Source organism: Streptomyces sp. NPDC052023 (genome assembly GCF_044548465.1).
In the GTDB taxonomy this organism is placed as follows: domain Bacteria; phylum Actinomycetota; class Actinomycetes; order Streptomycetales; family Streptomycetaceae; genus Streptomyces.
This window is the reverse complement of record NZ_JBIUBW010000010.1, coordinates 1-115,343: the sequence shown is the minus strand read 5'-3', so window position 1 is coordinate 115,343 and position 115,343 is coordinate 1. Positions and strand designations below refer to the sequence as shown.

The following is a 115,343-nucleotide window of genomic DNA, read 5'->3' as shown; positions in this document are numbered from 1 at the left end:
CACGCCCACCGTGGACCACTCGCCCGAGCCGTCGGAGGTGGCGATCAGGACGCGGGTCGTGGACTGGGTGCCGTGCTTGCCCTCCAGGATGCGGACCTTGTAGTCCACCAGCTCCAGCTTGGCGAGCTGCGGGTAGATCTTCTCCAGCGCGACCCGCAGCGCCCGGTCCAGGGCGTTGACCGGGCCATTGCCCTCGGCGGTCGCGACGATGCGCTCGCTCTTGGCCCACAGCTTCACCGTGGCCTCGTTGGCGTGGCTGCCGTCGGGGCGGTCCTCGACGATCGCCCGCCAGGACTCGACCTCGAAGTACTTCAGCGGTGTGCCCTCGACCTCGCCCCGGAGCAGCAGCTCGAAGCTGGCGTCGGCGGCCTCGTACGTGTAGCCGCCCAGCTCACGCTCCTTGACCCGCTCCACGACGCGGCCGACCAGCTCGCGGTCGCCGCCCAGGTCGATGCCGAGCTCCTTGCCCTTGAGCTCGACGGAGGCGCGGCCGGCCATGTCGGAGACCAGCATCCGCATCGTGTTGCCGACCTGCTCGGGGTCGATGTGCTGGTAGAGGTCGGGGTCGACCTTGATGGCGGAGGCGTGCAGGCCCGCCTTGTGCGCGAAGGCGGAGACGCCGACGTACGGCTGGTGGGTGGAGGGCGTCAGATTGACGACCTCGGCGATCGCGTGCGAGATGCGGGTCATGTCGCGCAGATGGCCGTCGGGGAGGACCTTCTTGCCGTACTTCAGTTCCAGGGCGGCGACCACGGGGAAGAGGTTGGCGTTGCCGACCCGCTCGCCGTAGCCGTTCGCCGTGCACTGGACGTGCGTCGCGCCCGCGTCGACCGCGGCGAGGGTGTTGGCGACCGCGCAGCCGGTGTCGTCCTGGGCGTGGATGCCGAGCCGCGCGCCGGTGTCGGCGAGGACCGTCGAGACGACCGCCTGGATCTGGGCGGGGAGCATGCCGCCGTTGGTGTCGCACAGGACCACGACGTCGGCGCCGGCCTCGGACGCGGCGCGGACGACGGCCTTGGCGTACTCGGGGTTGGCGCGGTAGCCGTCGAAGAAGTGCTCGCAGTCGACGAAGACCCGGCGGCCCTGGTCCTTCAGGTGGGACACCGTGTCGCGGACCATCTCCAGGTTCTCGTCCAGGGTGGTGCGCAGGGCGAGCTCGACGTGCCGGTCGTGCGACTTGGCGACCAGGGTGATCACCGGGGCGCCGGCCGCCAGGAGCGCCTTGACCTGCGGGTCCTCGCTCGCCCTGGCCCCGGGGCGGCGGGTGGCGCCGAAGGCGACCAGGCGGGCGTGGCGGAACTGGATCTCCTGCTGGGCGCGGGCGAAGAACTCCGTGTCCCGTGGGTTGGCGCCCGGCCAGCCGCCCTCGATGAAGCCCACGCCGAAGTCGTCCAGGTGCCGCGCGATGGCCAGCTTGTCCGCGACGGTGAGGTTGATGCCCTCCCGCTGCGCACCGTCGCGCAGGGTGGTGTCGAAGACGTGGAACGAGTCGTCGAGCTCGCTGGTTTCCGTCATGGTCTGAAGGCTCCTGATGTATGGATCTCGGTCTGTACCGGAATGACCGGCTCCACCGTCCCCTATGATCCCTCGCGCCGAGCTCCCGGCTGATGGTGGGCCAGAAAAGCGAAAAACCTCTCGCGGGTGCGAGAGGTCTGCGCGCGGGTCGAGGACGACGGTGGCCGCCCGTACCTGGTCGTACGTGGCGGTCACTGCGGACCGGCGCGCCTGCTGCCAATAATCGTCGTGGCGAACGAGAGCACGGGGGCAGTCTGGCACAAGCCGTCCTCCGACTCACCGCCGTCTCAGGATGCGGGCATGGATCCCACGACCACGATCATGGGCCCACGGGACACCACGTACTGCCTACGCCCCGTCGCCGCCCGGCATCAGGGCGTCGTCCAGGAACTCCCGGACATGGCCGAGGATCTGGGCCCGGCCGGTCCCGCGCAGCCCGATCGCCACATGGATGGAGAAACCGTCGAGCAGCGCGCGCAGCCGGGCCGCGAAGCGGTCCGGGTCGACGGCGCGGAACTCGCCCCGCGACACCCCTTCCGCGATCAGCGCGACCAGGTCGCGGTGCCAGGCGCCCTCGATGGCGGCCTGCCGGGCGCGGGCGTCGTCGTCGGCGTTCTGCGAACGGTTCCAGACCTCCAGCCAGAGCGTCCAGTGCGGGTCGCGGTGCCCGTCGGGCACATACAGGTCGACGTAGGCGTCGAGCCGCTCCCGCGCGCCCCCGGCACGGCTGAGGAGCCGTCCGCGCTCGGCGCCCAGCTGTCCCTCGCTCCACTCCAGGGTCCGCAGCAGCAACTCGTCCTTGCTGCGGAAGTAGTACAGAAGATGGCCGCTGCTCATCCCCACCTCCCGCCCCAGCGCCGCCATGGTGAGCTTCTCCAGACCGCGCTCGGCGATCATCTCCATGGCGGCGACGAGAACGTCCTCGCGGGGCGGTGCGTTCTTCCGCGCGCGAGCCGCACCGGCCATCCCTGACTCCTCTAGATCTTGGGCTGCTGCTGGGTGATGCAGTGGATGCCTCCACCCCCCGCGAAGATCGTACGGGCGTCCACCAGGGTCACCGTCCGCTCCGGGAACAGCCGGCGGAAGATGCCCGCGGCCAGTTCGTCGCGGGGGTCGTCGAAGGCGCACAGGACGACGCCGCCGTTGCAGAGGTAGTGGTTGATGTAGGAGTAGTCGGCCCAGTGACCGTCGGCCTCCAGGACGGTCGGCGCGGGCACCTCGACGACCTCCAGGCTGCGGCCGCGGGCGTCGGTGGCGGACCTCAGGATGCCGAGCACCTCCTTGGTGACCTCGTGGTCGGGGTGCGCGGGGTCGGGCTGGTGGTGGGCGACGACGACGCCGGGGCGGGCGAAGGCGGCGACGATGTCGACGTGGCCGAGGGTGCCGAAGCCGTAGGGCGGGTAGTCGCCGGTGAGGCCGCGGGGCAGCCAGATGGCCTTGCGGGTGCCGAGGTGGGCGTGGATCTCGGCCTCGACCTGCTCGCGCGTCCAGCCCGGGTTCCGCTCGGGGCCGAGCTGGACCGTCTCGGTCAGCAGGACCGTGCCCTCGCCGTCGACGTGGATCGCGCCGCCCTCGTTGACGAGCTTCGAGGCGTACGTCTTCGCGCCCGCGAGGTCCGAGACGTACGCGGCGACCTTCGCGTCATGCTCCCAGCGGGCCCAGTCCTGGGCACCCCAGCCGTTGAACGTCCAGTCCACGGCGGCCAGTTCACCCTTGCCGTCGGTGAGGAAGGTGGGGCCGATGTCCCGCATCCAGGCGTCGTCCAGCTCGCGCTCGACGGTCTCGACGCCCGGCCCGAGGAAGGTCCGCGCCTCCGCCGACCGGCCGGGGCCGCACACGACGGTGACCGGTTCGAACCGCAGGACGGCGCGCGCCACCGACGCCCAGGCCATGCGGGAGAGGAGCAGGTCGTCCGGGTCGTCGAAGGTGGGGTTCGGGCCCGGCCACGCCATCCAGGTGCGCTCGTGCGGGGTCCACTCGGCGGGCATGCGGAAGCCGTCGGCGGCGGGTGTGGTCATCTCGCGGGTCCTTAGAGGAAGTACAGACGGTTGAGGGAGACGGACTCGGCCGGTTCGGAGCGCAGCGGGTCGCCGTCGAGGGTGACCAGTCCGGTGCGCCGGTCGACGTCGACCTGTCCGGTACGGGAGTTCAGGCGCAGGTCGGCCGGGCCGATCCCGCGGGTGCCGCGCACGGCGACCCTGCGGCGCCTGGTCGGCATGGTGTCGTGCCCCTGGTCGAGGGCGGCCTGGGCGACGAACGCGACGGAGATCTCGGCGGGCGTGGCGCCGTGGGCGCCGAACTGCGGGCCCAGTACCAGGGGTTCGCAGGTGTCGGTGGCCGCGTTGGGGTCGCCGACGACGCCGTACGCCGGGAAGCCGGCCTTGAGCACGAGCTGCGGCTTGGCGCCGAAGTACTCCGGCCGCCACAGCACGAGATCCGCGAGCTTGCCAGCCTCGATGGAGCCGACCTCGTGCGAAAGCCCGTGGGCGATGGCCGGGTTGATGGTCAGCTTGGCCAGGTACCGCAGGACGCGCTCGTTGTCGTGCTCGTCCGGCGCGCCGAACTCGGCCTTCATCTTGCCGGCCATGGCGAACGTACGGCGCACCGTCTCGCCCGCCCGCCCCATGCCCTGCGCGTCCGACGAGGTGATGCCGATGGCGCCCAGGTCGTGCAGCACGTCCTCGGCGCCCATGGTCCCGGCGCGGATGCGGTCGCGGGCCATGGCGGCGTCGCCCGGCAGGTCGGTCTTCAGGTCGTGGACGGAGACGATCATGCCGTAGTGCTCGGCGACCGCGTCCCGGCCGAAGGGCAGGGTGGGGTTGGTGGAGGAGCCGATGACGTTGCGGACGCCGGCCATCTTCAGCACGTTCGGGACGTGTCCGCCACCGCAGCCCTCGATGTGGAAGGCGTGGATGGTGCGGCCTTCCAGGACACGGAGGGTGTCCTCCACCGAGAGGCACTCGTTCAGGCCGTCGCTGTGCAGGGCGACCTGGACGTCGTGCTCCTCGGCGACACGCAGCGCGGTGTCGAGGGCGCGGGTGTGGGCGCCCATGTCCTCGTGCACCTTGAAGCCGCTCGCCCCGCCCTCGGCCAGCGCCTCGACCAGCGGGGCGCCGTGGGAGGACGAACCCCGGCCCAGAAAGCCGATGTTGACCGGCCAGGCGTCGAACGCGCCGAACGCGTGCCGGAGCGCCCACGGCGAGTTGACTCCGACGCCCCAGACCGGCCCGAACTCCTGGCCGATGATCGTGGTGACGCCGGACGCCAGCGAGGCCTCCATGACCCGCGGCGACAGCAGGTGGACGTGGGTGTCGACGGCCCCGGCGGTGGCGATCAGGCCCTCTCCGGACACGATCGAGGTGCCGGTGCCGACGACGACGTCGACCCCGTCGAGGGTGTCGGGGTTCCCGGCCCGCCCGATCGAGCAGATCCGGCCCTCGCGAATGCCGATGGACACCTTGCGGATCCCCTGCACCGCGTCGATCACGACGACGTTGCTGATGACGACGTCGCAGGTCTCGCGAACGGCGGCGGCCTTCAGGTGCAGTCCGTCGCGGGCGGTCTTGCCGAATCCGGCCAGGAACTCGTCGCCGTAGCGCTGGGAGTCGGACTCCACGCGGATCGTCAGGCCGGAGTCGCCGAGGCGGATCCGGTCGCCGGCGCGGGGGCCGTGGGTGGCGGCGTAGGCGTGCGGGTCGACGTGGATCGACTCGCTGATCTCGCGCCCCTTCGAGCGGCTCATCGCTCGCCTCCTTCCGGTGTGGTTGCCGTGACGCCCAGATATCCGCAGGCGGCGGCTCGTCGCAGGGCCTCTTCCCGGGCCCCCGGGGCGTCCAGCGGCCCGTCGACCAGCCCGGCGAAGCCGATCGCGATCCGCTCGCCGCCGATCGGCACGAGCCCGACCTCGCGGGTCTCCCCCGGCCCGAAGCGCACGGACGACCCGGCGGGCACGGCGAGCCGCATCCCGTAGGCGCCGGCCCGTGCGAAGTCCAGGCGCGGGTTGGCCTCGAAGAAGTGGAAGTGGGAGGTCACGGAGACCGGGACGGTCGCGGTGTTGGTGACGGTCAGCCGCACCACCGCCTCGGGCTCGGCGTGGTCCGGGCCCGGCAGCAGCGCGCCCGGCGCCCGCTCCCCGAGCCCGCCGCCGAGGGGGTGGGACACGACCGCGAGCCGTGAGCCGTCGTCGAAGACGGCCTCGACGTGCACCTCGGTCACGACGTCCGCCACGCCCGGCAGGACGTCGTCCGGGCCGAGCACCGCACGGGCGCGCTCGACGGCCTCGGCGAGCCGGGCGCCGTCACGGGCCGCCTCGCAGACGGTGTCCGCGATCAGCGCGGTGGCCTCCGGCACGTTCAGCCTCAGGCCACGGGCCCTGCGGGACCGGGCCAGCTCGGCTGCCGAGAAGAGCAACAGCCGGTCACGTTCCGTGGGGGTCAGTCTCATGACGCGGGCACCTCCTTGTCATCCCCGCTTTAGAACATCACTCTAAACATGAGATTCCCAGAACGGAAATGTTGACGGAGGGACTCGGCGGACGCCACATTGAACACCGCTCAAAACAGCCCGGAGATCACTGGCGGCCGTCGAAGGAGACCAGCCATGCCGATGGAACAGCGCGGAGTCGACACCATCCCCGACGAGGAGCGCACCAGCACACCGCGCGACCTCGTATCGATCCTGCTCGGCTCCAACCTCTGCTTCGGAGTGATCGTCTTCGGCTGGCTGCCGCCGTCCTTCGGGCTGGACTGGTGGGGTTCGGTGAGCGCGATCCTGGTCGGCACCGTCGCCGGCACGGCCGTCACGGCCCCGCTCGCCCTGATCTCCCTGCGCACCGCCACCAACCTGTCGACCTCCTCCGGCGCCCAGTTCGGCGTGCGCGGCCGGCTGGTCGGGTCGGTGGTGGGGCTGCTGCTCGCCCTCGGCTACACCGCGCTGACCGTGTGGATCGGCGGCGACGTGACGGTGCGGGTGCTGGAGCGGCTGTTCGGGATGCCGGCGAGCGGTCTGTCCTACGGCCTGGTCTACGCCCTGCTCGCGGCCGCCACCGTCGCCGCCGCGATCCACGGCTACCGCGTGCTGCTCGCCCTGTCCCGCGTCCTCGCGATCGGCATGACCGGCCTGCTCGCGCTCGGGCTCATCGCCTACGCCCCGGCCTTCACCACCGGCGCCCTCCCGGAGGCGGGCGGTCATCTGCTCGGCGGTTTCTGGCCGACCTGGGTGCTGGCCACGGTGGCCGCCGGCCTGTCCGGCCCGATCGCTTTCATCACGCTGCTCGGCGACTACACCCGCTACCTGTCCCCGGCCCGCCACTCCTCCCGCCGGGTGCTGCGCGCGACCTGGCTGGGCCTGCTGCTCGGGCTGCTGGTCCCCCAGCTCTTCGGCACCTTCACCGCGTACGCCGCCCGCGCCGCCCTCGACTACGCCGGGCCGCTGGTCACGGCCGCCCCGGCCTGGTACCTGATCCCGCTGCTGCTGGCCGCCTCCGCCGGTTCGGTCGGCAACGCGGGCCTGATGCTCTACTCGATGGGCCTCGACCTGGACGCCATCCTGCCGCGCGCCTCCCGTGCCCGGGCCACCTGCGCGGTCGCGGTCGTCGCCACCGCGTGTGTCTTCGCCGGCCACTACGCCTGGCAGGCGCAGGCCGCGATGACGTCCTTCGTCCTGCTCCTGACGGCGATCGGCACGCCCTGGGCGGTGATCACCCTGATCGGCTTCGTCCGCTGCGGCGGTGTGTACGACGCGGAGGCGCTCCAGGTCTACAACCGCCGGGCGCGGGGCGGGGTCTACTGGTTCCGGTCCGGCTGGAACGTGCCGGCCACCGTCTCCTGGGCACTGGGCGCGGGCGTGGGCGTGCTCGCGGTGTCACTGCCGTCGTACCAGGGCCCGCTGCTGGCGCTGACCGGCGGGGTGGACTGCAGCTTCCTGCTGTCCGGGGCGGTGGGCGGTCTGGCCTATGTGCTGCTCCCGCAGCGCTCCCGGGCCACCGAGGAGGGCAACTCCACGACGGCCCGGGCGACAGCCGGCCTCTAGTGCCGCAACAGGGCCTCGGGGCTGTGTGCGCTGTGCGGCTCTCGCGCGCGGGCGGACCGGCCGCTCAGGCCAGCTGGTGCATCCAGCCGTGCGTGTCCTCGGCCGTGCCGCGCTGGATGTCGAGGAGGGCCCGGCGCAGGCGCAGCGTGACCTCGCCGGGCTCGCCGCCCGACTGCTGCCACTCGCCGGAGGCACGCTTGACCGTGCCGACCGGCGTGATCACGGCCGCCGTACCGCAGGCGAAGACCTCGGTGAGGCTGCCGTTCTCCGAGTCGCGCTGCCACTCGTCGACGGAGATCCGGCCCTCCTCGGCCTCGTAACCGAGGTCGCGGGCGACGGCGAGGAGGCTGTCGCGGGTGACGCCCTCCAGGATCGAGCCGGTGAGGGTGGGCGTGACGATCTTGTTGCCGTACACGAAGTACAGGTTCATGCCGCCCAGTTCCTCGACCCACTTGTGCTCGACGGCGTCGAGGTAGCAGACCTGGTCGCAGCCCTTGGTCGCGGCCTCGGCCTGGGCCAGCAGGGACGCCGCGTAGTTGCCGCCGGTCTTGGCGTCGCCCATGCCGCCGGGGACGGCGCGCACGCGGTCCTCGGAGACCCAGATGGAGACCGGCCTGACGCCGCCCGGGAAGTAGGCACCGGCCGGGGAGGCGATGACGAGGAAGAGGTACTCGTTGGCGGGCTTCACACCGAGTCCGACCTCGGTGCCGATCATGAAGGGGCGCAGGTAGAGGGACTCCTCGCCGCCGTGCGCCGGGACCCATGCCTTGTCCTGGCGGACCAGCGCGTGACAGGCCTCGATGAACGTCTCGACCGGCAGCTCGGGCATCGCGAGCCGGCGCGCGGAGCGCTGGAAGCGCAGGGCGTTCTGGTCGGGGCGGAAGGTGGCGACCGAGCCGTCGGGGCGGCGGTAGGCCTTCAGGCCTTCGAAGATCTCCTGCGCGTAGTGCAGGACGTTCGTGGCCGGGTCGAGGGAGATCGGCGCGTACGGGACGAGCTGTCCGTCGTGCCAGCCGCGGCCCTCGGTCCACTTGATCGTGACCATGTGGTCGGTGAAGTGGCGGCCGAAGCCGGGGCTGGAGAGGATCGCCTCGCGCTCCGCGTCGGAGAGCGGGTTGGCGGAGGGCTTGAGCTCGATCGTGGGCGTCGTCATCAGTGGTTTGTCCTTCACCGTTGGTAGTGACGGGCCGCGCTCACGCCCGTACAGCCAGTGGCCAGTGCTAGGACGTCCGAGCATTCCCTCATTCCGCGGCTCCGCGTCCGATTATCGCGCGCGGGTTGCCGTGGACGAAACGGCGTGAATGCGGCCCAGGGTTGATGGTCGCACCCGGCGGGGACAGTGAAAAGCCGCCGGGTGCGGATTGCGACCCGGCGGCTTCGAAGTCTGCAGTCGCGCTGCAGCGGTGTTCCGAGTGGCCCGGGGGTCGCCCCCCACGCCCTCAGGGCAGTGGGGAGGGTCAGCCGGCTACTCGTACCGCGAGCGCGTCGCCGATCTCGGCGGTGCTGCGGGACGGCTTGCCGACGCGCTCCGCGAGGTCGGCGGCGACCGCCTCCTCGATCCGGGCCGCCTCGGCCTCCAGGCCCAGGTGACGCAGCAGCAGCGCGACGGAGAGGACCGTGGCGGTGGGGTCGGCCTTGCCCTGGCCGGCGATGTCGGGCGCGGAACCGTGCACGGGCTCGAACATCGACGGGAACTCACCGGACGGGTTGATGTTCCCGCTCGCGGCGACGCCGATGCCGCCGGAGACGGCCGCGGCGAGGTCGGTGATGATGTCGCCGAAGAGGTTGTCGGTGACGATGACGTCGAACCGCTCGGGCTGGGTGACCAGGTAGATGGTCGCCGCGTCGACGTGGATGTACTCGGTGGTGACCTCGGGGTACTCCCCGGCCACCTTGTTGAAGACGTTCGTCCACAGGTGACCCGCGAAGGTCAGCACGTTGTTCTTGTGGACCAGCGTGAGCTTCTTGCGCGGACGGGCCTGGGCGCGGGCGAAGGCGTCCCGGACGACGCGCTCGACACCGTAGGCCGTGTTGACGGACACCTCGGTGGCGACCTCGTGTGCGGTGCCCTTGCGGATGGTGCCGCCGTTGCCGGTGTACGGGCCCTCGGTGCCCTCACGGACGACCACGAAGTCGATCTGCGGCTCACCGGCGAGCGGGGTGGCGACGCCGGGCAGCAGCTTCGAGGGGCGCAGGTTGACGTGGTGGTCGAAGGCGAAACGGAGCTTGAGCAGGAAGCCGCGCTCCAGGACGCCGGACGGGACGCCGGGGTCCCCGATCGCGCCCAGCAGGATGGCGTCGTGCTGCTTCAGGGCGTCGAGGTCGGCGTCGGTGAGGGTCTCACCGGTGGCGTGGTAGCGCCGGGCGCCGAAGTCGTACTCCTTGGTCTCCAGCTTCACATCCTGCGGGAGCGCGGCGGAGAGGACCTTCAGGCCTTCGGCCACGACCTCCTGGCCGATGCCGTCACCGGGGATCACTGCGAGATCGATGCTGCGAGACATGCGGGCACCCTACTCCTCGTCCCATGCAATGACATGGCGTGTCCGCGATACGGACAGGGTGCGGCGCGGGTCGGGGCGCCGGCGGCGGGAGGTCAGCGCGTCGGGCACCTCGAGGTGCGGCGCGGGCGCGGGTGTCCGCGCCACACCTCGTCGGGTGCGGCTCCCGGACGGCCGGGCGGCCGGCCTCAGTGGCCGGTCTCGCCGCCGTTGTCCCGGCGGTCGAGGGCGCGCTGGAGAGCGGCCGCGGCGTTCTTGCGGTCGGAGTCGCTCGTACGGGAGACGTGACGGACTCGGCGGCGGGAGGTCGTCTCGGCCATGGGAAATCGACTCCTTCGAATGCGTGGAGTACGGCAGGGGTTTCGAGACGCCGGGTGGGGCGGGGAGCGGTGCCGCAGGGGTTGCCTGCACGGGGCCCGGCTCACGACCGCCATTCGCTGGATCGAGCGAGACGTTCGGCTCCTACAAAACTAGGCGAGGACGGAGCGCCTGTCTCCACAATTACTTGGGCTTCCTACTATCTGAGACGGCCGATTACGTCACACGACACTGACCTGCGCGTTCCCTAAAGGACATCACCGTCCCGCCAGTCGAGGACGAGGTCGCCCTCGGCCGCGGCGGATGCGGGCCAGACGTACGTGGAGCCCTCCTCCTCGGGCAGCCGGACCACTCCGTCCGGTCCGAGCGCGCAGACCCGCCCGCCCCACGCCTGCCAGCCCCGGGCCTCGTACAGCCGGGCTCCGTCGTCGCTGGCGGAGAGGGCACCCAGCGCGTAGGCGCGGCTGATGATGTCCTCCAGGGCCGCCATCACCCGGCCTCCGAGTCCGGTGCGCCGCACGTCGTGCCGTACGGCCACCGCCTCGACGTATCCGGCCCGCAGCCAGCGCTGCCCGTGGCGTACCCGCCGCATGACGACCGCCCCGTGCGCGGCGAGCCCGCGCCCGTCGTGGACGAGGGCGTGCATGCCGCCCAGCGCGTGATCCCAGTCGGTGCCGTCGAAGTCGCCGTCGAAGGCGTCGCGCAGAAAGTCCCGCAGGGCGCTCAGCTCGGCGGCGGCCAGGCCGGACGTGTGGACGGTACGGGTGGTCATGGGGCCAGTATCGCGGGGGCAGCGCGGCGGCTGCCCCGCAGCCCGGACCCGGTGGAGGAGGGACAGCCGACCCGGCCGACGACTTCACCGGCCCCGGCCTCCCCGGCGACAGCCCCCTACGCGAGCACGTCCTCTACCGCCTGGCGAAAGCCCGCTGGGTCCTCTACCCAGACCTGGTGCCCGGCGCCGGACAGGGACACACGACGGACGCGGGGTAACGCCTGCTCCAGGGAGTCCACGGCCGAACGGGGACGGATGTCCTGGGCTCCGTCGAGGACGAGGACCGGGACGTCGAGGGTTCGGCAGGCCTGATGGATTCCGGGTGCGCGCCGGCTGTCTGCCATCAGGGACCTGTTGCACACGGAGTTGACGCCGAACCACGGGTCCGCCATGCGGCGGGCGTGCTCCATGCCTCGTTCGGGGTCCACGAACTCGGCCGACCACCGGAGCACCGCCTGCTCGCGCTCCTCCTCATGGCTCAGAAGGGCGCCGGACGTCAGCTCGTGCCAGCGGGCCAGATGTTCGGGGATTCTGCCGAGACGGGTGAGGAAGTTCCGCCGGTAGCCGGGTTGCCAGGCTTCGTCCGGCCCTATGCCCGTGCCGGCCACGTAGGCCAGCGCGTTCACGCGGCCGGGGTGGGCAAGGGTGTAGTCGAGCGCCAGCCGTGCGCCCCAGGAGTGGCCCAGCAGGGTCATGTGTGTCAGGCCGAAGTGGCGGCGTACCGCGTCCAGGTCCGCCACGAAGCGCTGCGTCGTCCAGGGCCCCGCGCACCGCTCGGAGCGGCCGCAGCCACGCTGGTCCCAGCGGATCACCGTGGCCCGGTCGGACAGCATCACGGCGACGTCCTCGAACATGTCCCACAGGCCGGGTCCGCCGTGACACAGCACCAGCGGTTCGGCGCCCCGGCCCGACCGGGTGGCCCACAGCCGTGTCCCGTCGTCGGCCGTGACGGTCTCGGACTTGCTCCCGCTCCCACTTCCCGTCCAGGTCACCGTGGCATTCTGCCCACGCCGGACGCACGCGGGCCAGGGGGCCTCCCGGGGGAAAGAGGCGCCCTGGCCTGGTGGTGGGGTGACGAGATGTCAGCCCATGTGGGGATAGGTGTAGTCGGTCGGCGGGACCAGCGTCTCCTTGATGGCGCGGGTCAGGGTCCAGCGCATCAGGTTCTGCGGGGCGCCGGCCTTGTCGTTGGTGCCGGAGGCACGGCCGCCGCCGAAGGGCTGCTGGCCGACGACGGCGCCGGTCGACTTGTCGTTGATGTAGAAGTTGCCGGCCGCGTAGCGCAGCTTGTTCGCGGTGTACGCCGCGGCGGCACGGTCGCCCGCGATCACGGAGCCCGTCAGCGCGTAGTCCGACACCGACTCCATCTGCGTCAGCATCTCGTCGTACTTCTCGGGCGAGCTGTCGTCGTAGACGTGCACGGCGAGGATCGGGCCGAAGTACTCGGTGGTGAAGACCTCGTTCTCCGGGTCGGTGCACTCGATGACCGTCGGGCGGACGAAGTAGCCGACCGAGTCGTCGTACGAGCCGCCCGCGACGACCGTGCAGCTCGGGTCGGCCTTGGCCCGGTCGATCGCGGCCTTGTTCTTGGCGAAGGCGCGCTCGTCGATCACGGCGCCGATGAAGTTCGACAGGTCGGTGACGTCGCCCATGGTGAGGTGGTCGACCTCGGCGGCGAACTCCTCCTTGAAGCCGTCGTTCCAGAGGGACGCCGGGATGTACGCACGGGAGGTGGCGGAGCACTTCTGCCCCTGGTACTCGAAGGCACCGCGGGTCAGAGCCGTCTTGAGGACGGCGCGGTCGGCGCTCGGGTGGGCGACGAGGAAGTCCTTGCCGCCGGTCTCGCCGACCAGGCGCGGGTAGGTGCGGTACTTCTCGATGTTGTTGCCGACCGTCTTCCACAGGTACTGGAAGGTCTTGGTCGAGCCGGTGAAGTGGATGCCGGCGAGGTCGCGGTGCTCCAGGGCGACCTTGGAGACCTCGATGCCGTCACCGGTGACGAGGTTGATGACGCCCTTGGGCAGACCGGCCTCCTCCAGCAGCTGCATCAGCAGCACGGCGGCGTGGGTCTGCGTCGGGCTCGGCTTCCACACGACCACGTTGCCCATGAGGGCGGGCGCGGTGGGCAGGTTGCCCGCGATGGCCGTGAAGTTGAACGGCGTGATCGCGTAGACGAAGCCCTCCAGCGGGCGGTGGTCGAGGCGGTTCCAGACACCCGGGGAGTTGGCCGGGGGCTGCTCGGCCAGCAGCCGGCGGGCGTAGGCGACGTTGAAGCGCCAGAAGTCGACCAGCTCGCAGGGGGTGTCGATCTCCGCCTGCTGGGCGGTCTTGGACTGGCCCAGCATGGTGGAGGCGGCCAGCGTCTCGCGCCACGGGCCGGCCAGCAGCTCGGCGGCGCGCAGGATGATCGCCGCGCGGTCGTCGAAGGACAGCGCGCGCCAGGCCGGCGCGGCGGCGAGGGCGGCGTCGATGGCGTCCTGCGCGTCCTGCTGGGTGGCGTTGCGGTACGTGCCGAGCACTGCCTGGTGGTTGTGCGGCTGCACGACCTGGAACTCCTCACCGCCGCCCATCCGCCGCTCACCGCCGATGGTGCAGGTCAGGTCGATGGGGTTCTCGGCCAGCTCCTTGAGCTTGATCTCGAGGCGGGCGCGCTCGGGCGAGCCGGGGGCGTAGCCGTGCACCGGCTCGTTGACGGGGGTGGGGACCTGGGTCACAGCGTCCATGTGTTCCGTAACTCCTTGAATCGAGCGGGTGTTCGGGTTCAGCCCTTGGTGACCATGGAACGGAGGAAGAACCGCAGGTTGGCGGGCTTCTCCGCGAGCCGTCGCATGAAGTAGCCGTACCAGTCGGTGCCGTACGCGGTGTAGACGCGCATGCGGTGGCCTTCGGCGGCGAGCCGGAGGTGCTCCTCGCTCCGGATGCCGTACAGCATCTGGAACTCGTACTCGTCCATTTTGCGCCCGGCGCGGTGCGCGAGCTCCTGTGCGATGGAGATCAGGCGCGGGTCGTGGGACCCGATCATCGGGTACCCCTCGCCCTCCATCAGTGTGCGCAGGACACGCACGTACGCCTTGTCGATCTCGTGCTTCTGCTGGTACGCGACCTCGGCGGGCTCCTTGTACGCCCCCTTCACCAGCCGCACCCGGCTGCCGTCCGCGGCGAGGCGGCGGGCGTCGGCCTCGGTGCGGAAGAGGTAGGCCTGGATGACGCAGCCGGTCTGCGGGAAGCCCTTCCGCAGCTCCTCGTGGATGGCGAACATCGAGTCGAGGGTGGTGTGGTCCTCCGCGTCCAGCGTCACCGTCGTGCCGATCCCGGCGGCGGCCTCGACGACGGGGCGGACGTTGGCGAGCGCGAGCTCGTGGCCGCCGTCGAGCGCCTGGCCGAACATCGACAGCTTCACGGACATCTCGACCCGCTCGCCGAGCTCCAGCGGCTTGAGGCGGTCGATCAGCTCCAGATAGGCGTCCCGGGCGGCGGCGGCCTGCTCACGGGTGGTGATGTCCTCGCCGACGACGTCCATCGTCAGCTCCAGGCCGCGGCCGGTGAGCCCCTCGATGATCGGGACGATGTCGTCCACGCGCTCACCCGGGATGAAACGGTCGACGACCTGTTTCGTCCCCGGGGCCGCCGTCATCAGGCGTCGCATCCGGTCGCTGCGCGACGCGGCGAGAATCACGGGACCCAGCACGGGGCACCTCCAGAGACACAACCAACACAAGGCCGGCACCCGACGTTCCGGGGACGGCACGGAGAACCACCGTGAAAACTAGGGATCCCTACGATCGTCGGCCATCGACAGCTGTCACGCATCCGTGCCGCGGATCTCAGACAGATGTATGAAGGCCCTCGGGAAATGGGAGAGAATGCCCGGGTGACGGCCGATTACCGGGACGACTACCAGGAGCTGGTCGACGAGATCTCCGAGCTCCTGGGCGCCCCCGCGACGCTGGAGAACCGCGACTTCGAGCTGATCGCCTTCGGCGCGTACGACAGCGAGGGCGACCTCGATCCGTCCGCCCTGGACCCGGTCCGCACCCGCTCGATCCTGACCCGCCGCTCCACGGCAGCCGTCCGCGCCTGGTTCGAGGGCTTCGGCATCACCCGGGCGACCGGCCCGGTACGCATCCCCCGCACCCCCGATGCCGGGGTCCACCGGGGCCGTATCTGTCTCCCGGTACGCCACCGGGGAGTCGTCCTCGGCTACGTCTGGCTGCTCGACGACGAACCCGGCCCCACGGACGCCCAGCTGGCCGCGGCCATGGAGGTGACCGGCCGGATCGGCGCGCTGCTCGCCGACGAGGCGCAGGCCGGCGCCGACCTCACCCGCGAGTTCCGGGCGGTGCTGACCGCCGAGCGCGGCTGGCAGCGCGACATGGCGGTGGCCGCCCTGCGCACCGCCCTCGGCCCGCGCGGCGAGGGCCCGCACGCGGTGGTGTGCGTCGCGCCGTGGCCGTCCGCCGACCCGGAGGACGCCCCGTCGGCCCGGGCGGTGCCGCACACGACGGCCCTGTGCACGATCCCCTGGGGCACGACGGCCCAGAGCCTCGCGGTGCTCATCCGGCTGCGCTCCACGGACGTCCGCACCCCGGCGCTGACGGCAGCGTCCCGGCTGCTGCGGGAGGGCGCCCGGGCCGGCGTGGGCGACCCGCTGACCGGCCTCGCCGACCTGGGCGCGGCCTGGCAGGGGGCGACGGCCGCGGCCCGCGCGGCCCTGGCGGAACCCCGTCTCGGTCCGGTCGCCGAGTGGTCCCGCATCGGCCCGTACCGCCTGCTGACCGCCCTCCCCCCGGAGACGGCCCACGACCCCGTCGTCGCCCCGCTGCTCTCCCCCGCCCACCACGAGCTCGCGCGCACCGCCGAGATCTACCTGGACTGCGCGGGCCAGGCCGCCCGCACCGCCGCCGAACTCGGCATCCACCGGCAGACGCTGTACTACCGGCTGTCCCGCGTGGAACAGCTGACGGGCCTCGACCTGGACGACGGCGAGGACCGGCTCCTGCTGCACATGGTGCTGAAGGGGGCACGGCTGTGAGCGGCGGCGCGGTGACGTGAGTCGGGGCCGCCGGGGCGTGGCCGAGGCCGGCGCCGAGCTGCCGCATCGGGGAGCCCGGCTTCGGCGGGCGTCCCCGCATTCCTCAGCGACGCGACCCGCGACCTGTTCGGCTCCTACGGCGGATCAGCGTCGCCGCGCGGCCTCGGCGACCACCTGCCGCAGGCCTTCGGTGAGCTCCTGGGCGGTGGGCGCGGTCTTGGGATCGAAGGTCCACTGCGCGATGAGGCCGGTCATCAGCGTGACGTAGAACTTGCCGAGGGTGTCCACGGCCTCGTCGGGCACGTCCTCCTCGCCTCCGCCCATGAGCAGCGGGATGAGGCCGCGCCCGGCCTCCCGCTGCGCCCGCGCGAGGTGTTCGCGCACTTCGGGCAACTGGTCGCCCATGACGACGATCTCCATGCTGAGCCGCCACATCGAGCCGGGCTCCCGCATGGTGCCGATGATGTTCGACCACACCTGGCCGAACCGCTCCAGGGAGCCGGGTTCACCGGTGATCCGTCCCTCGCCGCCCTCGAACTCGTCCCCCATGCCCTCCACCAGCGCGATGTACGCCTGGGCGAGCAGGGCGTCCTTGGAGCCGTAGTGGTAGCCGATGGAGGCGAGGTTGGTCCCCGACTCCTTGACGACGTCGCGCGCGGTGGTGCGCACGAAGCCCTTCTCCAGCAGGCAGCGCTTGGCGCCTTCCAGGAGGTCCTCACGGTGTCCCATGGCGCCATCGTAGCGCTGCTCTTATACGGGCGTCCTATACGTTTGTCCTAGACAGACGTATAATACGTCCGTACAGTCACCGCCATGACGACGAACCCGACGAACACGCGCGCCGGACGCCGCGAATGGACCGCGCTCGGCGTGCTGATGCTGCCGCTGCTGCTGGTCTCGATGGACGTCTCGGTGCTGTACTTCGCGATCCCGGCGATCAGCGCGGACCTGGAGCCCACCGGCACCCAGCAGCTGTGGATCTTCGACATCTACGCCTTCGTCCTGGCCGGCCTGCTGATGACGATGGGCTCGGTCGGCGACCGCATCGGCCGCCGCAGGCTGCTGCTGATCGGCGCGGCCGCGTTCGGGGCCGCCTCACTGGTCGCGGCGTACGCCGGCAGCGCCGAGACGCTCATCGCCGCCCGCGCGGCGCTCGGCATCGGCGGTGCGACCCTGATGCCGTCGACGCTGTCGCTGGTCCGGACGATGTTCACCGACCCGGCCCAGCGGGCGAAGGCGATCGCGCTGTGGTCCGGCGTGATGACGGCGGGCATCGCGCTCGGCTCGGTGCTGAGCGGCGTGCTGGTGGAGTTCTTCTGGTGGGGCTCGGTCTTCCTGGTCAACCTGCCCGCGATGGCCCTGCTGCTGCTCCTCGGCCCGGTCCTGCTGCCCGAGTCGAAGGACCCCGGTCCCGGCCGCTTCGACTGGATCAGCGTGCCGCTGTCGATGGCCGCGGTACTGCCCGTCGTCTACGGCCTGAAGGAGATCCCGTCGCACGGCTGGAACGTCCGGTACGTCATCTCCGTCACCGTCGGTCTGCTCTTCGCGGCGCTGTTCGTCCAGCGCCAGCGCACCGCCGCGTCCCCGATGATCTCCCCGGCCCTGTTCCGGGGCCCTGGCTTCAGCCCCGCCGTCGCCCTCAACCTGGTGGCGTCCTTCGGGGTGATGGGCTCGGCGTACTTCACCACGCAGTACTTGCAGTCGGTGCTCGACAAGAGCGCGCTGCAGGCGGCGCTGTGGGCGCTGCTGCCGTCGCTGCCGATCGGCGTCGCGGCACCGATGGCGGCCCACCTCGTGCAGAAGGGGATGCACCGTGCGCACGTCGTCACCGCCGGGTTCCTGATCGCGGCGAGCGGTTACGCGCTGCTGGCCTTCGCCGGCACGGACGCGATGGCCCTGGTGCTGGTCGCCTCTGGAGTGCTCGCCTCCGGGCTGGTGATGGTCATGTCGCAGATCATGGACCTCGCCCTGAGCAGCGCCCCGGTGGAACGGGCAGGCTCTGCTTCGTCCCTCATGGAGACCGGCGGGGAGTTCGGCGGCGCCCTCGGCATGGCGGTGCTCGGCTCGATCGGTGCGGCGATCTACCGCCACGAGATCCCGGCCTCGTCACCGGACGCGGCCCGCGAGACGCTGGGCGGAGCGCTGGCGGTCGCCGACCAGGTCCCGGGACTGGCCGCGGCAGCGCGGGCGGCGTTCACCAGCGGCATGCAGGGGGCGGCGATCGCGGGGGCGATGGTGCTGGCGGGGGCGGCAGTGCTGGCGGGGGTGAGCCTGCGGCGGGTGACGGTGCGCACGAACGAAACGCCGGACGAGCCGAGTCACCTCAGCCCGTCCGGCGTTTGAGGAAGAGGCCCGTTCAGGGCCGAAGCGGGGGCCTGGTGGCGGCAGCCCCCACGGACGGCAACCTCAGACGAGGTTCACCGCACGAGCGGACGTCGCCCCGATCTCCGAGGCGACCTCGGCGAGCACTGCCGTGGGCACCGCGTCATCGACGGTCAGGACAGCCAGCGCCTCCCCGCCCACCGCCGCGCGAGCGACCTGCATCCCGGCGATGTTGATGCCGGCCTCGCCGATGATCCGGCCGACCGTGCCGACGACGCCGGGGCGGTCCTCGTACCGCAGGACGACCATGTGGTCGGCCAGCGCGAGGTCCACGTCGTAGTCGCCGACCGCGACGATCTTCTGGAGGTGCTTGGGGCCGGCGAGCGTGCCGGACACCGACACCTCCTCGCCGTCGCCGAGCGTGCCGCGCACGGTCACGACGTTGCGGTGGTCGGGCGACTCCGAGCTGGTCGTCAGACGCACCTCGACGCCACGCTCCTGGGCGAAGAGCGGGGCGTTGACGTAGGACACCGTCTCGTCGACGACGTCCTCGAAGACACCCTTCAGCGCCGACAGCTCCAGCACCTTCACATCGTGCTGGGTGATCTCGCCGTACACCTCGACGTCGAGGCGGACGGCGACCTCACCGGCGAGCGCGGTGAAGATCCGGCCCAGGCGCTCGGCGAGCGGCAGGCCCGGCTTGACGTCCTCGGCGATCACGCCGCCCTGGACGTTCACCGCGTCCGGCACCAGCTCACCGGCGAGCGCGAGCCGGACGGACCGGGCGACCGCGATACCGGCCTTCTCCTGCGCCTCGTCGGTGGAGGCACCGAGGTGCGGGGTGGAGACGACCTGGTCGAACTCGAACAGCGGCGAGTCGGTGCAGGGCTCCTTGGCGTACACGTCGAGGCCGGCGCCCGCGACACGGCCCTCCTTGAGCGCCGAGTACAGCGCCTCCTCGTCGACGATCCCGCCGCGCGCGGCGTTGACGATCCGCACGCTGGGCTTGACCTTGCGCAGCGCCTCCGCGCCGATCAGGCCGAGCGTCTCGGGAGTCTTGGGCAGATGGACGGTGATGAAGTCGGAGACCTCGAGCAGCTCGTCCAGCGACAGCACCTTGACGCCCATCTGGGCGGCCCGGGCGGGCTGCACGTACGGGTCGTAGGCGACGACCTTCATGCCGAACGCGGACATCCGCTGCGCGACGAGGGCGCCGATCCGGCCGAGGCCCACGACACCGAGGGTCTTCTCGGCCAGCTCGACGCCGGTGTACTTGCTGCGCTTCCATTCGCCGTTCTTCAGCGCGGCGTTGGCCTGCGGGATGTTGCGGGCGGTCGCGAGGATCAGACCGCAGGCCAGCTCGGCGGCGGTCACGATGTTCGACGTGGGGGCGTTGACGACCATCACGCCGGCCTTGGTGGCGGCGGAGACGTCGACGTTGTCCAGGCCGACGCCGGCTCGTGCGACGACCTTGAGCTTGTGCGCCGCCGCCACGGCCTCCGCGTCCACCTTGGTGGCCGAGCGGATCAGGATCGCGTCGACGTCGGCGATGGCGGGGAGCAGTTCGGCTCGGTCCGCTCCGTTGCAGTGCCGGATCTCGAAGTCCGGGCCGAGCGCGTCCACGGTGGCGGGCGACAGCTCTTCAGCGATGAGTACGACAGGTTTCGAGCTCACGTGAGTCCTCACATGTGCGATGCGGACGGCCGTCCCGACGGCCGCAGGCGGAGGAGGGGCTAGCCGCGTGGAAGACGCACGACGCTGTGGGCCTGACGCGTATATGTACGGCAGTCTAGTGGCGCTTCATGGCTCGTCCTGCGCCTCTGCGGAAGGATCACTCGTCCGTGGCTGGACGAGGTGGACAACGGGGCCGGAGTGTCGCTCCGGCCCCGCGGCCGTGAGGCTCAGGCCTCCTCGTCGACCCAGGACATCAGCTTGCGCAGCTCCTTGCCCGTGGTCTCCAGCAGGTGCTCGGAGTCCTGCTGCTTGTACTCGTTGTACTTCTTCAGACCGCCGTGGTACTCGTCCATCCAGGCCTGGGCGAAGGAGCCGTCCTGGATCTCGGCGAGGACCTTCTTCATCTCGGCCTTGGTGGCGTCGGTGATGATCCGCGGGCCGGTGACGTAGTCGCCCCACTCGGCGGTCTCGGAGATCGACCAGCGCATCTTCTCCAGGCCGCCCTCGTACATGAGGTCGACGATCAGCTTCAGCTCGTGCAGGCACTCGAAGTACGCGATCTCCGGCTGGTAGCCGGCCTCGGTCAGCGTCTCGAAACCGGCCTTCACCAGGGCGGCCGTACCACCGCAGAGAACGGCCTGCTCACCGAACAGGTCGGTCTCGGTCTCCTCGGTGAAGGTCGTCTTGATGACGCCGGCGCGAGTGCCACCGATGCCCTTGGCGTACGACAGCGCCAGCGCGAAGCCGTTGCCGGTCGCGTCCTGCTCGACGGCGGCGATGCAGGGAACGCCGCGGCCCTCCTCGTACTGACGGCGCACCAGGTGGCCCGGGCCCTTGGGGGCGACCATGCAGACGTCGACGCCGGCCGGGGGCTTGATGAAGCCGAAGCGGATGTTGAAGCCGTGCCCGAAGAACAGCGCGTCGCCGTCCTTCAGGTGCGGGGCGATCGACTCCTCGTAGACCTGGGCCTGGATGGGGTCCGGGACGAGGATCATGATGACGTCGGCCTCGGTGGCGGCCTCCGCCGGGGTGACCACGCGCAGGCCCTGCTCCTCGGCCTTGACCTTGGACTTGGAGCCCTCGTGCAGACCGACGCGGACGTCGACACCCGAGTCACGCAGCGACAGGGCGTGCGCGTGGCCCTGGCTGCCGTAACCGATGACCGCGACCTTGCGGCCCTGGATGATGGACAGGTCGGCGTCGGCGTCGTAGAACAGCTCGGCCACTTTGGGTCTCTCCTTGGAGTGCAGATGGTGCGTCCCACCGTATGACGGTGGAGGGAAGGGAAGGTTCGGGGTCTCGCCATACGGGCGGCCCGTGTCGGGCGGGCCGCCCGTCTCACATCGTCACGCCGATCGGTCCAGCGCGCGAAGCGAACGGTCGGTGATCGAACGCGCTCCACGGCCGATCGCGATCGTGCCGGACTGGACCAGTTCCTTGATGCCGTACGGCTCCAGCATCTTGAGCATGGCGGACAGCTTGTCGCTGCTGCCGGTGGCCTCGATGGTGACCGCCTCCGGGGAGACGTCGACGGTCTTGGCACGGAACAGCTGGACGATCTCGACGATCTGGGAGCGCGTCTCGTTGTCGGCGCGCACCTTCACCAGGACGAGTTCGCGCTGCACGGCCTGAGCCGGTTCCAGCTCGACGATCTTCAGCACGTTGACCAGCTTGTTGAGCTGCTTGGTCACCTGCTCCAGCGGCAGGTCCTCCACGTTGACCACGATCGTGATGCGGGAGATGTCGGGGTGCTCGGTGACGCCCACCGCGAGCGAGTCGATGTTGAAGCCGCGGCGGGAGAACAGGGCGGCGATCCGGGCCAGGATGCCCGGCGTGTTCTCCACCAGGACCGAGAGCGTGTGCTTGGACATGTTCTGGACTCAGCTCTCTCTTCAGTCGTCTTCGCTGTCGCCGAAGTCGGGGCGGACGTCCCGGGCGGCCATGATCTCGTCGTTGGAGGTGCCGGCGGCGACCATCGGCCACACCATCGCGTCCTCGTGGACGATGAAGTCGACGACGACCGGGCGGTCGTTGATCGAGTTCGCCTCCTCGATGACCTTGTCGAGGTCCGCGGGGTCCTCGCAGCGGATGGCGTAGCAGCCCATCGCCTCCGACAGCTTCACGAAGTCGGGGACGCGGGTGCCCCGCGCCTGCGGGTTGACGTCGTCGGGGCCGGAGTGCAGCACGGTGTTGGAGTACCGCTGGTTGTAGAAGAGGGTCTGCCACTGGCGGACCATCCCGAGGGCGCCGTTGTTGATGACGGCGACCTTGATCGGGATGTTGTTCAGGGCGCAGGTGGTGAGTTCCTGATTGGTCATCTGGAAGCAGCCGTCGCCGTCGATCGCCCAGACGGCCTGGCCGGGGGCGCCGGCCTTGGCACCCATGGCGGCCGGGACGGCGTACCCCATCGTCCCGGCGCCGCCGGAGTTCAGCCAGGTGGCGGGCTTCTCGTACTGGATGAAGTGCGCGGCCCACATCTGGTGCTGGCCGACGCCGGCCGCGAAGATCGTGCCCTCGGGGGCGAGTCGGCCGATCCGCTCGATGACCTGCTGCGGCGAGAGCGAGCCGTCCTCGGGCTGGTCGTAGCCGAGGGGGTAGGTGTCGCGCCAGCGGCTGAGGTCCTTCCACCAGGCCGTGTAATCGCCCCGGTTGCCCTCGCTGTGCTCCTTCTGCACGGCCTGGATCAGGTCGGCGATGACCTCGCGCGCGTCACCGACGATCGGCACGTCGGCTTCCCGGTTCTTGCCGATCTCGGCCGGGTCGATGTCGGCGTGCACGATCTTGGCGAACGGGGCGAAGCTGTCCAGCTTGCCGGTCACCCGGTCGTCGAAGCGGGCACCGAGCGCGACGATCAGGTCGGCCTTCTGCAGGGCGGTGACGGCGGAGACCGCACCGTGCATGCCGGGCATGCCCACGTGCAGCGGGTGGCTGTCGGGGAACGCGCCGAGCGCCATCAGGGTGGTGGTGACGGGCGCGCCGGTGAGCTCGGCGAGGACCTTCAGCTCGGCGGTGGCCTTGGCCTTGATGACACCGCCGCCGACGTACAGCACCGGCCGCTTGGCCGAGGTGATCAGCTTGGCGGCCTCGCGGATCTGCTTGGCGTGCGGCTTGGTCACCGGACGGTAGCCGGGCAGGTCCATGGTGGGCGGCCAGGAGAAGGTGGTCTTCGCCTGAAGGGCGTCCTTGGCGATGTCGACCAGGACCGGACCCGGGCGGCCGGTGGAGGCGATGTGGAACGCCTGCGCGATCACCTGGGGGATGTCCTCGGCCTTGGTGACCAGGAAGTTGTGCTTGGTGATCGGCATGGTGATGCCGACGATGTCCGCCTCCTGGAAGGCGTCCGTGCCGATCGCCTTGGAGGCGACCTGGCCGGTGATCGCGACCAGCGGCACGGAGTCCATGTGGGCGTCGGCGATCGGTGTGACCAGGTTGGTCGCGCCGGGGCCGGAGGTCGCCATGCAGACGCCCACCCGGCCGGTGGCCTGCGCGTAACCGGTGGCCGCGTGACCCGCGCCCTGCTCGTGCCGCACCAGCACGTGCCGGACCTTGCCGGAGTCCATGAGCGGGTCGTACGCCGGAAGGATCGCGCCGCCGGGAATGCCGAATACCGTGTCGGCGCCGACCTCCTCGAGAGAGCGGATGAGGGACTGCGCACCCGTGACGTGCTCGGGGGCGGACTGTCCTCCGGATCGGGGCCGCGGCTGCGGGTGATGGGCCCCGGTGGCCTGCTCGGTCATCGGCATTCTCTTCTCGATGCTGAGGGTTTTTGCGAGGTTTGTACGGTGTACGACTGCGGTTCGGCAGGTGCCTGTGCAACAAAAAACCCCTCGTGCCGTAGGGCAAGCGAGGGGAGCGCGCCGGTGTGGTCGCTGGGTGTTCCGGATCGTCTTCCGGTGGATCCCAGCTCAGCCGACGCGCTGTCCAAGTACGAGAATTCGGGTGCGCATGGCACTGACCCTCCCCCCGGCGCACACCCGGTGTCAAGTGGGTGGGACGGGAGTCTCATCATGTGAGCGCAATGGAGTGGCGAGGGGTGTGCCGACGGGAGTGGTCACGGACGCGCCTCCTCTGAAGACGGTGGTCACACCGCCCGGGTACCCGCCCGTGGCACCGCTCGCGAAGGCGGGTTCGGCCGACCCGTGCGGCACCGGGTAATGGCCGGAAGACAGCGCCCGGCGCAGCCGGTACTCGTCAAGGGCCCCGGAGAAGGCCATGCCCTGCCCGTGCGTGCAGCCCATCGCGCGCAGGGCGACGACCTGCTCCGGCAGATCCACGCCGTCCGCCACGGACTGCAGGCCGAGATCTCCGGCGATCCGCAGCAGCCCGCCAGTGATCTTGTGCAGCCGCGCGGACTCGACCACGCCCTCGACCAGCCCCCGGTCGAGCTTCAGCACGTCCAGCGGCAGCCGCCGCAGCGCCGTGACGGCCGGGCAGCCACTGCCGAAGCCGTCCAGCGCGATGCGGACGCCGAGCCGCCTGAGGGCGCCGAGGCGCCGCTCCAGGTCCTCCAGGCAGACCTTGGCATCGATGTCGGTCAGTTCGACGACCAGAGCCCCGGACGGCAGCCCGTGCCGGGTCAGCAGCGCCTCGACGGAACCGAGGGGCAGCGACCGGTCCAGCAGCTGGCGGGCGGTCATCCGGACGGCCACCGGTACGGCGTGGCCGGTCGTGGCGCGCTCGGCGGCCTGCTCCACGGCCTCGTCCAGCACCCAGCGGCCCAGCTCGGCCGTCCGGTCGCTGCCCTCGGCCACGCGCAGGAACTCGGCGGGCGTGAACAGCACCCCTTGCGACGACCGCCACCGCGGCTGCGCCGTGACCGACGTGATCCGGCCGTCCTCCAGGCGCACCACCGGCTGGTGCAGCAGCCTGAACTCGCCGTCGTGCAACGCGGCCCGCAGCCGGGTGGCCAGCTCGGCCTTGCGTACGACGTCCTGCTGCATCTGCGGCTTGTACAGCTCGACGCGGCCCTTGCCCGCCGACTTCGCGCGGTACATCGCGAGGTCGGCGTTGCGCAGCAGCTCACCCGCGCCGAGGCCCGGTTCGGCGAAGGCGACGCCGATGGACGCGGCGACACGGACATCGTTGCCGTCGATGGCGTAGGGCTGCGACAGCGTCACCCTGAGGCGGTCGGCGAGCTCCAGGATGTGCCGTTCGCGGGCGGACCGGTCCCGGGCACCGTCACCGACGATCAGCGCCGCGAACTCGTCGCCGCCCAGCCGGGACGCGGTGTCGCCCTTGCGGACCGCGTCCTGGAGTCTGCGCGCGGCCTGGACGAGCAGCTCGTCCCCGGCCTGGTGCCCGATGGTGTCGTTGACCGCCTTGAACCCGTCCAGATCGATGAAGAGCACCGCCGTGCCCCGCAGGGCGGCACCGCGGTCGGTGCTGCGGCGGCCGGACAGGGCCTGCTGGACCCGCCTGGTGAACAGCGCGCGGTTGGGCAGGTCCGTGAGCGGGTCGTGCTCGGCGTTGTGCTGCAACTGCGCCTGCAGCCGGACCCTTTCGGTCACGTCACGGCTGTTGAAGATCAGGCCGCCGTGGTGGCGGTTGACCGTCGACTCGACGTTCAGCCAGCCTCCCCCGCTCCCGGCTTCGCCCGGGCGGGAGGCGCCCCCGTCGCCGGAACGGAAACGGCACTCGATGCGTGTAGTGGGTTCCTCCAGGGGGCTGGCGGCGAGGAAGCGGCGCACCTCGTGCACCACGCAGCCCAGGTCCTCCGGGTGGATGAGCTCGGCCAGCTCGGTCCCGACCAGTTCCTCGGCGGGGCGTCCGTAGACCCCGGCGGCGGCCGGGGAGACGTACCGGAGGATGCCGTTGGGTGCGGCGATCATGATGACGTCGCTGGAGCCCTGCACCAGGGAGCGGAAGTGGTTCTCCTTCTGCGCCAGTTCCTGTGTGAGGGTGATGTTGTCGAGCAGCATGATCCCCTGGCGCACCACCAGCGCGAGCACCACCGTGCCGCCGGTGAGCAGCACCACGCGGTCGACACTGCGGCCGTTGAGCACGTTGTAGAGGATCCCCAGCGTGCAGACGGCTGCGGCGAGGTACGGCGTGAGGGCGGCCAGTGAGCCGCTGAGTGGCCGGGTGGCCGCGTACCGGCTGTGCTCGCCCTGCCCGGCGGGTGGGCGCGGGCCGGTGGCGCTCCCACGCTGTCCGGGCACGTGCTCGTGCACCACGCGCGCGTGCGGTTCCTCGCCGGGTTGTCCGGGGCGCGCGGTGGCCCAGGGGGCGTACGCCAGGAGCAGGGATCCGGCGAACCAGCCCGCGTCGAGCAGCTGGCCGGAGCTGTAGCTGTTGTGCAGCAGCGGAGAGGTGAACAGGGCGTCGCACATCACCGTCAGGGCGAGCGCGCCGATCGCGGTGTTCACCGCGGAGCGGTTGGCGCCCGAGCGCCGGAAGTGCAGGGCGAGGACCATGCTGACCAGCGCGATGTCGAGCAGCGGGTACGCCAGCGACAGCGCAGTGTGCGCCACGCCGGGGCCGCCGCCCTTGGCCGCCTGGGCGAGCGCGAGGCTCCACGACAGCGTGACCAGGGAACCCCCGATCAGCCAGGCGTCCAGGGCGAGGCAGACCCAGCCCGCCTTCGTCACCGGCCGCTTGGCGAGGACCAGCAGGCCGACGATCGCCGGCGGCGCGAAGCACAGGAAGAACAGGTCCGCGTAGCTGGGGCTGGGCACGGGCCGGCCCAGGACGACCTCATACCATCCCCACACCCCGTTGCCCAGGGCGGCCATCGCCGAGGAGAGGGCGAACAGCAGCCACGCGGAGCGGAACCGGACGCGCCTGCTGTGCGCGTACACGAAGCACGACACGGCGGCAGCCGCGGCCGCGGCGCTGAGCCCGAAGTCGCCCATGACGAGGGCGAGATGGTCCGAGCCCCAGCCGACCGCGGAGCCGACGGCGTAGCCCGCGCACAGCAGGGCCAGGACGAGTTGCTGGTACATGCCCGACCCGCCGCGGGACGCCGGCGGCCGGGGCAGCAGGGCCCGCGGCACGGACGGCCGCCGCAGCGCGTGGTCGAAGGTGGTCGTGGGCGAGGGCGAGTTCACCGGGACCTCCCGCTCCGTACCACTCCCGGGTCCCGAGAGTCCCGGGGCGCGCATTGCGCCTGCTTCCTGCGGCTGTTGTGCCTGCGGTGGTTGTGGTGGCCGCCGTGACTGGCGTGGAGGCCCCGTCGTCGCGTGGCCGTGCGCCAGGGCCGCCGTCGGCGGCTCCGCCTCGTCGGATCGTTCGTCCATAGGCCGTGCATCGCCCGTCGCCCCCCTCGCGTCTGAAATGTCCATCCCCGGCGCCGAACGGTCGCGGCGCAGCCCCTGTCGGGACGATACACCAGTCTCGTCACTCAGGGACATAGCTTCTCTACGCTCCGTGACCACCAGCGGGAACGCCGAACGGACCGCGTCCGGACGGTTGCGGAGGGTGCCCGAACGAGGTCACACGCTGCCCACGCCGACCGCGCTACGCGCCCTTCGCTCCCGTCGTAAGGATCACGTTGCGCAACGGCTCCCGGTTCACGAAACGGTGCAACTGGTCCACGAGCAACCGCTTGGCGCGCGGCAGGAACGCGGACGTGGGGCCCCCGACATGCGGGCTGATCAGCAGGCCGGGCGCCTGCCACAAGGGATGTCCGGGCGGCAGCGGCTCCGGATCGGTGACATCGAGCGCCGCGGTGATCCGGCCGCTCTCCAGCGCCGTGAGCAGCGCCTTGCTGTCCACGACCGGCCCGCGGGCGACGTTCACCAGCAGCGCGCCGTCCTTCATCCGCTTCAGGAACTCCGCATCCACCAGCCCCCGGGTGGTTTCGGTCAGCGGCGTGGACAGGATCACGACGTCCGCCTCGGGAAGCAGTGCGGGCAATTCGGTGAGCGGTTGCACGGGACCGCGCGCCGTGGTGCGCCCTGAGCGCGCGACGCGCGCCACCCGCGCGAGTTCAAAGGGCGTGAGCCGGTCCTCAATGGCCTCGCCGATCGAGCCGTATCCGACGATCAGCACGTTCTTGTCGGCGAGCGCCGGCCGGAAACCGCTGAGCCACTCGCCCCTGTCCTGCGCCCGCACGAAGTCCGGAATACCGCGCAGCGACGCGAGGATGAGGGTGAGCGTCAGCTCCGCGGTGCTCGCCTCGTGCACCCCGCGCGCGTTGCACAGGCGCACCCCCGGGGGCAGGTCCCCCAGCCCCGGCTCGACATGGTCGATTCCGGCGGAGAGCGTCTGCACGACCTGCACGGAGGTCATCCGGGCCAGCGGGCGCACGCCGACCCCGGAGGGCTTCATGTAGGGGACGACGTAGAAGGAGCAGTCGGCGGGGTCCGCGGGGAACGTTTCTCCACCGTCCCAGAAGCGATACGTCAGCTCGTCCGGAAGTCCCTCGACGTCCTTGGGCGGGATGGGCAGCCACACGTCAGCAGTCATGGTCCCGAGGCTAAGTGAGGTGCGTGGCCGGGCGGAGGTTAGGTTGGGGGCCAGGAGAGGGAGGGTTACGGGCAGGTGGAGCGCAGGACGATCGGCGCGGGGGCGCTCGCGGTGGGGGCCGTCGGACTCGGGTGCATGCCGATGAGCTGGGCGTACAGCACGTCACGGCAGCGGGGCGACGAGTCGCTGAGGACCGTGCACCGGGCACTCGACCTGGGCTCGACGCTGCTGGACACGGCCGACATGTACGGCCCGTTCACCAACGAGCTGCTGGTGGGGCGGGCACTGAAGGAGCGGCGCGCCGATGCCTTCGTGTCGACCAAGGTCGGGCTACTGGTGGGCGAGCAGCACATCGTGGCCAACGGCCGTCCCGGTTATGTGAAGCGTGCCTGCGACGCCTCGCTGCGGCGGCTGCAGACCGACGTGATCGACCTCTACCAGCTTCACCGGGCGGACCCCGAGGTCCCCGTCGAGGAGACGTGGGGGGCGATGGCGGAGCTCGTGCGGGCCGGGAAGGTACGGGCGCTGGGGCTGTGCGCCGTGGGTGCGCGGGGCGGCCGCCGGTCCGGGACGCGGCTGCACGACACGACGCTGCGGCAGTTGCAGCGGGTTCAGCAGGTCTTTCCGGTGAGCGCGGTCGAGGCGGAGCTGTCGGTGTGGTCGCCGGAGGCGCTGGACACGCTGCTGCCGTGGTGCGAGGCGCGCGGTATCGGCTTCCTGGCCGCGATGCCGCTCGGCAACGGCTTCCTGACCGGCACGCTCACGCCGGGCGAGGGCTTCGAGCCGGACGACATGCGCGCCCGGCACCCGCGCTTCACGGCCGAGATGATGGCGTCGAACCAGCCGATCGTGGCAGGCCTGCGCCGCGTCGCCGCCCGCCACGGCGAGCACGTCACCCCGGCCCAGGTTGCCCTGGCCTGGGTACTGGCCCAGGGACGGCACGTGGTGCCGGTGCCGGGCACCAAGCGGGAGCGGTGCGTGACGGAGAACGCCGGGGCGGAACGGGTACGCCTGACGGCGGAGGATCTGGCGGAGGTCTCGGGGCTGCCGGGGGCGCAAGGGTCCTGGGACTGATGGGGGGCTGCGGGGGCGCAAGGGTCCTGGGACTTGACGCGGCTGCCGGGGCGCAAAGGTCCTGGAACTGGACGGGGCTTCCGGGGCGCAGGGGTCTTGGGACTGACGGGGACTGCCCGGGGCGCAAAGGTCCCGGGGCTGACCACGGCTGCCAGGGGCGCAAAGGTCCCGGGACTGACCACGGCTGCCAGGGCGCAAAGGTCCCGGGACTGACCACGGCTGCCCGGGGCGCAAAGGTCCCGGGACTGACCACGGCTGCCAGGGCGCAGGAGTCCTGCGGCTGATCACGGCTCCCGGCAGGACCGGCTGAGCTGCGGCTTCGTGATGCGCCGAGGCCCTCGCCGGTTCGGGATCCGGTGACCGGGAACCTGTGAGGCGCGAGCGGTGTATGACAGGTAGAACTCGCCGCGTCGAAGGGACCATGATCGTGCAACGTCGAGCTGTGACGGCCGTGCTGGCCGCGGCCACCCTCCTGCTCACGGCCGGCTGCTCCTCCGACGACGGGGCGGGTGGCCTCCCGGACGCGAGCGCGGCACCGGGCCGTACGACGGCGCAGTCGTCGCCCTCCGGACAGCCCGGCGAGCAGACGCCGCCCGCGAAGGGCACGGTCAAGGTGGTGCGCACCGTCGCCGAGGGCCTCGCCAGCCCCTGGGGCCTGGCCGCGTTGCCCGACGGCGACCTGCTCGTCTCCTCCCGTGACGAGGGCACCATCACGCGCGTCGACACCGAGACGGGCAAGAAGAGCGAGGTGGGCGAGGTGCCCGGGGTGTCGCCGGAGGGCGAGGGCGGCCTGCTGGGCATCGCCCTCTCCCCGGACTTCGCCTCGGACCACATGATCTACGCGTACTACACCTCGGCTTCGGACAACCGCATCGTCCGCATGCTCCACGACGCGCAGAAGCCCTCCGGGGAGCAGCTGGGCGCCCCCGACACGATATTCCGGGGCATCCCCAAAGGCTTCATCCACAACGGCGGCCGCATCGCCTTCGGCCCGGACAAGATGCTGTACGCGGGCACGGGCGAGAGCGGTGAGGAGGGCCTCTCCCAGGAGAGGAACTCGCTCGGCGGCAAGATCCTGCGCATGACCCCGGAGGGCGAGCCGGCCCCGGGGAACCCGTTCCCCGACTCGACGGTGTACTCGTACGGCCACCGCAATGTGCAGGGCCTCGCCTGGGACGGCGAGCAGCGCCTGTTCGCCGCGGAGTTCGGCCAGGACACCTGGGACGAGCTGAACGCGATCGAGCCCGGCGGCAACTACGGCTGGCCGGAGGTGGAGGGCAGGACCGACGACTCGCGCTACCGCAACCCGATAGCCCAGTGGAGCACCGACGAGGCCTCCCCCAGCGGTATCGCCTACGCCGAAGGCTCCCTCTGGATGGCGGGTCTGGGCGGCAAGCGCCTGTGGCGCATCCCCCTCGACGGCACCAAGGCCTCGGCCGACCCCCAGGCCTTCCTGGAGGGTGAGCACGGCCGCCTGCGTACGGTCCTCGCGGCGGGCGGCGGCAAGCTGTGGCTGACGACGAGCGAGACCGACGGCAGGGGGTCCCCGGAGGCCGGGGACGACCGGATTCTGGAGCTGGAGGTGAGCTAGGGCCAATGCCAGTGACTTTGCGGCCTTCCAGAGGCAGCCAGCGGCGACATCACCGCAGGTCAAAGGATCGCGCGCGTCGTTAAGTAAGTGGTATTGGAGCTAGGGCCCGTCAAGTGGGGCTGGGGGAGCCGGTGCCGTCGTCCGGATCACGGTGCGGGTGCGACGGGCCCTGGGCCGGATCCGCCGGTGCCGGTGGGTCCTCTTCGGCGGGTTCCGGTGCCCGGACGACCACCTTCCCGGACGCGAGGTCTATCGGGCCGCGGCCCGGGTCGCCGTCGCCGGCGTCCTGCCGGGTCAGCTCCAGGCGGTTCCGCTCGTCCCGGGTGTGTTTGCGGCCGGGGGCGAACAGTTCCTCGAAGACATTGAACATGCGACCTCCTCGGCCGGGTGCCGTCCAGCGTAGGCCTCAGCCCGCCGTCCGCGTCGTGAGCTGCCCGGACGGGAACAGGCCCAGCCGGTGCGCCACCGCCGCCGCCTCCCCCCGGCCCGAGACGCCGAGCTTGGCCAGGATGTTGGAGACATGGACGCTGGCGGTCTTCGGGGAGATGAAGAGTTCCTCGGCGATCTGGCGGTTGGTGCGACCGTCGGAGACCAGGCGCAGGACATCGCGTTCGCGGGTGGTGAGGCCCAGCGCCTCGGCGGGGTCGGCGGCCTGCCTCGGCTCGGGGACCGGGGCCAGGCTGAGGCGGGCGCGCTGGGCGAGGAGGGTGACGGCGTCGGCGAGCGGGCGGGCGCCGAGGTGGTCGGCGGCGGCGTGGGCGAGGCGCAGCAGCTCGACGACGCGGTCGCGGTGGTCCGTGGCGTCCGTGGCGAGCAGGGCCTCGGCGAGACGGTGGCGGGCCCACGCGAGGTCGTAGGGGCGCTCCAGCTGCTCGAAGGCGGCGACGACCGGAGCCCAGGTGTCGGCGGTGGCGCTGCCCTCGGCCCGATGGAGTTCGGCGCGGACCCACTGTTCGTGGGCGAGGCAGATGGGTGCCTTGGTGGTGAGGGTCTTCACGGTGGCGAGGATCCGGTCGAGCGCCTCGGCACGGCCCTCCTCGGCGGCGGGCAGGGTGCGGGCGTCGGCCTCTGCGGTGGCGGCGGCCATCAGCAGCCGCCAGCCGTACTGCTGGGTGCCCGGCGGGGTGCCGGCGTCCAGGGCGGCGTGGAGTTCGGCGCGGGCGTCGAGGATGCGGCCTTCCGAGGCGGCGATGCCGACGGCGATGGCGGCCACCGGCAGCCACTGCTGCGGCATGGGGTCGTGCGAGCCGAACGCGGCGCGGGCGGCGTCCAGTTGGCGTTTGGCCTCGGCCACGTCGCCGCGGCCGAGGGCGAGATGGGCCAGGCAGACGCAGCCGGAGCCCTGGGGTTTGGCGCTCCGTCCGCGCCGGAAGACGTTCAGCGCGGCCTGTTCGGCCTCCTGCCAGCGGCCGAGGCTGTACAGGGACTCGGACAGGTTGGACCACACCCAGGCCTCGGTGTCGAGAAGGCCGAACTTCCGGGCGAAGGCCGCACCTTCCTCCAGCAGCGGTGCGGCCTCCCTGGAGCGGCCGATGGCTTCGAGCTGGGCGGGCAGGTTCACGTACGCGCGTCCGGCGACATAGGCGAAGCCCTCGTCGAGGGCGCGATCCTTGACCTCGTACATCTCGGCGAGTCCCGCTTCGGCGTTGCCCGCGTCGACGGTGAGGCTGCCGAGGGTGAGGCGGGCGTTCAGCTCTATCTCACGGGTGCCGACCATGCGCGCGTACTGCACGGCTCGCTCGGCGGCGGCGAGGGCCTCGGGGCCGGGCTGGTGCAGCATCGACCAGTTGGCGACGTTGGTGAGGACCTCGGCGTGCACCTCGGAGGGCGGCAGGCCGCGCAGGAGTTCCTGCGCGGTGGCGAGCTCCTGCCAGCCGTCGCCCCGGGCCAGGGCCTGGACCAGCCGGGAGCGCTGGCTCCAGAACCAGGCGGCGCGCAGGGGGTCGTCCTCGTCCTCCAGGATGCTGAGCGCGCGCCGGATGATCTTCATGGCGCGTTCGCGTTCGCCGCAGAAGCGACCGGCGACGGCGGCCTCGGCCATCAGGTCGAGGAAGCGCAGCGGGGTGGTCGCGGGGTCGCAGCCGCAGGGCGGGTAGGACGCGGTGTAGTCGACGGGGCGCAACGCGGCGCGCACGTCCGCTGGGGCGGCGTCCCAGAGTTCCATCGCACGTTCGAGAAGCCGCAGTTGCTCCGAGTAGGCGTCGCGGCGGCGGGCGGCGACGGAGGCGGCGAGCACGGCGGGCAGGGCCTTGGCGGCGTCGTTCGCGTGGTACCAGTAACTGGCCAGGCGGGCCACACGCTGGTCGGCGGGGACAAGGCCCGGGTCCGCCTCCAGGGCCTCGGCGTAGCGGCGGTTGAGGCGGGAGCGCTCGCCCGGCAGCAGGTCGTCGGCGACGGCCTCGCGGACCAGGGAGTGCCGGAAGCGGTAGCCGTCGCCGGTGGGGGCGGCGAGCAGGATGTTGGCGTTCACGGCGGCGCGCAGCGCCTCGATCAGGTCGTCCTCGCTGAGCCCGGCGACGGCGGCGAGCAGCCGGTACTCGACGGTGGAGCCGCCCTCCGCGACGATCCGGGCGACCCGCTGGGCGCGCTCGGGCAGCGCCTCGGCGCGGACGAGGAGCAGATCGCGCAGGGAGTCCGTGAGGCCCGTGCAGGAACCCTCGCAGGCGGCGGTGAGTTCCTCGACGAAGAAGGCGTTGCCGTCGGAGCGCTGGAAGATCGCGTCGACCTGGGCGGGGTCCGGTTCCGCGGCGTGGATTCCGGCGATCTGGCAGGCCACTTCCTCGCGGTTGAAGCGGGGCAGTTCGATGCGCAGGACCGTGCGCAGCCGGTCGAGTTCGGCGAGCAGGGGGCGCAGCGGGTGGCGGCGGTGGATGTCGTCGGAGCGGTAGGTGGCGAGGACGACGAGGCGGCCGGTGCGCAGGGTGCGGAACAGGTAGGCGAGCAGATGGCGGGTCGAGGCGTCGGCCCAGTGCAGGTCCTCCAGGGCGACGACGACCGTGCGGTCGGCGGCGAGGCACTCCAGGAGGCGGGCGGTGAGCTCGAAGAGGCGGGCCATGCCCTCCTCGTCGTGACGCCCGGCGCCGGCGTCCCCCAACTCGGGCAGCAGCCGGGCCAGTTCCTCCTCCTGACCGGCTGCCGCGGCGGCCAGCTCGGCGGGCAGTTCACGGCGCAGGGCCCGCAGCGCGGTGGAGAACGGGGCGAAGGGCAGCCCGTCGGCGCCGATCTCGACGCAGCCGCCGACGGCGACGACGGCTCCCTTGCGGGCGGCCGCGATGGCGAACTCCTCGACGAGGCGGGTCTTGCCGACACCGGCCTCACCGCCCAGCAGCAGCGCCTGCGGCTCGCCGGCCGCGGCACGGACGAGCGCGTCGTTCAGCGTGCCCAACTCCTCGGCACGGCCGACGAACACCGGACTGACGGACCTGGTCTCCACGCCCCCGAGCATCGCACGAGGATCCGGCGACGCGGCACCGGTTTTCGGCAGGGCGCGCGGCAGTCGGGCGCGCTCCTCGCGGGCGCCGAGCGCCTCACGGGGCGCACATGCCGGACGGCGGAGGCCGGCTGCCCGGTCCCCCGCCGTCCCGTGTGCCGGCGCTCTCCGCTCCCCGGCCGTCAGGCGTGCGGGCACTCCCCCGTCCGCCGCCCTCACCGGGAACCGCCCCACGCTCACGCGACCCGTGGGGACCGGTGCCTGCGGGGGCGGTGGGTATGCGACTCGCTCTCCGCGGTGCGTGCCGCGGCTTCGTCGCGGGCGGCGTGTGCGAGGCGTACCGCCTCGCGGGCCTGGCGTTCCCGCTCGGCCCGGCGGATCAGTTCGGCGGAACGTGCCTGGTGCATCTCGAACTCGAACATCTTCTCTCCCCTGAAGAACCGGTGGTTGCCACCGGAGGATCCGGTGGTTGTCATCGCCTGCCGCGATGCCTCCACTCTCGTCTCCCAGGGGGGTCCGCCACATCGGGAGAGTTCCGCATCTTCCGCGGTGGGCGGGGCCTTAGAAACGCGTGAGGGGCCCCGGGGGGTGCGTAAGTGCCTTACACACGCCCAAGGACCCCTCGGGACCTGGGGGATTCAGCTCGCGGCGGGCAGCCCGAGCAGGACGTCGGTGTACTTGAGTACGGCCAGAAGCAGGCCGATGACGCCGAGCGAGACACCACCCCAGGCGACCGACTTGATCCACGGCTCCTGCGGCCTGCCGGGAGCGCCGAACGCGGGGCGGGCCAGGACGACGACGCCGGCGATCAGCGCGGCCAGCGCGAACACGCCGGCCCACAGGGCGTTGGCGGCCCAGGCGTCGCCGTAGCCCTCCTTGACCATCGTGGCGACGCTGGAGGACTGCGAGGTCTGCATCTGGCCGATCAGCGACTCGCGCGCGGAGGCCACGGTGCCGACCCAGCTGCCGGTGAGCGAGACGACGCCGAGGGCCGCGGAGACGACGGCTGCGGCACCCTGCCCGACGCCGGTGGGGCCGCTCCGGCCGGCCTGCGGCGCTTCGGGCTGCTCGTCACCGTCCTCGGTCGCGGCGGTGCCGCCCTCCGAGGCGGTGGCGTCCGCCGTGTCCACCCGCTCCTCGTCGGTCTTCGCCCCGGTCCCGGCGCCGGTCCCTGCGGGGATCTCGGCGGGGGTCTCGGCGGGGGTCTCGTCCACAGTCTTGGTTCCCATGCCCCGCACCGTACGGACGCTGTCTGAGAGGTTCCTTAATGATCGCTGTGTGCGCCAGACGCGCGCGCCCCGGTCCACTCCGGTGCCAGCACCGCCCAGATCTCGTAGTCCTGCCGGACGCCCCGCCAGGGGTAGCACTCGCGCAGCACGCCCTCCCGGGTCATGCCCAGCCGCCGTGCCACGTCGATGCTGGCCGTGTTGCCGGACGCCGCGTGCCACTCCACCCGGTGCATGCCGCGCTCGGCGAACGCCCAGTCGATCAGGACGCGGGACGCGCGCGTGACCAGGCCCCGTCCGGTGGCCGCCGGCTCCAGCCAGCAGCCGATCTCGCAGACCCCGGTGGCGGTGTCGAAGAGGCGGAAGAGGACACCGCCGACGAGCTTGCCGTCCAGCCACAGGCCGTGCAGGGAGCCGCTGTCGGCGGCGCGCTTGTCGGCGTACGACTGGAGGAGATCCCGCGCGGAGTCCAGGTCGGTGGTCCTGGAGCCGAACGGGATGTGCTGGGTGATGAAGTCCCGCCCGCGGTCGAGGTGGGCGAGGAACTCCTCGGCGTGCCAGGGCTCCAGGGGGCGCAGCAGTGCACCGTCGTCACCCAGGGATATCGCGTACATCCGAACGCCGCTCCTTCTCGAGTACGTCCACGACGCCCGAGAGCTTCTCACGTTCGGCCTCGACGTCCGCGAGGTTTTCCTGTTCGGCCCGGCGCTCGGGCGGCTCGATGCTGATCCGGGGCAGATACCTGTCGAGCCGGCGCGGCAGCCACCAGTTGGCGTCGCCGAGCAGGTGCATGAGGGCGGGCACCAGCAGCGTACGGAGCACGAAGGCGTCCAGGGCGACGGCGGCGGCGAGCGCGATGCCGAACATGGCGATCACGCGGTCGCCGCTGAGGACGAAGGCGAGGAAGACCGAGATCATGATCACCGCGGCCGAGTTGATCACCCGGCCGGTCTCGGCGAGGCCGATCCGGACGGCCCGCCGGTTGTCACCGGTCTCCAGCCACTCCTCGTACATCCGGCTGACCAGGAAGACCTGGTAGTCCATGGAGAGCCCGAACAGCACCGAGACCATGATCACGGGAAGGAAGGGCTCGATCGGGCCCGCGCGGCCCAGGCCGAGCAGTTCGCTGCCCCAGCCCCACTGGAAGATCGCGACGACCACCCCGAACGAGGCGGCGACGGCGGCCACGTTCATCGCGGCGGCCTTCAGCGGGATGACGACGGACCGGAAGGCGAGCAGGAGCAGCACGCAGCCGAGGCCGATGACGACACCGACGAACAGCGGCAGCTTGCCGACGATGACGTCGGCGAAGTCGTCGTAGCCCGCCGTGACGCCGCCGACGTGCACGTCGAGCGAGGTGCCCGCCTCGGCGCGCGGCAGGGCATCGGTGCGCAGCCGGTCGACGAGCTCGCTGGTACTCGCCGACTGCGGGGAGGACTCGGGTACGACGGTGAGGTACGCGATGCGGCCGCCGGAGTCGAACATCACCGGCGTCACGGCCTCGACGCCCTCGATGCCGCGCAGGGCGCCGGCGAGGCTGTCGGCGGCGAGCCGGTCCTCGGCGCCGTGGATCTCGGTGACGAGCGTGAGGGGGCCGTTGACGCCGGGTCCGAAGCCGTCGGAGAGGAGGTCGTAGGCCTGCCGGGTCGTCGTCGACCCTGGGTTGTTGCCTTGGTCGGAGGTGCCCAGGCGGAGCCCGAGGGTGGGGAGTGCCAGCAGGGTGACGACGGCGAGCGCGACGGCACCGAGCTTCTTGGGGTGCCGTTCGACGAAGGCGGACCAGCGGGCGGCGAACCCGGTGGGCAGCTCGGGCTCGGGGCCGTTCTCCTCCAGCCTGAGGCGTTCGCGGCGGCTGAGCGCGCGCATCCCGATGAACGACAGCAGCGCCGGCAGCACCGTCACGGAGGCGGCGACGGTGAGCAGCACGGTCAGCGAGGCCGCGACGGCCACCCCGTTGAGGAAGCCGAGCTGGAGTATCAGCATCCCCAGCAGCGCGATGCAAACGGTCGCACCCGCGAACACCACCGCGCGGCCCGTGGTGGCCACCGCCGTCGTGGCCGCCTCGGCGACGTTCAGGCCGCGTTTCAGGCCGCGCCGGTGCCGGGTGACGATGAACAGCGCGTAGTCGATACCGACGCCCAGCCCGATCAGCACGCCCAGCACCGGCGCGAAGTCGGCGACGGTCATGACATGACCGAGCAGGCCGATGCCCGCGTACGCGGTGCCGACGCCGATCAGGGCGGTGGCGATGGGCAGCAGGGAGGCGGCTAGCGAGCCGAAGGCGACGAACAGCACGACCGCGGCGACGGCCACACCGACGACCTCCGCGACATGGCTGCCGGAGGCGTCGGTGATGCCGACGGCGGTGCCGCCGAGCTCCACCTGGAGCCCGTCCGCCTCGGCGTCGCCGGCGGCGTCCACGACCGCCCTGACCTCGGACTCCCGGATGTTCTCGGGCTGCTCCCGGAAGGCGACGGAGGCGTAGGCGGTACGGCCGTCCTCGCTGATCTGGCCCGCGCCCTGTCCGTCGTACGGACTCACCACGGTGGCCACTCCCGGCAGTTGGGCGATCGTCTGAAGGGTGCGGGTCATCGTCTGCTCGACGTCGGCCGCGCGGACCGACCCGGACTCGGTGTGCCAGACGACCGTTCCGGCGGCGCCGCCCAGGTCCGGGAAGCCTTCCTTCAGCAGCTGCCCTGCCTTCCCCGACTCGGTGCCGGGGACCTGGTAGTCGTTCGAGTACGCCGTTCCGCTCACGGCGGCGGCCGCGGTCACCCCGCCGAAGGCGAGGAGCCACAGGAGAACCGTGGCCAGACGGTTCCGAACACACCAGCGGGCTAGGGCTGCCACGAACGTGCTCCCAGGGATATGATTTGTGGATCTTTGACCGGGAACAGTCGTCCATGCACTGAACGGCCCGCAAAGAACGCATGAGCAATGCATAGCCACTCTTGCAGGGAGAAATGATCGTTTGGTCATTTCGTGCGTTTATTCACAAGAGTGGGAGGCGGCTCACAGGACGATCGGGTGAACCCGGTCTCCGCTCAGTCGAACTGGTCTCCGAGCGCCATCACCATCACCCCGCACACCAGCAGCCACACCGCCCGCCGGGTACGTCCCCGCGATCCCAGCACCGCGGCACCCCCACAGACGGCCGCCCCGAGGGCGTAGGCGGCCGGTACGAGCGCCGGTGCTGCGGACGCCGCCCGCAGCACGGACGCCGCCAGCCCGGCGAACGCCAGCAGCCCGCCGGTCCCGGCCGCGGTCCACCGGGCCCGCCGCGCCTCCAGCGCCGTATCACCGGCGCCCTCGACCGGCTCCCCGGCCTCGACCCGCTCCCCTGCGCCCTCGACCGGCTCCCCGGCCTCGGCTATCTCGGAAGGCGCCTCGGAATCACCGCGTCCACTCATGGCGCGCGAGCGTAGCGCCTCCCCGGCAGGGATCCACGCCGGGGTTCGTCCGGCTCGTGGGCCGGCGCTGACGCACGAGTGGGGGCGCGCCGTTCCCGGCGCGCCCCCACGGGTGCGGTTGCTCAGGCCTCTTCGACGCCCAGCCGCTGAAGGATCAGCTCCTTGACGCGGGCCGCGTCGGCCTGCCCCCGGGTCGCCTTCATGACCGCGCCGACCAGGGCTCCGGCCGCGGCCACCTTGCCACCACGGATCTTGTCCGCGATGGCGGGGTTGCCGGCGATGGCCTCGTCGACGGCGGTGCCCAGGGCGCCTTCGTCGGAGACGACCTTCAGGCCGCGCTTGTCCACGACCTCGTCCGGGGTGCCCTCGCCCGCGAGGACGCCCTCGATGACCTGCCGGGCCAGCTTGTCGTTCAGGTCACCGGAGGTCACCAGCTCGGTGACGCGGGCGACCTGAGCCGGCGTGATCGCCAGCTCGTCGAGCGCCTTGCCCGACTCGTTGGCGCTGCGGGCCAGTTCGCCCATCCACCACTTGCGGGCGGACGCGGCGTCGGCACCGGCCTCGATGGTGGCGACGATCGGCTCCAGCGCGCCGGCGTTGAGGATCGCCTGCATCTCGGTGGCGGAGACGCCCCACTCCTCGCGGAGCCGGTTACGGCGCACCAGCGGCAGCTCGGGAAGCCCGGCACGCAGCTCCTCGACCCACTCGCGGGACGGGGCGACCGGGACCAGGTCGGGCTCCGGGAAGTACCGGTAGTCCTCGGCCTCCTCCTTCACGCGGCCCGAGGTGGTGGACCCGGTGTCCTCGTGGAAGTGCCGGGTCTCCTGCACGATCGTGCCGCCGGACGACAGCACGGCCGCGTGCCGCTGCACCTCGAAACGGGCCGCGCGCTCCACGGACCGCAGCGAGTTGACGTTCTTGGTCTCGCTGCGGGTGCCGAACTTGTCGGCGCCCTTGGGCATCAGCGACAGGTTGACGTCGCAGCGCATCTGGCCCATCTCCATGCGGGCCTCGGACACGCCGAGCGCACGGATCAGTTCGCGCAGCTCACGCACGTACGCCCGGGCGACCTCGGGAGCGCGCTCGCCCGCACCGACGATCGGCTTGGTGACGATCTCGATCAGCGGGATGCCGGCGCGGTTGTAGTCGAGCAGGGAGTGGGACGCGCCGTGGATGCGGCCGGTGGCGCCGCCGACGTGCGTCGACTTGCCGGTGTCCTCCTCCATGTGCGCGCGCTCGATCTCCACGCGGAAGGTCTCGCCGTCCTCCAGCTGCACGTCGAGGTAGCCGTTGAAGGCGATCGGCTCGTCGTACTGTGAGGTCTGGAAGTTCTTCGGCATGTCCGGATAGAAGTAGTTCTTCCGGGCGAAGCGGCACCACTCGGCGATCTCGCAGTTCAGCGCGAGGCCGATCTTGATGGCGGACTCGACGCCGGTCGCGTTGACGACCGGGAGCGCACCGGGCAGGCCGAGACAGACGGGGCAGGTCTGGGTGTTCGGGTCGGCGCCGAGCGCGGTCGAACAGCCGCAGAACATCTTGGTGCGGGTGCCGAGTTCGACGTGGACCTCGAGGCCCATGACGGGGTCGTACGACGCCAGCGCGTCCTCGTACGACACCAGGTCGGTCGTGGTGGTCACGGTGAAAACTTCCCTCTCAGCCCAGCAGGACGTCGTCGTCGCCCAGCCGCTTCAGCTCGCGGTAGAGCATGGCAAGGCCGGTGACGACGCCGGCGGCGGTCACGACGGCGTCGACGAGCCGCAGCGTGTCGTTCTCGGCGCGGGCCTTATTGATCTGCTTGGCGACGCCGATCGCGCCGAACGCGGTGGCGGCCATGGACAGGTACGTACCGGACTTGGACTTCTTGAAGCCCTTGGCCTTGGTCAGTGCACTCACAGCGACGGAGCCTCCTCGAGGAGCGGGTGCCCCCACTTTTCCACGAAGGCGGCCTCGACGGCGGCGCCCACCTTGTACAGCCGGTCGTCCTGCATCGCCGGGGCGATGATCTGCAGCCCGACCGGCAGGTTGTCCTCCGGCGCGAGACCGCAGGGCAGCGACATCGCCGCGTTGCCCGCGAGGTTGGTCGGGATGGTGCACAGGTCGGCGAGGTACATCGCCATCGGGTCGTCGGCGCGCTCGCCGATCGCGAACGCCGTCGTCGGGGTCGTCGGGGAGACGATCACGTCGACCTGCTCGAAGGCCTTCTCGAAGTCCTGCGTGATGAGCGTGCGGACCTTCTGCGCCGAGCCGTAGTACGCGTCGTAGTAGCCGCTCGACAGCGCGTAGGTGCCGAGCATGATGCGCCGCTTTACCTCGGGCCCGAAGCCGGCCTCGCGGGTCAGGGAGGTGACCTCCTCGGCCGAGTGGGCGCCGTCGTCGCCGGTGCGCAGCCCGTACCGCAGGCCGTCGAAGCGGGCCAGGTTGGAGGAGCACTCGGACGGCGCGATCAGGTAGTACGCCGACAGCGCCAGGTCGAAGGACGGGCAGTCCAGCTCGACGATCTCGGCGCCGAGCTCCTTGAGCAGCGCCACGGACTCGTCGAAGCGCTGGATGACACCGGCCTGGTAGCCCTCGCCGCGGAACTGCTTGACGACGCCGACGCGCATGCCCTCGACACTGCCGTTGCGGGCGGCCTCGACGACCGGCGGGACCGGGGCGTCGATCGAGGTGGAGTCCATCGGGTCGTGCCCGGCGATCACCTCGTGCAGCAGCGCCGCGTCCAGGACCGTACGGGCGCAGGGCCCGCCCTGGTCGAGGGAGGAGGAGAACGCCACCATGCCGTAGCGGGAGACGGCCCCGTACGTGGGCTTGACGCCGACCGTGCCGGTGACGGCGGCCGGCTGGCGGATGGAGCCGCCGGTGTCCGTGCCGATGGCGAGCGGCGCCTGGTAGGAGGCCAGCGCGGCGGAGGAGCCGCCGCCGGAGCCGCCGGGGATGCGGGTGAGGTCCCAGGGGTTGCCGGTGGGTCCGTACGCGCTGTTCTCGGTCGAGGACCCCATGGCGAACTCGTCCATGTTGGTCTTGCCGAGGATCACCACGTCGGCGTCCTTCAGCCGCTTGGTGAGGGTGGCGTCGTACGGCGGGATCCAGCCCTCGAGGATCTTGGAGCCGACCGTGGTGGGGATGCCCTCGGTGGTGAAGATGTCCTTCAGCGCCAGCGGCACGCCGGCCAGCGGGCCGAGCTGCTCGCCGCGCTCCCGCTTGGCGTCGACGGCCCGCGCCTGCGCGAGGGCGCCCTCGCGGTCGACGTGCAGGAAGGCATGCACCTTCTCGTCGACGGCCTCGATCCGGGCCAGGTGCGCCTCGGTGACCTCGACGGCGGTCAGCTCGCCGGAGGCGATCTTCGCCGCGGTCTGGGCCGCGGTCAGCTTGATGATGTCCGTCATGCGGATTACTCCTCCCCCAGGATCTGCGGCACCTTGAAACGCTGCTGCTCCTGGGCCGGGGCGCCGGAGAGCGCCTGCTCGGGGGTGAGCGAGGGGCGGACCTCGTCCGGGCGCATGACGTTCGTCAGCGGGAGCGGGTGCGAGGTCGGCGGTACGTCTTGGTCGGCGACCTCGCTGACGCGGGCGACCGCGCCGATGATGTCGTCCAGCTGTCCCGCGAAGTGGTCGAGCTCTTCGGGCTTCAGCTCCAGACGCGCCAGCCGGGCGAGGTGGGCGACCTCCTCGCGCGTGATGCCAGGCATGCAGCGATCCTCTGGGGTGAGTGTGTGTGGTTTGGCCTCAATCCTATGGGGCGGCGGCGCGTACCTGTTAAACGGTTTCCGCGGGGCCGGGGGCCCCCGGCCGCCGGGGCACCTGCCGCTATTCGTCCGAGGCCGCCGCCGGCAGGGCCGCCGCCGGGCGCTGCCACCCGCGGGAGCCGCGGGCCCGCAGCCACGCCGTGGTCTCCTCGGGCGGCATCGCCGCCGCGACCAGCCACCCCTGTACGGCGTCACAGCCCAGGTCGCGCAGGCGTTCCCAGGTCTCGTCGTCCTCGACGCCCTCGGCGACGACCAGCAGCCCGAGCGAGTGCGCGAGGTCGACCGTGCAGCGCACGATCTCCGCGTCCTCGGTGTCGATCGCCAGCCGGGCCACGAACGACCGGTCGATCTTCAGTTCGCTGACCGGAAGCCGGCGCAGATGGACCAGTGAGGAGTATCCGGTGCCGAAGTCGTCCAGGGACATCTTCACGCCGTGGCCGGTCAGCCCGGCCAGGGTGTCGGCGGCCCGCTGCGGGTCCTCCAGGAGCACGTGCTCCGTTATCTCCAGTTGGAGCGCTCCCGCCGGAACTCCGTGCCGGGCGAGCCGGGCGGCGACCGATCCCGCGAACCCGGGGGTGTGCACGTCACGGGGCGACACGTTCACCGCGACCGGCACGAAGAGCCCCTGCGAGCGCCACTGGGCCACCTGGGCGAGCGCCGTCTCCAGCACGTACTCGGTCAGGTGCGGCATCAGGCCCGACGACTCGGCGATCGCGATGAACTCGTCCGGCGGCACCTTCCCGCGCTCCGGGTGCACCCACCGCACCAGCGCCTCCAGCCCGGCCACCTGGCCGTCGAAGCGCACCTTGGGCTGGTAGTGCAGCTCCACCTCGTGCGCGTCCAGCGCCCGGCGCAGGTCGGCGAGGAGGCCGAGGCGGTCCGGGGTGTTCGAGTCCCGCTTGGACTCGTAGACCTCGACGCCCGTGCGATCACGCTTGGCCTGGTACATCGCCACGTCCGCGCGGCGCAGCAGGCCCTCGGCGTCGAGAGCGTGGTCGGGGAAGACGGCGACGCCCGCGCTGGCCTCCAGCACGAGGGTGAGACCGTCGAGGTCGAGGGGGGAGCTCAGCGCGGCCACCAGGCCGCGGGCGATCCGGGTCGCGGACGTCGTGGAGTCGGCGACGGGCAGTAAGACGGCGAACTCGTCACCGCCGAGCCGGGCGGCCTCCGCCCCGCGTGGCAGGGCCATCCGCAGCCGGTCGGCGGTCTGCAGCAGCAGCCGGTCACCGGCGAGATGACCGAGGGTGTCGTTGACCGACCGGAACCGGTCGAGGTCGATCAGCATCAGGGCGGCGCGGGCGTCGATGCGCTCGGCGTCGTCCAGTGCGGTCCAGATGCGCTCCAGGAGCCACTGGCGGTTGGGCAGCCCGGTGAGCGGATCGCGCAGTTGCTCCTCCGCACGGGCGCGGGCTATCCACAGGGTGGAGTCGAGAGCGACCAGGGGGATGGCGAACAGCGGCAGCAGGATCGGCTTGGCGACGGCGACCACGCAGATCAGCGGCGCGATGCCGAGCAGCGCGACCGCGACCAGGCCGTGCCGGACGAGGGTGGTGCGGGCGACGGTGGGCAGTCCGCCCGCGCGGGGCGCGTGCAGATACCACAGCAGGGTGCGTGAGACCGCGAGGTAGGCGGTCGCGACCAGGACGACCTCGGTGGCGGTGTAGAGGGTCCAGGTGGCGGGGTGCCAGGGCTCCTCGACCGACGGCACCCTGCCGAAGGCGGCCAGCAGCAGGGCGCCGGCGCCGATGCCGAGGATGTCCACCGCACCGTGCAGCACGCCCTGCCGCCAGCGGTGGCGCCGGGCTATGCCGACCAGGACCACGACGGTGAGGCTGACCATCCCGGCGGGCACCCAGCCGTACAGCAGCAGGACGGCGAGGGTCAGGGCGGCACCGGAGCCGGTGCCGCCCCACCAGCGGGCGCGGCCGAGCGCGACCAGGTGGCCGACGATGATGCCGGTCAGCACGGCGAGCGACCAGCCGGCCGTGCCGGCGGGGAACAGCGCGTGGTTGCCGGTGAACGCCCGCAGGAACCCGGCGCCGAGCGCGAACCCGGCGGCCGCGACGACCGCCGCGGGCAGCGCGGGCCACGACAGGTGCCGCTCGGCGTCGGCTTCCGGCAGTCCGGCGGCGTGCCCGGCGGTGAGGGCGGCGGCGCCGCGGCCGTCGAGCACGATGCGCTGTCCGGGGCCCTGGTCCCGCGTCGCCGCGGCACTCGCACGCCAGGCCGAACGGGGTCCCCCTCGCCAGGCGCCGGTCATCCGGCGCAGCCGTGAGTACGGGGCGGCGCTCTCGGTCGGTTCCATTCCCGTCCCTCTCACAGCCGGCGGTGCCCACGCCACGCGGTCCGTTGCCCGACATCCGTCAACGGCCCCGCGCTGGAAAACCGTTCCCCGTACCCACCAAGGCCAAGGGAATGCCCCAACCGCAGCTGGGCACGGCAGGTGCACACCTCAACAGTAGGCCGCAGAAGGCTTCCACGGGCAGCGGTCGTCGACGGTTGCCCGAATGCGCCCCGGCCGCCCGTATGCATCTGGTATGCGCCGATCGGGTGTTCCTCAACCGCTACTCGCCGGTCGGAAGTGCGGCTTCCGACGCCGCCTCAGGCCCCTGCTCCAGGAGGACGTTGAACCCGTCCTCGTCCAGGACCGGCACCTTGAGCTGCATGGCCTTGTCGTATTTCGACCCGGGGTTGTCACCCACAACGACGAATGACGTCTTCTTCGAAACCGAACCGGTCACCTTGGCGCCCCTGGTCTGCAACGCCTCCTTCGCGCCGTCCCGCGTGAACTGTTCGAGCGTGCCGGTGACGACGACCGTGAGGCCCTCGAGCGGGCGGGGGCCCTCGTCCTCGCCGGTGCGCTCCTCCTCCAGGCGGACACCGGCCGCCTTCCACTTGCGGATGATCTCGCGGTGCCAGTCCTCGGCGAACCACTCCTTGAGCGAGGCGGCGATGATCGGGCCGACACCGTCGGTGGTGGCCAGCTCCTCCTCGGTGGCCTGCTCGATGCGGTCGACGGAGCGGAACTCGCGGGCCAGCGCCTCGGCGGCGACCGGGCCGACATGACGGATCGACAGGCCGGTCAGCACGCGGGCCAGCGGGCGCTGCTTGGCGGCGTCGATGTTCTCCAGCATCGCGAGCGCGTTCTTCTTCGGTTCGCCCTGCTGGTTGGCGAAGACCGTGACGATCTTCTCCTCACCGGTCTTCGGGTCCCGCTTGGGCAGGCCGCTGTCCTGGTCGAGCACGTACGCCTTGATGGGCAGCAGCTGCTCGAACGTGAGGTCGAACAGGTCGCCCTCGTCCCTCAGTGGCGGCTCGGCCGGCTCCAGCGGCTTGGTGAGGGCGGCTGCCGCGACATAGCCGAAGTGCTCGATGTCCAGGGCCTTGCGGCCCGCCAGATAGAACAGCCGTTCGCGCAGTTGTGCGGGGCAGGTGCGGGAGTTCGGGCAGCGCAGGTCCACGTCGCCCTCCTTCATCGGCCTCAGCGCCGTACCGCACTCCGGGCACTCGGAGGGCATCACGAACTCGCGCTCGGTGCCGTCGCGCAGGTCGACGACCGGGCCGAGGATCTCCGGGATGACGTCACCGGCCTTGCGCAGCACCACCGTGTCGCCGATGAGCACGCCCTTGGCCTTGACCACGTCCTGGTTGTGCAATGTGGCGAACTCGACCTCCGAGCCGGCCACCGTCACCGGCTCGACCTGCGCGTACGGCGTGACGCGGCCGGTGCGGCCGACGCCCACGCGGATGTTGACGAGCTTGGTGTTGACCTCCTCCGGCGCGTACTTGTACGCGATCGCCCAGCGTGGGGCGCGGGCCGTCGAGCCGAGACGGCCCTGGAGGCGGATCTCGTCGAGCTTGACCACCACGCCGTCGATCTCGTGCTCCACGGAGTGACGGTTCTCGCCGTAGTACGCGATGAACTCGCGTACGCCTTCGAGGTCGTCGACCACCCTGTTGTGCCGCGAGGTGGGCAGGCCCCACTCCCCCAGCAGGTCGTAGGCCTGGGAGAGGCGGGTGAGGCCCTCGAAGCCCTCCAGGGCCCCGATGCCGTGCACCACCATGTGCAGCGGGCGGGTGGCCGTGACGCGCGGGTCCTTCTGGCGCAGCGAACCGGCCGCCGCGTTACGCGGGTTGGCGAAGGGCTTGTCGCCGGCCTCCACCAGACGGCGGTTGAGCTCCTCGAACTTCTCCATCGGGAAGTAGACCTCGCCGCGGATCTCGACCAGGTCCGGGACCTTGTCGCCGTTCAGCCGGTCCGGGATCTCGGCGATGGTGCGGACGTTGGGTGTGATGTCCTCGCCGGTGCGGCCGTCGCCGCGGGTCGCCGCGCGCGTGAGGCGGCCGTGCTCGTAGGTGAGGTTGACGGCGAGGCCGTCGACCTTGAGCTCGCACAGGAAGTGGTAGTCCTGCTCGCCCAGTTCGCGGGCGATGCGGTCGGCCCAGGCCGCGAGTTCGTCGTCGTTGAAGGTGTTGTCGAGGGAGAGCATGCGCTGGCGGTGCTCGACCGCGGTGAACTCCGTCGCGTAGGACCCGGCGACCTTCTGGGTCGGCGAGTCCGGCGTGCGCAGCTCCGGATACTCCTCCTCCAGCTCCTCCAGGGTGCGCAGCAACTGGTCGAACTCCGCGTCGCTGACGACGGGAGCGTCCTTCACGTAGTACCGGAAGCGGTGCTCCTCGACCTGCTCGGCGAGGCGCGCATGGCGCTCCCGTGCCGTGGCGGGTACCGCTGTGGACTCCGCTTGCTTGTCGCCGGCCACCGTATCGTCCTCCCGTTACTCAGGGTTGTCCGCGAGGGATCTCGCCGCCCGGACGCAGTGGGCGAGGGCCCGGCGCGCGTACTCGGGGGAAGCGCCCGCGAGTCCACACGCCGGCGTGACCGTGACGGCCTCCGCGAGAAGCTCCGGAGACAGCCCCAGCCTGCGCCAGAGCGTCCTGACACCCATGACGCTACCGGGAGGGTCTGACAACGGGCCGTCCGTGCCCGGCACGACACCGGCGAACAGCCGGGTGCCGCCCTCCACGGCCTCGCCGATCACATCGTCGTCACGCTCGGTGAGCAGGGAGAAGTCGAAGGACACGGCGTTCGCACCGGCGCGGCGCAGCAGGGCGAACGGGACGTCGGGGGCGCAGGAGTGCACGACGACCGGGCCGCCGTCGTGCACCTGGACGACATCGCGCAGCGCGGCCTCGACGAGCTGCCGGTCGACGGCGCGGTGGGTGCGGTAGCCGCTGGCGGTGCGGACCTGGCCGCGCAGTACGGCGGTCAGGGAGGGCTCGTCGAGCTGGAGCACGAGGTGGGCGCCGGGGACGCGCCGCCGCACCTCGGCGAGATGCAGGCGCAGCCCCTCGGTGAGGGAGGCGGCGAGGTCGCGGCAGGCGCCGGGGTCGGAGAGGACCGCCTCGCCGTTCCTCAGCTCCAGGGCCGCGGCGAGCGTCCACGGCCCGACGGCCTGCACCTTCAGCGGGCCCTCGTAGCCCTGCGTGAACTCCTCCAGCGCGTCCAGGTCCTCGCCGAGCCACGACCACGCCCGCCTGGTGTCCCGCCCCGGCCGGTCACCGAGCCGCCAGCCGCTGGGTTCCACGCGCGCGTACAGCTCGACCAGCATCCCGGCGGTCCGCCCGATCATGTCCGCCCCGGGCCCCCGGGCGGGCAGCTCGGGCAGGAACGGGAAGTCCTCGAAGGACCCGGTGACGGTCCTGGCGGCCTCCCGGGCGTCCCCGCCGGGCAGGGAACCGACCCCGGTCGCGGCACCGAAGCTGAACTGGGTTTCCTCACTCACCCCAGCAGACTACGTGCCCGCCACCCGGGTGACCGTCCGCCGGGGGCTGCCGCCCCGCAAGCCCGCGCCCGCGGCCCGAACCGCCTTGTCGAGAACGAGGGACGGGCTGCTCGCCGCCGGCCGGCGGCCTCACGAGGTGCTCACCGTCCCGGCCGCACGGTCAGGTCGTTCACCTCGGCGTCCCTCGGCAGGTCCAGGGCCATCACGACGGTCGTGGCGACGGACTCGGGGTCGATCCACTGCGCGGGGTCGTACTCCTTGCCCTCCTGCTGGTGGACCTTGGCCTGCATCGGGCTCGCCGTGCGGCCGGGGTAGACGGAGGTGACGCGGACACCGTTCGCGTGCTCCTCGTGGCGCAGGGAGTCCGCGAGGGCCTTCAGCCCGTGCTTGGAGGCCGCGTAGGCGGACCAGTCGGCGTGGGCGTTCAGACCCGCGCCGGAGTTCACGAACACCACATGGCCGTGGGCGGCGCGCAGTTGGGGCAGCAGCAGGCGGGTGAGCTCGGCGGGGGCGACGAGGTTGACGTTGAGCTGGTGGCGCCAGGTCTTGGGGGTGAGGTCGCCGACCGGCCCCAGGTCGACCACGCCCGCGATGTGCAGCAGGGAGTCCACTCGCTCCGGCAGCGTCTGGTGGGACAGCGCCCAGCTCAGCCTGTCGGGGTCGGAGAGGTCGCCGACGAGGGTCCTCGCCCCGGGGAACCCGGCCGCCAGCTCCTTCGCGCGGCCCGCGTCGCGCGCGTGCAGCACGAGCTCGTCCCCGCGCGCGTGCAGACGGCGGGCCACGGCCGCGCCGATGCCGGAACCCGCCCCGGTGATCACATGTGTAGCCATGCCCGCCATGCTCGCATCATCGCGACGTCAGGCGACGCCCTGGCTCTCCTCCAGGTAGGCCAGCGCCCCCACCGGCTCCTCCGCGAAGAACACCAGGTCGGTGAGCGGCCTGGGCAGGAACCCCTCGTCCTCCATGCGGCGGAACTGCTCCTTGAGGCCGTCGTAGAAACCCGCCGTGTTCAGCAGCACCACCGGCTTGCCGGTGTGGCCGTGCTTCTTCAGCTCCAGGATCTCGGTCGCCTCGTCCAGCGTGCCGGTGCCGCCCACCATGATCACCACGGCGTCGGACTTCTCCAGGAGCAGCTTCTTGCGCTCGGCGAGGTCCTCGGCGATGACCATCTCGTCGACGCCCGGGCGGGCCTTGGCCGCCAGGAACTGCACGGAGACGCCCACGAGGCGTCCGCCCGCCTCCTGCACGCCGTCGGCCACCACCTTCATCAGGCCGACGTCCGAGCCGCCCCACACCAGCGTGTGCCCGCCCTTGCCGAGCAGCTTCGCGAACTCGCGCGCGGGACGCGTGTAGCGGTCGTCGAGGTCGGCGGCGGAGAGGAAGACGCAGATGTTCATCCGTCCACCGTACGAGGGAAGAACGGGCGCCCCGCGAGCGCTGTCCGGACATGACCCAGAACACCACCCGAGGCCACACGATCACCATCGAGCAGGGCACGCAGCGCGTGCGCGTCGTCCACGACGGGCAGGTGCTGGCGGAGAGCGACAGGCCCCTCGTCCTGAGGGAGACGGGCTGTCCCGCGCGCTACTACCTCCCGCCGCAGGACGTCCGGCTGGACCTCCTGACACCCTCCGAGACGCACACCTACTGCCCCTTCAAGGGCACCGCGTCCTACTGGTCGCTGCCGGACGCGGCGGATCTCGTCTGGGGCTACCCGGACCCCAAGCCGGAGGTCGCGGCGATCAAGGACCACCTCTGCTTCTACGAGGTGGAGACGGTCTGAACCGGCCGGTTCAGACCACCCCGGCCGGCACGCGCGTGGTCGAGGCGATCGTCGCCGAGCCGACCACGCGCGTCCCGTCGTACAGCACGATCGCCTGGCCCGGGGCCACGCCCCGGACGGGCTCGGTGAAACGCACGTGCAGGTCGCCGTCGACGACCTCGGCGGTGACCTCGGTCTCGCCGCCGTGGGCGCGCAGCTGGGCGGTGTAGGTGCCGGGGCCGCTGGGGGCGGCGCCGCACCAGCGGGGCCGGACGGCGGTGAGGGCGCCGACGTCCAGGGCGGACGCGGGGCCCACCGTCACGGTGTTGTCCACCGGCGAGATGTCGAGGACGTAGCGCGGCTTGCCGTCGGAGGCGGGGGTGCCGATCCGCAGGCCCTTGCGCTGGCCGATGGTGAAGCCGTAGGCGCCCTCGTGGGTGCCGAGCTTGTTGCCCGCCTCGTCCACGATGTCGCCCTCGGCCCTGCCGAGCCGGTCCGCCAGGAAGCCCTGCGTGTCGCCGTCGGCGATGAAGCAGATGTCGTGCGAGTCGGGCTTCTTGGCGACCGCCAGGCCCCGGCGCTCGGCCTCCGCGCGGATCTCGTCCTTCGTGGTCAGCGTGTCGCCGAGCGGGAACATCGCGTGGGCGAGCTGCCGGTCGTCCAGCACCCCTAGGACGTACGACTGGTCCTTGGCCATGTCGGAGGCGCGGTGCAGCTCGCGCGAGCCGTCCTCGTTCACGATCACCTTGGCGTAGTGGCCCGTGCAGACCGCGTCGAAACCGAGCGCCAGCGCCTTGTCCAGCAGCGCCGCGAACTTGATCTTCTCGTTGCAGCGCAGGCACGGGTTGGGCGTGCGGCCCGCCTCGTACTCGGCGACGAAGTCCTCGACGACGTCCTCGCGGAAGCGGTCGGCGAGGTCCCAGACGTAGAACGGGATGCCGATCACGTCCGCGGCGCGGCGGGCGTCGCGGGAGTCCTCGATCGTGCAGCAGCCCCGCGCGCCCGTGCGGAAGGATTGCGGGTTCGCGGAGAGCGCGAGGTGGACGCCGGTCACGTCGTGCCCGGCCTCGGCCGCGCGGGCGGCGGCGACGGCGGAGTCGACACCGCCGGACATGGCGGCGAGGACGCGGAGGGGGCGGGAGGGCTGCGGGGTGTCAGTCATAACCCTTCCAGGGTACGGGGGCGCGGGAACCGGGAACCGGGAGTATCCGTTCTGGATCACATGGAGCAGACGAAGGGCGGCCCGGACCGGCGGATCGGGCGGCGCGCCCTGATCTTCGGCGGGGCCGCGGCCCTGGTGGGCACGGGTGCCGTGCTGGCGCGTGACGAGTTGTCGCGGCTGTGGTGGCAGGTCCCCGGCGTGGAGAAGCCGCGGGTGGAGGGTGCCGTCGACTTCACGGGCGCGCGCTGGGTGGCGGCCTCGCCGGCGAACTGGCGGCGGGCCGACCGCCCGGCCGACTACACGATCGACATGGTCATCGTCCATGTCACCCAGGGCAGCTTCGACAGCGCGGTGAAGGTCTTCCAGGACCCGGAGCACGGCGCCGCGTCGCACTACATCGTGCGCGACGACGGCCACATCGCCCAGATGATCCGCGAGCTGGACGTGGCGTACCACGCGGGCAACCGCGGCTACAACGAACGCAGCATCGGCATCGAGCACGCCGGCTTCGTGGACCGCCCGCAGGACTTCACGGACGAGATGTACGCCGCGTCCGCCCGGCTCACGGCGGGGATATGCCGGCGCTACGGCATACCCGTCGACCGCGAGCACATCATCGGCCACGTGGAGGTGCCGGGGACGGACCACACCGACCCCGGGGAGCACTGGGACTGGGACCGCTACATGCGCCTCGTACGGCAGGCGGGTACGGCCGTGACCCCGGCCTGACGCGGTTCAGGTCAGCCCCGCCGCCCGCGCCCGTTCCACGGCCGGGCCGATGGCCTCGCCGACCGCCTCGACGTCGGCCGCCGTGGAGGTGTGGCCGAGGGAGAAGCGGAGGGTGCCGCGGGCCAGGTCCGGGTCGGTGCCGGTGGCGAGCAGCACGTGGCTGGGCTGGGCGACTCCGGCGGTGCAGGCGGAGCCGGTGGAGCATTCGATGCCCTGGGCGTCCAGGAGCAGCAGCAGGGAGTCGCCCTCGCAGCCGGGGAACGTGAAGTGGGCGTTGGCCGGGAGGCGGTGCACCGGATCACCGCCCAGGATCGCGTCCGGCACGGCCGTGCGGACCACGTCGACCAGGTCGTCGCGCAGGGCGCCGATCTCCCGGGCGAACTTCTCGCGGTGCGCGGCGGCATGACGGCCGGCGACGGCGAAGGAGGCGATGGCGGGGACGTCGAGAGTGCCTGAGCGGACGTGGCGTTCCTGGCCACCACCGTGCATGACGGGTACGGGGCTGTACTCACGGCCGAGGAGCAGCGCGCCGATGCCGTACGGGCCGCCGACCTTGTGGGCGGAGACGGTCATCGCGGCGAGGCCGGACGCGGCGAAGTCGACGGGCAGCTGCCCGAAGGCCTGGACGGCGTCGGAGTGCAGCGGTACGCCGAACTCGGCGGCGGTCCGGGCGAGTTCCTCGATCGGCAGCACCGTGCCGATCTCGTTGTTGGCCCACATGACGGTGGCCAGCGCGACGTCGCCGGGGTTGCGGGCGATGGCCTCGCGCAGCGCCTCGGGGGCGACCCGGCCGTAGGCGTCGACCGGGAGGTACTCGACGGTGGCGCCCTCGTGTTCGCCGAGCCAGTGGACGGCGTCCAGGACGGCGTGGTGCTCGACGGGGCTGGACAGGACCCGGGTGCGGGCCGGGTCCGCGGCGCGCCGGGACCAGTACAGGCCCTTGACCGCGAGGTTGTCGGCCTCGGTGCCGCCGGAGGTGAAGACGACCTCGCTGGGGCGGGCGCCGAGGGCTTCCGCGAGGGTCTCGCGGGCTTCCTCGACGGTGCGGCGCGCCTGGCGACCGGATGCGTGGAGGGAGGAGGCGTTGCCCGTACTGCGCAGGTGGGCGGTGAGTGCCTCCGCCGCCTCCGGGAGCATGGGGGTGGTCGCGGCGTGGTCGAGGTATGCCATGGTGACGCCGATTCTACGGCGCGGCGGGGCGGGGACGGGGCCGAGGTGGCCCGGATTCGGCTCGGCGTGGGCGGGCGTCGCCCGGGTCGCTACGGGAGCCGGCGGCGACGTACCCGGCGTGCCGGGCGCCCCCGCACCGCCGTGGCGGCCGCGTCCGGGGCACCCGGCCTCAGAAGCTCCACGAGATCGTGCTGTCCGCCTGCATGAACACCGCCAGCACCACCAGGTCCGCGATGCCGAGGCCGAGCCCCAGCCAGGCACGGAAGCGGCGTTCGGTGCCGCGCCGGAGGGCGACGACGGCCAGGGTGATGGCGATGGGGCCGAGGAAGAGGTTGAGGACGAGAAGGCCGAGGAGGCCGAGGACGAAGGACGCGACGGCCATGCCGTCGGTGTCACGGATGCCCGTGCGGCGCTTGGCCGGTGCGGTCAGCTGCATGGTGGGCTCCCGGGGGTCAGTGGGTCGGCGTCCGGCGTCGGCCGAGGCGCTCGCGGAGCGCGAAGATGCCGAGCCAGGTGGCGATCACGACGGCGGTGACGAGGGTGAAGCCGATCGGCGCGTGGGCCACGGTGCCCATGGCCACGCCGAGCAGCAGAAGTGCGGCGACCAGGAAGAGCATGGGACGAATCCCCTCCGCTTCGGTGAACGCTTGTAGTTACACTTGTTCACTGACTTCCCAGTCTAGCGCGTCCCATGACTTCCCCATTACAGAGAACAGTTGTTAACTACATGGTATGAGTCACACCCTCGGCATCCGGCAGGCACAGAAGCAGAAGACCCGGCAGGCGCTCCTGGACGCCGCGTTGGAGCTGCTGGAGGAGCAGAGCCTGAGCAGCCTGGGCCTGCGCGAGGTCACCCGCGCGGTCGGTGTCGCCCCGACCGCCTTCTACCGGCACTTCCGCTCCACCGCCGACCTCGGCGTCGCCCTGGTCGAAGAGGCGCTGGGCAGCCTGCACCCGACGATCCGCACCATTGTGTCCACCACGGGCGACAGCGACGAACGCATCGCGCGCGCCGTGGAGCTGATCAGCGGCCACGTACAGGCCCACCCCGCACACGTCCGCTTCATCGCCCGCGAGCAGCACGGCGGGGTACAGCCGGTACGGGAGGCCATCCGCAGCCAGCTGACCCTGTTCACCGAGGAGGTGAGGGCCGAGCTGGCCAAGGACCGTGCATCCGGCGGCTGGAGCGACGGCGATCTGCTGATGCTCGCGGGGCTCTACGTCGACCAGATGCTCGTCACGGCCTCGCTCCTCCTGGAGGCACTCGGCTCCGAGGAGGAGCAACGGCGGGTCGCCCAGGTGGCGACCCGCCGGCTACGGCTGATCAGCATCGGCCGCGAACACTGGCTGGATTGAACCCCTCGGCTCAGGACGTGAGCCGCACCCGCGCCAGCTGCCGGGACTGCGCCACCAGCCGGTCCGCGCTGTCCCACACCTCGGCGTCCTCCTCCAGGAAGCCGCCCGCCAGATTGCGCGTGGTGATGGACACCCGGAGCGGACCCGGCGCCGGCCGGCACCGCACGTGGACGGTCAGCTCGACCGTCGGCACCCATCCGGAGATGCCGAGTTCGAAGGCGGTGGGCGGCAGGGCGTCCACGGCGAGCAGCAGCGACAGGGGATCGGCGTCGCGGCCGTCCTTGAGCCCGAACCAGGCGCGCATCTCGCCCCTGCCGGACGGGGCACCCAGCGCCCAGCCCAGGGTGGAGGGGTCGAGCTTGAGCATCAGCCGCTCGGTGATCGCCGAGCTGCCGTCGACGGGGGCGGGCCCGTCCTCGGGGCCGAAGCACTGCTCGATCGGCGGCATCGCCGGCGGCCGCGCGGTCGTGCGGACGTCGTCGGGGAGGGTGCCGAGGTCGCCGTAGGAGGCAAGGACACGGATCCGTTCGACCTCGCGGCCCTGGTCGTCGTACTGGAAGAGCGAGGCCTGGCCGGTGGAGAGGGTGCGGCCGGTGCGGACGACGCCGGTGCGGACGACCGCGGGGCCCGGCTGGGACGCGGTCAGGTAGTGCGCGGAGATCGTGAACGGGTCCGGGTGCGGCAACGCGTCGGCGAGGGCCCGGCCCAGGACAGCCAGCAGGTAGCCACCGTTGACGGCGCTGATGATGGTCCAGCCCGCGGAGAGGTCGATGTCGTAGACGCCCTCGGAGCGCCGGGTGACGGCGGTGTCGCGGTCGAACTCGCTGTTGCCGATGGTCGCCTGGGATGCCTGAGCCATGGCGGTACGGTACAACAACAAACTACTAAGCGGTAGCTTTTGTGGTCGGCTGCCGCGATGGCTCCTCCTCGCGGACCGTCGAGCGCCGGTTCCACGCCCGTGGCGCCCGCCAGTGGAAGCGCATCGCCAGCAGCCGCAGCACGAAGGCGGTGGCGGCGGCGAGTGTGCTGGTCAGCGGGTTGAGGACGTCGTAGCGGATGCACACGGCGACCATCACGGCGCCGACGATCGCGGGCACCGCGTACAGGTCGCGGTCCCAGCGCAGCAGTGAGGGCACCTCGTTGGCGAGCACGTCCCGCAGGACGCCGCCGCCGACCGCCGTGGCGAGGCCGAGGGCCGCGGAGGCGTGCAGGCCGAGCCCGTACTCGTACGCCTTGGTGGTGCCCGCCACGCAGAACAGGCCGAGCCCGGCCGCGTCGAAGACGTTCACGCCGGCCTGGATGCGCTCCACGTGCGGATGGAGGAAGAAGACCAGGAGCGCGGCCAGCAGCGGAGTGAGGAAGTACCCCAGATCCGTGAACGCCGCCGGCGGCACCGCGCCGATCATCAGGTCCCGGAACAGCCCGCCGCCCAGCGCGGTGGCCTCGGCGAGGACGGCGATGCCGAAGACGTCGAAGTTCTTGCGGACGGCCAGCAGGGCGCCGGAGATGGCGAAGACGAAGATGCCGACCAGGTCGAGGGTGTGCTGGACGGACGGGGTGAACAGTTGCTGGAGCACCCTGACATTCTCACCTGCCGGTGAGCCCCCCTCTCACGCTCGAAGACGGGGACCCACGGCGCGGTCGGAGTCACTTCTCCTCGGCCCGGGGCTCCTTCCCGGTGAGCTCCGCCTGCGCGGGGTCGGTCCCCGCGGCCTGCGCATGCGGGGGCTCGCTCGGCGCGGGCTCCGTGCCCGCAGCGCTTTCGCCCACCGACGGGATCCCCTTGGACTGCGCCGCGGCCCCGGCGGTCTGCGCGGATCCGGTGCCCGCCGGCTCGCCCTGCGCGGACCCGCCCTGCACGGACTCAGCCGCCCCAGGGGCAGGGGCCGCCGGCTCGACGTCTGCCGCCAACGCCGCCGAGGTCGCCGCCGATTTCGCCAGCGCCTCCTGCGGGACCAGCTCCGCCGCCTCCCTGGCGTCGGCAAGCAGGACAGTGTCCTGGGGGGCCTGGTCCTCGAAGTTCTCGGGGTGGTGGCAGGCGACCTGCCGGCCCGGGCGCAACTCCATCAGCGGCGGCTCGGTCGTGCTGCAGATCTCCGTCGCCTTCCAGCACCGCGTGTGGAAACGGCAGCCGCTGGGCGGCGCGATCGGCGAGGGGACGTCACCGCGGAGCAGGATGCGCTCGCTCTTGGCACCCCGGCGCTTGGGGTCCGGCACCGGCACCGCGGACATCAGCGCCTTGGTGTACGGGTGCATCGGCGCCTCGTACAGCGAGGTGCGGTCGGAGAGTTCGACGATCTTGCCGAGGTACATCACCGCGATACGGTCCGAGACGTGGCGTACGACGGAGAGGTCGTGCGCGATGATCACGTACGTCAGGCCCAGTTCCTGCTGGAGGTCGTCCATCAGGTTCACGACCTGAGCCTGGATCGACACGTCGAGCGCGGAGACCGGCTCGTCCGCCACGACCAGCTTCGGCTTCAGGGCGAGCGCCCGCGCGATGCCGATGCGCTGACGCTGACCGCCGGAGAACTCGTGCGGGTAGCGGTTGTAGTGCTCGGGGCTCAGGCCCACCAGTTGCAACAGCCGCTGGACCTCCTTCTTCACCCCGCCCTCGGGCTCGACGCCCTGGAGCCGGAAGGGCGCCGAGACGATCGAGCCGATGGTGTGCCGGGGGTTCAGGGAGCCGTACGGGTCCTGGAAGATCATCTGGATGTCCCGCCGCAGCGGGCGCATCCCGGCCGTGTTCAGCCGCGTGATGTCCTTGCCCTCGAAGTGGATCGTGCCGCCCGTCGGGTCCTGGAGCCGGGTGATGACCCGGCCCATGGTCGACTTGCCGCAGCCCGACTCGCCGACCACGCCGAGCGTCTCGCCCTTGCGCACCTCGAAGTCGATGCCGTCCACGGCCTTGACCGCGCCGACCTGACGCTGGAGCAGGCCCTTGCGGATCGGGAAGTGCTTCTGCAGGCCCTCGACCTTGAGCAGCACCTCGCGTTCCGCGGCGGGAGCCGAGGCCTGCGACGGGACGGTCACGTCCGATTTCCTGGTTTCACTCACAGCTTCGGCGCAATCTCTTCGGTCCAGATCCGCGTACGGTCCTCGGGCGAGAGGTGGCAGGCGGAGAAGTGTCCGGTGCCGACCTGCGTCAGCTCGGGGCGCACGGTGCGGGTGACATCGCCCTTGGGGACGTCCGCGTACGGGCAGCGCGGGTGGAAGGCGCAGCCCGAGGGGACGTTGATGAGACTCGGCGGCGCACCCTTGACCGGGATGAGCCGGTCGGAGGTCTCCCGGTCGATGCGCGGCATCGAGCCGAGCAGGCCCCAGGTGTAGGGGTGCTGCGGCCGCTCGAAGACGTCGTCGACCGAACCGCGCTCCACGCACCGGCCGCCGTACATCACCAGGACGTCGTCGGCGATCTCGGCGACCACACCGAGGTCGTGGGTGATGATGACGACCGCGGAGCCGAACTCCTTCTGCAGGTCCCGGATCAGGTCCAGGATCTGCGCCTGGACGGTCACGTCCAGGGCGGTCGTCGGCTCGTCCGCGATGAGCAGCTCGGGGTTGTTGACCAGCGCCATGGCGATCATCGCCCGCTGGCGCATACCGCCGGAGAACTCGTGCGGGTAGCCGTCGACACGCTTGGCGGGCTCGGGGATGCCGACCCGGTCGAGCATCTCGATGGCCCGCTTGCGCGCGACCTTCTTGCTGACGTCGTGGTGGACGCGGTACGCCTCCACGATCTGGTTGCCGATCGTGTAGTACGGGTGCATCGCGGACAGCGGGTCCTGGAAGATCATCGCCATCTCGCGGCCACGCAGCCGGCGCACCTCGTCCGGGGCGGCGGAGATCAGTTCCTTGCCGTCGAGCCAGATCTCGCCCGACATCCGGACGCTCTTGCCGCGCGCGCCGAGCCGGTGCAGGCCCATGATCGCCAGTGAGGTGACCGACTTGCCGGAGCCGGACTCGCCCACGATGGAGAGGGTCTTGCCCTTCTCCAGCGAGAAGCTCAGCCCGTCGACGGACTTGACCAGGCCGTCGTCGGTCGGGAAGTGCACCTTGAGGTCTCGGACTTCGAGGAACGCGGTGGGCGCGTCGGAGGGTCCCTTCACGGGCTCCCCCACGGCTGCACCGGTCTTGGAGAGTTCGGTCACGAGATCCTCACCCGCGGGTCGGCGGCGGCGTACAAGAGGTCCACCAGGAAGTTTGCGAGAACGACGAAGAAGGCGGCGAGGAGGGTGACGCCGAGGATCGGCGGCAGGTCGTTGTCCCGGATGGACTGCACCGCGTACTCACCGATGCCGTGCAGGGAGAAGACCGTCTCGGTGATCACCGCGCCACCGAGCAGCAGCCCGAGGTCCATGCCGAAGACGGTGATGATCGGGGTCAGCGCGGCCCGCAGCCCGTGCTTGGCGACGACATTCCGCTCGCGCAGCCCCTTGGCGCGGGCCGTGCGGATGAAGTCCTCGCTCATCGTCTCCAGCATGCCCGAGCGGGTGAGCCGGGCGTAGATGGCGGAGTAGAGCAGGGCCAGCGAACACCACGCGGGGAACAGTGTGTTGGCCCACTGCGAGGGGTTCTCGGTGAAGGGGACGTACTCGCGGCCGAAGATGGGCCACTTGTAGGTGAAGAGGAACAGCGCGAGCTGGCCCGTGAAGAACATGGGCAGGGAGACACCGGCGAGGGCGACGCCCATGAACGACCGGTCGGCGAGCGACCGCGGCTTGAGCGCGGAGATCACACCGGCCGTGACACCGCCCAGCAGCCACATGACGGCGGCACCGGCGGCCAGCGAGAGCGTCACCGGCAGGCGGCTGGTGAGCTGCGGCCAGACCTCGACGTGGGTCTTGAAGGAGTAGCCGAAGCACGGCGCGTTGCACTGCGCCGTGGTGGGGCCGAGGTCATAGGTGGCGCCGGAGACGATCCCCTTGATGAAGTCCCAGTACTGGACGTACACGGGCTGGTCGAGTCCGAGGTTCTGCTTGACCGCTTCGATGTCGGCCTTCGAGGGGCTCTTCCCGATGTACTGCTGGGCCAGCTGGTCGGCCGTCTGGCCGGCGAGCCGGGGCAGCAGGAAGAAGATCGCGAAGGTGACCGCGGTGACGACCAGCAGCAGGATCACTGCCGCGACCGTCCGGCGGAGGATATACGAGATCACGGGGATCGGCGCTGATGCCCGCGGGCCGCGAAGCCCGCGGGCATCAATGCCTTCACCTGCCTTCCGGGGCTACTTCTTGGTCGTGCCGATGTTGAGGTAGTCGTACTGACCGCTGAAGGCCGCCGTCGAGACCAGGTTGGTGAAGCCGGCCGGGCGGTACAGCAGGACCTTGAAGTAGGTCAGCGGAACGAGGGCCGCCTCCTCCATCGTCTTGTTGTCGATCTCGGCGTAGAGGCCGTTGCGCTCGGTCTCGTCCTCGGTCGCGATCGCCTTCTCGAGCATCGAGTTGATGTCCGCGTTGTCGAGCTGCGACAGGTTGGTGTTGCCGGACTCGCCGATCGCGTCACCGTGCAGGATCTGCTGCAGGAAGCCGTAGCCGGAGGGCCAGTCGGCACCCCACTGCATCATGTGCAGGCCGATGTTCTGCTTCTTGTTGAACTGCGGCACACCCGCGGAGTCGGTGAAGTACTTGCCCGACGGGTACTGCTTGAGGGTGGCGTTGATGCCCGCCGCCTTCAGCGAGTTGATGATCGCGGTCGCCGCGGCGATCTCCTGCGGACGGTCGCTGCGCGCCGAGATGTTGGTGCTGATCGTGTTCTTGCCGCAGGCCTTCAGCTGCTCCTTGGCCTTGGCGGCGTCACCCTTGCTGTCCGTGGTGGCGTACAGGTCGGACTTCTTGTAGCCCGGGATGTCCGGCGGCAGGACGGTGGTGGCGATGTCACCGCGGATCGGGCCGCCGAGGGCGGTCTGCACCGAGTTCTTGTCGACCGCGTACTGCACGGCCTTGCGGCACTCGACCTTGTCGAACGGCGCCAGCTTGGTGTTGATCGCCATGTAGACCAGACGGCCACCGTAGGTGTTGTCGGTGTTGGCCTTGAGGTCGGGGTCGCCCACGACCTCCGCCTGCGTGGCGGCCTGGACGCCACCGCCGCCGAGGTCGATCGCCTTGCCGGCGCGGACGTCCTGGTCGATCGTCTCGGCGTTGACCTTCATCTTGACGACGATCTTGTCCGCGTACTGCTTGCGCAGCGGGTCGGTGGCGGCGTCCCAGTTCTCGTTGCGGACGAGGACGACCTCCTTGCCCTCCTCGTAGCTCTCGAACTTGTACGAGCCCGAGGACACGACGTTCTTGACGTAGTCGACGCCGGTGTCCTTGGCCTTCGGCACGGGAGCCGTCTGCGGCTGGGCGACCAGGTAGTCGAACTCCTGGAAGGAGCGGTTGAGCTTGAAGACGATCGTGGTGTCGTCCGGCGTCTCGATGGACGCGAGGCCCTTGTCGCTCTTGTCCTTGTACGGGCCCTTGTACTTCTCGCCGCCCTCGAGGAACTGCTGGAAGTAGTTCGGGCCGAGGGAGAGCACGTCACGCGCGAAGTTGGAGCGCTCGACGGCGTACTTGACGTCCTTGGACGTGATCGGCGTGCCGTCGTCGTACTTGAGGCCCTCACGCAGCTTGTACGTCCAGGTCTTGCCGCCGTCGCTGGGCTCACCCGGCGCCGAAGCGAGGTCCGGGACGAGCTCGTTGCCGGCGTCGCCGGCGCCCGGCTTGTAGGTCATGAGCGGGCGGGCGTACAGCCGGCTGAGGTTGAACATGTACCCGTAGTACGTGTTGCCCGGGTCGAAGGAGTCCGGCACGTCCGAGTACTCGTACGTGACCGTGCCCCCCTTCGCGTCGGAGGCGTTGACGACACCCTTGGTCGCTGCGTCGGCACCGGCCGACTTGTTGCTGCCGTCGCCATTGCCGTTGTCTTCGGCCTTGCTGCAACCCGAAAGCACCAGGCTCACAGTGCCTACAGCCGCGATTGCGGCCAGCGCTGACCTTCGCATGATGGTCTGCTTCCCCTCCATAGTTGGAAACTTGCCGGGCCCTCGACGCGGCCGCACGTCAGCGGCTACTGCGCGGGTCGAGAGCGTCACGGAGTCCGTCGCCGAGCAGGTTGAACGCCAGGACGGTGACGAAGATGGCGAGGCCAGGCACGATCATGAACTGCGGATCGACCTTGTAGAAGTTGACCGCCTCGCTGAGCATGCCGCCCCACGACGCCTGCGGGGGCTGGATGCCGACGCCGAGGAAGCTCAGGCTGGCCTCGAAAAGGATGTTCGTCGGGATGAGCAGCGTCGAGTAGACGATGATCGGGCCGACCAGGTTCGGGAGCAGCTCCCGGAAGAGGATGTACGGTCCCTTGGCTCCCATGCCCCGGGAGGCGTCGATGAACTCGCGCTCCTTGAGGGCCAGGGTCTGACCGCGGACGATGCGGCCCAGATACGGCCAGTTGAAGAAGCCGATGATGAAGATCAGCACGCTGATGTGCAGCGGCAGACCCTCCAGGCCGAAGGCACCGCCCTGCAGCGTCGCCGAGATGGCGATGGCGAACAGCAGCAGCGGGAAGGCGAGGAAGGTGTCCATCAGACGGCTGATGATCGTGTCCACCCGCCCTCCGTAGTAGCCCGCCATCACACCGAGGACCGTGCCGATCGTGTTGGACAGGATGGTGGCCCCGAACGCCACGACCAGGGACACCCAGGAGCCCTCCAGGATTCGGGTGGCGATGTCCCGCCCGAACTTGGGGTCCACACCCAGCGGGTGCTCCGCGCTCATGCCGCCCCAGTCGCCGCTGGGCAGCGAGGTGTTGGGGTCGAGCAGGTCCTGGTTGAAGGCGTTGGGGTCGAGGCCGAAGAGGGCCTGGATGGGACGGGCCAGGACCGCGAGCAGCACCAGCAGGATGACGACGATGCCGCCGGCCACGGCGACCTTGTCCTTCTTGAAGCGGGACCAGGCGATCTGCCCAAGGGAACGGCCTTCGATCTGCCCCTTCTCGGCACCGGCAAGCACGGCTTCCGGCTGTGCCTCGGCTGCCGCTCCGGTGGTCTCGATCGGTGCGGTCACAGTGACCCGACCCCTCTCACCGGTGGTAACCGGCTTACGTGCGCCGCTTTTCGGCGGATCTGCTGACTTACCCGTCCGCCGGCCCGGTCTGTTGGGGCCCGACGGTGCCGACCGTTCGACCTCTCATCCACAGGGTCGTTGGCCACGCGTCTGACAGGCGAGTCTTCAACGCATTCGCGATCACGTGCCAGCCCTGCCGCACAAAGTATGCGCAACCGTGATGCTGTCTCGGGTGTTCCGTTATCCGAACGCGGGTCGCTGCATTGCGGAGAGATGCGGCAGCTGTGTCGCACGGCAGTCCGAGCGAGCGCTCCAACCGTCAGCAAGTGGGGTTCGGGTGCAAGTTGAGCACCGGGGGATGCGATCGACCTCGCATCGCACCCCGGACACCGCGCATGCGAGGTGTCCGGGGAGCAGGGGAAGGGCCGCCCTGCGGCTAGAAGCCACCGCGGGGCGGCGGGTAGCCGTAGCCCGCGGACGGCGCCTGGGCCGGGGCGGCGTGGGCCTCGCGGTCGTAGAAGGGGCGGGCGTTGGCGCGCAGCCACATCGCCACCGGGTCGTACTCGTCGGACATCGCGACCGTCGACACCGGCAGACCGTCCGGCACCGCGCCGATGGACTGCTGCATCATCGCGCGTACCGAGTCCACGGCGGGCGGGGAGGTGTCGTACACATCGAGGCCGATGGCGAGGTACGGCGCCCCGAGCGCGGGCTGGACCCAGACGCGGCGCAACGAGCGGACGACCGGGGTGCGGTGGGCGTTCTGCGACAGCTGGGCGTAGAACTGCGGGATCTGGATGCCGGGTTCGGACAGCCGCAGGGGTCCGGCGGGCTGGCGGTCGAGGCCGGTGGCGATGCGGCGCAGGTCCAGCCAGGGGATGCCCATGCCACCGCCGGGGGCGTGCGGGTTCAGCCAGAGCCCGTAGTGGTCGGGGTACAGGGTGCGGGCCACGTCCAGGCCGTCGACCACTTCGTACGAACGGTTCCAGCCGCTCGCCGAGAGCTCCTGGGCGGAGGTGACACAGGGGGCGTAGCCGCAGCCGTCGACCTCCATGTTCCCGTACTGGGCGTCGGGGCTGCCGGCCTGGCCGTGCCACAGCAGCATCCAGACCTGGCCGGAGTGGGGGGTCGCGAGGGCACGCAGGAGTGCCTCGTAGGCGTCGTAGCGCCCCGGCGTCACCTGGCGCAGCATGTGCTCGACCTGGCCGGCCGCGGCGGTGCCCGTGCCGCTAGCGCTCACTGTTTACCGCCCCTTCGTGCAACGCCCTCTTCGAGCCGTGACCCTAGCTTAAGGGCGCCCACCGGCCAGGGACCCGGTGTCGTCCTGCGGATACGGGCAGGCGTGCGCCGGTCGCGCGGTTCCCCGCGCCGCCGCGGAGGACGCCGGCCCTCGGGGCGTTTCAGAAGCCCCGCTGGTAGAAGGGGCGCACCCGCTCCCGCAACCACGTGACCACCGGGTCCTGGGTCACGTCCATCAGGACCAGGTTGACGGGCCACTTCACCGGGACCCTGCCCAGGGCGCGGCCGAGCGCGTCCAGGGGGGCGGCGCGCAGATCGCCCTCCCACCCGGAGAGTTCGACGCCCACGAACATCACCGGGTCCCCCGTCTCGATCGCCGCCAGGCAGCGGCGGGCCGTGGTGACGACACCGATCGCCTCGAACTCCGCGGACGCCGCCGTGAGGAAGCCGACCGGGTCGTCCTGCCAGTCCGGCTCGAAGAGGCGGACCCGGCCGCCGCTCGCCGGTCCGTCCAGCGGGGTGCGCCCCGCGCGGCCGAGTTCGGCGACCGCCGCCGGCGGCAGCGGGACGCCGACCACGCCACCGGGGTTCACCACGATGCCCGCCTGCGGGGGCAGGCCGCGGGCGAACTCCACGGCGGGGGCGACGGTGAACGACATGTGGGAGCCGGCGACCTGACGCAACTGTTCCTCGGAGCTGAAGACCGGGACGTAGGCCTGGCCGTCGATCTCCGTGCACGGCAGGTCCAGGGTGCCGCTGTCCGGTCCGCCGCCGCCGGGCAGCGGGACCCAGACGAAGCTGCGGCCGAGCACCTCCACGATCCGGCCGCCGGCCGACGGGACGCCGAGGGACGCCGAGAGCACCTCCTCCAGCTCGTTGCCGGGCCATCCGCCGTGCGGATGCGGGTGCGCCTGCGCCGGAAAGTCCCCCGGGAAGTCCATCTGCCTACCGCCTGCTCCGTACCAGTGCTGCCGGCTGAAAAGGCTAACCCGCCGCCCCGTCAGCCGGTGAAGCCGATCCGGCGCAGCGCGTTCGCCGCCGCCCGGTCGAGCAGGATCGCGGCGCCGCAGCCGCGGGGCAGATCACCACGCTCACAGCGGCGCAGCAGGCGGGCGGCGGCGGCGCGGTGGCGCAGGAACGCGTACCGCGAGACGCCGCGGCCGCGCTCGCGCTGGCCGGCCAGGGCCTGCTCCGCGGTGACGTCGAGCAGCAGCAGATGCAGGGTGCCGCCCCGGCGGCGGGCCTCACGGGCCAGCCAGGCGCGCACCCACGCCTGCGTGCCGCAGTCGTGGACGACGACGCCCTCTCCGGTGCGCAGGGCGCGGCGCAGTCCGGCGTAGTGGGCGAGGCGCACGAGCGGGCGGTACACCGCGTACGGCAGCCAGTGGGGCGTCCGGCCGTCCCAGCGGTCGCGGGTGTCCTGGGAGTCGATGCGCCGGTCGCGGACCGCCCGCCGCATGAGGGTGGACTTGCCGCTGCCGGGCAGGCCGGTGATCACGACGAGGTCGCGGGGCCCGAAGAGCAAGGCGTGCGGGCTGCGGCCCGCCCGGGCGCGCAGGTCGCGGACCACGGGGAACGGCAGCGGGCCGCACGCCTCCCGGGCCGGGACGGTCGGCTGCTCGGGCACTGCGAGGCCCGCGGTGGCCGCGTAGGCCGTGGTCCTGTTCACCGTGATCGTCCTCCCCTGGGGCGGTTCACGAGTTCCCGTCCCCGTCGAGTGTAAAGAGAAGGTAATACGCGGCGTCTCGCATTTCCGTCCGCTTCCCGCAACAAGCCTGCTACAACACACTGTGCCCGATCGTGGACGCTGTGTGCCCCCACGGAAAGGTCCCCCTGCCGCGCGCGGAAGATGCGTGCAATGATGTGCGCGCCAACTGCATACCGGCCGCTTGAATCCGCGCGGGAGAGTTCCCAGGCACGCCGTGCCCGGGGCGCCGAAGGAGCAAGTCCCTCCCTTGAATCTCTCAGGCCCCGTTACCGCGCGGGCGAGGCACATCTGAAAAGCGGGCCGCTGCCGCAGTGGCTCCACCCAAGGTGCAAGCCATGGTTCCCCTCTCTACGGGTGGTCATGGCGAACCTCTCAGGTTCCGATGACAGATGGGGAGGAACGACCTCGCCGTCATGCCTTGGGAGACCGACCGATGAGCAGTACCGCACTCCGTCGTACCGCGCTCGATGCGCTGCATCGCTCGCTGGGCGCGACCATGACCGACTTCGCCGGCTGGGACATGCCCCTGCGCTACGGCTCCGAGCGCGACGAGCACCTCGCGGTGCGCACCAGGGCCGGGCTGTTCGACCTCTCGCACATGGGCGAGATCACCGTCACCGGCCCCCAGGCCGCACAGCTGCTGAACCACGCGCTGGTCGGCAACATCGCCTCCGTCGGCGTCGGCCGCGCCCGCTACACCATGATCTGCCGGACGGACGGCGGCATCCTCGACGACCTGATCGTCTACCGGCTCGCCGAGACCGAGTACATGGTCGTGGCCAACGCGGGCAACGCCCAGATCGTCCTGGACGCGCTCACCGAGCGCGCGGAAGGGTTCGACGCCGCCGTCCGCGACGACCGCGACGCCTACGCCCTGCTCGCCGTCCAGGGCCCCGAGTCCCCCGGCATCCTCAAGCAGCTGACCGACGCCGACCTCGACGGGCTGAAGTACTACGCCGGGCTGCCGGGCACCGTCGCGGGCGTCCCGGCGCTGATCGCGCGCACCGGCTACACCGGCGAGGACGGCTTCGAGCTGTTCGTGAAGCCGGAGCACGCCGTCGCCCTGTGGGAGGCGCTGACCGAGGCGGGCGCGGGCGCCGGCCTGATCCCCTGCGGTCTGTCGTGCCGGGACACGCTGCGCCTGGAGGCCGGCATGCCGCTGTACGGGCACGAGCTGACCACCTCCCTCACCCCCTTCGACGCCGGGCTCGGCCGCGTGGTGAAGTTCGAGAAGGAGGGCGACTTCGTCGGGCGCGAGGCGCTCACCGAGGCCGCCGCCCGCGCGGAGGCCAGCCCGCCGCGCGTCCTGGTCGGCCTGGTCGCCGAGGGCCGCCGGGTGCCGCGCGCCGGGTACCCCGTGGTCGCCGGCGGCGAGGTGATCGGCGAGGTCACCTCCGGCGCCCCCTCCCCCACCCTGGGCAAGCCCATCGCGATGGCGTACGTCGACGCCGCGCACGCGGCTCCGGGCACGCCGGGAGTCGGCGTGGACATCCGGGGCACCCACGAGCCGTACGAGGTCGTGGCGCTGCCCTTCTACAAGCGACAGAAGTAGACACTGGGCTCGGGTCCACGTGACCCGTCGCACATCCGGCCTGCTCACAGGCACCGCCAGCAGTCCCCCACTCACCAGCACTCCCGCGCGTACAGGAGAATCCCAGCCATGAGCAACCCCCAGCAGCTGCGCTACAGCAAGGAGCACGAGTGGCTGTCGGCCGCCGAGGACGGCGTCTCGACGGTCGGCATCACCGAGTTCGCGGCGAACGCGCTCGGTGACGTCGTCTACGCCCAGCTCCCCGAGGTGGGCTCCCAGGTGACCGCGGGCGAGACCTGCGGCGAGCTGGAGTCGACCAAGTCGGTCAGCGACCTGTACTCCCCGGTCGACGGTGAGATCACCGAGATCAACCAGGACGTGGTGGACGACCCGTCGCTGGTGAACTCGGCCCCCTTCGAGGGCGGCTGGCTGTTCAAGGTGCGGATCGCGGAGGAGCCCGCCGACCTGCTCTCCGCCGACGAGTACGCCGCCCACACCGCCGGCTGAGGAGTCGTAGCCACATGTCCGTCCTGAACACCCCCCTGCACGAGTACGACCCGGCCGTCGCGGCCGCCGTCGACGCGGAGCTGGACCGTCAGCAGTCCACCCTCGAGATGATCGCCTCGGAGAACTTCGCCCCGGTCGCGGTCATGGAGGCGCAGGGCTCGGTCCTGACCAACAAGTACGCCGAGGGCTACCCCGGCCGTCGCTACTACGGCGGCTGCGAGCACGTCGACGTGATCGAGCAGATCGCGATCGACCGCGTCAAGGAGCTGTACGGCGCCGAGCACGCCAACGTGCAGCCGCACTCCGGCGCACAGGCCAACGCGGCCACCATGCACGCGCTGCTCAAGCCCGGTGACACGATCATGGGTCTGAACCTCGCCCACGGCGGGCACCTGACCCACGGCATGAAGATCAACTTCTCCGGCAAGCTGTACGACGTGGTCGCCTACCACGTCGGCGAGGACGGCCTGGTCGACATGGACGAGGTCGAGCGCCTCGCCAAGGAGAAGCAGCCGAAGCTGATCGTGGCCGGCTGGTCGGCGTACCCCCGGCAGCTGGACTTCGCCGCCTTCCGGCGCATCGCCGACGAGGTCGGCGCGTACCTCATGGTCGACATGGCCCACTTCGCCGGCCTGGTCGCCGCCGGGCTGCACCCCAACCCGGTGCCGCACGCCCACGTGGTGACCACCACCACCCACAAGACGCTGGGCGGGCCGCGCGGCGGTGTGATCCTTTCCACGGCCGAACTGGCCAAGAAGATCAACTCCGCCGTCTTCCCCGGTCAGCAGGGTGGCCCGCTGGAGCACGTGATCGCCGCCAAGGCCGTCGCCTTCAAGGTCGCCGCCTCCGAGGACTTCAAGGAGCGCCAGCGGCGTACGCTGGAGGGCGCGCGCATCCTCGCCGAGCGGCTGATGAAGGACGACGCCAAGGCGGTCGGCGTGGACGTGCTCTCCGGCGGCACGGACGTCCACCTGGTCCTGGTCGACCTGCGCGACTCCGAGCTGGACGGCCAGCAGGCCGAGGACCGGCTGCACGAGGTCGGCATCACGGTCAACCGCAACGCCGTCCCGAACGACCCGCGCCCGCCGATGGTCACGTCCGGGCTGCGGATCGGTACGCCCGCGCTGGCCACCCGCGGCTTCACCGCCGAGGACTTCGCCGAGGTCGCGGACGTGATCGCCGAGGCGCTGAAGCCGTCGTACGACGCCCAGGCGCTCAAGGCACGGGTCAAGGCGCTCGCCGACAAGCACCCGCTGTACCCGGGCCTGAACAAGTAGTCCCGGACAAGCAGTCCTGAACACACAGCTCGACCGTGGGCTCCACACCGGCGTGGAGCCCACCGCACCACCCCCGTCCCAAGGAGTCACCGTGGCCATCTCGGTCTTCGACCTGTTCTCGATCGGCATCGGCCCGTCCAGCTCCCACACGGTCGGCCCCATGCGCGCCGCCCGCATCTTCGCCAGCCGGCTGCGCGGCGAGGAACTGCTGGACTCCGTGGCCTCGCTGCGCGTGGAACTCTACGGCTCCCTGGGCGCGACCGGACACGGGCACGGCACGCCCAAGGCGGTGCTGCTCGGCCTGGAGGGCCACTCGCCGCGCACGGTTGACGTCGAGACCGCCGACGAGCGGGTGGAGACGATCAGGAGCGCCGGGCGGCTGAAGGTCCTCGGCGAGCACGACATCGCCTTCGACTTCGACGCGGACCTGAAACTGCACCGCCGCAAAGCCCTCCCTTACCACGCCAACGGCATGACCCTGTGGGCCTACGACGCCTCCGGGGCGGAGCTGCTGTCCAAGACGTACTACTCGGTGGGCGGCGGCTTCGTCGTCGACGAGGACGCGGTCGGCGCGGACCGCATCAAGCTGGACGACACCGTCCTGAAGTACCCCTTCCGCACGGGCGACGAGCTGCTGCGCCTGACGAAGGAGACGGGGCTGTCGATCTCCGCGCTGATGCTGGAGAACGAGCGCGCCTGGCGCACCGAGGACGAGATCCGCGCCGGTCTGCTGGACATCTGGCAGGTCATGCAGGCGTGCGTACGGCGCGGCATGACCCGGGAGGGCATCCTGCCCGGCGGGCTGAAGGTGCGCCGCCGCGCCGCCAACACCGCGCGCAAGCTGCGCTCCGAGGGCGACCCCCAGGCCCTCGCCATGGAGTGGATCACGCTCTACGCGATGGCGGTGAACGAGGAGAACGCGGCCGGCGGCCGAGTCGTCACCGCGCCCACCAACGGCGCGGCCGGCATCATCCCCGCGGTCCTGCACTACTACATAAACTTCGTGCCCGGCGCGGACGAGGAGGGCGTGGTCCGCTTCCTGCTCGCCGCGGGCGCGATCGGCATGCTGTTCAAGGAGAACGCCTCCATCTCCGGCGCCGAGGTCGGCTGCCAGGGCGAGGTCGGCTCCGCCTGCTCGATGGCCGCGGGCGCCCTCGCCGAGGTGCTCGGCGGCAGCCCCGAACAGGTCGAGAACGCCGCCGAGATCGGCATGGAGCACAACCTCGGCCTCACCTGCGATCCCGTCGGCGGCCTGGTCCAGATCCCCTGCATCGAACGCAACGGCATGGCCGCGGTGAAGGCGGTCACGGCGGCACGGATGGCGATGCGGGGCGACGGCTCGCACAAGGTCTCCCTCGACAAGGTCATCAAGACCATGAAGGACACCGGCGCCGACATGAGCGTGAAGTACAAGGAGACGGCTCGGGGCGGGCTGGCGGTGAACATCATCGAGTGCTGAGGGCGTTCGCCGGAGCCGATGCGGGGAATCATCAACTCCCGTCCCCCACAGCCACATCCGGGAGTCCCCATGCTGCGTGGCATCGACGTCAGCTCCTACCAGTCCAGCACCTACGACACCGACGGCCTCTCCTTCGTCTTCGTCAAGGCGACGGAGGGCCGTTCGTACGTGAACCCCAAACTGGCCGCCCAGACCAAGCGCGGCCGTGACGCCGGCCTGGTCGTCGGCTTCTACCACTTCCTCTGGCCGGGCAACCTCACCGCCCAGGCGGAGTACTTCGTCGGCAAGGCCCCCGAGCGGGCCGGCGACATCCTCGCCGTCGACTGGGAGACCACGGGCGAGGGGACGCACGCGAGCAACGCGGAGAAGGACAGGTTCATCCGCACAGTGAAGGAACTGCGCCCGAACAACCGGGTGGTGCTCTATTGCAACCGCCACTACTGGCTGAACATCGACACCACGTCCTACGCCGGGGACGGCCTGTGGATCGCGGACTACGTCACCGCGGGAAAGCCCCGCATCAAGGCGAAGTGGCGCTTCCACCAGTACACGGACGACCCGGTCGACAAGAATGTCGCGGACTTCGCAAGCAAGGACGCCCTGCGGACGTGGGCCAGGGGCGACTGACGAGGGGGCGGATACACATGGCCGGAGCCGAGCGAGACGCCGTGGAGACGGCCTGGCGAATTCATGCCACGCTGACCGACTGGACCGGGAAGGTCGATGCGAAGGCCGTGTTCGCGTTGACGCTGGAGTCGGCCGCGCTGGGTGCGGTCATCGCGTTCTCCGGATCCCGGTACTCGCTGGGTGAGTTGGACGGCACGTTCGCTCAAGTGCTGTTCTGGCTCGGTGCGGGTCTGCTCGGACTGGCGGCGCTCGCGGCCGTCTCCGTCGTCAGTCCGCGGCTGGGTACGGCGCAGGGGCACGACTGGCGGCAGAACTTCGTCTACTTCGGCGATCTGCGGCACTGGGAACCCGAGCGTCTCGCCGAGAAGCTCGCCGACACCTCCCCGCTGGCCCCGCTGAGCCGTCAACTCGTCGACATGAGCCGGGTGATCTGGGCCAAGCAGCAGCGGGTACGGCAGTCGCTGCTGCTGGCGGTCGCCGGTGTGGTGGTCGTCGTGCTCGCATGGCTGCTGGGCCGGTAGCCATGGGTCATCGCCCCGCCTCCTTCTGGGAGGCACTCGATCCCGCCGACCGGGCCTCGCTGGAGCGGTCCGGCACCCGGCTGTCGCTGCCGCCGGACCGGCTGCTGCTGGCGCAGGGCGAGGACTCGGACCATCTGGTCGTGCTGCTCGCCGGCTGGATCAAGGTGGTCGCCCAGTCGCACGCCGGCTACCGCGCACTGCTCGCACTGCGCGGTCCGGGCGAACTCCTCGGCGAGCAGGCGGGACTGGAGCGGCGGCGCCGTTCGGCGTCGCTGCTCACGGCCACCGGCGCCGACGTACTGCAGCTGACGGCGGCGCGGTTCCACGGGTACGCCCGGTCGCGGCCGTCCGTCGCGGCGGCGCTGGAGCAGACGCTGTCGCAGCGGCTGCGCGAGGCCGACACCCAGCGCACCGGCATCACCGAGCCGGTCCCCGCCCGGCTCGCCGCCCTCCTGCTCGACCTGGTGGAACGCTGCGGCGAGCCGGAGCCCGACGGCGACGGCCGCCGTATCGGGCTCCCGCTCTCCCAGGACGACCTCGCCGGACTCCTCCTCACCTCCCGCCGCACGGTCAGCCGCGTGCTGGAACAGTGGCGCGCCCAGGGCTGGGTGGTGACGGGACGTCAGTCGCTGCTGGTGCGGTCCGTGGACCAGTTGAAGACGCTGGCGTTCGGCGGGTGATCCGGGGTCAGCACGAGGAGTGGCTCACTCCCTCCTTGGGTGCCTTGAAGATGCGGTAGCCGTCGGTGGTGGTCAGCTGGTAGGTGATCGTCCAGTCCGTGCAGGTGCTGTTCTCGTTGCCGGCGGGGCCGTAACCCGGGTCCTGATGGCTGCGGAAGCTGACTGTGGCGAGGGTGAAGTCGCCCGAGTCGCGGACGGCCGTGAGGGCGATGTCGGACTCCTGCGTGGTGGCCATGACGTCCTTCCACTTCGCGCGGCTGGCCGAGGAGTCGAGGTCCACGGTGGCGGTGCCGGGGTCGTAGTACCCGAGTGCCTTGTCGTAGTCCCGGTTGTTGATGGCTCCGTAGAAGTGGGCGAACATGCCGGCGACTTCGGATGCCCGGGATTCGCCGGCCGCCTGGGAGTAGTCCACGGTGGCGCCGGGGGCCTCGGCCAGGTACTCCGGTTCCGGTTCGGGGTCGGGTGTGTCCTCGGAGGTGTCCGTGCCGCCGTTGCCGGGGGCGGACCGGACGGAGGGGCCGTCGGTGACTTCCGGCGATCCCGACGACATCGAGTTCACGAGCTCCGGTACGTACTGCACGGCGGCCCACAGGCCCGCGAGCATCAGCAACAGCACCACGAAGGCCTTGCCCAGGCCGCCGCCCGTCCCGGTCGTCGCCGGGTGTTGCCGCGGCGGGGTCCAGACCGGGGCAGGAGCCGGATCGGGGGCCGGGGGCGGCTGTTGCCGCGGCGGCTGGTACGGGTTGCCGGCCGGCGGGGGCGCGGGGCGCTGCCGCATCCGGTGCCGTGCCAGATCCAGCACGGTCAGCCACTCCCCCATCGCGGGCCGTCGCACGGGGTCCCGCATCGTGCCGCGTGAGGCGAGATTGGCCAGCTCGGTGGAGACGGCGCGCAGCGGTGAGAGGTCCGTGCTGTCCTGGTCGCGGTTGAAGAGCCGTGCGGCGACCAGGGCGAACTTCCAGGAGTCCGAGGCCACCGTGGCCTTCTCCTGCTCCGGTACCTCCCAGCCGTTCGTCTCCACCTGCTGCATCACGTCCCGGCCCCGGCACCGCATGGAGTCGCAGTCGATCAGCAGGCACTTGGGCGTGCCGATCAGCGTGAACAGGATGTTCTTCGGTGACAAATCGCCCACCGTCACCCCGTTGTGGTGCAGCCGGTCCAAGGTGCGGGCGAGGTCGAGCAGCAGCGCCAGTCGCTGTGCGTCGTCCACGTCCAGGCCGATGCGGACGGCGAAGTCGTCGCCGTTGAGCAGGAACTCCAGGGCCTGGAGCTTCACCTCGGCCAGCGTCGGGCTGTGCAGTTCGTACGCCGGTGACACCCTCGGCATCAGGAAACCGGCAACGCGCATTCCGGCGTTCTGCGACGGCGGAAGCCGCTCCGGCGGCCGGCCCGTGTAGACCATGGCGCTCGGCCAGGTCATCCGGTTGTCCAGCAGGGCTCGGTCGGACGGGCCGAGCCGGTCGCGCAGCACCACCATGTCGTGCAGGACATCGGCGTCGTACGCGATGGCCGGCAGGTACTCCTTGTAGGCGAGGTACTCGCCCTGGAACCGGCCCGGAGGGCTGGGCACGCCGTACACCTTGCCCTGCCCGCCGGCGCCCAGGGCGTGCGCGGTGTAGTCGCCGAGCTGGTCGGGGCGGACCCACGACACCGTCGTCATCATGGCTGTGTCCGTTCATGGTCCCGGGGCCACAGGGCGATCAGCGTCCGGTCGTCGTCGAAGGTCTCCCGGGAGAAGTCCAGCAGGTGGGCGAAGCCCAGCGGCGGTACGGGGCGGCGCAACTGATCGGCGAAGAGCCTGCCCACCACGCCACGACCGTCCCCGACGGGGTCGCCGAACCCATCGGTGCCGACCAGCAGGACACTGCCCGGGTCCAGCCGGAACTCCAGCGGGCGGAAGTCCCGGGGGACGTACGGCAGCGGCTGCACGGCCGAGGAGAGCACGCCGTCGGTGCCGGCCGTCTTGCCGCCCAGCATCGGGTAGAGCTCCTGGTGCTTGATCTGCCAGACCCCGGAGTCGCCGACGGACACCAGTGCGACCTGGAGACCCTCAGCGGTGGGTGTGGCCACCCCGGCGACCAGGGTCGTGGCCAGCAACTCGGCCGTCTCCTCCGTCCCCGGTTCCGGGGTGCGCAGGAGACGGCCGGCCTGTTCGCGCAGCTGCCAGTGGACCGTGGACAGCAGCTTCTGCCAGTCGGTGACGAAGCCGCCGCCCGCCCGCACCTGGGCGAGGAGTTCGTCCACGGCACTCCGGCAGGCGAGTTGGGAGCCGATGTGCGGCTGGCGGGCGTCGGACACGCCGTCGGCGACGGCGATCACCACGGCGCCGGTGTCCGGGTCCCAGGCGGCCGCGGCGTCGTCCTCGCGTGGCCGCCCGTCCCAGCGGTGCTGCTGGCCGCGCACCGAGGCCAGCCGCAGATCGAGGGTGTGCGTCGACCACCCGTCGCACACCGTGTCGGGGCGGTACGACAGTCCACCCGTAGGGGGCCTCGGCGGGAAGTCTGCGCCTTCGTGCTCGTCGAGGACCAACCGGCGCCAGAAGTCCATGCCGACGTTCTCCGGCGCCGCCGCCCGGTTGGGCGGCTGACGCGGTGGCGAGGGCTGGGGATGGTGCGGTGCCGGAGGCTGCTGCTGCCATTCCGGTTCCTGCTGCCAGTCGTAGACACCGGCCTGTGCGGGCTGCTCGGGGCGCAAGGGCGGTGCCGGACGGGGTGGCGGAGGAGTCCGGGCGGACGGCCTGGCGGGCTCGTCGGGGGCGCGGCGATGAGGGAACTTCACGTCAGATCACATCGATCGCGACGGTGAAGCCCTCGGGCTTGTCCACCACCAGTTGCGGGGACGCCGAGCCCAGCGAACGGCCCGAGGCGATCACGCTCTTGGTCAGGGCGGTGCAGAACTTGGCGATGGCCGCACCGACGTCGACGCCCTTGTTCGCGACGAAGCCGAACTCCCGCTGGGTGGCGACGTTGCTGATGGTCTGCGCGTCGGCGTCCACGATGCCGCAGGCGATGATGTTGGGCGCGCCGAGGGTGGTGTTGCGGTCGGTGAGCCGGCGGTGCGCGTCCTGCCAGTCCTCGCCGTGGTTGGGCAGGCCGTCGCTGAGGAAGAACACGGCGGGCCGGTGCACCTGGTAGCCCTCGGCCTTCAGACGGTTCACGTCGGTGGGTATGCGGTTGATCAGGTCCTCGAAGGCGGCCCGGTAGCTGGTCATGCCGCGGGTGGTCAGACGCGGGAACTCGGCGGCGCTGCGCAGGTCGACCAGGCGGACGCGTTCGATCACGTCGTCGGAGAAGCCGAGCACCGAGAAGCGCACCTTGGCGGCGGCCATCGGTTCGCCGAGCAGAGCCTGGTGCAGGGAGCGCAGGCCGTCGTTGAGGTCGTCGATGTGCTCGTCCATGGAGCCCGACTCGTCGGCGAGGACGTAGATGGGGAGCAAGTGCCCCCGGTTGCTTTCCATCATCGTCTTCCGTTTCTGTTCCGGATGGGGACTGCGTGGGTTGCCTGGGTGGTGGTGGGGTGCCCGAGGGTCACAGCGCGTCCTCGGCCCGCCGGAAGCCGTCCGGCGGGGTGAGCGAGAAGTTCGCCTCGCCGGACGCGAGACGCTGCCCGTATCCGACGACGCTGTCCCGCAGGAAGGCGGCACAGCTGTGCGCGGCCGAGGCGGCGTCCTGGTGCGGGGCGGCCATGAAGCCGAACTCGGGGCGGGTCGCCACGGCTCGTACGGCCCGCGTCTCGGCCCGGCCGAAGCCCAGCGCGATCACGTGCGGGGCGGCGCGGTTGCGGTCGGTGTCGGTCAGGTCGTGGTGGTCGCTGGTCCAGGCCGTGCCTTCGTCGGGCGCGGCGCCGGTGAGGAAGTACACGAGGGGCCGCAGCACCTGCGCGCCGTCGTTCTTGACGACCGTGACGTCCTGCCCGATCAGCGGCCGCAGGGTGCGGAAGGCCTGGCTGTACGACAGTCCGCGCCGGCCGACCAGGAGGGGGGTGCGGGTGCCGGGTCCGACCTCGGCCAGGGACAGCCGCTGTTCGGTGGTGGCGGCCATGCCGAGGACGCCCAGCCGCAGCACACGGGTGACGTCCGGGGCGTCGGAGAGCGCGGAGTGCAGGGCGTCCAGTCCGCGCTGGAGTTCGTCGAGGCAGGCGCGCTCGAGCGACTCGTCGACGACGAGGTAGATCAGGGCGGTGGGGGCGGGCCGGACCGGCGGGCCGGGCGGGCTGGACGGGCCGGCGCCGGCTTCGGGGCCGACGGTGGGTGAGACCACCGTGGGGCTGTAGCCGGCGGGAGCCGGCGTCTGGCCGGCGGGGGGCAGTTGCGGAGGGTCCCAGGGGCGGGCGGTGGTGAGTTGAGGGGCACCGAGGGACGGGAAGGCGCCGTCGCCGCCGGTGGCGCGGCCGACGGTGCCGGTGAGCTGCTGGCGCATCTGCTCCAGATCGCCGGCCTGTATAAGGCCCTTCTCGGCCATCACCTGGAACAGGCCGAGCGCGCGCTGGTTCTGCAGTTCGGCGGTGGCCGCGCGGGCCTCCTCCAGCTGCCGCCGCATCTCGAACGCGCCGGCCGCGTCGTGCGGGTGGGTGACCAGGTAGTGGCGGATCAGGCCGTCGCTGGTGGTGAAGGTGTCGGCGAGCGCTTCCGCCTGCCGGGCGGTGGCCTGGATCTGGGCCTGCTGCTGGATGGTCTCGATCTCGATCTGCCGGACGACGGCACCCCGGTTGGGTATGTGCTCGGCCGCGCCGAGGTGCTCGCGCCGGCCGGCCTCGATCAGGGACTCCAGGTGGGACAGCGACTTGGCGTCGGGACGTACGTGTACCTGGCCGCCGTACAGCTTGAGGCCTTCCTGGAAGGCGACCGGCTGGGCGCACAGCTGGTTGAGGTGGTGCTGGAGGCCGAAGGAGTCCTCGATGCCGAAGCGCTGGCCGGCGCCGTGGAACAGGGAGACCAGGTGGCCGTGGACCACGGGTAGCGGGTCGCGCAGGCCGGAGCGCACGAAGTCCTCCGCGCCCTTCCAGCCGTCGACGCGGAACGCGAAGTCGACGGTCACCTCGAAGGCGTGCACGCCGTCTCGGGAGATCAGCGGGTTGCGCCCGAGGAGGGCGGAGCGCTGGTAGGCGCGCATGTCGACCTCGTACCGGGTGCGGTACCTGGAGAACATCTGCTGCGAGGGCCTCATGGGGCGGCCCTCGAAGCACGCCACCTCACCCGACGCGGTGGCGTAGACGACCGCGAGATGGGGTTCGGTCGCCTTGGTCGGTCCCACCGCCATGCGGGGCACCGGCGTCTGGCTGTGGATCAACGACACCGGCTCGGTCACCGGGCACCTCCAGAGTGAGCGGGGCCGGCGGTCGGCCGCAGGGCGCTGCCGAGGACCGCCGCGGCGCGGGGCAGGGGACGGAAGCGGTCGCGCTCGGTCCAGCGCGTGACGTAACGCTCCAGGAGGCGGCCGACGCGCGGACCGCGCGCGGCCACGTCCTGGACCAGGACGCGGACCAGGTCGTCGAGGAGCAGCGGGTCGGTCTCGGCCTGGGCTGCCCAGGCCTCCAGAACCCCTGCGGACTCGTCGCCGAACAGTTCTCCGCCGATCACCTCGGACCACAGGTAGCCGAGCAGGCGGCGCAGTTCGCTGCCGGGCGGGTCCGCCGCGGCCAGCCGGAGCAGGGTGGGGCGGGCGCGTGCGGCCGTGCCGGGGGCGGCGGGTTCCTCGGTGACCAGGGCGTCGGCGAGGATCAGGAAGACCAGGTGGCCGACCGGTCGGCTGAGCGGTTCGTGGACCATCTCGGCGACCGCCCGCAACACCAAGGGGGCGCGTGCGGCGACGTCCTCCTCGACCAGGTCCGCGAAGGCGTCCCCGATGGCGATGGCGACCTGGATGTGGTCGACGGTGCCGAGCCGGGTCAGGCAGCGTACGGCGGTGTCGAGGTCGGCGCCACCGAGGCACAGTCCGTACGCGCGGGCGGCGGCGGCCTGGAACTCCCAGGTGCCGCTGAGGTACCAGCCGTCGACGAGGGCACGCACGCCGGTCCGCAGGGCCGGGTCGCGGGCGCACACGCGCAGCGCGTAGGCGATGGCCTCGCGACGCGCGGAGCCGCTGTCCTGGTGCCGCACCCAGCCGGGCAGCACCTGGGTGGCGACGTGGTCGAAGGACTCGGTGGCGATCAGGCCGAGCGCCGTCCCGGCGAAGCTGCGCACCTGCTGCGAGGGCGAGTCGACCAGCTCGGCGAGCCAGCCGACGAGTTCCTGCTGGATGCGGTACTCGGACCAGACGTGCCGGATGATGCGGGCCGGATAGTCGGGGTTGCGGTACTCGGCGACGGTGCAGGGCAGCCAGCCGAAGCTGCCGCGGGTCACCGAGGACACGGTACGGGCGCGCAGCTTCTCGGCCAGCAGCCGGCGGGACTGGGCGAACGGGTCCTGGCTGAGCGGTACGGGGCCGCGCTCGACGCTCGTGGTGAGGACGCCGCGGTCGCTGCGGAACCGGTCCAGCAGACCGGCGGCGGCCAGCGCCACGTCCTCCTGGGGCAGCCCGCCGAGGACGGCGAGCGAGATGGCCTGGGTGCGCAGACCGGTGTCGCCGAGCCCCTCGAACCACTCCTCGGGATCCTCGCCGCCGGAGCTGTCCATCCGGGCGCGCACCCGGTCGGGGTCGATGCCGCCGCCACCGTACTCGTGGGCGAGCACCTCCGCGAGCCGGGCGGCGTCGCCGCAGGAGAGTCCGTCGCAGAGGAGTTCCGCGGTGAGGTCGGCGACTCCGTCGGCGGCCAGGGCGAGTTCGGCGTCCGCCTCGCCGAGCCGGTGCGCGAGGTGGGCGGCGAGTACGGCGTCCAGGGAGTCGGGGCGGGTGACGCGCTGGACGTATTCGGCGACGCTGCGGTCGAGTTCGGCGTCCGGCCCCGCGATCACCACCAGACGGGCGTCGGCCTGCTCCAGCAGGCCTTCGAGTCCGGCCAGTTGGGGGCCGCGCAGCTCGCCGAGGTCGCGCGGGCGGTCGAGCACCAGGCCGGCACCGCTGCCGAGCTGGCGCAGCTCGGTCAGCCGGGTCAGTTCGGCCACCGAGTCCAGCAGGTACCAGCTCTTGACCTGGGCGGAGATCAGCAGCCGGACGGCCGCCGCGGTCTTGCCCGCCCCGCCGGGGCCGCGCAGCACGACGGAACGGCGCTGCCAGGCGTCGGCCTGGATGTCGTCCCAGCGGGGCGGCGCCTGGAAGGTGTGCCGGACGATCTCCACCAGGGCGGCGGCCAGGGTGCGCAGGACCACTCCGCGCTCGCCCGCGGCATGAATGACGATCTTGTCGCCCTGCACCCGGTCGCCGCCGATGTGCGTCCAGGCCTCGCGCAGCAAACCGGCGCGGAGGCTGCCCTGTCCGGTGCGCGCGGTGGCGACGCTGGCGCTGGCTCCGGCGCCGACGTTGTCGCCGCCGCCGGGAGGCTCGGGGGCGGGTGCCTGCGGGCCGGCAGGCGGTGGGCCGTCACCGGCGGTCCCGGCACCGGCGCCCGGGGCGGGCGCGCCAGGAGCGCCCGCGGGACCCGGTGCGGGGGCGGGAGCGGGCTGGGCACCCCTCGGTGCCGCCGCCGGCCCGGGCTGCGGGGCGGGAGACGGGGCGGCGGGGGCGGGCCCGGCAGGCGTGCTCATGATCCGTCCGCCGTGGTGCGGTGGGGCGCGGGGTCCTCGGGCGCGGGCGGGGAGCCGTAGACGTGCTTGCTGCCCTCCACGTAGTCGCCGCCGACGGCCCTGGCGCCGTCGCCCCAGGCCAGCTGGCTGTGCGTCATGTCCCGGACGTGAAGCGTGGGCGGCGGTGCCGGGCTCCCCGTGTCGGCCCCGCCGCCCACTCCTCCCGCGTTGCCGCCCGTGCCGGGTGTTCCCCCGTGGCTCCCACGGTCACGTGGCGACTCCCCCGGGTCCGCGGGAAGTCCGGGAGGCGCCGGATAGCCGGGTACGGTGACCCAGCCGCGGCGCGGCTCTTCGTGCTTGGTGACGAAGTCGGCGGGCAGGTACGCGGCCGGGTCGATGCCCGGGTAGCGGCCCAGCACCACCGACCGGTGTATCTCCTCGGAGACCACCATCACCAGATGGGCCCGGCCGGCCCGGGCGAGCACCTGCTTGACCGGGCCCGCGTCCACCAGCCGCGCCAGGTCGTTGACGGCCGTGCCGGTCCATCGCTGGCCGCGCCGGATCACCAGGCCCTGGTGCAGACCGGCACGCAGCCGCATGCGGTGGTCGTCGTTGTACTTGCCGTGGTGTTCGACCAGGGCGTCCTCCAGGCCCCGCACCAGTTCACGCAGGAGCTTGGTCGGGCTGGTGCCGACCGGGATCAGGATCAGCACGCCGTCCCCGCGGTCCTGCACGGGACACGCGCCGGGGTCCAGACCGGCCCGGCTCAGGGCGAACTCGACGACTTGGTACAGCTCTTCGTGCAGGGTCGCCTGGGCGGTCTCCGCGCGCAGACTGAAGCCCTCGATGTCCAGCAGAACGATCCAGTAGCTGAGAGGATCCGGCGCGACCATCGGCGACCTCCTGTGCTCGGCCGGGGCCACGTCCGCCCCGCGGATACCTGGATAAAAGCTGTGAGCGCCCCTGTCTACGCCAACTGGCGCACAACGCAGCGCATTTGCCCCTCCCGCACGGCGCATCCGGACAAAGAACGTCACACGGACCTCTACGATGCCCACGCGCCGGTTCACGCAACCCATCCGCCGGTAACTGCCACATCGTCATACCCTGTTGTTCACAGGTGAGTTGAGCGTCGGTCGTGGCACGAGGAAGGGGACCGGTGCGCGCGTTGCGTATCCCGCCACCGCTGCTGCTGGGCTTCGCGCTCGGGCTGGTGGTGGTCCTGCTGCTGCGTGACTGCGCGGGGGGCGACGGCGGCTCGCGGGGGGCCCCTTCCGCCGGGGGCGGCGCCCCTCCGCACGCCGGGGCCGGCACCGGCGGCAGCACCTCGGTTCCCGCCCTGTGGCCCCCACCGCGCGTCGTACGCGACGACCAGGGCTCGGTGGCCATCGGGCCCCGCGTGGCGGTGCGCACCGGCGACACGACGGATCCGGCCACCCTCGACACCGTCCTGCGGGCGCTGCGCGCGGGCGGCGCCCGCGAGATCCGCGTCGGCGACGAGCCGCGCCCGGGAGAGCTGCTGGTCGTGACCGACGGGACGAGCGCGGGCCTGGACGCCGGCTCACCGAAGGGACTGCCCAAGGGTGGCTACGTCCTCGCCGTGGGCCACGCGGGCGACGCCCCCCGCGCCGTCCTCGCCGGAGCGGACCCGACCGGCACCTTCCACGCCGCCCAGACCTTCGCCCAGCTGGTCCGCCCCGTCGGCGCGGCCACCGCCCGCACCACCCTGCCCGCCGTCCGCGTCCGCGACTGGCCCGCCACCGCCGTGCGAGGCGTCGTCGAGGGCTTCTACGGCAACCCGTGGACGCAGCGGGAACGTCTGGCCCAGCTCGACTTCGCCGCCCGCTGGAAGCTCAACACCTACCTCTACAGTCCCAAGGACGACCCCTACCTGCGGTCCCGCTGGCGCGACCCCTACCCCACGGCACGCCTGACCGCCCTGCGTGCCCTGGCCCGACGCGCCGCCGACCGCCACGTCTCCTTCGTCTACGCCGTCTCCCCCGGGCCGTCCGTCTGCTACTCCTCCGCCGCCGACCGGGCCGCGCTGCTGGCCAAGTTCCGCCAGCTGTGGGAGACCGGGGTGCGCGTCTACGCCGTCCCGCTGGACGACATCGACATCACCCGCTGGAACTGCGCCGCCGACGGGACGACGTACGGTCATGGCCGGGCGGCGGTGGCGCGCGCTCAAGCGGACCTCCTGAACCACGTCCAGCGCGTGTTCCTCGACCCCCGCCCGGAAGCCGCCCCCCTGATCACGGTCCCCACCGAGTACGACGGCACGCGCGCCACGGACTACACAAGCGCCCTCGCCTCCGCGCTCGCCCCGCGGATCACCGTCATGTGGACGGGTCCCCTGGTCGTCTCCCCCACCCTGCGCACCGGCCAGGCCCGCGAAGCCGCCCGCCGCTACGCGCACCCGGTGCTGGTCTGGGACAACTACCCGGTGAACGACTACACGCCGGGCAACCTCCTCCTCGGCCCCTACGCGGGCCGCGACCCCGGCATCCCCGGTGCGGTGGCGGGCATCACCGCCAACCCGATGAACCAGGCCACCGCGTCCACCCCCGCCCTGTTCTCTCTCGCCGCCTACGCCTGGAACCCCGGGGCCTACCGCCCGGCCGAAGCCCTCGACGCGGGCCTTCGGCTCCTCGCCGCCGGCGACCGCCGCGCCCTCACCGCGCTGCGCGCCTTCGCCGACCTCAACCACGCCTCCCGCCTCGACACCACCCAGGCACCGAAACTGGCCGCGCTGATCGAGGCCTACCGGCGCCGCGGGCCGAACGCCCAGGACGCCCTGCGCGAGCACCTCGACACCCTCGCCTCGGCCCGCGACACGGTCCCGCCGTCGCTGCGCGCCTCCGCCGCACCCTGGCTGGACGCCACCCACGACTGGGCGCGAGCGGCCCTGGCCGCCCTGGCCCTGCGGGACGGCACGAGCACCCCCGCCCAGGTCCGGTCCCTACGCGACAGCGCCCGCTCCCACACGGTCACCGACTGGCAGGGCCGCAGCCGGACGGTGCAGGTGGGAACGGGCGTGCTGGACACGTTCGTGGCACGGGAGTTGGGCTAGCGGAATGCGTCGTGCCCCCGAGCACGAGCAGATCGGGGGCACGACAGCAGCTGGGCGGGTTCAGCTCTATACCGACTGGTCAAGCAATAGCCACGGAACACATTCCGGCCGCGCGCCGGTTCGGATTCGACAGAATTCTTCGAGGGCGGCGCGGACTTGGGCAGCCGGAATTGCGGCTTCCCGTGGATAGTAGCTGGGGTCTCCAGGATCTTCGATCAATTCAGGATCGACGGAGGGAGGATTGGGGTTTCCCGAGGTCCAGACGAAGCGGGAGATGTCATCCTCGGCGGCCCCGTCGGGAACCTTGCTGGTCCACCACTTCAAAGCACCGTATCCCCTTCGAGTGTTGACCGAGACATACAGGTAGTTGCTCGGCCATCTCTCGTCGGTCTCTTCCGGGTACTTCCCTTCGACGATGCTGATGACGGCCCTCTCGGGGATGATCTCGAAGCCGTCGGGAGTTGTTCCCTCCTGGATGAGATCGCTCATGACGTGGTCGATGAGAGCCTCGACTTCCTGCTCGGAACGGGCGTATATCTCACCCGCGTGCGTCCCGCCAAGGACAATCATGTCGCCGTCACCTCTTCGCCAGGCCTTTCAACTCTTCCGGCTCCGCCATGCCGGGGTAGTGTACATACAGCGTCTGGTCCTCGTAGAGGATGGCGGGGACCGCCTGCTTGCAGCCCATCGAGTTGCGAGTCGTCACCCTCGGACACACATAGTTCGTGTTGATGACGATGTGCAGCTCTTTCCCCACACCCATCTTGTTGCGCATCTCCCATGCGAGTTTCACCTCGGCATGATGCGAGACGCTCGCGTAATCCGAGAAATCCGGGAAGTCGCCAGAACCCTTGAGGAAGGAATTGATCTTCTCCGAGAGTTGACTGCGTCCGCTCACCAGCAGGTCATCCCAAACCCGCGTGCCATCAGGCTCGAACGCCAAGCCTGAAGTCGGGTCTCCCTTCTGGCGCTTGGGGAGCTTGTCCCAGGCGTTCTTCACCCATACCGGACAGGCTTCGTCGGTGTTGTGGACGAGGACGTCGCTGGTGCCGGTGGAGACGTAGTAGGTGTGGAGGTCGTCGACGGTGAGGTCGTAGGCGTCCTGGAGGCCTTGCCAGTCGCGGGTGCGGGCGATGACCGCTGTGCTGTCCTGCGGGGTGCGCAGGGTGTCGCCGGCCTCGAGGTCGCTCGCGTTCTTCCACGCGCGGTCGTTCTCGGACCAGTAGGGGTGGTGACTGGTCGAGGTGACGGTCGAGCCGTCGGCGAGGGTGACGTCGGTGAAGTTCCGGTCGTCGGGGGTGTGGATGGTCCGGGTGACGCGTCGCGGGCCTGTTTCGCCGGTGGCCGGGTCCGTGGCCGTGACGAGGTCGCCGGTTTCGATCTGCTCGATCGGGCGGCCGGTGCCGTCGGCCATGAGGACGTTGGTTCCGGCCGGGAAGCTGTGCGCCGCTCCGGTCAGGCATGCCACGGTCCGGCGGGCGGCTCGCCCGCCCTTGATGGCGTCAAGGCCGTTGTCGATCTTGGCGACGAGCTTGAGCTTGCCCCAAGGAGTGACGCCGACGACGGCCATCGCGCACTTGCCCGCGGTGGGGTCGTCGATGCAGTCCTCGATGTCGGCGAGACCCGACATCTCCCAGATGACGGTCCCGTAGGTGCGGGGATCCTTCGCCAGGTCCAGGGCTCGGTCGATTTCCCCGTCGTCGCAGATGACCGTGTTGATCGGGAAGTACGAGGTGTCGAACGGCAGCAGGTCTATGCAGGTCGACTTGGGCCCACTGTCCTGCTGCGCCTTGCGTTCTTCCTCCGCCTGCCGACGGGCCTCCTCGATCTCCTGCTCGGCGAGGTCACGCGTCGTCTGCCAGGCCTGCTTGGCCTCCGCCTCCGCCTCGTCGGCACTCTTACCGGCGGCGATGGCCGACGCGCGGGCCCGGTCGGAGGCGTCGTCGGCCTTCTGCGCCGAGTAGCGCGCGTAGGAAGCCGAGAACTCGGCCTGGGCGGCGGAGTTCTCGGCGGCGGTGGCGTCCTGGTGGGCCCGCTCGGCCGCGCTGCGTGCCGTGGCCGCCGATGCCGCCGCGTCCTCGGCGCTCTCGGCGGCGGCATCGGCTGATGCCTTGGCGTCGTCCGCGTACTGCTTGGCCTGCTTGGCCGACCTGTCCGCTTCAGCCGAGGCGTCCGCCGCTTCGTCGGCGGCGTTCTGGGCCAGAAGGGCGGCTTCGGCGGCGCGCCAGGAGTTCTCGTGTGCCTTGGCGGCGATCAGGGAGCCTTCGGCGAGGAGCCGTTGGACCCGGTGGACATGGGTGGTGGCGAGGTCGTCCTTGCGCTGGGCCATGTACTGGCCGGTGATGACGAACTCGTGGATCAGCTCCGGCGGTCCGGCGAGAGCGATCTGCGCGGCTGCCCGCACCTCCGGGCCGCCGGTCTCGGCGAGCGAGGCGGTGACGACCCGTTCGTCGGTCAGCAACCGGCCGTACCGGCCGATGTGCAGAAACGTCGCGAGGGCTCTGCCGCTTCCGTCGGCGAGTGCCGCCTTGGCGGCCTCACTGACGCCGGGGCCGCCGGTCTCGGCGAGGCGGGCGGCGTCGACCCTCATGTCGGTGCGGCCGGCTTCGTACTGGCCGGTGGCGTGGAAGGCCTCGATCTGTTCCGGTGTCCCACCCGCCAGAACTTCGGAGGCCGCGGTGCGGACGGAGGTGTAGGGGCTCTGCGAGCTCAGGTCGACGACGCGCTGGCGTACGTCGTTGTGGTTTGCCTCTTTCCAGCGGGTACGCAGGTAGTCCAAGACGTCCTGGTCGGTACCTGAGAGCGCGCGGGCGGCGGCCTCCTGGTGCCAGGGGCCGAGCAGTTTCATCGCCTGCACGGCGAGCCGGCGGCCCTTGGCGGCGGTGGCCTGGATGTCGATGTCGGGCCGACCGGCTTCCTGGGCCAGCTCGGTCGCGGTGTCGTTCAGGGACAGGGCCTCGACCTGGGTGGCGGCGGAGGCCGAGACGGCTGCCCCCGAGGCGGCCTTCATCGAGCGGGCGCGCTCGACGGCCGCGTCCGTCCGGGTCTGCAGGTCGGCCGTCTCGGTCTCCCGGGCCAGCGCGAAGATCTCCTTGGCCTGGTTCACCGCGGCGGTCGCGCTGTTGGCAGCCGCCTTGGCGCCGTCGGCATTCTTCTTGGCCACGGCGGCGTACTTGTCCGCGTCCACGGCATGTTCCGCGGCTTCTTCGGCGTAGTCGGCGGCCTTGTTGGCATGTGCGGCGGCCGAGTTGGCGGCGTCACGGGCTCCGTAGGCGGCGGTGGCCGCGCGGCGGGCCAGGGCGGCGGAGCGGTCGGCGGCGGCGTCGGCGGCGTTGGCGTGCCGGCGTGCTTCGGCGGCGGCGAGGCGGGCCTCGCTGGAGTGCAGGCCGGCCGCGTCCGCGTGGGCGTTGGCCTCCTCCGCGGCGGCGGCCGCGACCCGCGCGTTGCCGGAGGCGCCCTTTGCCGCCTCGGAGGCGACGCCGGCAGCGGCGGAGGCAAGGCCGGCGTTCTCGGCGGCGACCGCCGACGTCTCGGCGGCATCGGCCGCGGCGCGTGCCTGGCTGGCGGCTTGGTTCGCAGCGTCGGCGTTGGCCTCGTCACGGGCGGCGGCGATGGCCGCCTTGAAGGCCTTGTTCGCCGCTTCCGAGGCCGCGGCGGCCGCCGCGGCGGTCTGCGCGGCGGCGAGCGCGGCCCGCCGGGCGGCGCGATTGGCGGCGTTGGCCGACCCGATGGCCTCCTGCGCCGCCTCGGCCGCGCCCCGCGCGGCGTCGGCGGCCTGCTTGGCCTTGACCGCGGCCTTCTTGGAGTCGTCCTTGGCAGCCGCGGTCTCCTCGGCGGCCTTCTGCGCGGCCTCCTTGGCCAGCCTGGAGGCCTCGACGGCCTTCTTCGACGACTCCTCCGCCGTCTTCCGGGCGTCCTCGGCCTGCTTCCCGGCCCGCTCCGCCTGCTCGATCAGCTGGGCGATCGAGGCGTGCTCCTGGTCACGGTCGCGGGCGATGAACTGCCCGACCTCCAGGAACTCCACCATGTCGTCAGGCGTGCCCCTCAGCGCGACCTTGGCGGCCGCCTTCACGTTGGGGCCGCCCGTGGTGGCCAGCCTGGCGACCTCGACACGGTTGTCCTGCTGTCGGGCGGTGTACTGGCCCGAGGTCAGGAAGAGTTCACGGTCGTCGAAGGTGCCCTGCAGGGCGGCCTTGCCCGCCGCCTGCACACCCCTGCCGCCCAGCGTGATCAGGCGGCCGATCTCGACCCTGCGGTCCTGGTCCAGCGCGGCCTCGTACCCGGAGTGAAGGAACCTCTCCAGCTCGGCGGGGGACTTGAGCATCGCCTCCTTCGCGGCCTCCCGCACACCGGGACCGCCGGTCATGGCGAGCCGCGCGGTCTCCACTCGGTTGTCGGCGAACTGGATGGACTCCGCTTCGCCCAGAAACCTGCGGATCGCGTCGTCGCCGCCGAGCAGTGCCTGCTCGGCGGCCTCCTTCAGACCGGCACCGCCGGTCTCCCAGTAGCCCACGATGTCGGCTCGCACGTTCGCGGGCAGCGGTGCGGGCTCCACCGCCACCGCGGCCGGTGTTCCCAGCAGCCCCGACAGCAGACCCGCGGACAGCAGCATCCGCACGACCCGCCGAGGGCCGGAGAACCGTCTCAGCACTCCCGAACCAACAGTCCGGGAGGGTATGCGCCGTCTCACTCGGCGACTCCCTCTTACTTGAAGAAAAGCCCAGCCGGATAAACGCGCGGAGACCACAGGAAAGGCAGTCGGAAAGCGAAGAAAAAGACCTTGCTTTTCACCGGAAAAGCGGCTGTCTGTGATTTCCCGCACTGCTGGAGCCGCTTGATCGTACACCGAGCTTCATGGACGGGAGCCGGAGCCGACGGGTTCAGCAAGCAGGTCAGAGGCCAGATCCCAAGATCATACTGTTTGGGACGGTGGTGCGCTCCCAACCCATAAGTCTGCTTCACTTTCATATATGGAGCTTTGAAATGATACGGACCAACCACACGGTGAGCGACAGCCGAACTCCACGTGAATGAGCTGTGACCAAGAGCTGGATGAGCTATGTAAGATGAATTACCCTGCGCACATTCTTGGTGCGACTTCTGCCGCGGCTACGTCCTCCGGAAAACCGCGCTCTGTTTTCCTTCACTTGTCTTGAAAGGCCCACTATGGCGATGACCCATGTGCGCAAGGCGCTGTTGGGTGTTGTGGTTTCGGTGCTTGCGGCGTCCGCGACGACGCTTGGCGTGGCGTACGCCGACAACGGCAGCACGGCGACATCCGCGACCACGGCCGACGGCGACATGCCTTACGCCGTCGAGGACTTCAACTACCCGGGAGCAGCCCGGATCCAGGAGGAGACCGGGGCCCTCCTCAAGCGTGGCAACGGTCACATGGTGATGAGATCCTGTGACGGCAGCGAGGACGTTCTGATCATGAGCCGGATCGGGCAGTTGGACTTCTGCTTCGACGTCACGGCCAAGCCGGCCTTCCTCACGCTCGAGATCCCCGAGGCCCATGGCATCTGGACCTCCGCCGATCCGGTGAAGACCACCATCCGCGAGGACGACGGCACCACCACGGTCATCAACGCGCCCGCCAACGACTTCACCGGCTACGGCGAGTCCGGCGCCTCCGGCGAGCCGACGATGCTCATCGAGTTGCGGGTCACCGCCTGAGCCCCGGACCGGCACCACTTCTTCGTGCGCCCGTCGGTGCGCACCACTGAAACGACCAGGAACCCAACGTGTCTCACATACGCCCCCGCGTCGCGATGACGAGCACCCTGCTCGCCGCCGGCGTCGTGTCAGGTGTGGTCATCTGCGCCCCCGCACAAGCCGTCACCGGTGAACCCGCCGTGCCGACGACGTACGCCTACACCGCGAAGATCACTGTCGGCGCCCACGAACGTGGCTGCTCCGCCGCCCTCGTCGATGCCGAGTGGCTGCTGACGGCGGCCAGTTGTTTCGCCGGCTCCGCAGGCACCGCAGTGCCCCCCGGCGCCCCCAGGACCATGACCACCGTCGTCGTCGGCCCGTCCGAACTGTCCGGCAGCCCCATCCTCGACACCCGGCGCCAGGTCGTCGAACTGGTCCCGCGCACCGATCGCGACGTGGTCCTGGCCCGACTGAACCGGCCCGTCACCAAGGTCGCCCCCGTCGCTCTGGCCTCCTCGGCACCGGTGTCCGGCGAGGAGCTGAAGTTTGCGGGGTTCGGGCGCACCGTGTCCGAGTGGGCACCGCTCAAGGCGCACACCGGCGTCTACACCGTCGACTCCGCCGGCGGCACCACGGCCGCCGTGACCGGCATGGCGGGCGCTGCCGCATGTGCGGGTGATGCGGGCGGCCCGGTTCTGCGCGAGGTGGGCGGCACGGCCACGCTCGTCGGGCTCAACAGCAGGTCGTACCAGGGCGGCTGCTTCGGAGCCGACCCGGCCGAGAAGCGCACCGGCGCTGTCATCGCCCGCGTGGACGACCTGGCCTCCTGGGTGAACACCACCATCAGTGCCACCCGTGTCACCGACTTCAACTGCGACGGCGTCGAGGACATCGCGATCTCCGACCCGAAGGCGGCAGTCGGCGGGACGGACGGAGCGGGCGTGGTCCGGATCGTCTACGGCGGTGGCAAGGGCACGGCCTCGGCCGACCAGAGCCTGGACTGGGTGCCGGGCAGCCCCGAAGCCGGTGACTGGTTCGGCGAGGCCATGGACACCGTGGACCACAACGAGGACGGATGCACCGACCTGGTGGTCGGCACCCCCTCCGAGGATCTGGGCACCGTCGCCGACGCGGGCACGGTCGATGTCTTCTACGGGGCGCCGGGCGGTATCGGCACCGGCTCGGTGAAGAACACCCACTTCGAGCAGGACTCCGGCACCGGGTCCCTCGCCGGCTCGACCCCCGAGACCGGCGACCGCCTGGGCCAGGCCCTGGCCGCCGGCACCACCGCGTCCGGCGAGCCCTTCCTGGTGATCGGCGCGCCGGGCGAAGCCGTCGGCTCCGCGCTGAAGGCGGGCATCGCCTTCTATGTGCGGGACAGCACCAGCATCGGCATCACGACGGCCAATGTGGGCATCACACAGGACAACACGGGCGTGCCCGGTGCCGTGGAGGCCAACGACGGCTTCGGCGGCGCCATCGCGGCCGACGCCAACCACCTCGCCATCGGCGCCCCTGGTGAGGCCATCGGAAGCGACGCCGGTGCCGGCAACGTGGCGGTCTTCTCGCACAAGCTGAACTCCGAGAAGCGCCCGACGCCGCTGTTCGGCCTCGACCAGGACCTCGACACGGTCTCCGGCGGCGCCGAAGCGGGCGACCAGTTCGGCAAGTCGCTCGCCATGGTCCCCTACCGGCCGTCCGGCGCGGCCGCGGCGACCGACTCGATCCTCGCGGTGGGCTCGCCCGGGGAGGACCTGGACGTCGACGGTGTCGACAAGACCGACGCGGGCAACGTGATCACATTCCGGGTCACGGCGGCCGGCGGCCACAGCCAGCTGCACGTGTACAGCTCGGGCACGGCATCCGACGACGTCACCGGAACCTCCGAGAGCGGCGACCGCTTCGGCCAGTCCCTGGCCGCCGTCAACACCGCACCCCGGGCAGTGAGCACCGCGGCGACGATGAAGCTGGCCGTCGGCGCGCCCGGCGAGGCAGTCGGCACCGCCGCCAAGGCTGGTGCCGTCACCACGTTCTCCCTGCTCGGCTCGCCCGGTGCGAACGACCGCTGGATCGAAGCCGGCACCTCCGGCATCCCCGGCCCGGCAGGGGCCGACCAGCAGCTGGGCGCGAGCATCCACTACACCGGAACCGCGCTGTACGTCGGCATGCCCTACGGCCCCCACGCCCCCGGCACGCTCCACGCCCTGCCCCTGTCCAACGTGACCGCCGGCGGCACGAACGCCGCGATCACCACGTACCGGCCCGGCCAGGGTGGGCTCCCTGCCGGCGGCTCCCGCTTCGGCTACGCCGCCCGCTGACCGATCCCCTGCACCGGACGCCTGGTGCAGACAGCGGGATGCCGAAGGGGCGCCCCCCGCCGTGCGGGGGGCGCCCCTTCGGTGGGCCTACTTGTTCAGGTGGGCCCAGAACTCGTCGAACGAAAGGAGCTTGTCGCCGTCCAGGTCGCGGCTGGCGATGACGGCCTCGGCGACCGTCTCGGTGACGTTCCAGTCGCCCCCCTGCGCCAGAGCGGTCTTGAACTCCTTGGCGGTGATGCGGCCGTCACCGTCCGTGTCGATCCGCTCGAACTGCTTGCGCGCTTCCTCGATGTCCGCCACCGATCCGCCCCTCTGTCTCGTGCTGTGCCGTCGTACTGACGCAGGTCAGATTATCCGGCCGCCCGAGCGTCCAGTGCGGCGACCACCCACGCGAACTCCTCGCGGTGCGCGACGGCCGGCTCCTGACCCTTCACCAGGGCGAGCAACTCGCGGTAACGGTGAGACGGTCGTCGGCGCCGGCGCGCAGGCGTTCCATTACGTCGGCGGGGTCGGCGTCTCCGTGCCTTGCAGTGGGTGGAGACTCGAGGAGCGAAGCGGGGGTCGGTTCGAGGGGCGATGCGAGGGGCGAGCGCGATGGGGACCTTGAGGGACATTCTGGACGCCGCCGCGCGCGGCGTCTTCCCGCCGGCGGACGGCGGTACGACGGTCGTGCCCCAGCCCTCGTCCAGGGACGCGGGCGTGATCGCCTTCACCGGCCACTCCGTCGTCTTCACCGACGAGGACCCCGGCTGGGTCCACGAGACCCTGAGCACCCTGGACTGCGACGCGCTCGCGGCGACGATGAACCCCCGCTTCCTCGCCGCCTTCATGGAACGGACGGGACGCACCACGGACACGGTCGACGTGATGGCGGTGGGAGCGCCGCTGGCGGGCGAGCCACCCCTCGCGCTGAGCGAGATCCGTGACCCCGGGCATCCGAGGGTCGCCCGTTCCCGCCGGCGCCGGGACGACGTGCGGGTGTGGGCCACCGAGGGCGGTGTGCTGGTGCTGGGACGCGGCGTCGCGGGGCGGCTGGAGGCCGCGGTGGAGGTGGCGGAGGCGGTACGGCACCGGGGGCTGGGGCGGGCCCTGGCGGTGACGGCGCGGCACCTGGGCGGGGGCGAGCCGGTGTGGGCGCAGATCTCCCCGGGGAACGCCCGCAGTCTGCGGGCGTTCCAGGCGGCCGGCTACCGGCCGGTGGGGTCGGAGGCGCTGCTCAGTGCCAGGCCTCGTAGTACGGGTTGCTCTCGCAGTCGCTCATGATCTCGACCTTGGTGGTCTTGTCCACCGGGCAGACGCCGATGACGTACTCGCGGTCGATGCCGCCCGGGAAGGCCACTTCGACCTGGTCGGCCCACTTGTGGGTGTCACCGATGGTCCGGTTGACGTCGATGCCGCCGGGGGCGTCGATGTAGTAGTTGTAGCCGGACTTCCACCACGTCTTGTACAGGTCGTGGTCGTACGTCGTGGACACGAACGGCGAGGGCTGGTTGACCAGGACGTAACTCTCCACGTCGTACTGGCCGTTCACCACGTCCTTGGGATGGAAGCCCTGCTCGAAGACGACGGACGGGGCACGGCTGTCGGCACGGTAGAGGGTGCCGCAGGTGGTGCGCCAGACGGGTTCGGGGGTGATCCGGGCGATGTCGACACGGCGGTCGGCGGCGGCCTTGATCTTGTCGTCGAACTGGACGGGGCAGGAGGCCGGGGCAGGGGCGGCGGCGGGGGCCGGCGTCCCGGGGGCAGTGGCGGGGGCCGGGGTCCCGGGGGCGGCGGCCGAGGTCGTGAGGACCGCCGCGAGGGACAGGACGGCGGCAGCGGCGCGCCGTCGCAGGCGAGTTGTGATCATGGGGAGCACAATTCCCAGCCGCTGAGCGCCGGATGTGCGAGGTCACCCGTACGGCCGTATGCCGGCTGAGGGCTCGCACCGCTCAGCGGTCCGCCACCCGCATCTCGAACCAGGTCGTCTTGCCGCGCGGTAAGAGGTCCACGCCCCAGCGGTCCGAGAGCTTGTCGACCAGGTACAGGCCCCGGCCGCTGACGTCCAGCTCCTGGACCGGCATGAGGCAGGGCAGCCCCCGGGAGGGGTCACGGACCTCGACGCGGATCCAGCCCCGGCGGCGGTGCATCCGCAGGCCGAAGACACGGGCGCCGGTGTGCCGCACGGCGTTGCCTACCAGCTCCGAGACCAGTAACACGGCGTCCTCGGTCATCTTGGCGGACAGGCCCCATTGGCGCAGGACGACGACCTGGGCGAGCCGGCGCGCCGTGGCCGCGGACTCGGGGCGGGACGGCAGCGGAACCTCCGCCTCCGTGGGATTGCCGAACAACTCCAGTGCCCTGAGCGCTCGTTCGTCCTCGGCCGCCGGCGACCAGCGCGCCGCGGTCGTACCACCGCGTCCTTGCGGCTGTTCGATGCCCTCCAGCCCCGCCATGCCCCCATCATGGCCGCCCGGTGCGCCACGCGGGGCCGTTCCTGGCGAATACGCCCCCCTCGGGGCGTCGTTCCGTACTCTCCGTCCGGCATATGCCGTAGGCAGGTCGGAGGCCCCAACAGCCCCTGTGACCTGCGGAGATGGGTCGGCTGATGGCAAAGGACGGGCTCCCTCGACAAGGCAGGCTTAAGGCTGCCTTAAGGCTTCCATAAACCGCCCCATCGAGGGACCCGGATCAGACACCGCGTCAACTGCAAGTGCTGACACGGTGATTTCAGAGAAACTTGGCCTTGCCCGGACCCTCTTCCACGAAGCTGCGCATTCCCCGAACACGGTCCTCCGTGGCGAACAGGCCTGCGAACCAGTTCCGTTCGACGGCGAGGCCCGTGTCGATGTCCGTCTCCAGGCCCGTGTCGATCGACTCCTTCGCGGCGCGCAGCGCCAGTGCCGGGCCCTGCGCCAGCTTCGCCGCCCACGCGTGTGCCGTGCCGTACACCTCGGCGGCCGGGACCACCCGGTCGACCAGACCCAGGCTGAGCGCCTCGTCGGCCTTGACCATGCGGCCGGTGAAGATCAGGTCCTTGGCCTTGGACGGGCCGATCAGCCGGGCCAGCCGCTGGGTGCCGCCCGCGCCCGGGATCAGGCCGAGCAGGATCTCGGGCTGGCCCAGCTTGGCGTCGTCCGCGGCGATGCGGTAGTCCGCGCACAGCGCCAGCTCGCAACCGCCGCCGAGCGCGTACCCGGTGACGGCGGCGACGACCGGCTTGGGGATGCGGGCCACGGCCGTGAAGGCGTCCTGCAGGCCGCGGGCGCGCAGGACCATGGCCGTGTGGTCCATGTCCTGCATCTCCTTGATGTCCGCGCCGGCCGCGAACACCTTCTCCCCGCCGTACACGACGACGGCGCGCACGTCGTCGCGGCGCGTGGCCTCCTCGGCGAGTTCCTTGAGCCGGTCCTGCGTGGCGACGTCCAGCGCGTTCATGGGCGGGCGGTCGAGGCGGAGAGTGCCGACGCCCTCGGCGACTTCGAGATTCACGGTCATGCCAGCAGGTTAACGGGGACTAACGGCGACGGGCCGGTGCGGTCGCTCACACCCGGCCGGGGGTCCCGGGGTTGCCCCCGGGCAGACACAGCACGGGGACCAACGGCGACCGGGCCGGTGCGGTCGCTCACACCCGGCCGGGGGCGAGTAAGCCCTGGAGTCCGGGGGCCCCACGTCCCCGGCCCCCGGGCAGACACAGCACGGGCCCGGTGCGGTCGGTCGCACCGGGCCCACGCTCGCGCTGTGCTCGTCAGAGGCTCACGCCTTCCACTTCTCCCACGGCATGTTCCAGCCGTTGAGCCCGTTGTCCGGGTCCACGATCCGGTCGTTGGAGTTCTTCACCACGACCACGTCGCCGATCACCGAGTTCTCGAAGAACCACGCGGCCGGTGCGCCCTTGTCCCAGCCGCCGCGCGCGTCGCGCAGGCCGATGCAGCCGTGGCTGGCGTTGTAGTTGCCGAAGGCGTCGCCGGCCCAGTAGTTGCCGTGCAGGAAGGTGCCGGAGGTGGTCAGGCGCACGGCGTGCGGGACGTCCTTGATGTCGTACTCGCCGCCGTAACCGACGGTCTCGCCGTTCATCCGGGTCACCACGTGCTTCTCGCTGATGACCATCTGGCCGTTCCAGGTCTCCATGCCGGCCTTGCCGGTGGTGACCGGGATGGTCTTGACGACCTTGCCGTCCCGCATGACCCTCATCGTGAGCTTCTTGGCGTCGACGACGGAGACCTGGTTGCGGCCGATGGTGAAGGAGACGGTCTTGGACTGCTCCCCGTAGACCCCCGGGCGGCCCTCGACGCCGTCGAGGTTGAGCTTGACGGTGACCTTGGTGCCGGCCTTCCAGTACTTCTCGGGCCGGAAGTCGAGCCGGTCGTTGCCGAACCAGTGGCCCTCGACGTCGACGGCGGGCTCGGTCTTGATCTCGATGGCCTTCTCGACCTGCTCGGGGTCGGTAATACCCCGGGTGAAGTTGAGGGAGAAGGGCATTCCGACGCCGACCGTGGAGCCGTCCTCGGGGGTGAAGTGACCGATGAACGTGTTCTGCGGCGTCAGGGTGGTGAAGCTGGAGGACTCGGCGGCCTCGCGGCCCGCGGAGTCCTTGGCGACCGCGTGCACCTGGTACTTGGTGGCGGCGGCCAGGTGGATGGACGGCGTCCAGCTCGCGCCGTCCTCGGATATCTCGCCGGCTATCTCGGTGCCCTCGGCGTCCTTGACGACGACCTCGGTCAGCTTGCCCTTGGCGGCGGTGACCTTGAGGGCCCCGCTGGTGTCGACGGAGTTCGCGCCGTCCTTGGGGGCTATGGTCACGGCCGCCTCGGACTGCTTGCTCTCCGCCGTCGCCGAACCCTTGCCCTTGCCGTCCCCGGACCCGGCTCCCGAGCCCCCGGAGCCCGAGCCGCCGCCGCACGCCGTGGCGGTCAGCAGCAGTACCCCGGCGACCATTGCCAGACCCTTGCGTCCGCGCCCCCCGCGCGCGTCAACCGACGCCCCCGATATCGGTCGCACGTTCAACTTGTCTCCCCTCAACGGGCCCCGGACCGGACCCTCAACGGGTTTTGTTGGGCCCGCTCCCCTGCGCGTCCCGCGCGTTCGGCGCATAGTAACCATATGGTCGGCGCGGTCGAGGCCGCGCGATTGTCACCGTTCAGTCCCAACATCGACCGGCCGCCTCGGGCCACCCGGCCCCCCGGCGGGCTCACTTCAGAGCACTGCCCGCTTTCCACTCGTTCCACCCCATGTTCCAGCCTCCGAGCCCGTTGTCGGGAGCGACCTTCTTGTCGTCGCTGTTGACGATCTCGATGACGTCCCCGACCAGGCTCCGGTCGAAGAACCAGCCCGCCGGAGTCTGCGAGCTGCCGCCCTTCTCGTCCCGCAGTCCGACGCACCCGTGGCTGACGTTCGACTCGCCGAAGGTGCCGGCCGACGCCCAGTAGTTGCCGTGCAGGAAGGTGCCGGATTCGGTGAGGCGCATGGCGTGCGGGACGTCCTTGATGTCGTACTCGCCGCCGAATCCGACCGTGCTGCCGTTCATCCGGGTCACCTCGTACATCTCGGTGACCACCATCTTCCCGTTGTACGTCGGGGTCTTGGGCGCGCCCGCGGTGATCGGCACCGTGCCGAGCAGCTCGCCGTCCCGGCGCACCTGCATGGTGTGCTCCGCCGCGTCGACCAGGGAGACCTGACTGCGGCCGACGGTGAAGGTGACGGTCCGGTGCTGGAGCCCGTAGACCCCCGGTGCGCCCTCGACGTCCCTGAGCCGCAGGTCGACGGTGACCTCGGTGCCGGGCTCCCAGTACTTCTCGGGGCGGAAGTCGAGGCGGTCGCGGCCGAACCAGTGCGGGCGGATCTCGACGGCGGGCTCCGAGGAGACGCGCACGGCCCGTTCGACCGCGGCGCGGTCGGTGATCTCCCGGTTGAAGCCCAGGCTGACGATCATGCCGGTGCCGACCACGGAGCGGTGCTCGGGGGTGATGTAGGCGATGAAGCGCTCCTCGGGGACGTACGTGGTGAAGGTGGTGTGCCGGGCGGAGCGGCGGCCGTCGCCGTCCACGGCCACCGCGTCCACCGCGTACCTGGCGGCCAGCGCGAGTTTGCCGTCGTCGGGCTGCCAGCGCCGGCCGTCCGCGGAGATCCTGCCCGGCACGGGCTGTTCCTGGGCGTCCTGGGACCGGACGACCCGCACCGATTCCAGGCGCCCGCTGGACACTTGAACGGACAGCGTCCGGCCGGGGCGGACGCCCTTGTCGCCGTCGTCGGGCGAGACCTCGATGACGTTCCCGGGGGCCCCGGGTCTGCCGGGCGAGCCGAGCCCGCTCGCACCGTCCGCGGTGCAGCCGGCGGCCCCGGCCAGCAGCCCTGCCCATGTCAGTACGGCGGCCAGTGCGGCCCCCGCGCGCCGCGCGCGCCCATGTACGTGCCTCACAACCGTGTCCAACGACCGGGCCCGCCCTGGGGAAACGTGAGTGCGAGGCAAGCTCTGGGCAGAACAGTGGGGAGGACGACGGGCCGGGCTCCGCGGAAGGGACGCCGTGGCCCCGGCCGACGTCGTCGACACGAGCCGCGGGAGGCTGACAGGTGTCCAGCGCAGCCGAGCAGGAGACGGTGGCCGGGCAGGGCGGACGCCCGGCCACCGCGTTGAACGGCGCGCCGCGCGCGGCGCCCGCCGCCGCGGTGCCGGTGTGGCCGGGTGCGCCGACACCACTGGGGGCCCGGTTCCGGGTCGGTCCGGACGGGGTGGCGGGCACGAACTTCGCGCTGTGGGCGGGCGGGGCGGAGGCGGTGGAGCTGTGCCTGTTCGACGAGGAGGGCACGGAGCACCGGCATCGCCTGAGCGAGCTGACCCATGAGATCTGGCACGGCTTCGTGCCGGGGGTGCTGCCCGGTCAGCGCTACGGCTATCGGGTGCACGGCCGCTGGGATCCCTGGACCGGCGGCCGGTGGAACCCGGCGAAGCTGCTGCTCGACCCGTACGCGCGCGCGGTGGACGGCGACTTCAGCCTGCCGCCGGAGGTCTACGGGCACGTCCGGGACTGGCCTCAGCAGCAGGTCGCGGACACCGTGCGCGACGAGCGGGACTCGGCGCCGTACGTCCCGAAGGGCGTCGTCGTGCACGACGACGACGACTGGGCGGACGACCGCCGCCCGAAGACGCCCTGGGCGGACTCGGTGATCTACGAGCTGCACGTGCGCGGCTTCACCAAGCTGCACCCGGGGATTCCCGAGGAACTGCGCGGCACCTACGCGGGCCTGGCCCACCCGGCGGCGATCGAGCACCTCACGCGGCTCGGCATCACGGCCGTCGAACTGCTGCCCGTGCACCAGTTCGCGCACGAGGACCATCTGCTGCGCCGGGGCCTGAGGAACTACTGGGGCTACAACTCCATCGGCTACTTCGCCCCGCACGCCACGTACGCCGCGTCCGGCACGCGGGGGCAGCAGGTCGGCGAGTTCAAGCGGATGGTGCGGGCGCTGCACGCGGCCGGGATCGAGGTCATTCTCGACGTGGTCTACAACCACACCGCGGAGGCGGGCGAACTGGGCCCGACGCTGTCCCTGAAGGGCATCGACAACCGCGGCTACTACCGCCTCCAGTCCGACGCCCGCCGGTACGCCGACTACACCGGCTGCGGGAACACGCTGCACGTGGTCCAGCCGCACGTGCTGCGCCTCATCACCGACTCGCTGCGCTACTGGGTGACGGAGATGGGCGTGGACGGCTTCCGCTTCGACCTGGCGGCGGCGCTGGCGCGGTCCATGCACGACGTGGACATGCTGTCCCCGTTTCTCGCCGTGATCGCGCAGGACCCGGTGCTGCGGCGCGTGAAGCTGATCGCCGAGCCCTGGGACGTCGGCTCCGGCGGCTACCAGGTGGGCGCCTTCCCGCCGCTGTGGACGGAGTGGAACGACCGCTACCGCAACGCCGTGCGCGACTTCTGGCGGCACGCGCTGCCCGACGTACGAGAGATGGGGTACCGGCTGTCGGGGTCCAGCGACCTGTACGCCTGGGGCGGCCGGCGGCCGTACGCGTCGGTCAACTTCATCACCGCGCACGACGGTTTCACGCTGCGGGACCTCGTGTCGTACGAGCGCAAGCACAACGAGGCGAACGGCGAGGGCAACCGGGACGGCACGAACGACAACCGGGCATGGAACTGCGGGGCGGAGGGCGAGACCGACGAGGAGCGGGTGCGGGCGCTGCGGCGGCGGCAGCTGCGCAACCTGCTGACCACGCTGCTGCTGTCGACGGGCGTGCCGATGCTGGTCGCGGGCGACGAGCTCGGACGCACCCAGCGGGGCAACAACAACGCCTACTGCCAGGACAACGAGATCAGCTGGCTGGACTGGGAGCTGCTGCAGGAACCGGGCTGGAAGGCCCTGTTCGACCTGACGTCGAGGCTGATCGAGCTGCGGCACCGGCACCCGGTGCTGCGGCGCCGGGCGTTCTTCTCCGGGCGGGCGCACTCGGCGGACGGTCTGCGGGACCTGGCGTGGTTCACCCAGCGGGGCACGGAGATGACGGAACGGGACTGGTACGCCCCGGCGGCCACGCTCGGCATGTATCTGTCCGGGCGGGACATCCCGGGCCGGGACGAGCGGGGGGCGCCGATCGTCGACGACAGCTTCCTCGCCGTGCTGCACGCGGGGGAACGGCCGGTGAGCTTCGTGCTGCCGGGGCCGCCGTGGGCGGAGCGGTACGAGGTGGTCGTCGACACGTCGCAGGAGGAGCAGGCGGCAGCACCCGGGGCGACGTACCCCGCGGGGCGGGCGATCTCGGTGCCGGCCCGGTCGGTGCTGCTGCTGAAGGTCGGGTGAGGCGCCCTGCCGGACCTCGTACACGCAGGTCGTAGGACCAACGGCGGAGGCCGGCCCGGCCAAAACTCGGTGGGCGTTGTCAGTGCCGATCCGTAGGCTCGCTCCTGATGCCCACGACACGTGCCACCTCGCCCCGGGAACGCTCCGCCGTCCGCTCGCTGCTGCGCCTGTGGCCCTACGTCAGGCCGGTGCGGGCCCGTCTGTTCACCGCCGCGTTCGTCGCCGTCGTCGCGTCCTGCGTCGGGCTGGTGATCCCCCTCGTGCTGAAGTGGCTCGTGGACGGCCCGGTCGCCGGCCGGGACCCGGCGGGCGTGTGGCTCGGCGCGCTGTTCCTGCTGGTGCTCGGGCTGGGCGAGGCAGTGCTGTTCGGGCTGCGGCGATGGCTGGTGGCCCGCCCGCTGGCGGGGGTCGAGGCCGCGATGCGGGCGGACCTGTACGGGCACCTCCAGCGGCTGCCGGTGGCCTTCCACGACCGGTGGGCCTCGGGGCAGTTGCTGTCGCGGGGCACGACCGATCTGATGCTGCTGCGCATGTTCCTGGCTTTTCCGCTCACCTTCCTGCTGGTCAACGGGGTGACGATTCTCGTCGGCGTGATCATCATGCTGGTGCAGGACCTGACGCTGGGGCTGGTGGTTCTCGGGCCCGCCGTGCCCGTGATCGTCAGTTGCGCGATCTTCGAGAAGCGGTACGCCGAGGTGGCGCGGCGCGCGCAGGACCAGGTCGGTGATCTGACCACGGTCGTCGAGGAGGGCGTCCTCGGCATCCGCGTCATCAAGGGGTTCGGGCGCCATCGCAGTCAGGCGCGGGCGTTCCGTGAGCTGGCGCGGACGCTGCGGGGCACGGAGCTGCGCAAGGCCCGGCTGCTGGCGGCGATCCTGAGCGTCATCGTGACGCTGCCGGAGGTGGCCGTCGGGGCGGCGCTGGTGCTGGGGGCCGTGCAGGTGGCGGACGGCACCCTGTCGGCCGGGACGCTGGTGGCCTTCCTGTCCACGGCGCTGGCCCTGCGGTGGCCGGTCGACTCGATCGGCTTCCTGCTGGCGATGAGCCAGGAGGCGGCGACGGCGACCGAGCGGTACTTCGAGGTGATGGACGCGGAGCCGGAGACGTCCACGCCGACGGTGAGCACCGTGAAGGACCCCACGGACCCGAAGACGCCGACCGCGGCGCCGAGCCCCCTGAAGGACCCCACGGCCCCCAGGACTCCCACCGCCGCGCCGAGCACCCCGAAGGACACCACGGACCTGGGGCTCCGCTTCCACGCCGTCGGCTTCCGCTACCCCGACGCCCCCGCCGGCGCCCCGCCGGTCCTCGACCGCGTCGACCTGCACATCCGCCCCGGCGAGTCGATGGCCCTGGTCGGCGCGACCGGCAGCGGCAAGACCACCCTGACCGCGTTGATCCCCCGGCTGCACGAGGTGACCTCGGGCCGGATCACGCTCGACGGCGCCGACATCGCGGCCATGTCCCGCGAGGAGCTGCGCGCCAAGGTCGCCGTCGCGTTCGAGGAGCCGACCCTCTTCTCGGCGAGCGTCGGCGAGAACGTCCTCATGGGCGCCCCCGACGAGGCCGGAGCCGCCGAGCTGAACCGTGCCCTCGCCGTCGCCCAGGCCGAGTTCGCGCACGCGTTGCCCGAGGGCACGGACACCCAGGTCGGCGAGCAGGGGCTGAGTCTGTCCGGCGGGCAGCGGCAACGCCTCGCCCTGGCCAGGGCGGTCGTGGGACGCCCGGACTTCCTGGTCCTGGACGACCCGCTGTCGGCACTGGACGTGCACACCGAGGCGGCCGTGGAGGCGGCGCTGCGCGAGGTGCTGGCCGGCACGACGGCCCTGATCGTGGCGCACCGCCCGTCCACGGTGCTGCTCGCCGACCGGGTCGCCCTGCTCTCCGGCGGCCGTATCACGGCCGTCGGCACCCACCACGAACTGCTGCGCGACAACGCCGAGTACGCCCATCTGATGTCCGGGACGGAACTGGAGGCAGCCCGGTGACCGCGTCCACATCCACCCCCACCCCGGTCACCGGGGACGAGCCGCGGCAGCCCGCCGAGGCCAGGGACCCCTTCGACAAGGACGTCCTGCCCGCCCCGCCCGGCGCCACCGGGTCGCTGCTGCGGTCCCTGCTCGCGCCGATGAAGGCCCGGGTCGCCCTGACCACGCTCCTGCTGCTGCTGCAACAGGCGGCCGTGCAGGCGGGCCCGCTGCTGGTGGCGTACGCCATCGACCGCGCCGTGCCCGCGTTCCGCGCCCACGACCAGGGGCCGCTGATCGCGGTGGCGGTCGGCTATCTGCTGTGCGCGGCCGCCTCCGGCGGGCTCCAGTACGCCTTCGTCGTCACCTCCGCCCGGGTCAGCCAGGACGTGCTCCTCGATCTGCGCGGCCGGATCTTCCGCCATGCCCAGGCGCTCAGCGTCGACTTCCACGAGCGCTACACCTCGGGCCGGCTCATCTCCCGCTCGACCACCGACGTCGAGTCGCTGCGCGAGCTGCTGGAGGAGGGCCTCCAGGAGCTGGTGACGGTGATCCTGTCCTGTGTGTACGTCGCGGCCATCCTGCTCTGGCTGGACCTGGGGCTCGGCGCCGTGGCGGTGGCGTCGTTCGGGCCGCTGTGGTGGCTGGTACGGCTGTACCAGCGGCGGGCGCGGCGGGTGTACACGACGCGGTCGACGGCGATCGCGGCGGTGATCGTGAAGTTCGTCGAGACGATGAACGGCATCCGCCCGGTGCGGGCGTTCCGCCGGGAGGCCGCCAACGACGCCGAGTTCCGGGTCCTGAACCGGCGGCACGAGCGCACGAACGGCGACGCGCTGCTGGAGATGGCGCGTTACGTCGTCGGCTCCCGGGTCGTCGGCAACACGGCGGTCGCGCTGATCGTCCTGTGGGGCGCCTACCGCGTCGCGGACGGCACGCTGGCGCTCGGCGTGCTCGCGGCGGCGGTGCTGTATCTGCGGCGGATGTACGACCCGATCGACCGGTTCGGCATGTTCCTCAACTCCTACCAGTCGGCGGCGGCCTCGCTGGAGAAGATCGCCGGGCTGCTGGCCCAGGCGCCCTCGGTGCCGGAACCGTCCGTACCCAGGGAACTGCCGCCCCTGGCGACCGAGCACCCCGGCCGCGAGGTCGTCTTCGACGGCGTGCGGTTCGCCTACCGCACCGGTAGCGAGGTGCTGCCCCGCTTCGACCTGACGATCCCGGCCGGGCAGACGGTCGCGGTGGTCGGCTCCACGGGGGCGGGGAAGTCGACGCTGGCCAAGCTGCTGGCCCGGTTCTACGACCCGGCCGACGGACGGGTGCTGCTCGACGGGGTCGACCTGCGCGAGCTGGCCGTGCCGGAGCTGCGGCGCGGGGTCGTGATGGTGACGCAGGAGTCGTTCCTGTTCTCCGGCACGGTCGCCGAGAACATCGCCATCGGGCGGCCCGACGCGAGCCGTGCGGAGATCGAGGGCGCCGCCAAGGCCATCGGCGCGCACGATTTCATCGCCGCGCTGCCCGACGGGTACGACACGGACGTCCGCAAGCGGGGCGGCCGCATCTCGGCCGGTCAGCGCCAACTCGTGGCGTTCGCACGCGCGTTGCTCGCCGACCCGGCGGTGCTGATCCTCGACGAGGCAACCAGTTCGCTGGACATCCCGGGCGAGCGGGCGGTGCAGCGGGCGATGGCGACCGTGCTGAAGGGCCGTACCGCCGTCGTGATCGCGCACCGGCTGTCCACGGTGGAGATCGCCGACCGGGTGCTCGTCATGGAGCACGGCGGGATCGTGGAGGACGGCAGCCCGGCCGAACTCGTGGCGGGAACGGGGCGGTTCGCGGGGCTGCACCGGGCGTGGCAGGACAGCCTGGCGTGATCAGGGGGAACGAAGCAGCGGTGATCGACGCGTACGAGGACCCCGGCACGCCCGACAGCCGGGGTCCTGCCCGGTACCTGTGGTGGCTGGTGCGCCGCCAGTCGCGCCGTTCGGCCGCGGCGGCGCTGCTCGGGATCGTGTCGCTCGCGCTGCCCGCGGTGGTGCCCTATCTGCTGGCCCGCGCGATCGACGACGGGCTGCAGCCCGGTGACCGGGCCGCGCTGCTCGGCTGGGCGGGCGCCGTGCTGGCGGCCGGGGCGCTCGACGCCTGGCTGAACATCGCCCGGCACCGCACGATGACCCGGGTCCGGATGGACGCCAACTTCCGCACGGTCAAGGTCGTGGTCGGGCAGTCGGTCCGGCTCGGCGCCTCGCTGCGCCGGCAGGTCGCCGCCGGTGAGGTCGTGACGATCGGCGTGGGTGACGTGCAGACCATCGCCGGCTCCCTGACCGTGATCGGCCCCGGCGTGGGTGCCGTGGTCGGGTACGGCGTCGTCGCCGCGCTGCTGCTCACGGTCTCCCCGCTGCTGGCCGCGGTCGTCCTGCTGGGCGTGCCCGTGATCGGCGTCCTGGCCGGGCCGCTGATGGGCCGCCTGCAGGGCGCCGAGACGGCCTACCGGGAAGGGCAGGGCGCGCTGACCGCGCGCATCGGGGACCTGGCCGGGGGGCTGCGGGTGCTGGGCGGGCTCGGCGGCAAGGAGCTGGTCGCCGCGGCCTTCCGCCGGGACTCGCGGCGACTGCGCGACGAGGGGTACCGGGTCGGCGCGGTGACCAGCTGGATCCAGGCGCTCGGCCTCGGCCTGCCCACGGTGTTCCTGGCCGTGGTGACCTGGCTCGCGGCCCGGCTGGTGGCCCATGGTCAGATCACCGTGGGCGAGTTGGTGTCGGTCTACGGCTATGTCGCGGTGCTGGTGGTGCCGGTGGCGTACTTCCTGGAGTTCGGCCAGCAGGTCAGCCGGGGGCTGGTGGCCGCGCGCCGGGTCGTACGGTTCCTGCGGCTCGACCCGCTGGAGGACGGCGGGGCGCACGATGCCCCCGCCGAGCCGTCCGCGCTGCACGATCCGCAGTCGGGCGTGCGGGTGCTGCCGGGGCGGCTGACCGGCCTCGCCTGCGAGCGGCCCGCCGACGCGGCGGAGATCGTCGACCGGCTCGGGCGGTACACGCCGTCGGACGCGACCTGGGCGGGCGTACGGCTGGACGAGATCACGCTCGCCCAGGTGCGGGAGCGGATCCTGGTCGCGGACCACGAGGCCGACCTGTTCGCGGGGACGCTGCGTGAGGTGCTCCTCGGGCGGCGGTCGGACGCCGGTGACGAGGCCGTCGTGCGGGCCGTGCGGGCCGGCGTGGCCGAGGACGTCGTGCGGGGACTGCCGGACGGGCTCGACTCCCGGATCGACGCCCGGGGCCGCAATCTCTCCGGTGGACAGCGGCAGCGGGTGCGGCTGGTGAGGGCGCTGCTGGCCGACCCCGAGGTGCTGCTCGCCGTGGAGCCGACGTCCGCGCTGGACGCGCACACCGAGGCGGCGGTGGCCGAGCGGCTGCGGGATGCCCGCGCGGGCCGTACGACCGTCGTCACGACCACCTCGCCGCTGGTGCTCGACCGGGCGGACACGGTGTACTTCCTGGTCGACGGCAAGGTCGCGGCCAGTGGGACCCATGAGGGGCTGCTGGCGTACGAGCCCGGGTACCGGGCGCTGGTGGCGCGGGACGCGCAGGCCGGTACGGGCAACGGGACCGCAGTGGACGCCGAGGAGGCCGTGCGATGACGTCCGGACACGCGTCCGCCGCCACGGCGGACCCCACGGGCCGGCTGCCCGTCGCCGGGCCCGCCGAGGTGCGGCGGGCGCTGGCGGGGCTGGTCCGGGCCGACGGGCGGGCCTTCGTCGCCGTGCTGGCGCTCAACGCGCTGGCGGCCGGGGCCGGGCTGGCCGGACCGTGGCTGCTGGGGCTGATCGTCGACGAGGTGCGGGCGGGCGGCGGCGTGGACGTCGTCGACCGGCTGGCGCTCGCCCTGCTCGGGTGCGCGCTCGCGCAGTTGCTGCTGTCCCGGTGGGCGCGGTACGCCGGGCACCGGTTCGGGGAGCGGACGCTGGCGCGGATCCGGGAGCGGTTCGTGGACCGGGCGCTGTCGCTGCCCGCCTCGGTGGTGGAGCGGGCCGGCACCGGCGACGTGACGGCCCGGGGAACCGCCGACGTCACGGCCGTCGGCACGACTTTGCGGGACGCCGGTCCCGCGCTGCTGATCGCCTCGTTGCAGGTGCTGTTCCTGTTCGGCGCGGTCGTCGCGCTGGACCCGCTGCTGGGCTGCTGCGCGCTGCTGGGCTGGCTCGGCATCTGGTTCCCGCTGCGCTGGTACCTGCGCCGGGCGCGCTCCGCCTACCTCGACGAGGGAGCGGCCACCTCGGACGTCGCCGAGGTCCTCGCGGCCACGGCGGCCGGCGCCCGCACCGTCGAGGCGTTCGGGCTGCACGGGCGCCGGATCGCGGCGAGCCGGGACGCGCTGGACCAGGCGCGGCGCACCCGCCTGTACACGCTCCGGCTGCGCAGTGTGTTCTTCCCGGCGGCGGATTTCGCGTACGCCTTCCCGGTGGTGGGCGTGCTGCTGGTGGGGGGCTTCCTGCAGGAGCGGGGCGCGGTGAGCCTGGGCGCGGTGGTGGCGGCCGCGCTGTACCTGCGGCAGGTCACCGAGCCGCTGGACACGATCCTGGTCCGGGTCGAGCAACTGCAGATGAGCAACGCCTCCTTCGCCCGGGTCGAGGGCCTGGCGCTCGCGCCCCGGACGGCTCCGGCCGACTGCCCCGACCCGGACGGCGACCGAATCGACGTGACCGGGGTGCGCTACTCCTACGACCGGGGTGGCGAGGTTCTGCGCGGTGTCGACCTGACGATCCGGCCCGGGGAGCGGCTGGCGGTCGTCGGCCCGTCCGGCGCGGGGAAGTCCACGCTGAGCCGGCTGCTGGCCGGCGTCGACGCGCCGGACGCGGGCAGTGTGACGGTGGGCGGGGTGCCGGTCGCCGGTCTGGGGCCGGAGCGGCTGCGCCGCCAGGTCGTGCTGGTGACGCAGGAGCACCACGTGTTCCTGGGAACGGTCCGCGACAACCTGCTGATCGCCGAACCGGCCGCCACGGACGCCCGGTTGTGGACGGCGCTCGGCGCGGTCGGCGCCGACGCCTGGGTGCGCGAGCTGCCTGGCGGGCTCGGCGCCGAGCTGGGCACGGGAGCGTTCCGCACCGATGGCTCGCAGGCCCAGCAACTCGCCCTCGCTCGCGTGGTGCTGGCCGACCCGCACACCCTGATCCTCGACGAGGCGACCGCCCTGCTCGACCCGGCGTCCGCCCGGCACACCGAGCGCGCCCTGGCCGCCGTGCTCCGGGGCCGTACGGTCATCGCGGTCGCACACCGGCTGCACACCGCGCACGACGCGGACCGGGTGGCGGTGATGGAGGCGGGACGGATCACCGAACTCGGCACGCACGAGGAGCTGGTGGCGGCGAACGGGGCTTACGCGCGGCTGTGGCGGACCTGGCACGGGGAGCCCGCCGGATAGGGGAGCCGCCGGGGGGACCACCGGCCGGCGCGAACCGTCCTGTTCGTATACCGAACGCGAACTCCCGGACAGCGAACCGTTTCCGGCCAAATTTTTGACGCGCTCCTGACATGTCAGGAGCCGGGTGTCACGCTTCTCACGGCTACTCCACAGCAACCCCACCTCCATGCCGCTGTGTTGTTCCCGTGGCCGCGTGCACCTGGTTTCGCGTTCTGCCCGGACGGCTCACTCGCCGCCCGGATCTCCCCTGGCCGCGTGACCCGCGGCCACGCAGAAGGAGTCAGTGTTGAGAAGCAGTTCCTCATCGAGCAACGGTTCCTCCCACAGACGCACCCCCCGCGTTGCGGCCGTCGCCCTCGTCGGCGTCGCCGCGTTCCTCACCGCCGCCGTGCAGTCCGGCGCCGCGGCAGCCACCCCGGACAAGGCGCCGTCGGCAGCGGCGAAGGCCGACCCGGGCTCCCTGCCCGTGAAGCTCACTCCCGCCCAGCGCGCGGCGCTGATCCGCGAGGCCGACGCCGGCACGGCGGACACCGCCCGGGAACTCGGCCTGGGCAGCCAGGAGAAGCTCCTGGTCCGGGACGTCGTCAAGGACGCCGACGGCACGGTCCACACCCGCTACGAGCGGACATACGCCGGTCTGCCGGTCCTCGGTGGTGACCTGGTCGTCGAGACGTCGAAGGCGGGCACGACCGAGAGCGTCACCAAGGCCACCCGCGCCGCCGTCGCGGTGCCCTCGCTCAAGCCCACGATCACCGGGGCGCAGGCGGAGCGGCAGGCGCTCGGCGCCGCCCGCGCCGAGGACGCCAGGAGCCCCGAGGTCAGCAGTGAGCCCCGCAAGGTCGTCTGGGCCGCGCACGGCACACCGGTCCTCGCCTACGAGACGGTCGTCGGCGGCCTCCAGCACGACGGCACCCCACAGGAACTGCACGTCGTCACCGACGCCACCACCGGCGAGAAGCTGTACGAGTGGGAGGCCGTCAAGAACGGCACCGGGCACACGGTGTACAGCGGTACGGTCCCGCTCACCACGACCCAGTCCGGTACGACGTACAACCTCACGGACGGGGCGCGCGGCAACCACCGCACGTACAACCTCAACCGCGGCACCTCCGGCACCGGCACGCTCTTCTCCGGCCCGGACGACGTCTGGGGCAACGGCAGCCCGTCCAACCTGGAGTCGGCCGGCGCCGACGCCCACTACGGGGCCGCGCTGACCTGGGACTACTACAAGAACGTGCACGGCCGCAACGGCATCCGCGGCGACGGCGTCGGCGCCTACTCGCGGGTCCACTACGGCAACAACTACGTCAACGCGTTCTGGCAGGACAGCTGCTTCTGCATGACGTACGGCGACGGCTCCGGCAACGCCAACCCGCTCACCTCGATCGACGTGGCCGCGCACGAGATGACGCACGGCCTGACGTCGGCGACCGCGAAGCTCGTCTACAGCGGCGAGTCCGGCGGTCTGAACGAGGCGACCTCCGACATCCTCGCGGCGGGCGTCGAGTTCAACGCGAACAACGCCTCCGATCCCGGCGACTACCTCGTCGGCGAGGAGATCGACATCAACGGCGACGGCACCCCGTTGCGCTACATGGACAAGCCGAGCAAGGACGGCGCGTCCAAGGACAACTGGTACTCGGGCATCGGCTCGATCGACGTGCACTACTCCTCCGGCCCCGCGAACCACTTCTTCTACCTGCTGAGCGAGGGCAGCGGCGCCAAGGTCGTCAACGGCGTCAGCTACGACTCGCCCACCGCGGACGGGCTGCCGGTGACCGGCATCGGCCGGGCGAAGGCCGAGCAGATCTGGTTCAAGGCGCTCACCACGAAGTTCACGTCCACCACCAACTACGCGGGCGCCCGCACCGGCACGCTCGCGGTCGCCGGTGAGCTGTACGGCACGACGAGCGCCGAGTACAAGGCGGTGCAGGACGCGTGGGCGGGCGTCGCGGTCGGTTCGCGTCCCGGCGGCCCGGGCGGCGGCACCTCCTTCGAGAACACCGCCGACGTGTCGATCCCCGACAACGGGGCGGCCGTGACCTCCTCGGTCACCGTGTCCGGGCGGACGGGCAACGCCCCGGCCGACCTCCAGGTCGGCGTGGACATCGTGCACACCTGGCGCGGTGACCTGGTGATCGACCTGCTGGCCCCGGACGGGACGGCGTACCGCCTGAAGAACTTCAGCTCCTCGGACTCGGCGGACGACGTCCGGACCACCTACACCGTCAACGCCTCCTCCGAGGTCGCCAACGGCACCTGGCGGCTGCGGGTGCAGGACCAGGCGGCACGGGACACCGGCTACATCAACAGCTGGAAGCTGACGTTCCCGTAGACCCTTCGTGAGGGCGGCACCCGGCGGGCGGTCGACGCCGGGTGCCGCCCTACTCTTGGCCGCATGTCGTTCACGTACGAGGATGTCGGCGCGACCCGCGAGGCCGGGTTCTGCCCACCCGGCTTCCACCCCCTGCACGTGCGCACCCGGATCGGCGAGGGCGAGCGGGTGTTCCGCCGGGCCGCCGAGGCCGTGTGCACCTGGGAGGTGCACCGGGCGACCGGCATGGGCATCGAGGCCGGCGCCGACCGCGCCGCCCCCGGCGTCGACGTCACCGTCACGCTCGCCGGCCTGATCAAGGCGCCCTGCCGGGTGGTCTGGACGGTGTCCGAGTACCGCCGCGCAGGGTGGGCCTACGGCACGCTGACCGGCCACCCCGAGTGCGGCGAGGAGGCGTTCGTGGTGGAACGGACGGGGGACGGCACGGTGTGGCTCACCGTGTCGGCGTTCAGCCGGCCCGCGAAGTGGTACGCCCGCGCGGGCGGGCCGGCGAACCGGGGGCTTCAGGCCGCGTTCGCGAGGCGGTGCGGGAAGGTGCTCCGCCAGCTGTGCGAGCCGGAGAACGAGTACTGAGTCCCTCCGGGGACCCGTGGCACCCCGGCCCGCGCCACGCTCAGCGCATCAGCACCCCCGCGCCCTCCGCCACATCCTCCGACGGCACCGCCACCAGCCCCAGCTCCGCGCTGGTCGCCAGCAGCCGGTGCGCGGGCAGGATCCGTACCGTGTAGCCGTACGGCCCCGTCCGGTCCAGCGACAGCGGCCCCTCGTACACCCAGCGTCCTTCGAGGTCCGGTCCGCCCGCCGGTTTCAGCGGGACCGCCGTGGCGTCGGCGATGCGGTCCTCGGGGTCCACCCGGCCGGAGACCGCCTGGACCTCCACGTCGTCGGGGGCGAGGTCACCGAGGGCGACGCGGACGCGGAGGGTGAGGGTCGAGCCGAGTTCGGCCGTCGCCGTGGTCGCGGAGGTCTCGACGTGGTCGACCCGTACGCCGTGCCAGGACCGGCGCACCCGGGCCTTCCACTCCGCCAGTTCGCGGGCCGCGTCCGGCTCCATCGCGCGGTGGGCTCGGGCCGCGGGGGCGTACAGCCGCTCGACGTACTCGCCGACCATGCGGCCCGCCAGCACCTTCGGACCGAGCAGCATCAGCGTCCGGCGGACCATCTCGATCCACCGGTCGGGCAGGCCGCCGGGGCCGCGCTCGTAGAAGCGGGGGGTGATCCGCTGTTCGAGCAGGTCGTACAGCGCCGCCGCCTCGATGGCGTCGCGGCGGTCGGGGTCCGTGCCCGCCCCGTCCGCGGTCGGGATCGCCCAGCCGAAGTCGGGCTGGAACCACTCGTCCCACCAGCCGTCCATGACCGACAGGTTGAGGCAGCCGTTGAGCGCCGCCTTCATGCCGCTGGTGCCGCAGGCCTCCAGCGGGCGCAGCGGGTTGTTCAGCCAGATGTCGCAGCCGGGGTAGAGCTTCTGCGCCATCGCCATGCCGTAGTCGGGCAGGAAGACGATCCGGTGCCGCACCCGCGGGTCGTCGGCGAACCGGACCAGCTCCTGGATCAGCCGCTTGCCGCCGTCGTCGGCCGGGTGCGCCTTGCCCGCGACGACGATCTGGATCGGCCGCTCGGGGTGCAGCATCAGCTCCATCAGCCGGTCGCGGTCGCGCAGCATCAGCGTCAGGCGCTTGTACGACGGGACGCGCCGCGCGAACCCGATGGTGAGGACGTCCGGGTCGAGCACGCCGTCGATCCAGCCCAGCTCGGCCGTCCCCGCCCCGCGCTGCCGCCAGGAGGCCCGCAGCCGCTCCCGCACCTCGGTGACCAGGTGTTCGCGCAGCTCGCGGCGGAGTTCCCAGATGTCCTGGGCGGGGATGTCGGCGACGGCGTCCCACCGGTCCTCGCCGGCGCCGGTGAAGGCGTCCTCGGCGCGCTGTGCGCCGACCTGCCGGGCGCCGAGCCGGAAGACCTCGGGGGCGATCCAGGTCGGCGCGTGCACCCCGTTGGTGACGGAGGTGATCGGCACCTCGTCGGGGTCGAACCCGGGCCAGAGCCCGGAGAACATCCCGCGGCTGACGTTGCCGTGCAGCAGGGAGACGCCGTTGGCGCGCTGGGCCAGGCGCAGGCCCATCACGGCCATGTTGAACAGATTGGGCTCGCCGCCCGGGTACGTCTCCATGCCCAGCCGCAGGATCCGCTCGACGTCGATGCGGGGAAGCTCGGCGTCGGGCCCGAAGTGCCGTGCGACCAGCTCGCGGTCGAAGCGGTCGATACCGGCCGGGACGGGCGTGTGGGTGGTGAAGACCGTACCGGCGCGCACGGCCTCCAGTCCGGAGTCGAAGTCGAGCCCCGCGTCGCACAGTTCGGCGATCCGCTCCAGCCCCAGGAACCCGGCGTGCCCCTCGTTGGTGTGGAAGACCTCGGGTTCGGGGTGCCCGGTCAGCCGGCAGTACGTCCGCACGGCCCGCACACCCCCTATGCCCAGCAGCATCTCCTGCAGGAGCCGGTGCTCACTGCCGCCGCCGTACAGCCGGTCCGTCACGCCGCGCTCGCCGAGGTCGTTCTCCTCGACGTCCGAGTCGAGCATCAGCAGCGGGACCCGGCCGACCTGGGCCAGCCAGATCCGGGCGCGCAGCTGCCGGCCGCCGGGCAGGGCGAGGCTGACCTGGGCGGGCGTGCCGTCCTCCTCCTTGAGCAGGGCGACGGGCAGCTCGTTGGGGTCGAGGACGGGGTAGTGCTCCTGCTGCCAGCCGTCGCGCGAGAGGGTCTGGCGGAAGTAGCCGTGCCGGTAGAGCAGCCCCACCCCGATCAGCGGTACGCCGAGGTCGCTGGCCGCCTTCAGATGGTCGCCGGCGAGGATGCCGAGGCCGCCGGAGTACTGCGGCAGGGCCGCCGTGATGCCGAACTCCGGGGAGAAGTAGGCGACGGCGGCGGGCAGGTCACCGGGTTGTGCCTGGTACCAGCGGTCGCCGGTGACGTAGTCGCCCAGGTCGCCGGCGACGGTGGTCAGCCGGCGCAGGAAGCGGCGGTCCTCGGCCAGCTCGGCGAGCCGCGCGGGCGGGACGCTGCCCAGCAGCCGCACCGGGTCACCGCCCGAGGCGGCCCACCGCTCCGGATCGACGGACTTCAACAGCTCGCGCGTCTCCGTGTGCCAGGACCAGCGCAGGTTGCGCGCGAGGTCGCTGAGCGGCCGGAGGGGTTCGGGGAGAACGGGTCGGACGGTGAATCGACGGATCGCCTTCACATTCCACCTCGTCAGCATGCGGAGAAGGACGCACCGCGGTGTGCGTCCCGTCATCGATATCGACGGTAGTGGCTACCCGGCGTCGCCGTGGCCGACTCCGGGCGCGCCCCTGGAACGACCTTCATCCACCCCTGATGGGCGATATGGCCGATTCCGCACGCACACTCGTCCTTGTGGTGGTTCACACCGCACGAGAAGCTGCCGGACGGCGTACCGCCGGCGCACCGGCGTGGCGGTGGGCGACGAGTCCAGGAGGGGGACGCAGAGCATGGCATGGACGCGATCACGGCGTCTGCGCCGGGTGGGGGGCCTGACCGCGGTGGCGTGTGCCGTGGTCCTCTCGGCCGGGGTCCCACCCGCGCAGGCCGCACCCGTGGGACGGACGGCCGAGGCCGGAGAACCCGGTTCCGCCGGCGGCAGTTATGTGGTGACGCTCAAGGGGGGCACGACGGCCGCCTCGCCGGAGGGAAGGAGGATCGCCGGTGCGTACGGGGTGAGAATCAGCCATATTTACGGCACCGTGCTGAACGGGTTCGCCGTCCGGGCCGACGAAGGACAGGCGCGACGGCTCGCGGCCGATCCGCGGGTCGCCTCCGTGGCGCCGGACACCCCGGTGGCCGCCGGGCACACCCTGACCGATCCGCCGTCCTGGGGGCTGGACCGCGTCGACCAGCCGGATCCGCGGCTCGACCGGCGCTACACCTCGCCGGACTCCGCCGGGAGCGGCGTCACGGTGTACGTGATCGACACCGGGATCCGCGTCACCCACAAGGAGTTCGGCGGACGGGCCGGGTACGGCTGGGACTTCGTCGGCGGGGACAAGTCCGCAGGTGACGGCAACGGGCACGGCACACACGTCGCCGCCACCGTCGCCGGCCGGAGCCTCGGCGTGGCCAGGAAGGCCAGGGTCGTGTCCGTCCGCGTTCTCGACAACGCGGGCCGCGGTACGACCTCCCGGGTCATCGCCGGGATCGACTGGGTGACCAGGCACGCCCGCAAGCCGGCCGTCGCCAACCTCAGCCTGGGCGGCCCGCGCAACGCCCCACTGGACGCCGCCGTACGCAGGTCCGTCGCCTCCGGTGTCACGTACACCGTCGCCGCGGGCAACGACGGCTCCCCGGCGGGGCGATCGTCCCCGGCGGGCGTCCGCGAGGCGATCACCGCCGGGGCCACCGGCAGCACCGACATCCGGCCGTCCTTCTCCAACCACGGCCCGGCGCTGGACCTGTTCGCACCGGGCGTGTCGATCACCTCGGCGAGCCACCGCAGCGACGCCGGCAGGGCGGTCCTCTCCGGCACCTCGATGGCGTCGCCGCACGTGGCGGGCGCCGCCGCGCTGTATCTGGCGGGTCGTCCGAAGGCCACGCCGGCGCAGGTCTCCAGGGCGCTGGTGGCCGCCGCGGCCACCGGCAAGGTCTCCGGACGGGGCCCCGGTTCACCGAACAAACTTCTCCAAGTCCCGCGGTCGTAGCGGCGCATTCCAGACCCGGTGCCAGCATCGGCCCCGTTCGTCCGGAACGGGGCCGGTCTTGTGCGTAGACATACGCGTGAGTAGTTAACAAAGTGCCGGATTGCCCACCCGAATAGGGTGGGAAGGCTCCAGCGGTACGCCCCACCGGCACACCCGCGCACGACCCCACCTCCCCACAGCCATCCGCCCACCCAGTTGACGCGGAACGGAGCGGTGATGCCCGCAACGCACCACTCGTCAGCACCTCCGACCACCAGTACCGACAGCACGGAAGCACCACCTGTGCGCCCGGCCGACGCCGGGCCCCCCGCCCCGGAGCCACCCGCCGCGGGAGACGGCACGGCCGTAGGGCGCATACCGGTCCTCGACGTCCGGCCGGTCGTCCAGCACGGGCGCCGGCCCGCGAAGGCGGTGACCGGCGAGACGTTCGAGATCTCGGCCACCGTGTTCCGTGAGGGCCATGACGCGGTCGCGGCCAACCTCGTGCTGAGGGATCCGGACGGTCTGCCCGGGCCCTGGACGCCGATGCGCGAACTCGCCCCGGGCACCGACCGATGGGGAGCCACCGTCACCGCCGGCCGGCCCGGCCTGTGGACGTACACCGTCGAGGCGTGGGGTGACCCGGTCAGCACCTGGCGCCACCACGCCCAGATCAAGATCCCCGCGGGGATCGACACGGACCTGGTCCTGGAGGAGGGCGCGCGGCTGCACGAGCGCGCCGCCGAAGGGACGCGCGCCGGCGACCGGTCCGTGCTGCTCACCGCCGTCGCCGCCCTGCGCGACGGCTCCCGGCCCGCCGCCTCCCGCCTCGCGGCGGCGTTGACGCCCGAGGTGGACGCGGTGCTCGCGCGGTATCCGCTGCGGGAGTTGGTGACCGCTTCCGAGACGTTGCCGTTG

At 71.7% G+C, this 115,343-nt stretch carries 92 protein-coding genes, 1 pseudogene and 1 riboswitch (1 of these 94 running past the window's edge); of the genes and pseudogenes, 28 read left to right on the top strand and 65 right to left on the bottom strand.

Going from position 1 to position 115,343, the window contains the following annotated elements:
* The 5 genes from cimA to ureA form a co-directional block, all read right to left on the bottom strand.
* On the bottom strand, positions 1-1,515 hold the 5' portion of the coding sequence (gene cimA, locus ACIHCM_RS21195) for a citramalate synthase (protein WP_399898046.1). 90 nt of this gene lie to the left of the window's left edge; only the first 1,515 of its 1,605 coding nucleotides appear in the window; the start codon lies at positions 1,513-1,515; the stop codon falls past the left edge of the window.
* A gap of 348 nt (positions 1,516-1,863) precedes the next feature.
* Complete coding sequence (locus ACIHCM_RS21190; RefSeq protein WP_399898044.1) at positions 1,864-2,481, bottom strand: TetR/AcrR family transcriptional regulator; 618 nt, start codon at positions 2,479-2,481, stop codon at positions 1,864-1,866.
* A gap of 11 nt (positions 2,482-2,492) precedes the next feature.
* Complete coding sequence (locus tag ACIHCM_RS21185) at positions 2,493-3,533, bottom strand: agmatine/peptidylarginine deiminase (RefSeq protein WP_399898042.1); 1,041 nt, start codon at positions 3,531-3,533, stop codon at positions 2,493-2,495.
* A gap of 11 nt (positions 3,534-3,544) precedes the next feature.
* Positions 3,545-5,257, bottom strand: coding sequence for an urease subunit alpha (locus ACIHCM_RS21180; RefSeq protein ID WP_399898040.1), 1,713 nt, complete (start codon positions 5,255-5,257; stop codon positions 3,545-3,547).
* Positions 5,254-5,958 carry an urease subunit gamma gene (ureA, locus tag ACIHCM_RS21175; protein WP_399898038.1) on the bottom strand — a complete coding sequence of 235 codons (705 nt, stop codon included), beginning with the start codon at positions 5,956-5,958 and terminating at the stop codon, positions 5,254-5,256. Before ureA ends, ACIHCM_RS21180 begins: the two co-directional genes overlap by 4 nt.
* Before the next feature lie 156 nt (positions 5,959-6,114).
* On the opposite strand from ureA, the gene ACIHCM_RS21170 reads away from it, so the two are divergent.
* Entirely contained in the window at positions 6,115-7,545 is a 1,431-nt protein-coding gene (locus ACIHCM_RS21170; RefSeq protein ID WP_399898036.1) for a cytosine permease, read from the top strand.
* Positions 7,546-7,609: 64 nt separating this feature from the next.
* On the opposite strand, the gene ACIHCM_RS21165 is transcribed toward ACIHCM_RS21170, so the two are convergent.
* From ACIHCM_RS21165 to ACIHCM_RS21135, 7 genes are all read right to left on the bottom strand, one after another.
* Entirely contained in the window at positions 7,610-8,698 is a 1,089-nt protein-coding gene (locus ACIHCM_RS21165; RefSeq protein WP_399898034.1) for a branched-chain amino acid aminotransferase, read from the bottom strand.
* A gap of 304 nt (positions 8,699-9,002) precedes the next feature.
* Entirely contained in the window at positions 9,003-10,046 is a 1,044-nt protein-coding gene (locus ACIHCM_RS21160; protein ID WP_399898032.1) for a 3-isopropylmalate dehydrogenase, read from the bottom strand.
* Between the two features lie 185 nt (positions 10,047-10,231).
* Entirely contained in the window at positions 10,232-10,363 is a 132-nt protein-coding gene (locus tag ACIHCM_RS21155) for a hypothetical protein (RefSeq protein WP_399898030.1), read from the bottom strand.
* Positions 10,364-10,608: 245 nt separating this feature from the next.
* Positions 10,609-11,133, bottom strand: coding sequence for a GNAT family N-acetyltransferase (locus tag ACIHCM_RS21150; RefSeq protein WP_399898028.1), 525 nt, complete (start codon positions 11,131-11,133; stop codon positions 10,609-10,611).
* Between the two features lie 116 nt (positions 11,134-11,249).
* Positions 11,250-12,125: an alpha/beta fold hydrolase gene (locus ACIHCM_RS21145; protein ID WP_399898026.1), complete on the bottom strand. Its 876-nt coding sequence runs from the start codon at positions 12,123-12,125 to the stop codon at positions 11,250-11,252.
* Positions 12,126-12,215: 90 nt separating this feature from the next.
* Positions 12,216-13,856 carry an L-glutamate gamma-semialdehyde dehydrogenase gene (pruA, locus tag ACIHCM_RS21140; RefSeq protein WP_399898024.1) on the bottom strand — a complete coding sequence of 547 codons (1,641 nt, stop codon included), beginning with the start codon at positions 13,854-13,856 and terminating at the stop codon, positions 12,216-12,218.
* 38 nt (positions 13,857-13,894) lie between these two features.
* Entirely contained in the window at positions 13,895-14,821 is a 927-nt protein-coding gene (locus tag ACIHCM_RS21135; RefSeq protein WP_399898022.1) for a proline dehydrogenase family protein, read from the bottom strand.
* A gap of 165 nt (positions 14,822-14,986) precedes the next feature.
* Between ACIHCM_RS21135 and ACIHCM_RS21130 the strand changes: the two genes are divergently transcribed.
* Entirely contained in the window at positions 14,987-16,165 is a 1,179-nt protein-coding gene (locus tag ACIHCM_RS21130) for a PucR family transcriptional regulator (RefSeq protein WP_399898021.1), read from the top strand.
* Between the two features lie 144 nt (positions 16,166-16,309).
* Here the strand turns inward: ACIHCM_RS21130 and ACIHCM_RS21125 are convergent, their stop codons facing one another.
* Positions 16,310-16,894 carry a TetR/AcrR family transcriptional regulator gene (locus tag ACIHCM_RS21125; protein WP_399898019.1) on the bottom strand — a complete coding sequence of 195 codons (585 nt, stop codon included), beginning with the start codon at positions 16,892-16,894 and terminating at the stop codon, positions 16,310-16,312.
* Positions 16,895-16,978: 84 nt separating this feature from the next.
* Here ACIHCM_RS21125 and ACIHCM_RS21120 point away from each other — a divergent pair, with 84 nt between their 5' ends.
* Positions 16,979-18,508, top strand: coding sequence for an MFS transporter (locus ACIHCM_RS21120; RefSeq protein ID WP_399898017.1), 1,530 nt, complete (start codon positions 16,979-16,981; stop codon positions 18,506-18,508).
* Between the two features lie 63 nt (positions 18,509-18,571).
* On the opposite strand, the gene serA is transcribed toward ACIHCM_RS21120, so the two are convergent.
* The 6 genes from serA to ACIHCM_RS21090 all read right to left on the bottom strand — a co-directional run bounded on the left by serA (position 18,572) and on the right by ACIHCM_RS21090 (position 28,567).
* Positions 18,572-20,161, bottom strand: coding sequence for a phosphoglycerate dehydrogenase (gene serA / locus ACIHCM_RS21115; RefSeq protein WP_399898015.1), 1,590 nt, complete (start codon positions 20,159-20,161; stop codon positions 18,572-18,574).
* Positions 20,162-20,388: 227 nt separating this feature from the next.
* Positions 20,389-21,387 carry a ketol-acid reductoisomerase gene (gene ilvC / locus ACIHCM_RS21110; RefSeq protein ID WP_399898013.1) on the bottom strand — a complete coding sequence of 333 codons (999 nt, stop codon included), beginning with the start codon at positions 21,385-21,387 and terminating at the stop codon, positions 20,389-20,391.
* Between the two features lie 120 nt (positions 21,388-21,507).
* A complete protein-coding gene (gene ilvN, locus ACIHCM_RS21105) occupies positions 21,508-22,032 on the bottom strand; it encodes an acetolactate synthase small subunit (RefSeq protein WP_059128941.1) in 525 nt (174 codons plus the stop codon).
* A 21-nt stretch (positions 22,033-22,053) separates the two neighbouring features.
* Complete coding sequence (locus ACIHCM_RS21100) at positions 22,054-23,904, bottom strand: acetolactate synthase large subunit (protein WP_399898011.1); 1,851 nt, start codon at positions 23,902-23,904, stop codon at positions 22,054-22,056.
* Positions 23,905-24,141: 237 nt separating this feature from the next.
* A complete protein-coding gene (locus tag ACIHCM_RS21095) occupies positions 24,142-27,207 on the bottom strand; it encodes an EAL domain-containing protein (protein ID WP_399898009.1) in 3,066 nt (1,021 codons plus the stop codon).
* Between the two features lie 409 nt (positions 27,208-27,616).
* Positions 27,617-28,567, bottom strand: a complete 951-nt coding sequence (locus tag ACIHCM_RS21090) for a 2-hydroxyacid dehydrogenase (protein ID WP_399898007.1) — start codon at positions 28,565-28,567, stop codon at positions 27,617-27,619.
* A gap of 75 nt (positions 28,568-28,642) precedes the next feature.
* Between ACIHCM_RS21090 and ACIHCM_RS21085 the strand changes: the two genes are divergently transcribed.
* Complete coding sequence (locus ACIHCM_RS21085; protein ID WP_399898005.1) at positions 28,643-29,641, top strand: aldo/keto reductase; 999 nt, start codon at positions 28,643-28,645, stop codon at positions 29,639-29,641.
* 421 nt (positions 29,642-30,062) lie between these two features.
* Positions 30,063-31,232: a PQQ-dependent sugar dehydrogenase gene (locus tag ACIHCM_RS21080; RefSeq protein ID WP_399898003.1), complete on the top strand. Its 1,170-nt coding sequence runs from the start codon at positions 30,063-30,065 to the stop codon at positions 31,230-31,232.
* A 109-nt stretch (positions 31,233-31,341) separates the two neighbouring features.
* Here the strand turns inward: ACIHCM_RS21080 and ACIHCM_RS21075 are convergent, their stop codons facing one another.
* The 16 genes from ACIHCM_RS21075 to ACIHCM_RS21000 form a co-directional block, all read right to left on the bottom strand.
* Entirely contained in the window at positions 31,342-31,602 is a 261-nt protein-coding gene (locus ACIHCM_RS21075) for a DUF6191 domain-containing protein (protein WP_399898001.1), read from the bottom strand.
* A 36-nt stretch (positions 31,603-31,638) separates the two neighbouring features.
* Positions 31,639-34,677: an AAA family ATPase gene (locus ACIHCM_RS21070; protein WP_399897999.1), complete on the bottom strand. Its 3,039-nt coding sequence runs from the start codon at positions 34,675-34,677 to the stop codon at positions 31,639-31,641.
* 221 nt (positions 34,678-34,898) lie between these two features.
* Positions 34,899-35,138, bottom strand: coding sequence for a hypothetical protein (locus tag ACIHCM_RS21065; protein WP_399897997.1), 240 nt, complete (start codon positions 35,136-35,138; stop codon positions 34,899-34,901).
* 162 nt (positions 35,139-35,300) lie between these two features.
* Positions 35,301-35,891 (bottom strand): hypothetical protein, encoded by a 591-nt coding sequence (locus ACIHCM_RS21060; RefSeq protein WP_399897995.1) that lies wholly within the window; start codon positions 35,889-35,891, stop codon positions 35,301-35,303.
* Positions 35,892-35,926: 35 nt separating this feature from the next.
* Entirely contained in the window at positions 35,927-36,502 is a 576-nt protein-coding gene (locus ACIHCM_RS21055) for a GNAT family N-acetyltransferase (protein WP_399897993.1), read from the bottom strand.
* On the bottom strand, positions 36,480-38,738 hold the full coding sequence (locus ACIHCM_RS21050; RefSeq protein WP_399897991.1) for an MMPL family transporter: 2,259 nt from the start codon (positions 38,736-38,738) through the stop codon (positions 36,480-36,482). Before ACIHCM_RS21050 ends, ACIHCM_RS21055 begins: the two co-directional genes overlap by 23 nt.
* A gap of 194 nt (positions 38,739-38,932) precedes the next feature.
* Positions 38,933-39,298, bottom strand: coding sequence for a hypothetical protein (locus ACIHCM_RS21045; RefSeq protein WP_399897989.1), 366 nt, complete (start codon positions 39,296-39,298; stop codon positions 38,933-38,935).
* Between the two features lie 122 nt (positions 39,299-39,420).
* A complete protein-coding gene (gatB, locus tag ACIHCM_RS21040; protein WP_399897987.1) occupies positions 39,421-40,935 on the bottom strand; it encodes an Asp-tRNA(Asn)/Glu-tRNA(Gln) amidotransferase subunit GatB in 1,515 nt (504 codons plus the stop codon).
* A 16-nt stretch (positions 40,936-40,951) separates the two neighbouring features.
* Positions 40,952-41,191 carry a hypothetical protein gene (locus tag ACIHCM_RS21035; protein ID WP_399897985.1) on the bottom strand — a complete coding sequence of 80 codons (240 nt, stop codon included), beginning with the start codon at positions 41,189-41,191 and terminating at the stop codon, positions 40,952-40,954.
* Positions 41,188-42,681: an Asp-tRNA(Asn)/Glu-tRNA(Gln) amidotransferase subunit GatA gene (gene gatA, locus ACIHCM_RS21030; RefSeq protein ID WP_399897983.1), complete on the bottom strand. Its 1,494-nt coding sequence runs from the start codon at positions 42,679-42,681 to the stop codon at positions 41,188-41,190. Before gatA ends, ACIHCM_RS21035 begins: the two co-directional genes overlap by 4 nt.
* 5 nt (positions 42,682-42,686) lie before the next feature.
* The gene (gene gatC, locus ACIHCM_RS21025) at positions 42,687-42,983 is read right to left on the bottom strand and encodes an Asp-tRNA(Asn)/Glu-tRNA(Gln) amidotransferase subunit GatC (protein WP_004925108.1); all 297 of its coding nucleotides are present in this window, start codon (positions 42,981-42,983) and stop codon (positions 42,687-42,689) included.
* A 118-nt stretch (positions 42,984-43,101) separates the two neighbouring features.
* Entirely contained in the window at positions 43,102-45,345 is a 2,244-nt protein-coding gene (locus tag ACIHCM_RS21020; protein ID WP_399897981.1) for a putative bifunctional diguanylate cyclase/phosphodiesterase, read from the bottom strand.
* Between the two features lie 259 nt (positions 45,346-45,604).
* A complete protein-coding gene (gene ligA / locus ACIHCM_RS21015) occupies positions 45,605-47,800 on the bottom strand; it encodes an NAD-dependent DNA ligase LigA (protein ID WP_399897980.1) in 2,196 nt (731 codons plus the stop codon).
* Positions 47,801-47,815: 15 nt separating this feature from the next.
* Complete coding sequence (locus ACIHCM_RS21010) at positions 47,816-48,823, bottom strand: methionine synthase (RefSeq protein WP_399897978.1); 1,008 nt, start codon at positions 48,821-48,823, stop codon at positions 47,816-47,818.
* Between the two features lie 140 nt (positions 48,824-48,963).
* Positions 48,964-49,653, bottom strand: coding sequence for an SDR family oxidoreductase (locus ACIHCM_RS21005; protein WP_399897976.1), 690 nt, complete (start codon positions 49,651-49,653; stop codon positions 48,964-48,966).
* Positions 49,654-49,680: 27 nt separating this feature from the next.
* Complete coding sequence (locus tag ACIHCM_RS21000; RefSeq protein WP_399897974.1) at positions 49,681-50,220, bottom strand: TIGR00730 family Rossman fold protein; 540 nt, start codon at positions 50,218-50,220, stop codon at positions 49,681-49,683.
* A 50-nt stretch (positions 50,221-50,270) separates the two neighbouring features.
* Here ACIHCM_RS21000 and ACIHCM_RS20995 point away from each other — a divergent pair, with 50 nt between their 5' ends.
* A complete protein-coding gene (locus tag ACIHCM_RS20995) occupies positions 50,271-50,606 on the top strand; it encodes a DUF427 domain-containing protein (RefSeq protein WP_399897972.1) in 336 nt (111 codons plus the stop codon).
* A 10-nt stretch (positions 50,607-50,616) separates the two neighbouring features.
* On the opposite strand, the gene mnmA is transcribed toward ACIHCM_RS20995, so the two are convergent.
* Complete coding sequence (gene mnmA, locus ACIHCM_RS20990; protein ID WP_399897970.1) at positions 50,617-51,747, bottom strand: tRNA 2-thiouridine(34) synthase MnmA; 1,131 nt, start codon at positions 51,745-51,747, stop codon at positions 50,617-50,619.
* 60 nt (positions 51,748-51,807) lie between these two features.
* Here mnmA and ACIHCM_RS20985 point away from each other — a divergent pair, with 60 nt between their 5' ends.
* Positions 51,808-52,476 carry an N-acetylmuramoyl-L-alanine amidase gene (locus tag ACIHCM_RS20985; RefSeq protein WP_399897968.1) on the top strand — a complete coding sequence of 223 codons (669 nt, stop codon included), beginning with the start codon at positions 51,808-51,810 and terminating at the stop codon, positions 52,474-52,476.
* Positions 52,477-52,482: 6 nt separating this feature from the next.
* Here the strand turns inward: ACIHCM_RS20985 and ACIHCM_RS20980 are convergent, their stop codons facing one another.
* From ACIHCM_RS20980 to ACIHCM_RS20970, 3 genes are all read right to left on the bottom strand, one after another.
* A complete protein-coding gene (locus ACIHCM_RS20980) occupies positions 52,483-53,646 on the bottom strand; it encodes a cysteine desulfurase family protein (protein WP_399897966.1) in 1,164 nt (387 codons plus the stop codon).
* 169 nt (positions 53,647-53,815) lie between these two features.
* Positions 53,816-54,082 carry a DUF4190 domain-containing protein gene (locus ACIHCM_RS20975; protein WP_399897964.1) on the bottom strand — a complete coding sequence of 89 codons (267 nt, stop codon included), beginning with the start codon at positions 54,080-54,082 and terminating at the stop codon, positions 53,816-53,818.
* A gap of 16 nt (positions 54,083-54,098) precedes the next feature.
* Positions 54,099-54,263: a hypothetical protein gene (locus ACIHCM_RS20970; RefSeq protein ID WP_399897962.1), complete on the bottom strand. Its 165-nt coding sequence runs from the start codon at positions 54,261-54,263 to the stop codon at positions 54,099-54,101.
* A gap of 115 nt (positions 54,264-54,378) precedes the next feature.
* On the opposite strand from ACIHCM_RS20970, the gene ACIHCM_RS20965 reads away from it, so the two are divergent.
* Complete coding sequence (locus ACIHCM_RS20965) at positions 54,379-55,002, top strand: TetR family transcriptional regulator (protein WP_399897960.1); 624 nt, start codon at positions 54,379-54,381, stop codon at positions 55,000-55,002.
* 10 nt (positions 55,003-55,012) lie between these two features.
* Here the strand turns inward: ACIHCM_RS20965 and ACIHCM_RS20960 are convergent, their stop codons facing one another.
* The 10 genes from ACIHCM_RS20960 to ACIHCM_RS20915 all read right to left on the bottom strand — a co-directional run bounded on the left by ACIHCM_RS20960 (position 55,013) and on the right by ACIHCM_RS20915 (position 65,949).
* Positions 55,013-55,861: a thioesterase family protein gene (locus ACIHCM_RS20960; protein WP_399897958.1), complete on the bottom strand. Its 849-nt coding sequence runs from the start codon at positions 55,859-55,861 to the stop codon at positions 55,013-55,015.
* A 25-nt stretch (positions 55,862-55,886) separates the two neighbouring features.
* Positions 55,887-56,579, bottom strand: a complete 693-nt coding sequence (locus ACIHCM_RS20955) for a trimeric intracellular cation channel family protein (protein ID WP_399897956.1) — start codon at positions 56,577-56,579, stop codon at positions 55,887-55,889.
* Positions 56,580-56,649: 70 nt separating this feature from the next.
* A complete protein-coding gene (locus ACIHCM_RS20950; protein WP_399897954.1) occupies positions 56,650-58,059 on the bottom strand; it encodes an ABC transporter ATP-binding protein in 1,410 nt (469 codons plus the stop codon).
* Positions 58,056-59,153 carry an ABC transporter ATP-binding protein gene (locus tag ACIHCM_RS20945; protein WP_393106111.1) on the bottom strand — a complete coding sequence of 366 codons (1,098 nt, stop codon included), beginning with the start codon at positions 59,151-59,153 and terminating at the stop codon, positions 58,056-58,058. Before ACIHCM_RS20945 ends, ACIHCM_RS20950 begins: the two co-directional genes overlap by 4 nt.
* Positions 59,150-60,157 (bottom strand): ABC transporter permease, encoded by a 1,008-nt coding sequence (locus ACIHCM_RS20940; RefSeq protein ID WP_393106113.1) that lies wholly within the window; start codon positions 60,155-60,157, stop codon positions 59,150-59,152. The genes ACIHCM_RS20945 and ACIHCM_RS20940 overlap by 4 nt, the downstream gene beginning before the upstream one ends.
* A gap of 69 nt (positions 60,158-60,226) precedes the next feature.
* The gene (locus ACIHCM_RS20935) at positions 60,227-62,002 is read right to left on the bottom strand and encodes an ABC transporter substrate-binding protein (protein ID WP_399897951.1); all 1,776 of its coding nucleotides are present in this window, start codon (positions 62,000-62,002) and stop codon (positions 60,227-60,229) included.
* A gap of 37 nt (positions 62,003-62,039) precedes the next feature.
* On the bottom strand, positions 62,040-63,041 hold the full coding sequence (locus ACIHCM_RS20930) for an ABC transporter permease (protein WP_399897949.1): 1,002 nt from the start codon (positions 63,039-63,041) through the stop codon (positions 62,040-62,042).
* 436 nt (positions 63,042-63,477) lie between these two features.
* Positions 63,478-64,281 carry an enhanced serine sensitivity protein SseB C-terminal domain-containing protein gene (locus ACIHCM_RS20925; RefSeq protein WP_399897947.1) on the bottom strand — a complete coding sequence of 268 codons (804 nt, stop codon included), beginning with the start codon at positions 64,279-64,281 and terminating at the stop codon, positions 63,478-63,480.
* Between the two features lie 160 nt (positions 64,282-64,441).
* Complete coding sequence (locus tag ACIHCM_RS20920) at positions 64,442-65,221, bottom strand: enhanced serine sensitivity protein SseB (RefSeq protein WP_399897945.1); 780 nt, start codon at positions 65,219-65,221, stop codon at positions 64,442-64,444.
* A gap of 59 nt (positions 65,222-65,280) precedes the next feature.
* The gene (locus tag ACIHCM_RS20915; protein ID WP_399897943.1) at positions 65,281-65,949 is read right to left on the bottom strand and encodes an AAA family ATPase; all 669 of its coding nucleotides are present in this window, start codon (positions 65,947-65,949) and stop codon (positions 65,281-65,283) included.
* Between the two features lie 221 nt (positions 65,950-66,170).
* A riboswitch (glycine riboswitch) is annotated at positions 66,171-66,270 on the top strand.
* Between the two features lie 151 nt (positions 66,271-66,421).
* Between ACIHCM_RS20915 and gcvT the strand changes: the two genes are divergently transcribed.
* The 7 genes from gcvT (at position 66,422) to ACIHCM_RS20880 (ending at position 72,590) form a co-directional block, all read left to right on the top strand.
* Positions 66,422-67,540: a glycine cleavage system aminomethyltransferase GcvT gene (gcvT, locus tag ACIHCM_RS20910; RefSeq protein WP_399897941.1), complete on the top strand. Its 1,119-nt coding sequence runs from the start codon at positions 66,422-66,424 to the stop codon at positions 67,538-67,540.
* 108 nt (positions 67,541-67,648) lie between these two features.
* Entirely contained in the window at positions 67,649-68,026 is a 378-nt protein-coding gene (gene gcvH, locus ACIHCM_RS20905; RefSeq protein WP_399897939.1) for a glycine cleavage system protein GcvH, read from the top strand.
* Positions 68,027-68,040: 14 nt separating this feature from the next.
* The gene (gene glyA, locus ACIHCM_RS20900; RefSeq protein WP_399897937.1) at positions 68,041-69,303 is read left to right on the top strand and encodes a serine hydroxymethyltransferase; all 1,263 of its coding nucleotides are present in this window, start codon (positions 68,041-68,043) and stop codon (positions 69,301-69,303) included.
* A 91-nt stretch (positions 69,304-69,394) separates the two neighbouring features.
* Complete coding sequence (locus ACIHCM_RS20895; RefSeq protein WP_399897935.1) at positions 69,395-70,762, top strand: L-serine ammonia-lyase; 1,368 nt, start codon at positions 69,395-69,397, stop codon at positions 70,760-70,762.
* Between the two features lie 69 nt (positions 70,763-70,831).
* Complete coding sequence (locus tag ACIHCM_RS20890; RefSeq protein WP_399897933.1) at positions 70,832-71,389, top strand: glycoside hydrolase family 25 protein; 558 nt, start codon at positions 70,832-70,834, stop codon at positions 71,387-71,389.
* Between the two features lie 17 nt (positions 71,390-71,406).
* Positions 71,407-71,910 (top strand): Pycsar system effector family protein, encoded by a 504-nt coding sequence (locus ACIHCM_RS20885; RefSeq protein ID WP_399897931.1) that lies wholly within the window; start codon positions 71,407-71,409, stop codon positions 71,908-71,910.
* Positions 71,911-71,912: 2 nt separating this feature from the next.
* Complete coding sequence (locus ACIHCM_RS20880; protein ID WP_399897929.1) at positions 71,913-72,590, top strand: Crp/Fnr family transcriptional regulator; 678 nt, start codon at positions 71,913-71,915, stop codon at positions 72,588-72,590.
* Between the two features lie 7 nt (positions 72,591-72,597).
* On the opposite strand, the gene ACIHCM_RS20875 is transcribed toward ACIHCM_RS20880, so the two are convergent.
* From ACIHCM_RS20875 to ACIHCM_RS20850, 6 genes are all read right to left on the bottom strand, one after another.
* A complete protein-coding gene (locus ACIHCM_RS20875; protein ID WP_399897927.1) occupies positions 72,598-74,253 on the bottom strand; it encodes a hypothetical protein in 1,656 nt (551 codons plus the stop codon).
* On the bottom strand, positions 74,250-75,368 hold the full coding sequence (locus ACIHCM_RS20870) for a protein phosphatase 2C domain-containing protein (protein WP_399897925.1): 1,119 nt from the start codon (positions 75,366-75,368) through the stop codon (positions 74,250-74,252). The genes ACIHCM_RS20875 and ACIHCM_RS20870 overlap by 4 nt, the downstream gene beginning before the upstream one ends.
* A 1-nt stretch (position 75,369) precedes the next feature.
* Entirely contained in the window at positions 75,370-76,050 is a 681-nt protein-coding gene (locus tag ACIHCM_RS20865; RefSeq protein WP_399897923.1) for a hypothetical protein, read from the bottom strand.
* Between the two features lie 67 nt (positions 76,051-76,117).
* A complete protein-coding gene (locus ACIHCM_RS20860; protein ID WP_399897921.1) occupies positions 76,118-77,896 on the bottom strand; it encodes a hypothetical protein in 1,779 nt (592 codons plus the stop codon).
* Positions 77,893-80,211: a hypothetical protein gene (locus ACIHCM_RS20855; protein ID WP_399897919.1), complete on the bottom strand. Its 2,319-nt coding sequence runs from the start codon at positions 80,209-80,211 to the stop codon at positions 77,893-77,895. Before ACIHCM_RS20855 ends, ACIHCM_RS20860 begins: the two co-directional genes overlap by 4 nt.
* Positions 80,208-81,083 (bottom strand): hypothetical protein, encoded by an 876-nt coding sequence (locus ACIHCM_RS20850; protein ID WP_399897917.1) that lies wholly within the window; start codon positions 81,081-81,083, stop codon positions 80,208-80,210. The genes ACIHCM_RS20855 and ACIHCM_RS20850 overlap by 4 nt, the downstream gene beginning before the upstream one ends.
* A gap of 266 nt (positions 81,084-81,349) precedes the next feature.
* Here ACIHCM_RS20850 and ACIHCM_RS20845 point away from each other — a divergent pair, with 266 nt between their 5' ends.
* Complete coding sequence (locus tag ACIHCM_RS20845) at positions 81,350-83,260, top strand: beta-N-acetylglucosaminidase domain-containing protein (RefSeq protein ID WP_399897915.1); 1,911 nt, start codon at positions 81,350-81,352, stop codon at positions 83,258-83,260.
* A gap of 66 nt (positions 83,261-83,326) precedes the next feature.
* Here the strand turns inward: ACIHCM_RS20845 and ACIHCM_RS20840 are convergent, their stop codons facing one another.
* Both ACIHCM_RS20840 and ACIHCM_RS20835 read right to left on the bottom strand, forming a co-directional pair.
* Positions 83,327-83,830 (bottom strand): Imm1 family immunity protein, encoded by a 504-nt coding sequence (locus tag ACIHCM_RS20840; RefSeq protein ID WP_399897913.1) that lies wholly within the window; start codon positions 83,828-83,830, stop codon positions 83,327-83,329.
* A 7-nt stretch (positions 83,831-83,837) separates the two neighbouring features.
* Complete coding sequence (locus ACIHCM_RS20835; RefSeq protein WP_399897911.1) at positions 83,838-87,872, bottom strand: DddA-like double-stranded DNA deaminase toxin; 4,035 nt, start codon at positions 87,870-87,872, stop codon at positions 83,838-83,840.
* A gap of 632 nt (positions 87,873-88,504) precedes the next feature.
* Here ACIHCM_RS20835 and ACIHCM_RS20830 point away from each other — a divergent pair.
* Together ACIHCM_RS20830 and ACIHCM_RS20825 are read left to right on the top strand one after the other, a co-directional pair.
* A complete protein-coding gene (locus ACIHCM_RS20830) occupies positions 88,505-88,936 on the top strand; it encodes a hypothetical protein (protein WP_399897909.1) in 432 nt (143 codons plus the stop codon).
* Positions 88,937-89,031: 95 nt separating this feature from the next.
* Positions 89,032-91,233 (top strand): trypsin-like serine protease, encoded by a 2,202-nt coding sequence (locus ACIHCM_RS20825; RefSeq protein WP_399898283.1) that lies wholly within the window; start codon positions 89,032-89,034, stop codon positions 91,231-91,233.
* Positions 91,234-91,320: 87 nt separating this feature from the next.
* Here ACIHCM_RS20825 and ACIHCM_RS20820 read toward each other — a convergent pair whose 3' ends face one another.
* Both ACIHCM_RS20820 and ACIHCM_RS20815 read right to left on the bottom strand, forming a co-directional pair.
* Positions 91,321-91,533 carry an EF-hand domain-containing protein gene (locus ACIHCM_RS20820; RefSeq protein ID WP_399897907.1) on the bottom strand — a complete coding sequence of 71 codons (213 nt, stop codon included), beginning with the start codon at positions 91,531-91,533 and terminating at the stop codon, positions 91,321-91,323.
* A gap of 50 nt (positions 91,534-91,583) precedes the next feature.
* Positions 91,584-91,753 (bottom strand): annotated as a pseudogene (locus ACIHCM_RS20815) (MerR family transcriptional regulator); the annotation flags it as partial.
* 74 nt (positions 91,754-91,827) lie between these two features.
* Between ACIHCM_RS20815 and ACIHCM_RS20810 the strand changes: the two are divergent.
* Positions 91,828-92,496, top strand: coding sequence for a GNAT family N-acetyltransferase (locus ACIHCM_RS20810; RefSeq protein WP_399897905.1), 669 nt, complete (start codon positions 91,828-91,830; stop codon positions 92,494-92,496).
* On the opposite strand, the gene ACIHCM_RS20805 is transcribed toward ACIHCM_RS20810, so the two are convergent.
* The 5 genes from ACIHCM_RS20805 to ACIHCM_RS20785 all read right to left on the bottom strand — a co-directional run bounded on the left by ACIHCM_RS20805 (position 92,450) and on the right by ACIHCM_RS20785 (position 97,630).
* Positions 92,450-93,082 carry an ADP-ribosyltransferase gene (locus ACIHCM_RS20805; protein WP_399897903.1) on the bottom strand — a complete coding sequence of 211 codons (633 nt, stop codon included), beginning with the start codon at positions 93,080-93,082 and terminating at the stop codon, positions 92,450-92,452. The two genes, ACIHCM_RS20810 and ACIHCM_RS20805, sit on opposite strands and share 47 nt — an antisense overlap.
* Before the next feature lie 82 nt (positions 93,083-93,164).
* The gene (locus ACIHCM_RS20800) at positions 93,165-93,668 is read right to left on the bottom strand and encodes an ATP-binding protein (RefSeq protein ID WP_399897901.1); all 504 of its coding nucleotides are present in this window, start codon (positions 93,666-93,668) and stop codon (positions 93,165-93,167) included.
* A 274-nt stretch (positions 93,669-93,942) separates the two neighbouring features.
* Positions 93,943-94,710 (bottom strand): enoyl-CoA hydratase/isomerase family protein, encoded by a 768-nt coding sequence (locus ACIHCM_RS20795; RefSeq protein WP_399897899.1) that lies wholly within the window; start codon positions 94,708-94,710, stop codon positions 93,943-93,945.
* 258 nt (positions 94,711-94,968) lie between these two features.
* Positions 94,969-96,219, bottom strand: coding sequence for an Ig-like domain-containing protein (locus ACIHCM_RS20790; RefSeq protein ID WP_399897897.1), 1,251 nt, complete (start codon positions 96,217-96,219; stop codon positions 94,969-94,971).
* Between the two features lie 184 nt (positions 96,220-96,403).
* Positions 96,404-97,630: an Ig-like domain-containing protein gene (locus ACIHCM_RS20785; protein WP_399897895.1), complete on the bottom strand. Its 1,227-nt coding sequence runs from the start codon at positions 97,628-97,630 to the stop codon at positions 96,404-96,406.
* A 152-nt stretch (positions 97,631-97,782) separates the two neighbouring features.
* Between ACIHCM_RS20785 and glgX the strand changes: the two genes are divergently transcribed.
* The 7 genes from glgX to ACIHCM_RS20750 all read left to right on the top strand — a co-directional run bounded on the left by glgX (position 97,783) and on the right by ACIHCM_RS20750 (position 110,316).
* Complete coding sequence (gene glgX, locus ACIHCM_RS20780) at positions 97,783-100,020, top strand: glycogen debranching protein GlgX (protein ID WP_399897893.1); 2,238 nt, start codon at positions 97,783-97,785, stop codon at positions 100,018-100,020.
* A gap of 107 nt (positions 100,021-100,127) precedes the next feature.
* Positions 100,128-102,008 (top strand): ABC transporter ATP-binding protein, encoded by a 1,881-nt coding sequence (locus ACIHCM_RS20775; protein ID WP_399897891.1) that lies wholly within the window; start codon positions 100,128-100,130, stop codon positions 102,006-102,008.
* Positions 102,005-103,861 carry an ABC transporter ATP-binding protein gene (locus ACIHCM_RS20770; RefSeq protein WP_399897889.1) on the top strand — a complete coding sequence of 619 codons (1,857 nt, stop codon included), beginning with the start codon at positions 102,005-102,007 and terminating at the stop codon, positions 103,859-103,861. Before ACIHCM_RS20775 ends, ACIHCM_RS20770 begins: the two co-directional genes overlap by 4 nt.
* Before the next feature lie 20 nt (positions 103,862-103,881).
* Positions 103,882-105,627, top strand: coding sequence for an ABC transporter transmembrane domain-containing protein (locus ACIHCM_RS20765; protein WP_399898281.1), 1,746 nt, complete (start codon positions 103,882-103,884; stop codon positions 105,625-105,627).
* Positions 105,624-107,408 carry an ABC transporter ATP-binding protein gene (locus tag ACIHCM_RS20760; RefSeq protein ID WP_399897887.1) on the top strand — a complete coding sequence of 595 codons (1,785 nt, stop codon included), beginning with the start codon at positions 105,624-105,626 and terminating at the stop codon, positions 107,406-107,408. Before ACIHCM_RS20765 ends, ACIHCM_RS20760 begins: the two co-directional genes overlap by 4 nt.
* Positions 107,409-107,694: 286 nt before the next feature.
* Complete coding sequence (locus ACIHCM_RS20755; protein WP_399897885.1) at positions 107,695-109,743, top strand: M4 family metallopeptidase; 2,049 nt, start codon at positions 107,695-107,697, stop codon at positions 109,741-109,743.
* Positions 109,744-109,806: 63 nt separating this feature from the next.
* Positions 109,807-110,316 (top strand): DUF1990 family protein, encoded by a 510-nt coding sequence (locus ACIHCM_RS20750; RefSeq protein WP_399897883.1) that lies wholly within the window; start codon positions 109,807-109,809, stop codon positions 110,314-110,316.
* Between the two features lie 40 nt (positions 110,317-110,356).
* Here ACIHCM_RS20750 and ACIHCM_RS20745 read toward each other — a convergent pair whose 3' ends face one another.
* Positions 110,357-112,975 (bottom strand): glycosyltransferase family 1 protein, encoded by a 2,619-nt coding sequence (locus ACIHCM_RS20745; RefSeq protein WP_399898279.1) that lies wholly within the window; start codon positions 112,973-112,975, stop codon positions 110,357-110,359.
* 268 nt (positions 112,976-113,243) lie between these two features.
* Between ACIHCM_RS20745 and ACIHCM_RS20740 the strand changes: the two genes are divergently transcribed.
* Together ACIHCM_RS20740 and ACIHCM_RS20735 are read left to right on the top strand one after the other, a co-directional pair.
* The gene (locus ACIHCM_RS20740; protein WP_399897881.1) at positions 113,244-114,446 is read left to right on the top strand and encodes a S8 family peptidase; all 1,203 of its coding nucleotides are present in this window, start codon (positions 113,244-113,246) and stop codon (positions 114,444-114,446) included.
* Positions 114,447-114,662: 216 nt separating this feature from the next.
* Positions 114,663-115,343, top strand: a 681-nt coding sequence (locus ACIHCM_RS20735; protein WP_399897879.1) for a maltotransferase domain-containing protein, incomplete at its 3' end; no start/stop codon positions are given.

What these genes read in the sequence shown, in the direction of transcription:
- ACIHCM_RS20795 (WP_399897899.1), bottom strand. Translation starts at nt 94,710, where the DNA reads ATGACCGTGAATCTCGAAGTCGCCGAGGGCGTCGGCACTCTCCGCCTC.
- ACIHCM_RS21125 (WP_399898019.1), bottom strand. Translation starts at nt 16,894, where the DNA reads ATGGGACACCGTGAGGACCTCCTGGAAGGCGCCAAGCGCTGCCTGCTG.
- ACIHCM_RS21100 (WP_399898011.1), bottom strand. Translation starts at nt 23,904, where the DNA reads ATGCCGATGACCGAGCAGGCCACCGGGGCCCATCACCCGCAGCCGCGG.
- ACIHCM_RS21070 (WP_399897999.1), bottom strand. Translation starts at nt 34,677, where the DNA reads ATGCTCGGGGGCGTGGAGACCAGGTCCGTCAGTCCGGTGTTCGTCGGC.
- ACIHCM_RS21080 (WP_399898003.1), top strand. Translation starts at nt 30,063, where the DNA reads ATGATCGTGCAACGTCGAGCTGTGACGGCCGTGCTGGCCGCGGCCACC.
- ACIHCM_RS20875 (WP_399897927.1), bottom strand. Translation starts at nt 74,253, where the DNA reads ATGATGACGACGGTGTCGTGGGTCCGCCCCGACCAGCTCGGCGACTAC.
- ACIHCM_RS21190 (WP_399898044.1), bottom strand. Translation starts at nt 2,481, where the DNA reads ATGGCCGGTGCGGCTCGCGCGCGGAAGAACGCACCGCCCCGCGAGGAC.
- ACIHCM_RS20985 (WP_399897968.1), top strand. Translation starts at nt 51,808, where the DNA reads ATGGAGCAGACGAAGGGCGGCCCGGACCGGCGGATCGGGCGGCGCGCC.
- ACIHCM_RS21160 (WP_399898032.1), bottom strand. Translation starts at nt 10,046, where the DNA reads ATGTCTCGCAGCATCGATCTCGCAGTGATCCCCGGTGACGGCATCGGC.
- ACIHCM_RS21060 (WP_399897995.1), bottom strand. Translation starts at nt 35,891, where the DNA reads ATGGGAACCAAGACTGTGGACGAGACCCCCGCCGAGACCCCCGCCGAG.
- ACIHCM_RS21065 (WP_399897997.1), bottom strand. Translation starts at nt 35,138, where the DNA reads ATGACAACCACCGGATCCTCCGGTGGCAACCACCGGTTCTTCAGGGGA.
- ACIHCM_RS20865 (WP_399897923.1), bottom strand. Translation starts at nt 76,050, where the DNA reads ATGATGGAAAGCAACCGGGGGCACTTGCTCCCCATCTACGTCCTCGCC.
- ACIHCM_RS20800 (WP_399897901.1), bottom strand. Translation starts at nt 93,668, where the DNA reads ATGGCGGGGCTGGAGGGCATCGAACAGCCGCAAGGACGCGGTGGTACG.
- ACIHCM_RS21045 (WP_399897989.1), bottom strand. Translation starts at nt 39,298, where the DNA reads ATGAGTGGACGCGGTGATTCCGAGGCGCCTTCCGAGATAGCCGAGGCC.
- mnmA (WP_399897970.1), bottom strand. Translation starts at nt 51,747, where the DNA reads ATGACTGACACCCCGCAGCCCTCCCGCCCCCTCCGCGTCCTCGCCGCC.
- ACIHCM_RS20920 (WP_399897945.1), bottom strand. Translation starts at nt 65,221, where the DNA reads ATGGACTTCCCGGGGGACTTTCCGGCGCAGGCGCACCCGCATCCGCAC.
- ACIHCM_RS20960 (WP_399897958.1), bottom strand. Translation starts at nt 55,861, where the DNA reads ATGGCTCAGGCATCCCAGGCGACCATCGGCAACAGCGAGTTCGACCGC.
- gcvH (WP_399897939.1), top strand. Translation starts at nt 67,649, where the DNA reads ATGAGCAACCCCCAGCAGCTGCGCTACAGCAAGGAGCACGAGTGGCTG.
- ACIHCM_RS20850 (WP_399897917.1), bottom strand. Translation starts at nt 81,083, where the DNA reads ATGGTCGCGCCGGATCCTCTCAGCTACTGGATCGTTCTGCTGGACATC.
- ACIHCM_RS21180 (WP_399898040.1), bottom strand. Translation starts at nt 5,257, where the DNA reads ATGAGCCGCTCGAAGGGGCGCGAGATCAGCGAGTCGATCCACGTCGAC.
- ACIHCM_RS20890 (WP_399897933.1), top strand. Translation starts at nt 70,832, where the DNA reads ATGCTGCGTGGCATCGACGTCAGCTCCTACCAGTCCAGCACCTACGAC.
- gatC (WP_004925108.1), bottom strand. Translation starts at nt 42,983, where the DNA reads ATGCCTGGCATCACGCGCGAGGAGGTCGCCCACCTCGCCCGGCTGGCG.
- ACIHCM_RS21020 (WP_399897981.1), bottom strand. Translation starts at nt 45,345, where the DNA reads ATGGAACCGACCGAGAGCGCCGCCCCGTACTCACGGCTGCGCCGGATG.
- ACIHCM_RS21090 (WP_399898007.1), bottom strand. Translation starts at nt 28,567, where the DNA reads ATGACTGCTGACGTGTGGCTGCCCATCCCGCCCAAGGACGTCGAGGGA.
- pruA (WP_399898024.1), bottom strand. Translation starts at nt 13,856, where the DNA reads ATGGACGCTGTGACCCAGGTCCCCACCCCCGTCAACGAGCCGGTGCAC.
- ACIHCM_RS20965 (WP_399897960.1), top strand. Translation starts at nt 54,379, where the DNA reads ATGAGTCACACCCTCGGCATCCGGCAGGCACAGAAGCAGAAGACCCGG.
- ACIHCM_RS20995 (WP_399897972.1), top strand. Translation starts at nt 50,271, where the DNA reads ATGACCCAGAACACCACCCGAGGCCACACGATCACCATCGAGCAGGGC.
- ACIHCM_RS21000 (WP_399897974.1), bottom strand. Translation starts at nt 50,220, where the DNA reads ATGAACATCTGCGTCTTCCTCTCCGCCGCCGACCTCGACGACCGCTAC.
- ACIHCM_RS21155 (WP_399898030.1), bottom strand. Translation starts at nt 10,363, where the DNA reads ATGGCCGAGACGACCTCCCGCCGCCGAGTCCGTCACGTCTCCCGTACG.
- ilvN (WP_059128941.1), bottom strand. Translation starts at nt 22,032, where the DNA reads ATGTCCAAGCACACGCTCTCGGTCCTGGTGGAGAACACGCCGGGCATC.
- ureA (WP_399898038.1), bottom strand. Translation starts at nt 5,958, where the DNA reads ATGAGACTGACCCCCACGGAACGTGACCGGCTGTTGCTCTTCTCGGCA.
- ACIHCM_RS21055 (WP_399897993.1), bottom strand. Translation starts at nt 36,502, where the DNA reads ATGTACGCGATATCCCTGGGTGACGACGGTGCACTGCTGCGCCCCCTG.
- glyA (WP_399897937.1), top strand. Translation starts at nt 68,041, where the DNA reads ATGTCCGTCCTGAACACCCCCCTGCACGAGTACGACCCGGCCGTCGCG.
- ACIHCM_RS20810 (WP_399897905.1), top strand. Translation starts at nt 91,828, where the DNA reads ATGGGGACCTTGAGGGACATTCTGGACGCCGCCGCGCGCGGCGTCTTC.
- ACIHCM_RS21075 (WP_399898001.1), bottom strand. Translation starts at nt 31,602, where the DNA reads ATGTTCAATGTCTTCGAGGAACTGTTCGCCCCCGGCCGCAAACACACC.
- ACIHCM_RS21120 (WP_399898017.1), top strand. Translation starts at nt 16,979, where the DNA reads ATGACGACGAACCCGACGAACACGCGCGCCGGACGCCGCGAATGGACC.
- ACIHCM_RS21185 (WP_399898042.1), bottom strand. Translation starts at nt 3,533, where the DNA reads ATGACCACACCCGCCGCCGACGGCTTCCGCATGCCCGCCGAGTGGACC.
- gatA (WP_399897983.1), bottom strand. Translation starts at nt 42,681, where the DNA reads ATGACGGACATCATCAAGCTGACCGCGGCCCAGACCGCGGCGAAGATC.
- ACIHCM_RS20740 (WP_399897881.1), top strand. Translation starts at nt 113,244, where the DNA reads ATGGCATGGACGCGATCACGGCGTCTGCGCCGGGTGGGGGGCCTGACC.
- ACIHCM_RS20840 (WP_399897913.1), bottom strand. Translation starts at nt 83,830, where the DNA reads ATGATTGTCCTTGGCGGGACGCACGCGGGTGAGATATACGCCCGTTCC.
- ACIHCM_RS21005 (WP_399897976.1), bottom strand. Translation starts at nt 49,653, where the DNA reads ATGGCTACACATGTGATCACCGGGGCGGGTTCCGGCATCGGCGCGGCC.
- ACIHCM_RS20935 (WP_399897951.1), bottom strand. Translation starts at nt 62,002, where the DNA reads ATGGAGGGGAAGCAGACCATCATGCGAAGGTCAGCGCTGGCCGCAATC.
- ACIHCM_RS21170 (WP_399898036.1), top strand. Translation starts at nt 6,115, where the DNA reads ATGCCGATGGAACAGCGCGGAGTCGACACCATCCCCGACGAGGAGCGC.
- ACIHCM_RS20775 (WP_399897891.1), top strand. Translation starts at nt 100,128, where the DNA reads ATGCCCACGACACGTGCCACCTCGCCCCGGGAACGCTCCGCCGTCCGC.
- ACIHCM_RS20825 (WP_399898283.1), top strand. Translation starts at nt 89,032, where the DNA reads ATGACGAGCACCCTGCTCGCCGCCGGCGTCGTGTCAGGTGTGGTCATC.
- ACIHCM_RS20975 (WP_399897964.1), bottom strand. Translation starts at nt 54,082, where the DNA reads ATGCAGCTGACCGCACCGGCCAAGCGCCGCACGGGCATCCGTGACACC.
- ACIHCM_RS20760 (WP_399897887.1), top strand. Translation starts at nt 105,624, where the DNA reads ATGACGTCCGGACACGCGTCCGCCGCCACGGCGGACCCCACGGGCCGG.
- ACIHCM_RS21130 (WP_399898021.1), top strand. Translation starts at nt 14,987, where the DNA reads ATGGGAGAGAATGCCCGGGTGACGGCCGATTACCGGGACGACTACCAG.
- ACIHCM_RS21150 (WP_399898028.1), bottom strand. Translation starts at nt 11,133, where the DNA reads ATGACCACCCGTACCGTCCACACGTCCGGCCTGGCCGCCGCCGAGCTG.
- ACIHCM_RS20750 (WP_399897883.1), top strand. Translation starts at nt 109,807, where the DNA reads ATGTCGTTCACGTACGAGGATGTCGGCGCGACCCGCGAGGCCGGGTTC.
- ACIHCM_RS20880 (WP_399897929.1), top strand. Translation starts at nt 71,913, where the DNA reads ATGGGTCATCGCCCCGCCTCCTTCTGGGAGGCACTCGATCCCGCCGAC.
- ACIHCM_RS21165 (WP_399898034.1), bottom strand. Translation starts at nt 8,698, where the DNA reads ATGACGACGCCCACGATCGAGCTCAAGCCCTCCGCCAACCCGCTCTCC.
- ACIHCM_RS20970 (WP_399897962.1), bottom strand. Translation starts at nt 54,263, where the DNA reads ATGCTCTTCCTGGTCGCCGCACTTCTGCTGCTCGGCGTGGCCATGGGC.
- ACIHCM_RS20980 (WP_399897966.1), bottom strand. Translation starts at nt 53,646, where the DNA reads ATGGCATACCTCGACCACGCCGCGACCACCCCCATGCTCCCGGAGGCG.
- ACIHCM_RS20835 (WP_399897911.1), bottom strand. Translation starts at nt 87,872, where the DNA reads ATGCTGCTGTCCGCGGGTCTGCTGTCGGGGCTGCTGGGAACACCGGCC.
- ACIHCM_RS20805 (WP_399897903.1), bottom strand. Translation starts at nt 93,082, where the DNA reads ATGATCACAACTCGCCTGCGACGGCGCGCCGCTGCCGCCGTCCTGTCC.
- ACIHCM_RS20855 (WP_399897919.1), bottom strand. Translation starts at nt 80,211, where the DNA reads ATGAGCACGCCTGCCGGGCCCGCCCCCGCCGCCCCGTCTCCCGCCCCG.
- gcvT (WP_399897941.1), top strand. Translation starts at nt 66,422, where the DNA reads ATGAGCAGTACCGCACTCCGTCGTACCGCGCTCGATGCGCTGCATCGC.
- ACIHCM_RS20885 (WP_399897931.1), top strand. Translation starts at nt 71,407, where the DNA reads ATGGCCGGAGCCGAGCGAGACGCCGTGGAGACGGCCTGGCGAATTCAT.